Annotated in this window: 106 protein-coding genes and 1 tRNA gene (1 of these 107 cut by a window edge); 57 read left to right on the top strand and 50 right to left on the bottom strand. The window is 60.9% G+C overall.

Features of this window, described 5'->3' with window-relative positions; all coding sequences use genetic code 11:
• Together AC07W7_RS13780 and AC07W7_RS13775 are read left to right on the top strand one after the other, a co-directional pair.
• Window positions 1-2,732: the 3' portion of a hypothetical protein gene (locus tag AC07W7_RS13780; protein ID WP_495039493.1), read on the top strand. 1,900 nt of this gene lie to the left of the window's left edge; only the last 2,732 of its 4,632 coding nucleotides appear in the window; its start codon lies off the left edge, out of view; the stop codon is at window positions 2,730-2,732.
• Window positions 2,733-3,072: 340 nt separating this feature from the next.
• Window positions 3,073-4,491 (top strand): amino acid permease, encoded by a 1,419-nt coding sequence (locus AC07W7_RS13775; protein WP_076962396.1) that lies wholly within the window; start codon window positions 3,073-3,075, stop codon window positions 4,489-4,491.
• 50 nt (window positions 4,492-4,541) lie between these two features.
• On the opposite strand, the gene AC07W7_RS13770 is transcribed toward AC07W7_RS13775, so the two are convergent.
• Together AC07W7_RS13770 and AC07W7_RS13765 are read right to left on the bottom strand one after the other, a co-directional pair.
• Window positions 4,542-11,027, bottom strand: a complete 6,486-nt coding sequence (locus AC07W7_RS13770) for an NEL-type E3 ubiquitin ligase domain-containing protein (RefSeq protein ID WP_495039492.1) — start codon at window positions 11,025-11,027, stop codon at window positions 4,542-4,544.
• Between the two features lie 62 nt (window positions 11,028-11,089).
• Window positions 11,090-12,226: an OpgC family protein gene (locus AC07W7_RS13765; protein WP_076962398.1), complete on the bottom strand. Its 1,137-nt coding sequence runs from the start codon at window positions 12,224-12,226 to the stop codon at window positions 11,090-11,092.
• A gap of 261 nt (window positions 12,227-12,487) precedes the next feature.
• Here AC07W7_RS13765 and AC07W7_RS13760 point away from each other — a divergent pair, with 261 nt between their 5' ends.
• From AC07W7_RS13760 to AC07W7_RS13750, 3 genes are read left to right on the top strand one after another with little or no spacing between them, the layout of a single operon-like run.
• On the top strand, window positions 12,488-12,862 hold the full coding sequence (locus AC07W7_RS13760; protein ID WP_076962399.1) for a GtrA family protein: 375 nt from the start codon (window positions 12,488-12,490) through the stop codon (window positions 12,860-12,862).
• Entirely contained in the window at window positions 12,859-13,794 is a 936-nt protein-coding gene (locus AC07W7_RS13755; RefSeq protein ID WP_495039491.1) for a glycosyltransferase family 2 protein, read from the top strand. Before AC07W7_RS13760 ends, AC07W7_RS13755 begins: the two co-directional genes overlap by 4 nt.
• Window positions 13,795-13,842: 48 nt before the next feature.
• On the top strand, window positions 13,843-15,345 hold the full coding sequence (locus AC07W7_RS13750; RefSeq protein WP_495039490.1) for a glucosyltransferase domain-containing protein: 1,503 nt from the start codon (window positions 13,843-13,845) through the stop codon (window positions 15,343-15,345).
• Between the two features lie 159 nt (window positions 15,346-15,504).
• Here the strand turns inward: AC07W7_RS13750 and AC07W7_RS13745 are convergent, their stop codons facing one another.
• Entirely contained in the window at window positions 15,505-15,789 is a 285-nt protein-coding gene (locus tag AC07W7_RS13745; RefSeq protein WP_495039489.1) for a putative quinol monooxygenase, read from the bottom strand.
• Window positions 15,790-15,802: 13 nt separating this feature from the next.
• Window positions 15,803-17,422, bottom strand: coding sequence for an FMN-binding glutamate synthase family protein (locus AC07W7_RS13740; protein ID WP_076962403.1), 1,620 nt, complete (start codon window positions 17,420-17,422; stop codon window positions 15,803-15,805).
• Between the two features lie 233 nt (window positions 17,423-17,655).
• Here AC07W7_RS13740 and AC07W7_RS13735 point away from each other — a divergent pair, with 233 nt between their 5' ends.
• Window positions 17,656-17,928 (top strand): type B 50S ribosomal protein L31, encoded by a 273-nt coding sequence (locus AC07W7_RS13735; protein ID WP_076962404.1) that lies wholly within the window; start codon window positions 17,656-17,658, stop codon window positions 17,926-17,928.
• Window positions 17,929-17,941: 13 nt separating this feature from the next.
• Here the strand turns inward: AC07W7_RS13735 and AC07W7_RS13730 are convergent, their stop codons facing one another.
• Genes AC07W7_RS13730 through AC07W7_RS13715 form a run of 4 tightly spaced genes read right to left on the bottom strand, consistent with a single transcriptional unit; the run spans window position 17,942 to window position 24,026 of the window.
• Window positions 17,942-19,342, bottom strand: a complete 1,401-nt coding sequence (locus AC07W7_RS13730; protein WP_495039488.1) for an ATP-binding protein — start codon at window positions 19,340-19,342, stop codon at window positions 17,942-17,944.
• A 2-nt stretch (window positions 19,343-19,344) separates the two neighbouring features.
• Window positions 19,345-21,150 carry a DAHL domain-containing sensor histidine kinase gene (locus AC07W7_RS13725; protein WP_099167713.1) on the bottom strand — a complete coding sequence of 602 codons (1,806 nt, stop codon included), beginning with the start codon at window positions 21,148-21,150 and terminating at the stop codon, window positions 19,345-19,347.
• Window positions 21,147-22,100, bottom strand: a complete 954-nt coding sequence (locus AC07W7_RS13720; RefSeq protein WP_495039502.1) for a cytochrome-c peroxidase — start codon at window positions 22,098-22,100, stop codon at window positions 21,147-21,149. Before AC07W7_RS13720 ends, AC07W7_RS13725 begins: the two co-directional genes overlap by 4 nt.
• Before the next feature lie 51 nt (window positions 22,101-22,151).
• The gene (locus tag AC07W7_RS13715) at window positions 22,152-24,026 is read right to left on the bottom strand and encodes a GGDEF/EAL domain-containing response regulator (RefSeq protein ID WP_495039487.1); all 1,875 of its coding nucleotides are present in this window, start codon (window positions 24,024-24,026) and stop codon (window positions 22,152-22,154) included.
• Window positions 24,027-24,277: 251 nt separating this feature from the next.
• Between AC07W7_RS13715 and nosR the strand changes: the two genes are divergently transcribed.
• The 3 genes from nosR to AC07W7_RS13700 all read left to right on the top strand — a co-directional run bounded on the left by nosR (window position 24,278) and on the right by AC07W7_RS13700 (window position 26,774).
• The gene (gene nosR, locus AC07W7_RS13710; RefSeq protein WP_169900132.1) at window positions 24,278-25,624 is read left to right on the top strand and encodes a response regulator c-di-GMP phosphodiesterase, NosR family; all 1,347 of its coding nucleotides are present in this window, start codon (window positions 24,278-24,280) and stop codon (window positions 25,622-25,624) included.
• Between the two features lie 72 nt (window positions 25,625-25,696).
• Window positions 25,697-26,110, top strand: a complete 414-nt coding sequence (locus tag AC07W7_RS13705) for an NUDIX hydrolase (RefSeq protein ID WP_495039486.1) — start codon at window positions 25,697-25,699, stop codon at window positions 26,108-26,110.
• Window positions 26,111-26,135: 25 nt separating this feature from the next.
• Entirely contained in the window at window positions 26,136-26,774 is a 639-nt protein-coding gene (locus AC07W7_RS13700; protein ID WP_076962411.1) for a LysE family translocator, read from the top strand.
• 4 nt (window positions 26,775-26,778) lie between these two features.
• Here the strand turns inward: AC07W7_RS13700 and metR are convergent, their stop codons facing one another.
• Window positions 26,779-27,696, bottom strand: coding sequence for a transcriptional regulator MetR (gene metR, locus AC07W7_RS13695; RefSeq protein WP_076962412.1), 918 nt, complete (start codon window positions 27,694-27,696; stop codon window positions 26,779-26,781).
• Between the two features lie 182 nt (window positions 27,697-27,878).
• Here metR and AC07W7_RS13690 point away from each other — a divergent pair, with 182 nt between their 5' ends.
• The 5 genes from AC07W7_RS13690 (at window position 27,879) to AC07W7_RS13670 (ending at window position 31,548) form a co-directional block, all read left to right on the top strand.
• Window positions 27,879-28,898 (top strand): alpha/beta fold hydrolase, encoded by a 1,020-nt coding sequence (locus AC07W7_RS13690; RefSeq protein WP_495039485.1) that lies wholly within the window; start codon window positions 27,879-27,881, stop codon window positions 28,896-28,898.
• Between the two features lie 61 nt (window positions 28,899-28,959).
• The gene (locus tag AC07W7_RS13685; RefSeq protein ID WP_169900134.1) at window positions 28,960-29,613 is read left to right on the top strand and encodes a DsbA family oxidoreductase; all 654 of its coding nucleotides are present in this window, start codon (window positions 28,960-28,962) and stop codon (window positions 29,611-29,613) included.
• 227 nt (window positions 29,614-29,840) lie between these two features.
• Entirely contained in the window at window positions 29,841-30,761 is a 921-nt protein-coding gene (locus tag AC07W7_RS13680) for an arginase family protein (RefSeq protein ID WP_099167717.1), read from the top strand.
• Complete coding sequence (locus tag AC07W7_RS13675) at window positions 30,758-31,138, top strand: DMT family transporter (RefSeq protein ID WP_076962416.1); 381 nt, start codon at window positions 30,758-30,760, stop codon at window positions 31,136-31,138. Before AC07W7_RS13680 ends, AC07W7_RS13675 begins: the two co-directional genes overlap by 4 nt.
• The gene (locus AC07W7_RS13670; RefSeq protein WP_076962417.1) at window positions 31,135-31,548 is read left to right on the top strand and encodes a DMT family transporter; all 414 of its coding nucleotides are present in this window, start codon (window positions 31,135-31,137) and stop codon (window positions 31,546-31,548) included. Before AC07W7_RS13675 ends, AC07W7_RS13670 begins: the two co-directional genes overlap by 4 nt.
• 170 nt (window positions 31,549-31,718) lie before the next feature.
• On the opposite strand, the gene AC07W7_RS13665 is transcribed toward AC07W7_RS13670, so the two are convergent.
• Window positions 31,719-32,483 carry a MipA/OmpV family protein gene (locus AC07W7_RS13665; protein WP_495039501.1) on the bottom strand — a complete coding sequence of 255 codons (765 nt, stop codon included), beginning with the start codon at window positions 32,481-32,483 and terminating at the stop codon, window positions 31,719-31,721.
• A 230-nt stretch (window positions 32,484-32,713) separates the two neighbouring features.
• Between AC07W7_RS13665 and AC07W7_RS13660 the strand changes: the two genes are divergently transcribed.
• From AC07W7_RS13660 to AC07W7_RS13635, 6 genes are all read left to right on the top strand, one after another.
• Window positions 32,714-33,412: an MtnX-like HAD-IB family phosphatase gene (locus tag AC07W7_RS13660; RefSeq protein ID WP_495039484.1), complete on the top strand. Its 699-nt coding sequence runs from the start codon at window positions 32,714-32,716 to the stop codon at window positions 33,410-33,412.
• The gene (locus AC07W7_RS13655) at window positions 33,405-34,799 is read left to right on the top strand and encodes an aspartate aminotransferase family protein (RefSeq protein ID WP_076962419.1); all 1,395 of its coding nucleotides are present in this window, start codon (window positions 33,405-33,407) and stop codon (window positions 34,797-34,799) included. Before AC07W7_RS13660 ends, AC07W7_RS13655 begins: the two co-directional genes overlap by 8 nt.
• On the top strand, window positions 34,796-35,650 hold the full coding sequence (locus AC07W7_RS13650; protein ID WP_495039483.1) for an alpha/beta hydrolase: 855 nt from the start codon (window positions 34,796-34,798) through the stop codon (window positions 35,648-35,650). Before AC07W7_RS13655 ends, AC07W7_RS13650 begins: the two co-directional genes overlap by 4 nt.
• Before the next feature lie 95 nt (window positions 35,651-35,745).
• Window positions 35,746-36,873, top strand: coding sequence for a GNAT family N-acetyltransferase (locus AC07W7_RS13645; RefSeq protein WP_495039482.1), 1,128 nt, complete (start codon window positions 35,746-35,748; stop codon window positions 36,871-36,873).
• Complete coding sequence (locus tag AC07W7_RS13640) at window positions 36,870-38,648, top strand: sensor histidine kinase (RefSeq protein ID WP_076962422.1); 1,779 nt, start codon at window positions 36,870-36,872, stop codon at window positions 38,646-38,648. The genes AC07W7_RS13645 and AC07W7_RS13640 overlap by 4 nt, the downstream gene beginning before the upstream one ends.
• The gene (locus tag AC07W7_RS13635) at window positions 38,638-40,035 is read left to right on the top strand and encodes a sigma-54-dependent transcriptional regulator (protein WP_099167721.1); all 1,398 of its coding nucleotides are present in this window, start codon (window positions 38,638-38,640) and stop codon (window positions 40,033-40,035) included. Before AC07W7_RS13640 ends, AC07W7_RS13635 begins: the two co-directional genes overlap by 11 nt.
• Window positions 40,036-40,579: 544 nt before the next feature.
• Here the strand turns inward: AC07W7_RS13635 and AC07W7_RS13630 are convergent.
• The 11 genes from AC07W7_RS13630 to AC07W7_RS13580 all read right to left on the bottom strand — a co-directional run bounded on the left by AC07W7_RS13630 (window position 40,580) and on the right by AC07W7_RS13580 (window position 53,044).
• On the bottom strand, window positions 40,580-40,918 hold the full coding sequence (locus tag AC07W7_RS13630) for a GlpM family protein (RefSeq protein WP_076962424.1): 339 nt from the start codon (window positions 40,916-40,918) through the stop codon (window positions 40,580-40,582).
• Between the two features lie 10 nt (window positions 40,919-40,928).
• A complete protein-coding gene (aauR, locus tag AC07W7_RS13625) occupies window positions 40,929-42,269 on the bottom strand; it encodes a two-component response regulator AauR (RefSeq protein ID WP_076962425.1) in 1,341 nt (446 codons plus the stop codon).
• Window positions 42,266-44,167, bottom strand: a complete 1,902-nt coding sequence (aauS, locus tag AC07W7_RS13620; protein WP_076962426.1) for a two-component sensor histidine kinase AauS — start codon at window positions 44,165-44,167, stop codon at window positions 42,266-42,268. The genes aauR and aauS overlap by 4 nt, the downstream gene beginning before the upstream one ends.
• Before the next feature lie 162 nt (window positions 44,168-44,329).
• The gene (locus tag AC07W7_RS13615) at window positions 44,330-45,064 is read right to left on the bottom strand and encodes an amino acid ABC transporter ATP-binding protein (protein WP_076962427.1); all 735 of its coding nucleotides are present in this window, start codon (window positions 45,062-45,064) and stop codon (window positions 44,330-44,332) included.
• Window positions 45,061-45,732, bottom strand: coding sequence for an amino acid ABC transporter permease (locus tag AC07W7_RS13610; RefSeq protein WP_076962428.1), 672 nt, complete (start codon window positions 45,730-45,732; stop codon window positions 45,061-45,063). The genes AC07W7_RS13615 and AC07W7_RS13610 overlap by 4 nt, the downstream gene beginning before the upstream one ends.
• Window positions 45,732-46,478, bottom strand: a complete 747-nt coding sequence (locus AC07W7_RS13605) for an amino acid ABC transporter permease (protein ID WP_076962429.1) — start codon at window positions 46,476-46,478, stop codon at window positions 45,732-45,734. The genes AC07W7_RS13610 and AC07W7_RS13605 overlap by 1 nt, the downstream gene beginning before the upstream one ends.
• A gap of 192 nt (window positions 46,479-46,670) precedes the next feature.
• Window positions 46,671-47,603 carry a glutamate/aspartate ABC transporter substrate-binding protein gene (locus tag AC07W7_RS13600; RefSeq protein WP_236309426.1) on the bottom strand — a complete coding sequence of 311 codons (933 nt, stop codon included), beginning with the start codon at window positions 47,601-47,603 and terminating at the stop codon, window positions 46,671-46,673.
• 320 nt (window positions 47,604-47,923) lie between these two features.
• Window positions 47,924-49,462 carry a glycerol-3-phosphate dehydrogenase gene (gene glpD / locus AC07W7_RS13595; RefSeq protein ID WP_495039481.1) on the bottom strand — a complete coding sequence of 513 codons (1,539 nt, stop codon included), beginning with the start codon at window positions 49,460-49,462 and terminating at the stop codon, window positions 47,924-47,926.
• Window positions 49,463-49,751: 289 nt separating this feature from the next.
• Complete coding sequence (locus tag AC07W7_RS13590) at window positions 49,752-50,507, bottom strand: DeoR/GlpR family transcriptional regulator (RefSeq protein ID WP_076965199.1); 756 nt, start codon at window positions 50,505-50,507, stop codon at window positions 49,752-49,754.
• A gap of 97 nt (window positions 50,508-50,604) precedes the next feature.
• Entirely contained in the window at window positions 50,605-52,110 is a 1,506-nt protein-coding gene (gene glpK / locus AC07W7_RS13585) for a glycerol kinase GlpK (RefSeq protein WP_076965200.1), read from the bottom strand.
• Between the two features lie 76 nt (window positions 52,111-52,186).
• Complete coding sequence (locus AC07W7_RS13580) at window positions 52,187-53,044, bottom strand: MIP/aquaporin family protein (RefSeq protein ID WP_495039480.1); 858 nt, start codon at window positions 53,042-53,044, stop codon at window positions 52,187-52,189.
• A 371-nt stretch (window positions 53,045-53,415) separates the two neighbouring features.
• Here AC07W7_RS13580 and ybaK point away from each other — a divergent pair, with 371 nt between their 5' ends.
• Window positions 53,416-53,886 (top strand): Cys-tRNA(Pro) deacylase, encoded by a 471-nt coding sequence (ybaK, locus tag AC07W7_RS13575; protein ID WP_495039479.1) that lies wholly within the window; start codon window positions 53,416-53,418, stop codon window positions 53,884-53,886.
• A gap of 159 nt (window positions 53,887-54,045) precedes the next feature.
• Here the strand turns inward: ybaK and AC07W7_RS13570 are convergent, their stop codons facing one another.
• Window positions 54,046-55,155 (bottom strand): ABC transporter ATP-binding protein, encoded by a 1,110-nt coding sequence (locus AC07W7_RS13570; protein WP_169900147.1) that lies wholly within the window; start codon window positions 55,153-55,155, stop codon window positions 54,046-54,048.
• The gene (argF, locus tag AC07W7_RS13565; protein WP_032858449.1) at window positions 55,152-56,072 is read right to left on the bottom strand and encodes an ornithine carbamoyltransferase; all 921 of its coding nucleotides are present in this window, start codon (window positions 56,070-56,072) and stop codon (window positions 55,152-55,154) included. The genes AC07W7_RS13570 and argF overlap by 4 nt, the downstream gene beginning before the upstream one ends.
• 435 nt (window positions 56,073-56,507) lie before the next feature.
• Between argF and AC07W7_RS13560 the strand changes: the two genes are divergently transcribed.
• Both AC07W7_RS13560 and grxD read left to right on the top strand, forming a co-directional pair.
• Window positions 56,508-58,616 (top strand): molybdopterin oxidoreductase family protein, encoded by a 2,109-nt coding sequence (locus tag AC07W7_RS13560; protein ID WP_076965204.1) that lies wholly within the window; start codon window positions 56,508-56,510, stop codon window positions 58,614-58,616.
• 103 nt (window positions 58,617-58,719) lie between these two features.
• Window positions 58,720-59,058: a Grx4 family monothiol glutaredoxin gene (gene grxD, locus AC07W7_RS13555; RefSeq protein WP_032858447.1), complete on the top strand. Its 339-nt coding sequence runs from the start codon at window positions 58,720-58,722 to the stop codon at window positions 59,056-59,058.
• 79 nt (window positions 59,059-59,137) lie between these two features.
• Here the strand turns inward: grxD and bfr are convergent, their stop codons facing one another.
• Together bfr and AC07W7_RS13545 are read right to left on the bottom strand one after the other, a co-directional pair.
• Entirely contained in the window at window positions 59,138-59,608 is a 471-nt protein-coding gene (bfr, locus tag AC07W7_RS13550) for a bacterioferritin (protein ID WP_038442996.1), read from the bottom strand.
• A 201-nt stretch (window positions 59,609-59,809) separates the two neighbouring features.
• Window positions 59,810-60,028 carry a bacterioferritin-associated ferredoxin gene (locus AC07W7_RS13545; RefSeq protein WP_038442994.1) on the bottom strand — a complete coding sequence of 73 codons (219 nt, stop codon included), beginning with the start codon at window positions 60,026-60,028 and terminating at the stop codon, window positions 59,810-59,812.
• A 235-nt stretch (window positions 60,029-60,263) separates the two neighbouring features.
• On the opposite strand from AC07W7_RS13545, the gene AC07W7_RS13540 reads away from it, so the two are divergent.
• On the top strand, window positions 60,264-60,866 hold the full coding sequence (locus AC07W7_RS13540; RefSeq protein ID WP_032858443.1) for a peroxiredoxin: 603 nt from the start codon (window positions 60,264-60,266) through the stop codon (window positions 60,864-60,866).
• Window positions 60,867-60,936: 70 nt separating this feature from the next.
• Here AC07W7_RS13540 and rnt read toward each other — a convergent pair whose 3' ends face one another.
• Together rnt and pyrC are read right to left on the bottom strand one after the other, a co-directional pair.
• On the bottom strand, window positions 60,937-61,608 hold the full coding sequence (rnt, locus tag AC07W7_RS13535) for a ribonuclease T (RefSeq protein ID WP_099167728.1): 672 nt from the start codon (window positions 61,606-61,608) through the stop codon (window positions 60,937-60,939).
• Complete coding sequence (gene pyrC / locus AC07W7_RS13530) at window positions 61,605-62,651, bottom strand: dihydroorotase (RefSeq protein ID WP_495039478.1); 1,047 nt, start codon at window positions 62,649-62,651, stop codon at window positions 61,605-61,607. The genes rnt and pyrC overlap by 4 nt, the downstream gene beginning before the upstream one ends.
• Before the next feature lie 156 nt (window positions 62,652-62,807).
• On the opposite strand from pyrC, the gene AC07W7_RS13525 reads away from it, so the two are divergent.
• The 3 genes from AC07W7_RS13525 (at window position 62,808) to AC07W7_RS13515 (ending at window position 66,321) form a co-directional block, all read left to right on the top strand.
• Complete coding sequence (locus tag AC07W7_RS13525) at window positions 62,808-63,716, top strand: flagellar protein MotY (RefSeq protein WP_495039477.1); 909 nt, start codon at window positions 62,808-62,810, stop codon at window positions 63,714-63,716.
• 128 nt (window positions 63,717-63,844) lie between these two features.
• Entirely contained in the window at window positions 63,845-65,062 is a 1,218-nt protein-coding gene (locus AC07W7_RS13520; RefSeq protein WP_029295244.1) for an argininosuccinate synthase, read from the top strand.
• A gap of 626 nt (window positions 65,063-65,688) precedes the next feature.
• Window positions 65,689-66,321, top strand: coding sequence for a response regulator transcription factor (locus AC07W7_RS13515; protein WP_032858436.1), 633 nt, complete (start codon window positions 65,689-65,691; stop codon window positions 66,319-66,321).
• Between the two features lie 61 nt (window positions 66,322-66,382).
• Here AC07W7_RS13515 and AC07W7_RS13510 read toward each other — a convergent pair whose 3' ends face one another.
• The 8 genes from AC07W7_RS13510 to metG all read right to left on the bottom strand — a co-directional run bounded on the left by AC07W7_RS13510 (window position 66,383) and on the right by metG (window position 73,292).
• Complete coding sequence (locus AC07W7_RS13510) at window positions 66,383-66,565, bottom strand: PA3496 family putative envelope integrity protein (RefSeq protein WP_076965283.1); 183 nt, start codon at window positions 66,563-66,565, stop codon at window positions 66,383-66,385.
• A 107-nt stretch (window positions 66,566-66,672) separates the two neighbouring features.
• Window positions 66,673-67,311 (bottom strand): endonuclease III, encoded by a 639-nt coding sequence (gene nth, locus AC07W7_RS13505; RefSeq protein WP_076965284.1) that lies wholly within the window; start codon window positions 67,309-67,311, stop codon window positions 66,673-66,675.
• 16 nt (window positions 67,312-67,327) lie between these two features.
• A complete protein-coding gene (locus tag AC07W7_RS13500) occupies window positions 67,328-67,831 on the bottom strand; it encodes an Rnf-Nqr domain containing protein (RefSeq protein ID WP_076965285.1) in 504 nt (167 codons plus the stop codon).
• Window positions 67,824-68,429, bottom strand: coding sequence for an RnfABCDGE type electron transport complex subunit G (locus AC07W7_RS13495; RefSeq protein WP_495039476.1), 606 nt, complete (start codon window positions 68,427-68,429; stop codon window positions 67,824-67,826). Before AC07W7_RS13495 ends, AC07W7_RS13500 begins: the two co-directional genes overlap by 8 nt.
• Entirely contained in the window at window positions 68,426-69,391 is a 966-nt protein-coding gene (locus AC07W7_RS13490; protein WP_495039475.1) for an RnfABCDGE type electron transport complex subunit D, read from the bottom strand. Before AC07W7_RS13490 ends, AC07W7_RS13495 begins: the two co-directional genes overlap by 4 nt.
• A complete protein-coding gene (rsxB, locus tag AC07W7_RS13485) occupies window positions 69,378-70,586 on the bottom strand; it encodes an electron transport complex subunit RsxB (RefSeq protein WP_495039474.1) in 1,209 nt (402 codons plus the stop codon). Before rsxB ends, AC07W7_RS13490 begins: the two co-directional genes overlap by 14 nt.
• Window positions 70,583-71,134, bottom strand: a complete 552-nt coding sequence (locus AC07W7_RS13480; RefSeq protein ID WP_495039473.1) for an Rnf-Nqr domain containing protein — start codon at window positions 71,132-71,134, stop codon at window positions 70,583-70,585. The genes rsxB and AC07W7_RS13480 overlap by 4 nt, the downstream gene beginning before the upstream one ends.
• A 106-nt stretch (window positions 71,135-71,240) precedes the next feature.
• Entirely contained in the window at window positions 71,241-73,292 is a 2,052-nt protein-coding gene (gene metG, locus AC07W7_RS13475; protein WP_076965290.1) for a methionine--tRNA ligase, read from the bottom strand.
• A gap of 171 nt (window positions 73,293-73,463) precedes the next feature.
• On the opposite strand from metG, the gene apbC reads away from it, so the two are divergent.
• Window positions 73,464-74,558 carry an iron-sulfur cluster carrier protein ApbC gene (gene apbC / locus AC07W7_RS13470; protein WP_076965291.1) on the top strand — a complete coding sequence of 365 codons (1,095 nt, stop codon included), beginning with the start codon at window positions 73,464-73,466 and terminating at the stop codon, window positions 74,556-74,558.
• Between the two features lie 498 nt (window positions 74,559-75,056).
• Here the strand turns inward: apbC and fdxA are convergent, their stop codons facing one another.
• From fdxA to AC07W7_RS13450, 4 genes are all read right to left on the bottom strand, one after another.
• Complete coding sequence (gene fdxA / locus AC07W7_RS13465; protein WP_076961792.1) at window positions 75,057-75,380, bottom strand: ferredoxin FdxA; 324 nt, start codon at window positions 75,378-75,380, stop codon at window positions 75,057-75,059.
• 142 nt (window positions 75,381-75,522) lie between these two features.
• Window positions 75,523-78,114, bottom strand: a complete 2,592-nt coding sequence (gene mutS, locus AC07W7_RS13460) for a DNA mismatch repair protein MutS (protein WP_169864436.1) — start codon at window positions 78,112-78,114, stop codon at window positions 75,523-75,525.
• 213 nt (window positions 78,115-78,327) lie between these two features.
• On the bottom strand, window positions 78,328-78,495 hold the full coding sequence (locus AC07W7_RS13455) for a hypothetical protein (RefSeq protein WP_169864438.1): 168 nt from the start codon (window positions 78,493-78,495) through the stop codon (window positions 78,328-78,330).
• A complete protein-coding gene (locus AC07W7_RS13450) occupies window positions 78,495-79,220 on the bottom strand; it encodes a zeta toxin family protein (RefSeq protein ID WP_169864521.1) in 726 nt (241 codons plus the stop codon). The genes AC07W7_RS13455 and AC07W7_RS13450 overlap by 1 nt, the downstream gene beginning before the upstream one ends.
• Before the next feature lie 188 nt (window positions 79,221-79,408).
• On the opposite strand from AC07W7_RS13450, the gene AC07W7_RS13445 reads away from it, so the two are divergent.
• From AC07W7_RS13445 to recX, 23 genes are all read left to right on the top strand, one after another.
• Entirely contained in the window at window positions 79,409-80,137 is a 729-nt protein-coding gene (locus AC07W7_RS13445; RefSeq protein WP_076961796.1) for a LexA family transcriptional regulator, read from the top strand.
• Window positions 80,138-80,729: 592 nt separating this feature from the next.
• Window positions 80,730-81,062: a phage holin family protein gene (locus AC07W7_RS13440; protein WP_076961797.1), complete on the top strand. Its 333-nt coding sequence runs from the start codon at window positions 80,730-80,732 to the stop codon at window positions 81,060-81,062.
• Window positions 81,063-81,083: 21 nt separating this feature from the next.
• Window positions 81,084-81,596 carry a hypothetical protein gene (locus AC07W7_RS13435; protein ID WP_076961798.1) on the top strand — a complete coding sequence of 171 codons (513 nt, stop codon included), beginning with the start codon at window positions 81,084-81,086 and terminating at the stop codon, window positions 81,594-81,596.
• 3 nt (window positions 81,597-81,599) lie between these two features.
• Entirely contained in the window at window positions 81,600-82,211 is a 612-nt protein-coding gene (locus AC07W7_RS13430) for a phage baseplate assembly protein V (RefSeq protein WP_076961799.1), read from the top strand.
• Window positions 82,212-82,220: 9 nt separating this feature from the next.
• On the top strand, window positions 82,221-82,553 hold the full coding sequence (locus tag AC07W7_RS13425; protein WP_029295280.1) for a phage baseplate protein: 333 nt from the start codon (window positions 82,221-82,223) through the stop codon (window positions 82,551-82,553).
• A complete protein-coding gene (locus tag AC07W7_RS13420) occupies window positions 82,550-83,545 on the top strand; it encodes a baseplate J/gp47 family protein (protein WP_495039472.1) in 996 nt (331 codons plus the stop codon). The genes AC07W7_RS13425 and AC07W7_RS13420 overlap by 4 nt, the downstream gene beginning before the upstream one ends.
• Entirely contained in the window at window positions 83,542-84,180 is a 639-nt protein-coding gene (locus AC07W7_RS13415; protein ID WP_495039471.1) for a phage tail protein I, read from the top strand. The genes AC07W7_RS13420 and AC07W7_RS13415 overlap by 4 nt, the downstream gene beginning before the upstream one ends.
• Window positions 84,177-84,710, top strand: a complete 534-nt coding sequence (locus tag AC07W7_RS13410) for a phage tail-collar fiber domain-containing protein (protein WP_495039470.1) — start codon at window positions 84,177-84,179, stop codon at window positions 84,708-84,710. Before AC07W7_RS13415 ends, AC07W7_RS13410 begins: the two co-directional genes overlap by 4 nt.
• 33 nt (window positions 84,711-84,743) lie before the next feature.
• Window positions 84,744-85,496: a hypothetical protein gene (locus tag AC07W7_RS13405; RefSeq protein ID WP_495039469.1), complete on the top strand. Its 753-nt coding sequence runs from the start codon at window positions 84,744-84,746 to the stop codon at window positions 85,494-85,496.
• Between the two features lie 11 nt (window positions 85,497-85,507).
• Window positions 85,508-85,744: a tail fiber assembly protein gene (locus AC07W7_RS13400; RefSeq protein ID WP_076961804.1), complete on the top strand. Its 237-nt coding sequence runs from the start codon at window positions 85,508-85,510 to the stop codon at window positions 85,742-85,744.
• Window positions 85,745-85,834: 90 nt separating this feature from the next.
• Complete coding sequence (locus AC07W7_RS13395; RefSeq protein ID WP_169900163.1) at window positions 85,835-86,038, top strand: hypothetical protein; 204 nt, start codon at window positions 85,835-85,837, stop codon at window positions 86,036-86,038.
• Between the two features lie 2 nt (window positions 86,039-86,040).
• Window positions 86,041-87,207 carry a phage tail sheath protein gene (locus AC07W7_RS13390; protein ID WP_495039468.1) on the top strand — a complete coding sequence of 389 codons (1,167 nt, stop codon included), beginning with the start codon at window positions 86,041-86,043 and terminating at the stop codon, window positions 87,205-87,207.
• Complete coding sequence (locus AC07W7_RS13385; protein ID WP_076961807.1) at window positions 87,207-87,713, top strand: phage major tail tube protein; 507 nt, start codon at window positions 87,207-87,209, stop codon at window positions 87,711-87,713. The genes AC07W7_RS13390 and AC07W7_RS13385 overlap by 1 nt, the downstream gene beginning before the upstream one ends.
• Before the next feature lie 183 nt (window positions 87,714-87,896).
• Entirely contained in the window at window positions 87,897-88,463 is a 567-nt protein-coding gene (locus AC07W7_RS13380; RefSeq protein WP_495039467.1) for a phage tail assembly protein, read from the top strand.
• 128 nt (window positions 88,464-88,591) lie between these two features.
• Window positions 88,592-89,950: a glycine zipper domain-containing protein gene (locus AC07W7_RS13375; protein ID WP_495039466.1), complete on the top strand. Its 1,359-nt coding sequence runs from the start codon at window positions 88,592-88,594 to the stop codon at window positions 89,948-89,950.
• Entirely contained in the window at window positions 89,950-90,333 is a 384-nt protein-coding gene (locus AC07W7_RS13370) for a phage tail protein (protein ID WP_076961809.1), read from the top strand. Before AC07W7_RS13375 ends, AC07W7_RS13370 begins: the two co-directional genes overlap by 1 nt.
• On the top strand, window positions 90,326-90,538 hold the full coding sequence (locus AC07W7_RS13365; protein ID WP_076961810.1) for a tail protein X: 213 nt from the start codon (window positions 90,326-90,328) through the stop codon (window positions 90,536-90,538). Before AC07W7_RS13370 ends, AC07W7_RS13365 begins: the two co-directional genes overlap by 8 nt.
• 9 nt (window positions 90,539-90,547) lie before the next feature.
• Complete coding sequence (locus AC07W7_RS13360; RefSeq protein WP_169864454.1) at window positions 90,548-91,558, top strand: contractile injection system protein, VgrG/Pvc8 family; 1,011 nt, start codon at window positions 90,548-90,550, stop codon at window positions 91,556-91,558.
• Window positions 91,559-91,578: 20 nt separating this feature from the next.
• Window positions 91,579-92,127, top strand: coding sequence for a glycoside hydrolase family 19 protein (locus AC07W7_RS13355; protein WP_099167850.1), 549 nt, complete (start codon window positions 91,579-91,581; stop codon window positions 92,125-92,127).
• Window positions 92,118-92,621, top strand: coding sequence for a lysis system i-spanin subunit Rz (locus AC07W7_RS13350; RefSeq protein WP_495039465.1), 504 nt, complete (start codon window positions 92,118-92,120; stop codon window positions 92,619-92,621). Before AC07W7_RS13355 ends, AC07W7_RS13350 begins: the two co-directional genes overlap by 10 nt.
• Before the next feature lie 81 nt (window positions 92,622-92,702).
• Complete coding sequence (locus AC07W7_RS13345; RefSeq protein ID WP_099167794.1) at window positions 92,703-93,203, top strand: CinA family protein; 501 nt, start codon at window positions 92,703-92,705, stop codon at window positions 93,201-93,203.
• Between the two features lie 83 nt (window positions 93,204-93,286).
• Complete coding sequence (gene recA, locus AC07W7_RS13340; RefSeq protein WP_076961814.1) at window positions 93,287-94,345, top strand: recombinase RecA; 1,059 nt, start codon at window positions 93,287-93,289, stop codon at window positions 94,343-94,345.
• Between the two features lie 8 nt (window positions 94,346-94,353).
• Window positions 94,354-94,821, top strand: a complete 468-nt coding sequence (gene recX, locus AC07W7_RS13335) for a recombination regulator RecX (protein WP_076961815.1) — start codon at window positions 94,354-94,356, stop codon at window positions 94,819-94,821.
• A gap of 195 nt (window positions 94,822-95,016) precedes the next feature.
• Here recX and AC07W7_RS13330 read toward each other — a convergent pair whose 3' ends face one another.
• Both AC07W7_RS13330 and AC07W7_RS13325 read right to left on the bottom strand, forming a co-directional pair.
• The gene (locus AC07W7_RS13330) at window positions 95,017-96,111 is read right to left on the bottom strand and encodes an LOG family protein (RefSeq protein ID WP_099167796.1); all 1,095 of its coding nucleotides are present in this window, start codon (window positions 96,109-96,111) and stop codon (window positions 95,017-95,019) included.
• 262 nt (window positions 96,112-96,373) lie between these two features.
• Window positions 96,374-96,808: a PA3611 family quorum-sensing-regulated virulence factor gene (locus tag AC07W7_RS13325; protein ID WP_076961817.1), complete on the bottom strand. Its 435-nt coding sequence runs from the start codon at window positions 96,806-96,808 to the stop codon at window positions 96,374-96,376.
• A gap of 194 nt (window positions 96,809-97,002) precedes the next feature.
• Here AC07W7_RS13325 and AC07W7_RS13320 point away from each other — a divergent pair, with 194 nt between their 5' ends.
• The 3 genes from AC07W7_RS13320 (at window position 97,003) to AC07W7_RS13310 (ending at window position 98,963) form a co-directional block, all read left to right on the top strand.
• Complete coding sequence (locus AC07W7_RS13320; protein WP_076961818.1) at window positions 97,003-97,713, top strand: tRNA-uridine aminocarboxypropyltransferase; 711 nt, start codon at window positions 97,003-97,005, stop codon at window positions 97,711-97,713.
• Between the two features lie 162 nt (window positions 97,714-97,875).
• Window positions 97,876-98,526, top strand: a complete 651-nt coding sequence (gene erdR / locus AC07W7_RS13315; RefSeq protein ID WP_076961819.1) for a response regulator transcription factor ErdR — start codon at window positions 97,876-97,878, stop codon at window positions 98,524-98,526.
• 74 nt (window positions 98,527-98,600) lie between these two features.
• A complete protein-coding gene (locus AC07W7_RS13310) occupies window positions 98,601-98,963 on the top strand; it encodes a diacylglycerol kinase (protein WP_038442940.1) in 363 nt (120 codons plus the stop codon).
• On the opposite strand, the gene AC07W7_RS13305 is transcribed toward AC07W7_RS13310, so the two are convergent.
• Window positions 98,960-99,886 carry a LysR family transcriptional regulator gene (locus tag AC07W7_RS13305; protein WP_029295328.1) on the bottom strand — a complete coding sequence of 309 codons (927 nt, stop codon included), beginning with the start codon at window positions 99,884-99,886 and terminating at the stop codon, window positions 98,960-98,962. The genes AC07W7_RS13310 and AC07W7_RS13305 overlap by 4 nt on opposite strands.
• A 125-nt stretch (window positions 99,887-100,011) precedes the next feature.
• Between AC07W7_RS13305 and fpr the strand changes: the two genes are divergently transcribed.
• The gene (gene fpr / locus AC07W7_RS13300; protein WP_003172178.1) at window positions 100,012-100,791 is read left to right on the top strand and encodes a ferredoxin-NADP reductase; all 780 of its coding nucleotides are present in this window, start codon (window positions 100,012-100,014) and stop codon (window positions 100,789-100,791) included.
• A gap of 147 nt (window positions 100,792-100,938) precedes the next feature.
• Here fpr and tsaA read toward each other — a convergent pair whose 3' ends face one another.
• From tsaA to rimO, 5 genes are all read right to left on the bottom strand, one after another.
• Window positions 100,939-101,634: a tRNA (N6-threonylcarbamoyladenosine(37)-N6)-methyltransferase TrmO gene (tsaA, locus tag AC07W7_RS13295; RefSeq protein ID WP_169864462.1), complete on the bottom strand. Its 696-nt coding sequence runs from the start codon at window positions 101,632-101,634 to the stop codon at window positions 100,939-100,941.
• 3 nt (window positions 101,635-101,637) lie between these two features.
• Window positions 101,638-102,099, bottom strand: coding sequence for a YehS family protein (locus tag AC07W7_RS13290; protein ID WP_076961821.1), 462 nt, complete (start codon window positions 102,097-102,099; stop codon window positions 101,638-101,640).
• A 66-nt stretch (window positions 102,100-102,165) separates the two neighbouring features.
• Complete coding sequence (locus AC07W7_RS13285) at window positions 102,166-102,876, bottom strand: rRNA pseudouridine synthase (protein WP_076961822.1); 711 nt, start codon at window positions 102,874-102,876, stop codon at window positions 102,166-102,168.
• A gap of 174 nt (window positions 102,877-103,050) precedes the next feature.
• A complete protein-coding gene (locus tag AC07W7_RS13280) occupies window positions 103,051-103,521 on the bottom strand; it encodes a GNAT family N-acetyltransferase (protein WP_099167801.1) in 471 nt (156 codons plus the stop codon).
• Between the two features lie 103 nt (window positions 103,522-103,624).
• On the bottom strand, window positions 103,625-104,965 hold the full coding sequence (gene rimO / locus AC07W7_RS13275; RefSeq protein ID WP_076961824.1) for a 30S ribosomal protein S12 methylthiotransferase RimO: 1,341 nt from the start codon (window positions 104,963-104,965) through the stop codon (window positions 103,625-103,627).
• A 310-nt stretch (window positions 104,966-105,275) separates the two neighbouring features.
• Here rimO and AC07W7_RS13270 point away from each other — a divergent pair, with 310 nt between their 5' ends.
• Window positions 105,276-107,177, top strand: a complete 1,902-nt coding sequence (locus tag AC07W7_RS13270) for a potassium transporter Kup (protein WP_076961832.1) — start codon at window positions 105,276-105,278, stop codon at window positions 107,175-107,177.
• Window positions 107,178-107,414: 237 nt separating this feature from the next.
• Complete coding sequence (locus AC07W7_RS13265; RefSeq protein ID WP_076961833.1) at window positions 107,415-108,620, top strand: amidohydrolase family protein; 1,206 nt, start codon at window positions 107,415-107,417, stop codon at window positions 108,618-108,620.
• A gap of 70 nt (window positions 108,621-108,690) precedes the next feature.
• On the opposite strand, the gene AC07W7_RS13260 is transcribed toward AC07W7_RS13265, so the two are convergent.
• The 3 genes from AC07W7_RS13260 to AC07W7_RS13250 form a co-directional block, all read right to left on the bottom strand.
• Window positions 108,691-109,971, bottom strand: a complete 1,281-nt coding sequence (locus AC07W7_RS13260; protein WP_099167804.1) for a virulence factor family protein — start codon at window positions 109,969-109,971, stop codon at window positions 108,691-108,693.
• Entirely contained in the window at window positions 109,971-112,613 is a 2,643-nt protein-coding gene (mprF, locus tag AC07W7_RS13255) for a bifunctional lysylphosphatidylglycerol flippase/synthetase MprF (RefSeq protein WP_076961835.1), read from the bottom strand. Before mprF ends, AC07W7_RS13260 begins: the two co-directional genes overlap by 1 nt.
• 279 nt (window positions 112,614-112,892) lie before the next feature.
• A tRNA-Met gene (locus AC07W7_RS13250) sits at window positions 112,893-112,969 on the bottom strand.
• Window positions 112,970-113,233: the final 264 nt, after the last annotated feature.

Below are 113,233 nucleotides of genomic sequence, written 5' to 3'. Positions count from 1 at the left end.
TTCTGGCGGGGGATGAGTTCAGTGTGCCCGAGCGGCCTGCGCCGGCCCGGCTCAGCAAACGGGTGGCCGATGGCGATCCGCTGCCCCGGTTGTTTGCCTCCACGGCCCAGGCCCTGGTGAGCCTGGCCCAGGCGCAGTCGGTGTCGAACCGCGAGCAACGCTGGGCCACGCTGAAGACGGCGGGGTGGTTGCTGTTTGACACGCTGCTGCCCTTTGTTCGCGGGCCCGCCTTGCTGGTGGGCTGGCTGGTGCAGATGCTGGGCAGTGTCAAGCAGGATATGCTCGCCTTGGCCGAGGATGATCCGGCGGCTCAAGCCCAGGGTGTCACGGACCTGCTGACGAATCTGGTGATGGTACTTGCCTATCGCGCGTCGCCCCATGAGTGGCCGGCGCCCCTGGACCGGCAGCACCCGGCCTTTGCCCGCACGCGCCTGGTCAAGCCCGCGCCGGCGGTGGTGCGCGGCCCTGAAAGCGTACAGCTGGATTCGCCCTACCGCTGGTGCAATGCCCGTGAAACCATGACCGGCCCCATGCAGGCACGGCTGCAAGCCATGAGCCTGAAGGCCTTTGCCGCGCCATGGCCGCGCATCCTGCCTGGGGCTGAGACCACGGGGCGCTTGAAAGGCCTGGTGCGGGATGCCACGTCGGTCCCGCCGCAATGGCAGGCCCTGGTCCGGGGCCATCTGTACCGGGTCGAGGTCACCGGCAGCGGCGTCGAGGTGACGAACGCCGATGGCTCGGTGCGCGGCCCCTTGCTTAAGTCTGGCAGGGATGGCACCTGGGATGTGGACCTGCGTTTGCGCTTGCTGGGCGGCCAGCCCGACAGCCCGCAGGAACCGCTGGCCCCTGAGGCCCGCCGCCTGCAACTGGAGCAGGATTATGCTCGTTACGCCCAGCGGCGGGAGGCGGCCAACCGGGCCATGATGGTCGCCCGGCAGTTGAGCACCCGCGAGTCGACGGGTATCACCGAGCAGCAGCGGGCCGCAGCGCAGGAGCGCTACGGCCAGGAGCTGTACAACAAATTGCAGGCTTCGCTGCTTGAGCTTCAGTGCCTCAAGGACTTGCAGGCCATCAAGTCCCGTGCGGGTTATGAGCGCGAGCTGTGCACCCTGCTCGAAGGGGTAATCCTCAACCTGCAGCAGTTGCTCCAGCACGCCCGTGGGGTGGCCGTTGCGATTCACGCCCGGCTAGTGCCGGCCTTGCGCCTGGTAGAGCACGAGAGTGAAGAAGAGGCCCAGTCCACGATCAACCAACAAGCCCACCACACCATCCTGCAAGGCTTGCAGCAACTGGCTGACAGCAATGAGCAAGCCATCCGCTGGCGCAGCCTGGAGCTTGGCTCACTGGATGAACTCGGCCGCGTTCCAAAATATGGCCGCGACACTGTCGAGGCCTTGCACCAGGGGCGGCGGGAGGGGCCCAGTGTCCTGGAGTTGCAGTCGTTGCAGGTCTCGGCACTGTGGGCGGTGGCGATCAATCACGAAGGCCCCCAGATGGACGAGGAGTTCTTGCACAGCCTGAACGACACGGTTGATCGGGCCCGCTGGGCCAGCGGTTCCCAGGCGCAACTGGATGAGTTGGCGCCCCAGAGCCCGCCATTGCGTCTCGAATTATTGGAGAGCTTCGACCGGGTGTATGCCCAGACCGATGACCGGATTGAGTTCTGGCGGGCGATGGAGCCCGATCAATTCAACCTCGGTTACCTGGACAAACTGCAGCAGCTGTTCGCCCAATTGCATCTTCAGGTCCAGCACGAGCTGGCCGCCACCCTGGCGCCGGCGGCACTGACCCCGGCACCGACTGTGGCGCGGCCCCGGCAGAAAAAGATCATCCGCACCCGCAACCGGGACATGTATGTGGCTCAGGTTCAGGTGATGGCTGGTGAGCAGCCGGTCGAAGTGGCCCAGGTCACGGATGCGCGGGACGAGGTGATCGCCTCGTTTGTCCAGGCTGCCGACGGCATCTGGGAGCCGCTGCAGAAAACCCAGGCCCGACGCACCGCATCGGCGCCGAACCTGAACCGCTTGCTTGAGCACGGGCAGGCACTGCGGGCCCAGGTGGACAAGGCGATTGCCGAGGTGTTGAAGATGGCGGGCAAGGCCAATGAACCGCAGTCGCTGCAAGAGATCCTTGAACAACGCGCCGACAAGCTGCGCCGGTGTGCCGACGCCATCCAGCAGCGCCTGTTGCACAGTGAGCCGCAGCGGCTGGCGGCCACACAAAAAGCCCGGGCCAGGACCGAGGCCGATGAGCTGCGGGCTGCCGCCAGCCGTTTGTCAGAGCAGGGCTTGCAGGCACGGCTCAACGCAATCAGGGCCCGCCCGCCGACCCAGGGAGGGTTGGAAGTACTGGTCATGCATGATGAAGTGCGGATTTTCCGACAGGGGGCGCGGGTCGCGCTGGCCGGTCGCGCCAATGACTGGCTGCAAGCCTATGTGGTGCTGGATGTGCACACCCGCCAGGCGTTGTGCTACGGGCACTTTCACTATGAACGGCCGAGCGGGCCGGACGATCACTTTACCGCCGCGCACCTCAAGACCCCGGCCCAGCACCGGCTGGGCAAGCAGTCTCAAGCCCAGGCCCAGGCCCAGGCATTTGCCAGCCTCCAGGCCGGGCAGGGCGGGCGCGTGACGCAGACCCTGGCAATTCACCGTGGCGAAGTCAACTTGCGCATGGCGCGCAAGCTGTTCTTCGACGCACCGGCCTGGGTTGACGGCGAAGTACCGTTCTAGAGCCCTTGCGATGAGTAAATGCGACTAGGGTAGGGGCATGACGCTGCACCATGGCTGTGCAATACTCGCCGCCGTTTTCCGCGGAGAATGGCGATCCGGGCAGATATTGCGCCGCCGTCATATCGGCTTTTGCCGAGAGTTCTCGCTGAATATTGCCGTTTATTGAGTGAAAAGCTCTGTAGCGGGCTTTTTATACTGCATACCCGCTGATCTGGCCGGTTTTTCCTGTCAGACGGATCTGCCCATAAGGCAGGTCCGGTTACCGAGGCGTACGAGCCCACCCGCTGGTACGCCTGATACTCGGTGGTTCAATCCAATAACAAAATGAGGTTGTACCCCTATGCCTGCTGGTAACCACCTGCCCCACGGCGAGACCGCTTCAGGCGGCCCGCTCAAACGCGAACTCGGCGAACGGCATATTCGCTTGATGGCGCTCGGCGCCTGTATCGGTGTCGGCCTGTTCCTTGGCTCGGCCAAGGCCATCGAAATGGCCGGCCCGGCAATCATGCTGTCGTACATCATCGGCGGCCTGGCGATCCTGGTGATCATGCGCGCCCTTGGCGAGATGGCTGTGCATAACCCGGTGGCCGGCTCTTTCAGCCGCTACGCCCAGGACTACCTCGGCCCGTTGGCGGGCTTTCTGACCGGCTGGAACTACTGGTTCCTGTGGCTGGTGACCTGTGTGGCGGAAATCACGGCGGTGGCCGTGTACATGGGCGTCTGGTTCCCCGATACGCCACGCTGGATCTGGGCCCTGGCCGCCCTGCTCAGCATGGGCACCATCAACCTGATCGCCGTGAAGGCCTTTGGTGAGTTCGAGTTCTGGTTCGCCCTGATCAAGATCGTCACCATCATTGCCATGGTCATTGGCGGCGTCGGCATCATTGCCTTTGGCTTTGGCAACGACGGCGTGGCGCTGGGGATTTCCAACCTGTGGACCCATGGCGGCTTTATGCCCAATGGTGTGCAGGGGGTGTTGATGTCCCTGCAAATGGTGATGTTCGCCTACCTGGGCGTGGAAATGATCGGCCTGACCGCCGGTGAAGCGAAGAACCCACAGAAGACCATCCCCAATGCCATTGGCTCGGTGTTCTGGCGCATCCTGCTGTTCTACGTCGGTGCGTTGTTCGTGATCCTGTCGATCTACCCGTGGAATGAGATCGGCACCCAGGGCAGCCCGTTTGTGATGACCTTCGAGCGCCTGGGCATCAAGACCGCCGCCGGTATCATCAACTTCGTGGTGATCACCGCTGCGTTGTCGTCGTGCAACGGCGGGATCTTCAGCACCGGGCGCATGCTCTACAGCCTGGCGCAGAACGGCCAGGCCCCGGCGACCTTCGGCACCACCTCCAGCAACGGCGTACCGCGTAATGCGCTGCTGCTGTCGATCTTCGCCTTGCTGTTGGGCGTGCTGCTCAACTACCTGGTGCCGGACAAGGTGTTTGTGTGGGTCACGTCCATCGCCACCTTCGGCGCGATCTGGACCTGGGTGATGATCCTGCTGGCCCAGCTCAAGTTCCGCAAAAGCCTGAGCCCCGCCGAGCAGAAAGCCCTGAAGTACCGTATGTGGCTGTACCCGGTCAGTTCGTACCTGGCCCTGGCATTCCTGGTACTGGTGGTGGGCCTGATGGCGTACTTCCCGGATACCCGCGTGGCGCTGTATGTCGGGCCGGTGTTCCTGCTGTTCCTGACCGTGCTGTTCTACGTGTTCAAGCTGCAACCGACCCAGGCCGGCCAGGGTTCCCAGCGTTCGGCATAACCTCTTGACGCCTGGCCTGCCTGTTTTGCGACAGGCAGGCCAACACCGGCTCAGACATGCAGCAATGTCCGCTGCGTGCCCTCGGTCAACTGGCGCACCAGCCGGTTGTGTTCGTTCGTTTCCTCATCGGCCAGCAACTGGCGCCGCTCCAGATACTCCTCCGAACGGTGGTCTGACACTTCCTGATCCAGCACATTGACCTTGTAGGTGATGGTGCCCTTGACGGTGAAAAAGGCCTCCGGCTCGCTGCTGGCCAGATACTCGATCCAGAACTCAGTCATCAGGATTGCCTCCTGCAGGGCCGCTGATCGACCGAGGCGCTGCAGGGTTCTGCGTGCGTCACCGACCACCTCGTCAGTGACATAGTCATCAACGGTGTACAGCAGATCCAGTGGGTAAAACGGCAAGTTGAATTCACCGGCCAGTTTGCTGCGCAGGTACACGGTGACCTCGGCCGGATCGACTTCCAGCCCGGCCCGCTCGCGTGCAAGCACGAACTGGTCGGCAAAGTGATCCAGCTGATTGAGGTAGAAGCAGCTCTTGGCCAGCTCCAGCAAGGTGCGGTCGGCCAGGTAGCTCCTGGGCTGTAGCTTGGCCTGATGGATACGGTGATGCAGCTCCATATTGGTAAAGGCCAGCAGCACACTGTCGCCACAGTTGCCGGAACCGTAGGTGTTGAGGCAGACCGTGTTGCGCAACTGCGTTGACTCGCCCATGGCGATCAGCAGGGTCCAGACCCGCTCGGTCAGGCGTATTCTGGAGGCGGTGTTGCGGTAGGCATGGGTCCTCTTCAAATCACGCAGCACCCGGAACACATCGTCGGCACTTGCTGTTTCATTGGCCTTCAACTGCTCCCACAGTTGTCGACGTGCCGCCACGTCGTCAGCCGCAACGCCTGTCAGCCAAGTGTCGAGATCATTGGCCATTGCCGGGGCGTGGGCGGGTGTCTGCAACTGCCCGCCCAGGCGAATACCGGTGCTGAGGCGGTAGGCGTCGATGCTGGCCAGGGTCTCGGCGGACAGCGGGTTTTCGTGCAGCAGGGTATTGCGATTGGCGATTTGCAACCAGGGGTTGGTGAAGACCTCGTCGGGAATGGTGGTGATCGCATTGGCCTGCAAGTGCAGTTCCACCAGGCGCGGCAGTGCGCTGGCGCCGATGGGCCATTGCGTGATGCCGGTGTTGGCCAGGTGCAGCGTATTTAAGTGCAACATCCGGCTGACATCCGGCACGAGGCTCAGGTCCGGGTTGTCGTTCAGGTCCAGTTTCTGCAGGTTGACCATGCCTGCCAGGCGTTGCACGGACTCTGCGGTCAACCGCAGGTCGTTGTCGTTCAGGTCAAGGTGGGTGAGGCTGGTCATCTCGGTGATCGCACTGGGCAGTTCGGTCAGGCGACAATCGAGGCGCAGGGCCTTGAGCTGGGTGAATTTGGCCAGGAACTGCGGCCCCGAGTCGGGGAAAGCATTACCGGAAATACGCAGGTATTGAATGTGATTGAAGCCGCTGGTGCCTGCCAGGAAGGAGGCCGGCGGCAAGCCCTCGTCGTCCAGTTGCAGCTCCAGGGACGGCACGTTGAACAGCCCGGCGATGTAGAACGTGGCGTTTTCGCGGCGCCATGCACTGCGCAGTTGGTAGGCGATATGCCGGCGCCTGCCGCGGTTGATGCCCAGGGGGTCGTTGAGTTCGTTGTCGGCCGGGGTCAGGGTTTCGCTCCAGCGCGACAGCTCCACATCCATGGCCTGATACTCGGCCTGGCGGCGTTCCAGCTCGAGCAGTTTTTCCGGGTCAGTCATGTTCAATGACTGCAAGAAGCGCCGGGCGTCATCATTATTGAAATGGGGGTAGAGCTCCTGGGTCTTGGCCACCAGGTCCGGTGGCCGGGGCCCACGAAACGGCCAGATGCGCTGCCAGAGTGGATACGCCAGGAACGAGCGGTCCAGGCCCATGGCCGGTTGCATCCAGGGTTGCAGGTGCGGGATATCCAGCAGGCCCTTGATTTCCACGCGGCGGGCGAAGGCCAGTTCGGCGAGCTGGTGGTGTAAATCGATGATGCCGGCTTCAGTGTCCACCTCAAGGCTGACCTGCTCGGCGGTAGACAAGGTACTGAGAATGACCCGCAGTAACCTGATCGAGGGTTGGCCCAGGCGCGCACCCTGCTGGTCGTAGGCTTGATAACCGCGATTGGTCCGGGCCACGGTCTTGCGTGATGAACCGACCAACGACCCCGCCGTTTCCAGCAAGCGCCCCTGGTTGTCCCGTTCACGGACATCGATACGCAGGTTGCTTGGCCATGCGGGTAGGGAGCGGAGCAGGTACAGGGTAATCCGGTCGCTGTCGGCATTGGCGCAGGCGTCTACAAACAGGCCTTCAAAGGCACGATTGAGGCGCAAGTCGTGGGCACTCAGGCGCGCCTGTTCATGAAGGCGCAGGCTCAACTGGTCTTTCTCATGCAACTGTTTGAGCTCGCGCGACGTGGCGTGGCCGAGAATCGCCTTGACCGTACTGTTGGGCAACTCCGGGTGCTTGGCCTTGAAACGGCGTTCTTGCGCGGTGCCGTCGGACTCGCTGCGCAGGTACAAGGATTGCAGGATTTGCGTGCGCTCTCGGTCGGTGTATTCAACGATCCGGGTAATCAACTGGAACAGGCGCTGTTCCTGGGTCTTGGGCAGCTCACCGAGCAGAGCCTGGGCCAGGTCGTCATCGCTGACGAGTTTGTCCAGGAGCCCGGAGCTCTCCAGGTCCTGGTCGGTGGCACTCACCACCTGGGCGTCGGGCCGATGCCGGGCGGGGTATCTGAGGGGCGTGTCCCGGCCGGCAACTTCCAGAACGTGGCTGTCGGGCCAACCGGGCAGGCTGGAGATCACCAGCAACAGCAGGTTCGGGTGGGCGAAGGGGGCATGGGTGGACAGCTCATACATCGCCTCGATAAACCGGTTGATTTCCTGGTCGAGGCGCAAACGCTTGCAGGTATCGGCCAGCAGTGGCGGCGACGGCCGGCCGCTTCGGTGTATCTGGCGCAACACATGGGGCGGGGTGTCGGTCAGGGCCAGAATGGTTTTGGCGGTGTTCTTGGGGAACGCATAGTGGTCGCCCCCGAGGCGATAGAGCAGGCTGTGATCGTCCCACCCCATGGGATTTTCGCTGGACAGGCGCCACGCCCCATGACCGTTGTGCTCCAGGGTCGGGGTGTCGACGCCGATTTTTTGCGGGTGCTTGAGCCGCCATTTGAAAGCCCGGTTGTCATAGACAATCCGGTACCAGGAGCCGAACAGGGGCAGGTAATGGTCGCCTTCAAGGGGGAACAGGCCGAGGGCGTCGGGCTGCAGCTTTTGTGGTAGGGCCAGGGTGTGCTCGTATTGTGCCAGTGAACCGCTGGCCAGCCTGACAAAGCCTTCCGGGCCGCGCTGGTGGCTCATGTAGTCGCCCAGGGTGGTGCGCAGGCCCATGGCGTCGGTTGCGCTGGCCATGCCCAAGCGTTGTCGCTCATGGGGTTGCAGGACCGAACCGATGGCCAGGTAGAAACTGTCCACTGCTGGTGATACGGCAATCGTGCCGGCATTGCGCATGTCATAGGCCTCATAGACGCCCTCGCCGAAGTGGCGCAGTTCCACGGTGAGGTCATCCGGGCCACTGGAGCGATAAGGCTTGGCAATGGCCCCCGCGAACACTTCGGTGATGACGAAATGGCGCTTGAGGCGGCGGCGGATCAACGCCGAGGCAAACTCCCGGCCCCATTGATCGGCATCGTTGTTGAATTGTCGGGGGTGATACAGCGCGTCGATGGCGGCGTCGATGCGCAGGGCGGTGCGGTGATTATCCAAGCGTTCAAAAAAGGCCACCGGCAATACCCCTTCTTGCAGGTAGGCCTGCTGTTGGCGCGGGGTCAGCGGATGCTGTTCCAGCAGCCGCACCAGCAGGGCCGGTGACAGTGGGCTGTTGAGGTCACGCAGCTTTTTCAGAAAAGGCGTGACGGCGACCGGCGACTCCGATGCCTTGACCGGTAGGAAGCGCCTGACGCTGGGCGGTGGCAGTTGCTCGCTTTTTTCATAACCGGCGTAACTCACCAGCGCGGCGAACAGGGCCAGGCGTTCACGCCGCGCCAAGTCTACGATGGCACGGCGTACCGCCATGATCCGCTGCGTGGGCGTGGCATCGGCTTGGGTCGCCAGGCCCAGTTGCGAGGTATCGGGTTGCAGGCTGATGACCAGGCCCAACAAGGGGTCGGCGCGATAGGGCGGTGGGCTGCGATCCTGTTCGGCCTGGTAGCTGCCGTCTTCGTTACGGATGATCGTAAGGGTCGTGGTCTCGGGCATCGGCGGTACGCTCTTGCCGAAGGTTTCGATCACGCTGTGTTGTGGGTCGCTGATGCTCAGCAGGGTCGCGGCGGGCCATTCGGGCAACTGGGTCAGCAGGCAGAGCACCACACTCTCGCCATAGGGCGGCAAGTAGCCGGCTTGATCAAAGTGCTCGATGATCTGTTGGATCATCTGGTCGGCCTGCAGGCGCCGCACGCCTTCGATCAGGTTCAGGGGGGCCGGTTCGCCGCGCCAGACATTCTCCAGGGCGATGCGGGAGGTGGCGGTGCTGCGCAGCATGCGCTCCAGGTCGAGCACGGGGATGATCGACGAACCATTGGGCAGCATCCGTTGCAGCAACTGGGTATCTGACAGGGCCCGGGCGTCATGCAGGTCGAAGGTCCAGGCCTGCAGCGCCGGATCCAGCACAATCGGGGGCTTGTAGGGGCTGCGACTGTTCTTGAGCACGTAGCGCTGATGGTGTTGGTCGTGGGTGACCTCTGCCACCAGGGTCTGCTGCTCATGGTGCAGCTTGACGTATTGCTTGCCTTGCACCGTGAACACGCACAGGGCATCGGGGTTTTGCCCTTCAAGCAGGTATTGCTGGTCGTGGGCGTAGGGGCGGGCGTCGGGTTTCCACAATTCATCCACACCGTCGGGGCGCGTGACTTTGCGTGGGTTGCCCAGCCGCCGCAGGTGCTCCAGCATGCGCTGGCGATGGGCGCTGCCGGCGACGCTGATCAAGCGCCCGCTGACGGCCAGGTCGGCGACATCCGTCAGGGTCTGGGCGAAGCTGCTGGCGTCGCCCTTGACGGCTTCATTCAGGCCCACGCTGACGCTGTAGGTCATGCTGCCCAGCACCGCCAGTTGCATGCCCCGGTTCATCCCCGTGACCCCGCCGGGCAGCGGGGTGAGCAGCAGTTGCAGGATTTCGGAGGCGATGGCGGCGGTGGCGTCCTTGACGGCTTGCCAGTCGGTTTCGGAGCGGGTGTTGGCCAGGGTGTCCATATCGGCCTGGCAGCGTTGGATCTGGCGATAGGTCAGGGCTTGCAGGATGGTTTTGGCAGGGCCGGAGGGTGGGTCGGTGGCGAAGCGAATATCGTTGAGCGTCTGTTCCGGGAAGGCTTTGTGAAAGCCGTCATACAGGAGCCCGCCCAGCCAGCTCATGCCCTCGGGACGTGGTTCCTGGGTTAGCAAGGACTTGAACACCGACAGGCCCACCAGCGGCAATTGTCGGGAGAACCAGCCCAGGTCGCCTTGCTGGTGACTGTCGAGCAACTGCTGGCGGAAGTCGGCTTCGGCCGAACGGGCGTCGCTGTGGTAGCGAAATGCCCCGCCGGGGCGGAAAGGGAAATACGACAGCACCCCGAGGCTGGCCACCCGGATCAGCAGCAAGGGCACTGGAATCGCACTCTCCCAGGGTACGAAGGGCACGGCGATCAGGGGGGTGACGCCGCAGGCCAGGCTCAGGCTGTCGACAGGCAGTTGTGGGCCGCTGCCGTCGAGCGATGCCCTAAGGCTGTCGTACACCACCTGGGTCAGGCCGTTTTGCGCACGGTTGCGCCAGGCGTCCAGCACGTCAAAGTGCAACAGGGCCAGCGCCGCCTCGCCCATCAACCGGCGCAACGTGCCGTTCTCGCCAAGGGCGGCCCTGATCTTCCCTTGCAATTGATGACCCAGGTCCAGCTCCCGGGCAATGGCGATGAACTCCCGGGCGCCGAGGCTGCGATCGCCGTCGGGGCCGACCACTGTGCTGGCGTCCACCAGGCTATAGCCGGAGTCCTGGCGAATGGCGGAAGTGAAGCCGAAATTCACACAGGCCGCGTCCCACAACGACAGGCTCTTGATGTGTTCGACGTAGCGCAGATCCTGATCGGAGCGCCGGGGCAGCCTGATATGGCTGCCTGGCTGTCGCTCCCAGGGCAAGGGTTGCTCGACCTTCTCCAGGTAGGTGGTCTCGAAGCGATACTGCTCCGGGTCGCGTCCACCGATCCTGTTACGCAACTGCGCCAGGCCGCCGGCCTTGAAGGTGCGGACAAGCCGTTCCTTCTCGGTTTCAACGGCCGCCAGGGCTGTGAGGGCCTGGCGTTGCAGGTGCAGGAAACGTTGTTTCTCCTCGGTGCCCAGGCTCTCCAGGGCCTGGAGCACATTGCGCTGGATCAGCGCCAGCGCCTGTTGCTGGGCCCAGGAGGTACTCGATTGCAGATTGCCGGACAGGCCGTTGAGTAATTGATGAGTCGGCATGCGCTCTACCTTTCACGATAAGTGGAGGGCAGATGGAATCACCGCGCATGCCGCCGGGGGGGCTAACTATTTAACGGGTGGCCGTCCCGGCGCGGGGTCTGGTTCAAGCGCTTGTTGAACTCCAGCCACGCTGCCAACCCGGCCATCAGTACCAGCCCCAGCAGGGCACTGAAAATCTGCATCGGCCAGGCGTCGTTGACCTGGGCGTTGAGCATGTCCGCCAGTGGTGCGAGCAACACCCCCAGGCAGAACACTTCCAGGGAATAGCGGCCCATGCGACAGCTTTGTTGCGCCAGCCAGTTGTGCGTCCAGCCACGGCCGGGCAGCAGCTTGGCGGTGACATAGGCCAGGGCCAGGAAGTGCAGTAAACGTACGGGGGACAGGTCGGTCTTACTGATGGGGTACAGCAGCTCGCTCAACACGGCGGGCATCACGGCGTCATGGATCTGGGGCCAACGCCAGGACAGGGTGATCACCCCAGCCAGCAGTGTGTAGGTCGCCGCGGCCAGAAACACGGGCTGCTGGTGCAAGGCCCGGGTTTGCGGCGCCCGTGGCTGGCCGGCGTGGATCGCCGCCGCGCCGCCGAGTACGAACAGAAACTGCCAGGTCACCGGGTTGAAGTACCACACCCCATCGGCAATTGCCGCCAGGTTCCAGCCCAGCCTTGGCGCCAGCAGGTACACCACCAACGACACCGCCACCACCGCCAGGGGCTTGCGCACCAGCACCGGCAGCACCAGCGGCAAGCCGAGCAAGAGCACGATATACAACGGCAACGGGTCCATCAGGTTGGGCTTGAAGCGCAGCAGCAACTCATCGGTCAGGGCTTGTTGCGGGTTGGTGATGAAATGCGTCAGGCCCATTTCTTGGACCAGGTCGCGGGTTTCCACCTTGCTGTTGGCGAAGAACACGATGCCCATCAGCATCGCCAGCAAGAAGATATGCACCACATACAACACCCAGGCGCGGCGCAGGATTTTCAGGCAGGCCATCCAGTAGCCTTCGCGCTGCAACACCTTGCTGTAGGCCAGTACCGAGGCGTAGCCGGCGAGGAACACGAAGACCTCGGCGGCATCGCTGAAACCGAAGTTACGCAGGGTGATCTGGCCGAGAGGGTTGTGGGGCACGTGATCCCAGAAAATGAAGATCAACGCCAGGCCCCGAAAAAAATCGATGCGTGGGTCGCGTCCGTTAAGCATGGCTGCGGGCTCTTGAACAATTGAGTGAAATAGTGACCCGTGGGGCTTGGCAGTGGTCGAGCCGCACGTCGGGCGGGCGCAGGTTGGCGGTATTTGTAAGCAATTGCAAAGGTTGGGTATTACTGAATGTCTCAATTGTGGGATGGGCTGCTGCCGTTCGTCGTATAACCGCCTCTACCTGTTATTTCTGACAGTAGACGCGGTGTTTTGCGCATGGCTTGCTTGCCCATCGGCTAATGGATAATGAGGCGTGACGGTGGCATGAGCAGGCTATGGACGGGGTTCTCCAGCTACACAGTGATCGGCATCGCCAACACCGTGATCCACTGGCAGGTCTTTTTCGTGCTCAGGGCCGCCTTGGATCTCAGCCAGGCGCTCAGCAACCTTCTGGCTTTTTGCGTAGCCGCGACCTTCTCGTTTTTTGTGAATGCCACGTTCACCTTTGGCGTAGCGGCTTCGGTTGGCCGTTACCTGGTGTTCATGCTGTGCCTGGGCAGCCTGAGCCTGGCGGTGGGCTGGATGGGGGACTCTTGGCGTTTGCCCGGGCTCGTCACGGTGGTGGTGTTTTCCCTTAGCAGCCTGGTGTGTGGCTTCTTGCTGGCCAAGTACCTGGTGTTTCGCAGGCCTGAACCATGAGGCTCTCGCTGATCGTGCCGTTGTTCAATGAAGAGCAGGCGATCGAGACGTTTTACCGCGCCGTACACAGCGAGCCGTCGCTGCAGGCGTATGACGTCGAGATCGTCTTTATCAACGATGGCAGCACGGACCGCACGCAGGCTATCGCCAGGGAGATTGCCCTGCTCGATCACAACGTGGTGCTGATCAACTTCTCCCGCAACTTCGGCAAGGAGGCGGCGCTGTTCGCCGGCCTGGAATACGCCAGCGGCGAGGCGGTGGTGCCGATGGATGTCGACCTGCAAGACCCGGTGCCAGTGGTTGCCCGCTTGATTGATGAGTGGCACAAGGGCGCCGATGTGGTCCTGGCCAAGCGCCGCGACCGTTCCAGCGACAGCTACCTCAAACGCCACAGCGCCTCGCTGTTCTACCACCTGCTCAATCGCATCGCCTACACCCATATCGAAGAAAACGTCGGCGACTTCCGCCTCATGGACCGCAAGGTGGTGGACGTGATCAAGGCGTTGCCGGAGCAGCAACTGTTTATGAAAGGCGTGCTGTCGTGGGCGGGGTTCACGGTGGCCATTGTCGAATATGACCGGGCATCGCGGGTGCTCGGCCAGAGCAAGTTTAACGCCTGGAAACTATGGAACCTGGCGCTGGAGGGCATTACGTCGTTCAGTACCTTGCCGCTACGGTTATGGAGTTATATCGGTGCCTGCATTTCGTTATTAGCGCTGGGGTATGCGGGGTATTTGATCATCGACAAGTTGCTGTTTGGCAATGATGTGCCGGGCTATCCATCGTTGATGACGGCGATTCTGTTTTTGGGGGGCGTGCAACTGATCGGGATCGGTATTTTGGGGGAGTATGTGGGGCGGATTTATATGGAGGCCAAGCATAGGCCGCGGTATGTGATTAAGGATGTGATTTCGCGAAAGCAAACAATTTGAAAGACTAGCCTTGCAGTGTCGAAGGACAGTGCACGTGGGAGGTACTAAGTGAAAATTGTTGACATGGAGCTGTCATCGAGTCAGATGCTGAGTTTTTTCTGCGTGGCGAATCTGATTTTTGTAATTCCGTTGATGTTGGCCGATTATTTATATATCGATGATAGTTGGCGTACTCAGTCGGCAGGTCTGGGGTGGGCAGACAGTGGGAGAATACTGGTTGAATGGTTATATAAAGGGCTAAGCTTTACGAGTGCTGCACCGAATATTTTCCCGCTGCCGCTTTTGATTTGCGTCGTGGTGATGGCTTTTGCATTAAGGGCTTTGGTTGTAAGTTTCTTTTTGCGTCCGACACTCAGTAGTTGTTTTGTGGTGTTGCCGCTTTGGTACAGTCCTTACTTTTTACAGAGTCTATCCTATCAGTATGACGGCCCAGCTATGGGGCTAGGGGTTGCGGCTGTTATATTTTCTATTGCCTACAAGGGGCGGTCGCTATTTTCTAATATAGTAGTGCCTGCCATATTGCTGGCAGTAGGCCTGAGTTTTTATCAGGTAGTGATAAATGTTTATATTGGTCTGGTGTGTATTGAACGGCTGATGATTGCACATGATCAACAAAGCCTATATGTAAATTTGATCAGGTTAAGGGATCGGTTGCTGCAGTTGTTGGTTGCGCTGCTTATATATTTGGCGACGGCCTTCCAATTCATGACGGAGGAGCGGACGGCTATGCGCCAGTTCGTTGATGGCTGGCCAGTCAAACTGGTAGCAGATTTGAAGTTGGCTAGCCAGCGGGTGGGATTGCTCTATCACGAAGATAACGCTTGGTTGTGCGGGCTGCTTATTTTATTAGCGGTTGCCGGGTTTTGTATTGTGGTGCGAGGTGTTCTGCTTTCTGCGGATAGGGTGTCTCATAAAATTATTCATTGTCTGCTGTGTATATGTGTTGTTCCGGTGGTGCTGTTATCAATCCCCGGTATAGCTCTGGCTTTTGATTATTTTAACGATGAGGCCCGGTTGATGATGGGCGTATCGACACTCTTGGTGCTGATATTATTTTTGAGTTATCGTGCGCTTAGGTTGATTCATGTAAATGGTGCTTTGTTGTTGGTGGTGCCCTTGATGGCAATGCTTTCTTTTTCATATGCCCATGGGCGTATGTTGAGTTTGCATAAGACCTTGGGGGAAAGTGTTGCGCGTTATCTTTCCTATGATCTTATAAGTCATGCTGATTTGCGCCGTGTAAAGGTTTTTTACATGGTGAGAAACTCTACGAAGGGCTGGCTTGTTGGTGGCGATGGCACAATGTCTGCATTGCCTTTTATGCGGTATGTAGTGAATATGGGCTTTATCCTGCTCCCGGAGATGTTGCCCAGAATCGGGGGGGTCAACAATGTGTTGTCTATGGAAGAAAAAAAATTCAGGTCAATTTCTGTTCGTTGTCAGGAAACTATTATAGTTACAAACAAATTTTATGATGTGTGTACTGTAGGTGAGTCTGGCTATATCGTAATGAAGTTAATGGATCTCAGTGATGTTTATATCAGTCAGTAACACCCGTAATATGATGAGGCAGTCCTTTGAAGGGACCCCGTGTGGATGTCCAGCTATCAGGCAATTGCTGAGCGAGCGAGACAAAATCGAATAACGGCATGGTGAACCTCCTTGTTTCAACGATGCCGTCGGTGGTCCGGTTCAGCAGCGGGGGATTGTTTAAAACCCATCCATCAACAGTACCCGGCAAGGCTTGGCCTGATACGCATTGATCTGCGGCACCAGCCGGGTGAAGTGCTCGGTCTGGCAGTGTGCATCCAGCGCTGCCTGGTCCGGCCACTGCTCGATAAAGATAAAGTGCCCCGGGTCTTTTTGGTCGACAAACAGATCGTAGGCAATGCACAGCGGTTCCTGGCGGGTTTTTTCCACCAGTTCGGCGTACCAGGGGCGCACGGTGTCCAGGTGTTCGGGTTGGATAAAGTCTTCAGCGATTACCTTCAACATCACAGCGATCCTTTTAGGCGGCGTCTACTTCATGGGGCTCGAAACTGTCGGCCCGGGCCATCTGCCACATGCGCGAATAGAACTCGCCGTTCACTTCGCCGGTCAACAATTCCCCAGGCTTTAAGAACACATGCAACTGCGAGAACAGCTTGATCTCGGTGGCCGACATGCGCCGCACCAGGTGTTTGGCCGACAGTTGCGATGGATGATCCAGGCCGGCCGCCGCGAGCATTTCCGCCAGGGCCTTGAGGGTGTTGCGGTGGAAGTTGAACACGCGCTGGGCTTTGTCCGGCACCACCAGCGCGCGTTGGCGCAAGGGGTCCTGGGTGGCCACGCCGGTCGGGCATTTGTTGGTGTGGCAGCTTTGCGACTGGATGCAGCCGATGGCGAACATAAAGCCCCGGGCCGAGTTGGCCCAGTCGGCGCCGATGGCCAGCACGCTGGCGATATCGAAGGCGCTGACGATCTTGCCGCTGGCGCCGAGCTTGATCTTGTCGCGCAGGTTCAGGCCCACCAGGGTGTTGTGCACAAACAGCAGGCCTTCGCGCAGGGGCACGCCGATATGGTCGGTGAACTCCACGGGCGCAGCGCCGGTGCCACCTTCCTTGCCGTCGACCACGATAAAGTCCGGCAGGATCCCGGTTTCCAGCATGGCCTTGGCAATGCCCATGAACTCCCACGGGTGGCCCAGGCAGAACTTGAAGCCCACCGGCTTGCCGCCCGACAGCTCACGCAATTGCGCGATGAATTGCATCAGTTCAATTGGCGTGGAAAACGCGCTGTGGCGTGATGGCGAGATGCAATCTTCGCCCATCAGAATGCCGCGGGTCTCGGCGATTTCCTGGGTTACCTTGTGCTTGGGCAGGATCCCGCCGTGGCCGGGCTTGGCGCCCTGGCTCATCTTGATTTCAATCATCCGTACTTGCGGGTTTTGCGCCTGCACCGCAAAGCGTTGCGGGTCGAAACGGCCGTCGCGGGTGCGGCAGCCGAAGTAGCCGCTGCCCAGCTCCCAGGTCAGGTCGCCGCCGTGTTCCCGGTGGTAGGCGCTGATGCTGCCCTCGCCGGTGTCGTGGGCGAAGTTGCCGAGCTTGGCGCCCTGGTTGAGGGCGCGGATGGCATTGGCGCTCAACGAGCCGAAACTCATGGCCGAGATATTGAACACCGACGCCGAATACGGCTGGGTGCACTGCGGGCCGCCGACCATCACGCGAAAGGCGCTGGGGTCGCTCAACGGGGCCGGGCGCATGGAGTGGCCGATAAACTCGAAGCCGGACTGGTATACGTCGATCAGGGTGCCGAAGGGTTTGTCGGCGCTTTCATTCTTGGCCCGCGAATACACCAGCGAGCGCTGGGCCCGGGAGAAGGGCAGGGCGTCGCTGTCGGACTCCAGCAGGTACTGGCGGATTTCCGGGCGGATGCCTTCCACCAGGTAGCGGATATTGCCCAGGATCGGGTAGTTGCGGCGCACCGCGTGGGGGCTTTGCAGCAGGTCGAACACGCCGATCAGGCTGAGCACGCCGGTCACCAGGGTTATCGGCCAGAGCCATTCGTGTTGGATAAAGGGGAGGCTGGCGAGGGTGAAAATGACACACACGGCAAAGAATGCATAACGGCTAAGCAACGACAGGCTCATACGGTTTCCTTGGGTTCGGACTCTCTATGACCTGTAGGAGCCGGCTCCTACAAGGTTCTATTTCTTTAGGGTGTTCACGGTTCACACTGAGCCCAAGCTTACGGGCGAGTTCCTTGCCGGGGCAACCGCATAGAGCCCAAGCCCCGACGGGTATTGCAATACGTTCTCGTTTAGGTGCATTATTTGCGTTACTGTATAACGTATTGATTCTGCCAAAACGCCCCGGAGGCCCCATGAAAGCTGGTATCCATCCCGACTACCGCACCGTGCTGTTCCACGATACTGCCGCCGATGTGTTTTTCCTGATCGGCTCCACTGTCGACACAGACCGCACCCACCGACACAGCGATGGCAACACTTACCCCTACATGGCCCTGGACGTGTCCAGCGCTTCCCACCCGATCTACACCGGCCAGCAGCGCAAGACCCAGGTCGAAGGGCGGATTGCCGGGTTCAACAAACGGTTTGCCTCGTTTGGTTCCAGTCCCAAGCCCGCTCAAGCCTGAACCGCCAGGGCTGTCACGCTGCGGTCTGGCGGATCGGCAGCACCACCCGGAAGGTGGTGCCGCTGCCCACTTCACTCCTCACCGAAATATCCCCATGGTGTTTCTTGACGATGCCATAGGACAGCGACAGCCCCAGGCCCGTGCCTTCGCCCACCGGCTTGGTGGTGAAAAACGGGTCGAAGATTTTCTGCAGGCTGTGCGGGGCAATCCCGCAGCCGTTGTCTGCAACCTCCAGCCAGACCTGATCGCCCTCGACCCCATTGCTCAAGGTGATTGTGCCGCGCTCCGGCCCCATGGCCTGGGCGGCGTTGATCACCAGGTTCATTACTACCTGGTTGATTTGCGAGGCCAGGCATTCGATCTCGGGCAAGGGCTGGTAATGCTTGATCACATCCGCCTTGTGCCTGAGCTCGCTGGCCACGATGTTCAGGGTCGAGTCGATCCCTTGCTGCAGGTTCGCCCATTGCCAGGCTTCGTCGTTATCGACCCGGGAGAAGTTCTTCAGGTCCTTGACGATCTGCGTCACCCGACCGATGCCATCCTTGGATTCGCGGATCAGGATCGGGATATCGTCCTTGAGGAACTCCAGGTCCAACTCTTTGCGCAAGGCGCTTAGTTGTTCAAGGCCGCCACCGGGCGCCAGGGCCGCCTCAGCCTGTTGATAGGCGTCGAGCATGCGCTGCAATTGCTTGAAGTAACCCTCCAGCGTGCCAAGGTTGGAGGTGACGAAGCCGACCGGGTTATTGATTTCGTGCGCCACCCCGGCAGCCATCTGCCCCAGGGAGGCGAGTTTTTCCGATTGGATCAACTGGCTTTCCAGCTGCTTGCGTTCGTCGATTTCCAGTTGCAGGGCCTGGCTGGCCAGGGTCAGTGCCTGGGTGCGCTGTTCGACCAGCTGTTCGAGGTTGATGGTTTTCAGGCGGGCGCGGCGGGCCATGTCCCATTTGGCCGCCAGGGTGTTGGCCATCTGTTGGACTTCGATATTGTCGAAAGGCTTTTTCAGGATCAGCAGCCGGTCGTGGCCCTTGAGGCGCGACAGCAGTTCTTCCCAGGAATAGTCCGAGTAGGCGGTGCACACCACCACTTGCAGGTCCGGGTCGACTTTCCAGAGTTCTTCCATGGTCTGTGCGCCGTCCCAGCCCTGGGGCATGCGCATGTCGACAAAGGCCAGGGCGTAGGGCCGGGCTTGTTCCATGGCGGTACACAGTTGTTGCAGGCCCTCCTGGCCACCATAGGCCGAGTCCAGCTCAAACGGTGGGGCCTGGGGTTTGGCGGCCTCGCCAAACAGGGCGCTTTCCATGTCGTCCAGTGCCGCGTTCTGTTCCATAGGCGGCATGAGGATCTTGCGAAAGTCTTCGTGGATCGAGGGGGTGTCGTCAATCAGCAGGATGCGCCGGTTCGGGGGTTGATTCATGGTCAGGTCTCGGCACGCTCAAGAGGGATTTGCAGGGTAAACACGGCGCCCAGGCCGGGTCCATCGCTGTGTACGGTCAGGTGGCCATTCATTTCGATGGCCGCCAGGGCACAGCTGTGCAGGCCGAAGCCATGGCCTTCCTTGCGGGTGGTGAAACCGTGGGTAAAGATCCGCGTCATGTTCTCTGCTGGGATGCCTTCGCCGTCGTCCTTGACGCTGATCTGCAAGGTGTCGTCTGCCACGGCCTGGACCGTCAGGGTTATCTGGCGTGGCCGGTCGCTGAGGTTGGACATGGCGTACTTGGCGTTGCTGATCAGGTTCACCAGGATCAGCAGCAAGCGGTGTTTGTCGGCCATGACCTCGGGGACCGGGTGAAAGTCCTTGACCACCGTGACGTGGTGGCGGTTCAAGGCGCCGGAGTTCATGCGCAGCGCGTCTTCGACCAGGGCGCTGATATGCACCGGCTCCAGCAGCTTGGAGGCCCCGGCATAGGATTGCTGGGTCGACACGATCTCTTTGATGTGGTCGACGCTCTTGGTCAGTTGCCCCAGTTCATCGGCCATGCCTTGCTGCTCGATAGCAATGGCGTCGACCAACTGATTCAAATACCCCGGCAGTAATTTGCCCTTGTCATCTTCTGTGAGGAAGGTGCCTAGGTCATGGGGGTGCTCGTTGATCAACTGCATGGCCTTGCCCAGCCCCAGGGCCTTGCTGGCCCGCAGCTTGCGGGTGACCAGGTCGGCGGAGACGTTCACGCTGTTGAGCACGTTGCCGACGTTGTGCAGCACGTTGGTGGCAATTTCCGCCATGCCGGCCTGGCGGGCGCTGTCGAGCAGCTCGCTCTGGGCGTCCTTGAGTTCCCGGGTACGCGCTTCGACCCGTTGTTCGAGGCTTTCGTTGGAGGCCTGCAAGGCCCGGTTGACCCGGTTGATCTCGGCGAAGCTGCGCAACAGGTGCACGGCCAGGTACACCAGTACCAGCATCAGCAAGGCCGAAAAGACCAGCAGGTAGCGGTGGTATTTCTGGTCGATAAGGTCGGCGGCCTGTTGGTCCTGGTTGAGTTGGGTGGTCAGCTCATCCAACTGCTCGGCCAGCGGGATCACGGCGATGCGCTCCAGCAAACTGTTGACCACCGGCTGCTCGCGCATGATCAGGGAGATGTGGTTACTGAGAATTTCGATCGGGCCCTGGAAATCTGGTGGCAGGTGTTCCTTGTTGACCGCCAGTTTGTTCAACCCGACCAGAATATCCGCTGCCTTGTCATCACTGGCTACCAGGGCGAACTCAAGACTGCTGAGCAACAGGTCGTAGGTGTCGGTGGCAATGTCTTGCAACTGCAGTCGAAGTTGGTCGTCCAGCAGGCCGAATTGCGCCTGGATATCGTCTTCGGCGTTTGGCAGGAAGGCCAGTGAGTTGCGCAAAACCGCGTTATGGGCCTTGAACTGGTCCACCAGCCGCGCCTTTTCCTGAACCGCGGCCTGATAGGTGCTTTGCAGCGCCTGCCAGTGGGTGGGGTCGGCATGGGCGTGCAGCGACTCCTGCTGCGTCAGGGTGGCCCAGAGGCTGTTCATTTCGTTGAGGGGGGCAACCAGCGGGTCATAATTGTGGGTCAGGGCAATCCGTGCCTTGAGCACCTCGCTGTCCCATTGCGCGTTCAATTGCTTGATATGGCGGATCAAGTCGCGCGATTGTGTGTAGTTGGTGCTCAGGTCCGACGAGGACTTGACGTACAGGAACACCAGGATCGAGGCCAGCACGAGGGTGATGGCGCCCAGCAGGGCCAGGCTGGAGCGGCGGGTCAGCTTCATAGCGGTTTGCCTGCCCACTCGCCGGTCAGCGTCTTGAGAAACTGCACGATCAGGGTCTTGTCCTCGCTGGTGGGGATGCGCCCCAACTGATACTTGAACATCACGGCAACGGCCTCTTCCAGGGTCTTGGCCGAGGCGTCGTGAAAGTACGGGGCGGTGACGGCGACATTACGCAGGCTCGGCACCTTGAACACATGGCGGTCCTCTTCATCCTGGGTCAGGAGGTAGCGCCCCAGGTCAGCTTCCACCGGGTTGCCACGGTCCTTGAAGTAGTCCCCCATCACGCCGAACTTCTGGTACATGTTGCCCCCGATGTTGACCCCTTGATGGCAGGCAATACAACCGTACTCCTTGAAGCGCAGGTAACCCTGTTTTTCGTCGTAGCTGAGGATATCGGTATTGCCCAGCAGGTACTGGTCGAAGCGTGAGTTGGGCGTGAGCAGGGAGCGCTCATACGTTGCCAGGGCGCTCTGCACGTTGCTGGCCGTGACGCCATCGGTGTAGGCCTGGGTGAAGGCGTGCTGGTATTCAGGCACGGCGGCCAAGGTCGTGACGACGTTTTGCCAGGTGTTGCCCATTTCCACGGGGCTGATCACCACTTGTTCGATCTGGGCCTCCAGAGTGTCCACCCGGGCGTTCCAGAACTGTTTGAAGTTCAAGGTGGCGTTGAACACCGTGGGCGTGTTGAGGGCCACGGGCTTGCCGTCGAAGCCCAGGGAGAAGGGTTTGTCATCGGCGCCGCCTTTATCCAGGCGATGGCAACTGGCGCAAGACAGCGTGTTATTGATCGAAAGACGCGTTTCATTGAACAGCCGACGCCCCAACTCGACCTGTGCCGCGTCCAGTGCGGGCACCTCGGGCAGGGGCTTGAGCGCCTCATCGAGGGGGGCGGCCAGTGCCGCTGAACTGCTCAGCCAGATGCCGAGCACAAGGCTTGTGCCCCATGCCAGCGGGTAACGCGGTGGTGTATTGCTCAACTTGAATTCCTTGTGAGCAGAGGACTATTGATCCGGCATCAGATGACTTCGGCCGGGTTTCAGCAGCAGGGCAAACTCCTCGGCCGCTACGGCTTTGCTGAACAGGTAGCCTTGGCCCTCTTCGCAGCTCTTGGTTTTAAGGAACTCCAACTGCTCCAGAGTCTCCACGCCTTCGGCAATGATATTCAGGTCCAGGCTCTTGCCCAGGCTGATAATGGCACTGATCAATTGCAGGTCCTGGGAACTCTCGGCCATGCCGCGAATAAACGATTGGTCGATTTTTAGCACATCGACGGGAAAGCGCCGCAGGTAACTGAGGCTGGAATAACCGGTGCCAAAGTCATCGATGGCCAGCCGCACGCCCATTTTTTTGATCTCGCGCAGGGTTGTCACGGTCTCCTCGACGTTCTGCATCAGTACGCTTTCGGTGATCTCCAGCTCCAGCAGGGCGGGCGCCAGGCCCGTCTGCTCAAGGGTGGCGGCGAGGTTGGGGACAAAATCGCGCTGGCGGAAATCGATAGCCGAAATATTCACCGAAACACAAATGGGCGCCAAGCCCTGGGCCCGCCAGCGTTGGGCCTGTGCGCAGGCCTGGCGTAATACCCACTGGCTCAAGGGCACGATCAGGCCACTGTCTTCGGCCATCGGGATAAAGGCGGATGGGTAGACCCAGCCATGGTCAGGTTGATACCAGCGGATCAGGGCTTCGGCACCGACAATCCGCCCGCTTTTCAAGTCCAGTTTCGGCTGGTAGTGCAAGACAAACTCGTCGCGCTCCAGGGCCAGGCGAATCGCGGCCTCCAGGGTTTGTTGCTGGCGCGCGATCAGGTTCATGTCTTCGATAAAGAAGCTAAAGCTGTCAGGCCCGTGCTCCTTGACGTTGCTCATGGCGGTTTCCGCCTTCTTGATCAGGTCCACGGCGTTGAAACTGTCATTGGGGTAAATGCTGATGCCAAGGCTGGCGGTGACACGCAGGTCATGGCCGGCGATATGGCGGGTACGCCCCACGGCCGTGAGGACTTTCTCGGCAATGCCCTGGGTTTGCTGGGGGTGATGAATGTCGTTGAGGATCATCACGAACTCATCCGAGCCGTAGCGGAACACCGAGTCGGACGCACGGACCGTGGCCACCAGGTCCTGGCTGACCTGTTGCAGCACCTCGTCGCCCACCGGGTGGCCCAAGGCATTGTTGATGCGCTTGAAGCGGTCCAGGCCAATGAACATAACGGCCAGTTGCGTATCGTGGCGCCTGCCCAGGGCAATGGCCTGGGTCAGCCGGTCGCCCAGCAGTGTGCTGTTGGGCAGGCTGGTGAGGGCATCGTATTGCAGCAGGTGCGAGACCTTGAGGAGCTCCTGGACCCGCTCCTCGATCGTGCGTTCCAGGCTCAACACCTTGAGCAGTGCATCCTGTGCCAATTGCCATTTCCAGGTCAGGGCACTGGCCATCTGGCGGATTTCCAGGTGGTCGAAAGGCTTTTTCAGGATCAGCAGCTGATCGTTGAACTTCAGGCGCGCTTCAATCGCTTCAAAGGAGTAGTCAGAGTAGGCCGTACACAAGGCGATCTGCAGGTTGGGGTCGATGTTCCACAACTGTTCGATGGTTTCCAGGCCATCCCACCCCGGCGGCATGCGCATGTCGATAAAGGCCAGGGCGTACGGCGTGTTGTCGGCCAGCGCCTGGTGTACCAGGGCCAGGGCTTCCTGGCCCTGGTAGGCGGAATCCAGGGAATAGCTCTGGTGCACAGGGGGCGAAGTACCGAACAGGCTTTGTTCGATGCTTTCCAGCGTCTGCTCGGCAATGGTCTCGGCACAGAGGATCTTGCGAAAGTCCTGATGGATCGACGCGGTATCGTCGACGATCAGGATGCGGCGGTTCGCACGTTCGCCCTGGGGGCTCATGACTGCCACTCACTTAGGCGCAACAGCATGGATGGGCACATAAGGCGTCCTTTCCTCAATGGCGGGGTTGAGTGAGCCAATTACTTTATCTTCAAGGGTAGCCTACTCCCTTGAAATAGTCGGTCAGTTGGCGTCAAATCAGCCGCAGTTCACCCTTTGACCTCGTGCGCTGATTGCCTGGGCAAGCGCCGCCTGCAGTCCACGGCAAGGTGCAGGGGTTCAATCTAGTTCAAGTTTGAGCAGGTGTCGCCATGGATGAGCAACTCGCTACCCCTTCCGCCTATAAACCCACGGTGTTGCTGGTCGATGACGAAGAGTCGATCCTCAACAGCCTGCGCCGCCTGCTGCGCGGCCAGCCCTATGAGGTGGTGCTGGCCGGCAGCGGTGCCCAGGCCCTGGAGATCATGGCGGCCCAGCCCATCGACCTGGTAATGACCGACGCCCGGATGCCAGCCATGGACGGTGCGACGTTGCTGGCCGAAACCCACCGCCTGTACCCGGCAACCTCGCGCATCCTGCTGACGGGCTACGCCGACCTGACGATGATCATCAAGGCCATCAACGAGGGGCAGATCCACCGCTACATCAGCAAGCCGTGGAACGATGAAGAGATGCTCCTGGTTTTGCGCCAGTCCCTGGAGCATCAGTTTTCCGAGCGCGAAAGGCTGCGCCTGGAGCACCTGACCCGCGAACAGAACGATCAGCTCAAGGCGCTCAATGCCACCCTGGAAAAACGCGTGCTCTCGCGCACCAGCGAGCTGCAACAGACCGCTGACATGCTGGACCTGGCCTACGATGAGCTCAAGCGCAGCTACGTGACCGGCACTGAGGTGTTTTCCCTGCTGGCCAACCTGCGCCTGCCCAAGGAAAAGCAGACCAACCGCCCGCTGATCGAGCTGATCCGGGTCTACTGCAAGGCCCAGTCGATGGATGAGTCCAGTGTGCGCGACCTGACCATGGCTGCGGCGCTCTACAACGTCGGCAAGTTGAGTTGGGCCGACCGCATGATGATCGCCCCCTCTGACCTGCTGCACAGCACCGACCGCGAGCTGTATCGCACTTACCCGACCCAGAGCGAATCGCTGCTGATGACCCTGGAACCGATGAAAGATGCGGCGCGCATCATCCGTCACCACCAGGAACGCTGGGACGGCAGTGGCTTTCCCGACCACCTCAAGGGGGACGGGATTCCCTTTGGCTCACGGCTATTGAAGCTGGCGGTGGACTTTATCGAGTTGCAGCGCGGCTTGATCCTTGAGCGCAACATGAACAGCGACGAAGCGCTGCTGTATATCCGCAAATACGCGGGCCGCCTGTATGACCCGGACATGGTGGAAGACTTTATCCAGGCCTGTGCCGCGTTCCTCAGTGACGTGACCCTGGGCGACCCGAGCGTCAAGGTCCTGGGCACCCGTGAGCTGGCCGCCGGCATGGTCCTGGCGCGCAACCTCAACGCCGACAACGGCATGCTGCTGCTCAACGCCGGCAAGGTGCTTAACCTGCCGCTGGTGGACAAGCTGATCGCCTTTGAAGCCATGGAGGGCGCCAAGTACAGCGTGTTTATCAAGGAGCCCGAGGAACCTGCGCCCTCGCTGTAGGGCCAGCGGGCATTGCGGCGCAGTGCAGGGGCATGTGATCCTTTGCGCCCTTTACTCCAAGGCGTTGACTTCATGTCCAAGACCATCCGTATCGCCGCTGCCCTGTTGATCGGCAGCGACGGCCAGACCCTGCTGGTGCGCAAGCGCGGCACCCAGGCCTTCATGCAGCCGGGCGGCAAGATCGATGCGGGCGAGCAACCGGCGCAGGCCTTGGTGCGCGAGCTGTACGAAGAGCTGGGGTTGCGTATCGAGCCGGCGGCGGCGCACTACCTTGGCCACTTCTCGGCACCGGCGGCCAATGAGCCGGGGTTTACCGTGGCGGCCGAGCTGTTTGAGGTGCGTATCGACGTGCCGGTGACCCCCGCCGCCGAGATCGAGGAAGTGCGCTGGATCGACCCGATGGGCGACGGCGGCCTGGCCTTGGCGCCCTTGACACGCGACCTGATCCTGCCGTTCTATCGCTCATCGCTGACCACTACTGCCTGAGCTGTCGGGCGCCAAGGACTGACCCGTGATCCCCCTCAATGACTTGCTGATTTTTGCCGCCGCCTCGCTATTGCTGGTACTCACACCCGGCCCGAACATGATCTACCTGATTTCCCGTTCGATCTGCCAGGGCCGCAAGGCCGGGGTGACGTCGCTGTTGGGTGTGGTCGCGGGGTTCTTTGTGCATTTGTTCGCCGCCGCCGCGGGTTTGACCGCCGTGTTTCTTACGGTGCCGATGGCCTATGAAGTGCTGAAATGGGCGGGCGCGCTGTACCTGTTGTGGCTGGCCTGGCAGGCGGTGAAGCCAGGCGCCCGTTCGCCGTTCGAGGCCCAGCAACTGCCTGCCGATTCGCCGCGCAAGCTGGTGACCATGGGCTTTTTGACCAGTGCGCTGAACCCGAAAATCGCGGTGTTCTACCTGTCGGTGTTCCCGCAGTTCATCACCCCGGAGCACGGTTCGATCTTTACCCAGAGCCTGATGCTGGGCTTTACCCAGATCAGTGTCAGCTTTGTGGTCAACCTGCTGATCTCGCTGGGCGCCGCGAGCATTGCCGCCTGGTTTATCCACAACCCCACGTGGCTGGCGGTGCAGCGTTATTTCATGGGGTTTGTGCTAGCCGCCCTGGCGGTGCGCCTGATGCTGGAGCAACGGCGCAGCGCCTAAACACTCAACGGACCGCGCTGACCCCATCCAGGGTGGAAAACGACGTATCCTTGGCGGTCAGCAAAAAGTCACGCATGTACGGCGCATCCAGCATATCCGCACGGATCCCGGCGTACAGCGTGGCGAACAGCCCCTTCTCCCCCAGCCGCTTGGCCTTCACATAACCCCGCGAGCTGTACTCATGCAGCGCCCAGTGGGGCATGCCACACACGCCGCGTCCGCTGGCCACCAACTGCATCATCATCACCGTCAGTTCCGCGGTGCGCACCTGGGCCGGCTCGACGTCGGCCGGTTCCAGGAAACGGGTGAAGATATCCAGGCGGTCGCGCTCCACCGGGTAGGTGATCAGGGTTTCGCTGAGCAAATCCTCGGGCACGATATACGGCTTGTGCGCCAGGGCGTGCTGGTTGGCCACGGCGAGCATGGCTTCGTAGGTGAACAACGGCACATAGGTGATGCCCGCCAGTTCCAGCGGGTCGGAGGTCACCACCAGGTCCAGGTCGCCACGGGCCAGGGCTGGCAGCGGGGCAAAGGCAAACCCCGAGGCCAGGTCCAGCTCGACTTCCGGCCAGGCATCGCGGAACTGGTCGATGGTTGGCATCAGCCACTGGAAGCAGCTGTGGCATTCGATCGCCATATGCAGGCGCCCGGCGGTGCCCCCGGCCAGGCGCGCAATATCCCGTTCGGCACCGCGCAGCAGCGGCAGGGTGGCATCCGCCAGTTGCAGCAGGCGCAGGCCGGCGCTGGTGAAGCGCACCGGCTTGGTCTTGCGCACAAACAGCGGCATGCCCAGGCGCTCTTCCAGCTCCTTGAACTGGTGGGACAACGCCGACTGGGTCAGGTGCAGGCGCTCGGCGGCTTCTACCAGGCTGTCGGCTTCGCGCAGGGCGTGCAGGGTCTTGAGGTGGCGGATTTCGAGCACGGGCTCTCCATGAAGACAATTTGTGACAAGTTCGGGTAGCGTGAGTTTGTCTCATGTTGAGCGGGCTGTCGACCATGACCGCTGGGCACTCTTCATCAAACTGTCACGTAACTGTGGCAGCGCGCTTGAACAAACTTCATCAGACTCGCGCTCTACTGGGGTTCTGTGTTTCGGTGTTTTCCATGCGCGTGTTGTTTTTACTGGCCGCTCTCTTGTTCGGCCTGCCGTCGTTTGCGGCGTCTCGATGTGATGTCAATGTCCCGACTGAGCGGGTCGACCTGGCCACGGTGAGCCTGGCGTACCAGAGCATTGGCCGTGCTTCCGATCCGGCGTTGCTGCTGGTGATGGGCTTGGGCGGGCAGTTGATCCATTGGCCGGACGAAGTGGTGGTCGCCCTGTGCCAACAAGGTTTTCGGGTGATCCGCTACGACAACCGCGACGTCGGCCTGTCCACCTGGCGCCAGGCCCCGGCCAGCGCCAACCTGACCTTTGAAGTGTTGCGCTACAAACTGGGCCTGCCGGTGGCCGCGCCCTATACCCTGACCGATATGGCCGACGATGCCCTGGGGTTGATGGATGCGCTACAGATCCGCCAGTTCCATGTGCTGGGCGCCAGCATGGGCGGGATGATCGCCCAGCACCTGGCAGCCATGGCGCCGCAGCGCGTGGAAAGCCTGACCCTGATCATGACCAGCTCCGGCGCCGAAGGCCTGCCCGCGCCGAATGCCGCGCTGGTGCAACTGCTGTCACGGCGCAGCGCGCCCAACCGCGCAGTGGCCCTGGAGCAACAGGCCGACTTGCTGGCGGCCCTGGGCAGCCCCCAGGTCCAGGATGATCGCCAGGCGTTGTTGCAGCAGGCGGCGCAGTCCTATGACCGCGCGTTCAACCCCGAGGGGGTGAAGCGCCAGATCATGGCGATCCTCGCGGAGCCGAGCCGGGTGCCGCTGCTCAACCAACTGCGGGTGCCGACCCTGGTGGTACACGGCACGGCCGACCCATTGCTGCCGGTGATGCATGGCGTGCACCTGGCGGCGCATATCCAGGGTAGCCAGTTGCGGCTGATCCCGGGCCTGGCCCATCGTTTCCAGGAGGCCTTCAAGGCGCCGTTGCTGGCGGCGGTGTTGCCGTACCTGCAAGCCCACCGCGCAGAGGCGGCGCATTGGGCGCGGGTCGAACCGCTGGCCCCCGCCAAGGTTTTATGACAGCCGCGTAGAGGTGTATGGTGCGAACTTTGTGGCGTGTAATGCCTGCGAGGTTGCGTAAATGAGTACTTCCCTGAAAATCGATTTTGTCAGCGACGTGTCCTGCCCCTGGTGCGTCATCGGCCTGCGCGGCCTGACCGAGGCCCTGGACCAACTGGGCGCCGAAGTGCAGGCCCAGATCCACTTCCAGCCTTTCGAGCTGAACCCGAACATGCCCGCCGAAGGGCAAAACATCGTGGAACACATCACCGAAAAATACGGCTCCAGTGCCGAAGAGTCCCAGGCCAACCGCGCGCGCATCCGCGACATGGGCGCCGCCCTGGGCTTTGCGTTTCGTACCGATGGCCAAAGCCGTATCTACAATACCTTCGACGCCCATCGCCTGCTGCATTGGGCCGGCCTCGAGGGCTTGCAGTACAACCTCAAGGAAGCGCTGTTCAAGGCTTACTTCAGCGATGGCCAGGACCCGTCCGACCACGCCACGTTGGCGATCATTGCCGAAAGCGTTGGCCTGGACCTCCAGCGCGCAGCCGAGATCCTGGCCTCGGACGAGTACGCCGCCGAGGTGCGCGAGCAGGAGCAACTGTGGGTATCGCGCGGGGTGAGTTCGGTGCCGACCATCGTGTTCAACGACCAGTACGCGGTCAGCGGCGGGCAGCCGGTTGAGGCGTTTGTCGGCGCTATCCGCCAGATCATCAACGAGTCCAAAAACTAACCAACACCACCGACCAAATGTGGGAGCGGGCTTGCCCGCGATGGCGGTGTAACAGTCGACATGTGCATTGGCTGACACACCGCTATCGCGGGCAAGCCCGCTCCCACACAAGCCCGCTCCACACATGGGTTCATTGTGTAATCATCGAACCCTGGCCCATCCCTTGCATTACCCCCCTAAAGCCCAGCCGGTAGGCGGCTGGGCACTGCCAGGGGGGGCACATTACCTTGAATATCCTCGATCTCGACCACAGCCTCACGGCCCAGGCGCCCATCGCCCGGCGTCTGGCCAGTGGTCAGGCCACGCGCCTGGACCTGCTCGACCTGGGTCCGAAGCTGCGCCTGTGGTCCACCGAAAAAACCTGGAAGCGCTTTGCCCAGCGCCTGGCCCAACGGCCCCGGCCAGGCACGGCGCGCCCGGAAATCTTCTTTGTCGGCTCCGGCGACTACCACCACCTGACCCCGGCTTTTCTCGCCGAGGTGCAGGAGCCCATCAGCCTGATCCACTTCGACAACCACCCCGACTGGGTACGCCTGGCCCCGCGCCGACACTGCGGTTCATGGGTCAACCAGGCCCTGAAGATGCCGGCGATCCAGCGCATCGTCACCCTCGGCCCGTGCAGCGACGACCTGCACAACCCGCAACTGCGCGGCGGCAACCTCGGCGCCCTCAAGCGCGGGCACTTGCAGTTGTTTCCCTGGCAACACGCGCCGTCGAAAGTCTGGGGCCGGGTAGGGGATGGCGCCGGCCATGCACAACAGGAGAACCACCTGCACTGGCGCAACCTCGCTGAGCTTGATTGGCCCGCATTCCTTGAGCAGATGATCGCCAGCCTGCCCACCGAGGCGGTGTGGATCACCCTCGACAAGGATGTGCTGGCCAGCGAGGACGCGGCCACCAACTGGGACCAGGGCGGCATGCGCCTGACCCACCTGTTGCAGGCGCTGCGGATGCTGGCGGCGAGCAAACGGATCGTCGGCATCGACGTGTGTGGCGAGTTTGCCCAGCCGGCGTTCAGCAACGCCTTCAAACGGTGGGAAGCCAAGTCCGACCAACCCCCGGCCGAGCGCTGGAGCGCGGACGACCTGCTGCGTAACGCGACCACCAATGAAGCGTTGATCAACCTGTTCGAGGAGCTGTTTCCGTGACCCTGACTGTGGTGTTGCTGGTGGCCTTTTCCATCGTGCTCGATGTGATCGGCCAGCTGTGTTTCAAACTGGGCCTGGACCGTTTGCCGGAGCTGGAGGGCGGGTTTCGCCTGAATGCCTTCTGGGGCCAGGTGTTCAATGCGCCGTTGCTGTGGGCGGGCATCGGCGCCTATGTGATCGAGTTTTTCGTCTGGCTCGAAGCCTTGTCCCGCGCACCGTTGAGCCTGCTGTTCCCGGCCGCCGCCCTGGCCTATTGCGGGGTGGTGCTGGCGGGCAAGGTGGTGCTGGGCGAAACCGTCAGCCGTCGGCGCTGGCTGGGCACGCTGGTGATTACCGCCGGGGTGATGTTGGTGGCAATAGCGGGAGCACAATCATGAATTCGCAAGAGATGGCGCTGCGCCCGGTTGGCTGGCTGCATGGGCGCCTGGGCACCGTGGTGCTGTGGGCGTTATTGATCCTCACCGAAAGCGCCGGTCAGTTGTTTACCAAGGTGGCTGGCGATCAATTGGGGCAGATGGATTTCAACTGGCAATGGTTGGCGGCGGTGGCGGTCAACCCCGGGGTTCTCGCGGCGATCGCCTGCTATATCGGCGCATTTTTTGTGTGGATGCTGATCCTACGGCGCAGCAGCCTGTCCCTGGCCTTCCCCCTGAGTTCGTTGGTGTTTGTGGTGGTGCTGCTGGGCTCGTGGCTGGGCTTGGGCGAGCACATCAGCTTCCTGCACTGGGTGGGCGTGGTGGTGATTATTGGCGGGATTGCGCTGTTGGCCGAGGGCGAAGAAAACTGAGCTCAGACTGCAATGACGGACAAATATGGGAGCGGGCTTGTGTGGGAGCTGGCTTGCCTGCGATAGCATCACCGCGGTGTAACTGAGACACCGAGGCGCCTGCATCGCAGGCAAGCCAGCTCCCACACAAGCTTGCTCCCACATTTTGATGGGTGTCGCCCTTGAGACAATCAATCGAAGGTATAGCTGATCGCCGTCTGCACCTGCCCCTGGTTCACCTCGCCGGTCTGGCGCACGAGGCTGCTATCGGCCGCCGAACCTGTCAGGTGTATCCAACTGGCACTGGTCAGCAGCGTCCACTTGGGTGCCAGGGGGATCTGCAGGCTCTGGGTCAAGGTCAGGTTCTGGAACCCGCCGCTGGCGTTGTACGGGCGAATCCCGGAGTTTGCCGCCTCATGCTCATCCACCCCGAAAAACGTCTGGGTCTGGCGGCCATCGGCAAAGTGCGCGACCAGGCCACTGCTGCCAATCACCCCGCCGCCCAGCGGGTAACCCAGTTCCCCGCCGAGCTTGCCGAGCACGCCGCTCTGCTCGCGGGCGCCGCCCACGGCCCGGCCCAGTTGCGCATAGACCCGCCAGAAATCGGCCGGTGCGTACTGGATAAACCCGCCGATCTCGGCCATGTCCGACACGTCCCGCAAACCCCGTAGCGGGCCATTGGCCGCGCGTCCCGGCAAGTAGTTGAGGTAGGGGCCAGCGCTGAAACCCTGGTGGTTGAGCGCGCTCCAGGTCAGGCCGTCATCGGTATCGAGGCTGACATCGCCCCACTCCAGGTCGAAGTAGGGCACCGGCACCGTGTGATAGCGGCTGCCAGTGGGCTCGCGGGGCTGGTAGCTGGCGCCAAGGCCGACCTCGCCGCTAATGCCTTGAGCCAACGCCGAGCCCGCCCAAAGGCCAAGCAAACCGGCGAACAGCGCCGAACTCATCCTGCACATCATGGTATTGCCCTCTCGAAAACATACGCGCATGAACGCGCAGGCGCGGGGGCTCACGCAAGCACTCATCTTGTTTGTAGCGACCTACAAAAATTGTAGCCTGGGCCACGGGTATTTCCCTTAGGCATCCGCCGCAAGCCCGGCCCTATTGGGTTTTGCCTACTTGGCACAGTCCCTGCTCTAACCCTGGTACAAGCGCATCCGCGCTGTCATCTCCAAGGTAAACGCAGATGAATGACTGGCATATCGTGTGTGACTTCGATGGGACCATCACACCCACCGATGTCATCGACAATGTTCTCCAACGCTTCGCCGGCCCCGAGTGGGAAACCATCGAGCAGCAATGGCTGGATGGCCATATCGGTTCCCGGGAATGCCTGAGCCGCCAATTGGCGCTGATCAAGGCGACCCCGGCCGAACTGCTGGCGTATTTCGACACGGTCGAGATCGACCCGGACTTCCCGGACTTCGTTGACCATGTCCTTGGCCAGGGTGCCTCCCTTGAAGTGGTCAGCGACGGCATCGAGCAAGGCATCGCGCGGATCCTGTCGCGCAACTACGTGACCTTGCTGCCGATCATCGCCAACCGCCTGCGCCAGGTTGACCAGGACAGCTGGCGCATCGACTTCCCCCATGCCAGCGACGCCTGCCGCGCGGCCTCGGGCAACTGCAAATGCAAGTCCACCCCGCGCAACAAACGGGTGCTGGTGATCGGCGATGGCAAGTCCGATATGTGCGTGTCGACCACCGCCGATTTCGTCTTCGCCAAGGGCAGCCTGGCGCAGTACTGCCAGGCCCACGCCATCCCCCATCTGCGCTTCGACAGCTTTGCCGAACTGCCGGCCTTGCTGGCCAGGCTGCCCCAGGGCATCGCCGCCAACGCCACCCATTTCATTTCAGAAAATCAGGAACTCTTTCATCATGTCTGATATCCGTATCGCTACCGCCGAAGACCAGGTTCTGCTGGATAAAGAAGCCAAGTACTGCTCCTACGGCGACACCGTCCACTACATCGACCCGCCGCGTATCTTCAGCCGTTGCGAAGGCTCCTACGTGTGGGACACCGAAGACCAGGCCTACCTCGACCTGCAAATGTGGTATTCGGCGGTCAACTTCGGCTATGCCAACCCGCGCCTGAACAATGCGCTGAAACAGCAGATCGACACCCTGCCGCAAATCGCCAGCCAGTACCTGCACAAGGGCAAGATCGAGCTGTCGGAAATGATCGCGGTGGATGCCAAGAAAAAATTCGGTCTCGATGGCCGGGTGCACTTCAACGTCGGCGGTTCGCAGTCGATCGAGGATTCGCTGAAGGTGGTGCGTAACGCCAGCAACGGCAAGAGCCTGATGTTCGCCTTCGAGGGCGGCTACCACGGGCGTACTCTCGGCGCGTCGTCCATCACCTCCAGCTACCGCTATCGCCGCCGCTACGGCCACTTTGGCGAGCGCGCCAACTTCATCCCGTTCCCGTACCACTTCCGTGGGCCCAAGGGCATGACCAAGGAAGAATACGGCAGCCACTGCGTGCAGCAGTTCGCGCGCCTGTTCGAGACTGAATACAACGGTGTGTGGGACCCGAAAGTCGGCCAGAGCGAGTACGCAGCGTTCTACGTCGAGCCGATCCAGGGCACCGGCGGCTACGTGATCCCGCCGATGAACTTCTACAGCGAACTCAAGCAGGTGCTCGACCAGCACGGCATCCTGATGGTGGTCGATGAAATCCAGATGGGCTTCTGGCGCACCGGCAAGCTGTGGTCGATCGAGCACTTCGATGTGCAGCCGGACGTGATCGTGTTCGGCAAGGCCCTGACCAACGGCCTCAACCCCCTGGGCGGCATCTGGGCCAAGGAAGAGTTGATCAACCCGAAAATCTTCCCGCCGGGCTCCACCCACTCCACCTTCGCCTCCAACCCGCTGGGTACGGCGGTGGGCCTGGAAATGTTCAAGATGACCAGCGAAGTCGACTACGGCGCGATGGTCATGGCCAAGGGCAAATATTTCCTTGAGGGCCTGCAAGAGTTGCAAAAGCGCTTCCCGATCATCGGCGACGTCGATGGCCTGGGCCTGGCCCTGCGCTGTGAAATCTGCGGCCCCGATGGTTTCACCCCGGACAAGGCGACCCTGGACTACATGGTTGAGGAAGGTATGAAAGGCGACATGCTGGTCGACGGCCAGAAACTGGGGTTGATCCTCGATGTGGGCGGCTACTACAAGAACGTGATCACCCTGGCGCCGTCCCTGGAAATCAGCTACCCGGAAATCGACCTGGGCCTGAAGCTGCTGGAGCAACTGCTGACCCGAGCGATGAAGCGGTGAACCAGGCCGATATCGATCTCGGCGAAGGCAACGCCGGCTTCGTTCTCGGCAACGGTCCGGTCGGGGTCTTGTTGATCCACGGCCTGACCGGCACCCCGACCGAGTTGCGGCGGGTGGCCCAGGGCCTGGCCAAGGCGGGCAACTGCACCGTGTATGTGCCGACCCTGGCCGGGCACTGCGGGGGCAACGAAGACCTGCAGGCCACCGGTTGGCGCGACTGGTACGAGGGCGTGCGCAAGACCTTTGTCGGCGTGCAGCAGCGCCATGCCCAGGTGTTTGTCGGTGGCTTGTCCATGGGCGCGGTGATGTCGATGTACCTGGCTTCGGAGTTCCCGGGCCAGGTCGCGGGGTTGCTGATGTACTCCACGACCCTCAAGTACGACGGCTGGAGCATCAACAAATTTGCTTTCATCACGCCGTTGCTGATCCGCATTCCCTTCGGCGTGCGCCTGTTCCGTTTTACCGAGAAGCCGCCCTACGGCATCAAGAACGAACGCCTGCGGGCCATCGTCGAGCGGCAGATGAAAGAGGGCGAGAGCAGCGAGGCCGGGTTGTTGACCATGGAGGGCGTCACCGTGCGCGAGCTGCACTGGATGAACGCGGTGGTGAAAAAACGCATGCCGTCGATCAAGACCCCGGCGCTGGTGCTGCACTCCATCGAGGACGACATCACCAGCCGCTGGAACGCCGACTACGTGGAACGCCACCTGGGCGGCCCGGTGACCAAGATCCTGCTGGACAACTGCTACCACATGATCACCGTCGACCTGCAATACCGCCGGGTGATCGAGTTGAGTGCCGACTTTATCGAGCAACACGTCACCCCTGTGGACGAATATCTCCGGGCTTGACACCGTCCCCTGTGGGAGCGGGCTTGCCCGCGATGGTCGTGAACGATGACGCATATGGTCCGGTTTACGCGGTGTTTTTAGATGAAGGAAACGCTGTGATCAGCACTAAAGCCTATTCAACTATCCAAGCCATCGACCGCAGTGCCTGGAATGACTGCTTTCCCCTGGCATTGGAAGATTGGGATTACTACGTCGCCGTGGAAAACGCCGCCATCGACGACTTCCAATGGCGTTACCTGGCCCTCTATGAGGACGGGCAACTGCTGGCCGTCGCCCCGGCGTTCATCACCCATTACCGTCTCGATACCACCGTGTCGGGCCTCGCCAAACGCTTTACCCAACGCCTGGAACGCTGGTGGCCGGGCGCATTGCGCCTGGGCCTGTACGCCATCGGCTCGCCGGTGGCCGAGCAATGCCATGCCGGTGTCGCCAGCCATGTACCCGCTGCGCGGCGCGGGGTGCTGTTGGAGCAACTACTGGTCGCCGCGCGTCGGGACGCCGATGCATTCGGCATCGGCCTGCTGGCGGTCAAGGACGCCCCGACCCGGGACCAGGACTGGGCCGACAGCTGCCAGGCCGCCGGCCTGCACAGCATGCCGAGCCTGCCCACCGGGTTGCTACCGCTGCCCTACGGCTCGGTGGATGCCTACCTGGGCTCCCTGGGCAAATCCACGCGCAAGGACCTGCGGCGCAAGCTGCGTGCGCCGGGGCCACAGGTGGAGTGGCGGGACAATGTCGATGACGTGCTGCCGGACATCATGCGCCTCTACGAAGCGACCCTGGCCCGCGCCGACCTGCAATTTGAACGCCTGCCCGCCGGGTATTTCAGCCAGGTGCTTGCCCGGCTTGAACAACGGGCGCGCTGTGTACTTTACTGGGTGGATGGGCAACTGGTGGCGTTCAACCTGGTACTGCTGGACCAGCACCGGTTGATCGACAAATTCTTTGCCCATGACCTGGCCCACAGCCGCGAACATAACCTGTACTTTCGCAGTTGGCTGGCCAACGTCGCCTACTGCATCGAGCACAATATTGCGTTGTATGAGTGCGGGCAGGCCGGGTATGCCAGTAAGCTACGCCTGGGCTGTGAGTTTGCCGGCAATACGCTGTTCTTCCAGCACCGTAACCGACTGCTCGACACCCTGCTCAAGCTGGTAAAAATATTTATTCGCCCGGACCGATCCGACCCTGCCATGGCTGCTGCAATAAGCGAAACCCGATGACCGCCAGAACCCGCCAGAAAACCCGCCCGTTTGCCATTTCCCGCTGGAGCCTGCAGCGCAAGCTGGTGTTGGCGTTCTGGCTGGTGACGGTGATCCCGACGATGATCGCCGCCGAACTGGCGGCCACCACCCTGTCGCAGATTTTCGACAGCAACGTGCGCATCTGGCTGCAAGAGTCGACCCGTATCGTCAAGGACGAAGTCAGTGACATCCTGCACGACAACGCCCGTGTGGCGCAGATCTTCCTGCGGTATGTGCGCTCGCCTTCCAGCCAGGAAGCGGCGCGGCACGACCGCTTGATTGCCGACATTGCCCGCGCCACCGATATCGACGTGGTGACGCTGATCCGTCTTGACGACCGCAAGGTGATGTTCAGTACCGTCGACGATGAGGTGGTGAACCAGATCAGCCTGGCACCCAATGCGGTGCTGCAAACCGTGCAGATCGGCGGGGTGGCCACCGGCGTGGTGATCTCCACCTTCGCGACCCGCCAGGATGGCGTCGACTATGAACTGCTGGTCGGCACCTACCTGGACAGCAGTTTCCTGACCAGTGTCGCCGAGGTGCACTCCCTGGACTTGCGCCTGTACCTGGCCAATACCGATGGTTTCTCGGAGATCTTCTCCACCCAGCGTTTTGAAGACCACCCGACCCGCGTGCCGAAATCCGTGGAAACCCTGCTGCGCAGCACCAAGCAGCCCAGCGAACAGTTCACCAGCAACTACAGCGGCCTGTACTGGCCGATCTTCAATGACACCGGCGAGTTGCAGGGCGTGATCTTCAGCGGCCTGCTGCGCCACACCAGCCTGGTGGGGCTGGTGAACCAGAGCAATCTGTTCGTGCTGATCTTCCTGCTCAGCTCCGCCTTGTCCCTGGGCGCCGGTGTGCTGGTCTCCCGGCACCTGACCCGGCCACTGCGCGAGTTGTCCCAGGGCGTGAGCGCGGTGATCAGCGGCAACTACCAGCACCGCGTGGCGGTCATTGGCGGCGACGAGCTGGCGCAACTGAGCAGCACCTTCAACCATATGACCGAGCGCCTGAGTGAGCTGCATCACCTCGAAGCCCAACTGCGCCGCCGCGACCGCCTGCATGCCCTGGGCGAAGTGGCGATGGGCCTGGCCCATGAAATCCGCAACCCCCTGGGCATCATCAAGACCGCGACCCAATTGCTGCACCGCCGCACGGACCTGCCGGAGACCGACAAGCGCCACCTGGAATACGTGATCAGCGAAGTCAGCCGGATCAATGACCTGATCACCGACTTCCTCGACTTCGCCAAGCCCAGCGAGCCGCTGCGCAGCCAGCAACTGGCGCGGCCGTTGGTGGAGGAAATCCTTGGCTTTTGCGCGCCGGAACTGGCCAGCCACGCCATCGACGCGCACCTCGATGACCAGGCGCCCGGCGCGACCCTGTATGTAGACGCCAAGCAATTCAAGCAGGCGTGCCTGAACCTGATCCTCAACGCCATCGACGCCATGCCCCAGGGCGGGCGCCTGACCTTAAGCATCAGCCGTGCCGGGTACTCCACGGTGATCAGCATCAGCGACAGCGGCCAGGGTATCCCGCCTGAAATGATCGAGCGGATCTTTACCCCCTTTGTCACCACCAAGGCCTCGGGCACCGGCCTGGGTCTGGCAAAAGTCTATTCGATCATGGAAAGTCACGATGGCCGCATCGAATGCACCAGCGAGAAAGATGCCGGGGCCACCTTCACCTTGTACATTCCGGCCAACGGTGCAGATGACGGCGACGACGAGGACAGTCATGACACATAACATATTGGTGGTCGACGACGAGCCCAAGCTCTGCGACTTGCTGTCGTCGGCCCTGAGCCAGAACGATATCCAGGTGTTTATCGCCGGCAATGGCCTGCATGCGCTCAAGGTGCTGGAGCAGGAAGAGATCGACCTGGTGATCAGCGACTGGCGCATGCCCGGCATGGACGGCCCGCAACTGCTGGCCGAGATCAAGGTGCGTTACCCGCAGTTGCCGGTGATCGTGATGACGGCCTACAGCACCGTGAAGAATGCCGTGCAGTCGATGCGCAACGGCGCCTACGACTACATTGCCAAGCCCTTCGATATCGACGAGCTGGACATCACCGTGGCCAAGGCCTTGCAATTTCGCGACATCATGCGCGACAACGCACGGCTGCGCGCCGAGCTCGATGAGCACGCGCAGTTCGATAGCCTGGTGGGGGATAGCCCGGCATTCCGCCGGGTGCTGCAGGCGGTGGACTCGGTACGCGAGAGCAGCGCGACGATCCTGCTGACCGGCGAAAGCGGCACTGGCAAGGAAATGGTTGCCCGCGCCATTCACAAGCATGGCAACCGTGCAGACAAGCCCTTTGTGGCGGTCAACTGCGCGGCGATCCCCGAAGGCTTGCTGGAAAGCGAAATGTTCGGCCATCGCAAGGGCGCGTTTACCGGCGCCGTGGCTGACCGGGTAGGGCGCTTTATGCAGGCCGACAAGGGCACGCTGTTTCTCGATGAAGTGGGGGATATGCCCTTGGCCTTGCAGGCCAAGATCCTACGCGCCTTGCAGGAGCGGGTGATCGAACCGGTGGGCGACCCACGCGAGCGCAAGGTGGATGTGCGGGTGATCGCTGCCACCAACAAGAACCTTTTGGAAGCGGTGGCGAACAAGACGTTTCGCGAGGACCTCTACTACCGCCTCAATGTATTCCCGATCCCGCTGCCCGCCCTGCGCGAGCGCGTCGAAGACATCGCCCCGCTGGCCCGCCACTTTGCCCGCAGCCTGAGCGCCAACGCCGGCAAGCGCATCACCGGCTTCAGCCCCGACGCCTTGCAGGCCATGGCCGCCTACAACTGGCCGGGCAATATCCGCGAGCTGCAAAACTGCGTAGAGCGCGCGACCATCGTCGCCGCCAGCCCGCTGATTGAAGATATCGACTTGCCAGCCTACCTGTTCGCGTCCCAGCCGACCGAGCGGGATGTGACGACAATCCTCAGCGAAGGCCCAGGCGTGCCTCAGGACTTGGACGCAGCACTGGCCGAGGTAGAAAAAGCCTACATCCTGGCAGCATTGCAAGAGAGCAATGGCGTACAGGCGGCAGCGGCATCGAGGATCGGCATCTCCGAGCGCAGCTTCTGGTACCGCTTGAAAAAGCTGGGGATCCAGATCGACAAGATCGTGCGCTGAATCCTAGGAATCCCCCTGGATCAAATGTAGGAGCTGTCGAGCTTTAGCGAGGCTGCGATGCAGGCAGCTCGGTTTTGCAGGTGGACCGAGTCGATCCCACAGGGATTCGGCTCGACAGACAGTGCGCAGAATCCTGGGAACCACACGGATTAAATGTAGGAGCTGTCGAGCTTTAGCGAGGCTGCGATGCAGGCACCTCGGTTTTGCAGATGTACCGAGTCGATCCCATCGCCGCCTCGCCGGGGCTCGACAGCTCCCACAGGGATTCGGACCGACAAGGGACAGTGCACTGAGCCCTGAGTGTCACCCGGATCAAATGTGGGAGCTGTCGAGCTTTAGCGAGGCTGCGATGCAGGCAGCTCGGTTTTGCAGGTGTACCGAGTCGATCCCATCGCCGCCTCGCCGGGGCTCGACAGCTCCCACAGGGATTCGGCTCGACAGACAGTGCGCAGAATCCTGGGAACCACACGAATCAAATGTGGGAGCTGTCGAGCTTTAGCGAGGCTGCGATGCGGGCAACTCGGTTTGCAGGTAGACCATGGGGTCAGGCATGGATCCGCACCCACACGCTGACCAGCACCGTCGCCGCCATCAGCCACGCCAGCGCCGCCACTGCCAGCGAGGCCTCCAGGCGCATGCGGTCGACCATTACATACAAGGTCGCCAGGTACACAAAGTAGGGAATGATCGACCACATGCCGAACACAATGGTGGTCTTCAGATCGTCCACCGAGCGGCCTTTGCCGACGATGTAGTGGGCGATCAGCGCGAAGGTCGGAAACAGCGGCACCAGGCCGGCGATGTAGTAGTTCCTGGTCTTGGCCAGTACGGCCAGGAGCAAGACCACCGCCGCACCGAGGGCGGCCTTGAAGACTAAATCCACGTATGGCTCCTTAGTGGCTCAGGCCGTATTTCTTGACCTTGTCGAACAGGGTGGTCTTGGCCATCCCCAGTTCCAGGCTGGCCTGGGTCAGGTTGCCGCCACTGCGTTGCAGGGCGTCGCTGAGCAGGTTGCGTTCAAAGGCTTCCACCGCTTCGGTAAAGGCCAGGCCATGGTTGTCGGGGCTGGTGCCGCTTTTCTTGAAGGCCGGCAGGCCCAGGGCAAAACGTTCGGCGACGTTGCGCAGTTCACGCACGTTACCGGGCCAGTCATGGCTCATCAGGCTGGACAGGGTCTGGTTGTCCAGCTCCGGGGCGATGCGGTCGAAGCGCAGGGAGGACTGCTGCAGGAAGTGTTCAAACAGCTGCAGGATATCTTCGCGACGCTCGCGCAGCGGCGGCAGTTCCAGGGTCACCACGTTCAGGCGGTAGTACAGGTCGCTGCGGAACTGGTTGGCGCGGCTCAATTCGTTGAGGTCGGACTTGGTGGCGGCAATCACCCGGCAATCCACCGCCACGCTCTGGTTCGAGCCCAGGCGTTCCAGGGTGCGCTCCTGCAAGACCCGTAGCAGTTTGATCTGCAGGTTCATCGGCATGCTTTCCACTTCGTCGAGGAACAATGTGCCTTCGTGGGCATGTTCGATCTTGCCGATCCGCCGTTTGCCCGCGCCGGTAAAGGCGTTGGCTTCGTGACCGAAAATCTCGCTTTCAAACAGGTTTTCCGGCAGGCCGCCGCAGTTCAGGGCCACGAACTGGTGGGCGTGGCGGCGGCTGAAGTCGTGCAGGCAACGGGCGACCAGTTCCTTGCCGGTGCCGGTCTCGCCTTCGATCAGCACGTTGGCCGAGGTGTCGGCGACGTTGGCGATCAATTCACGCAGGTTCTGCATCGCCGGCGAGCGCCCGATGATCCGACCTTCCAGGGAGTCACGCTCGGCCAGTTGCCGGCGCAGCGACCACACTTCCCGAGCCAGGCCGCGCTGTTCGAGGGCGCGGCGCACCACGTCCACCAGGCGTTCCGGGGAGAAGGGTTTTTCCATGAAGTCATAGGCGCCGTTGCGCATCGCGCCCACGGCCATGGAAATATCGCCGTGGCCGGTGATCAGCACCACCGGCAGGCTTTTATCCAGGGCCTTGAGGCGGGTCAGCAACTCCAGGCCGTCGATGCCGGGCAGGCGGATATCACTGATCACAATGCCGGCAAAGTTCTCGCCGACACGTTTAAGGGCCTCTTCGGCGCTGGCCACGCCGACGCTGGGAATATCTTCCAGGGCCAGGGCTTGCTGGCAGCCGAGCAACACATGGGGATCGTCTTCGACAATCAGCACGGTCAGCTCGGTGTTGGGTTGGCTGTTCATATCGACTCGCCGGGTTGATGGCCTGCCAGGGGCAGGCTCAGGACAAAGGCTGTACCACCCGCAGCCGGATGTTCGACGGCCAGGCTGCCGCCGGTGGCCGCCGCAAGGCTGGCCGACAGGGTCAGGCCCAGGCCCAACCCTTGTTCGCCGGGTTTGGTGGTAAAAAAGGGTTCAAACAGGTGCTTGCGGGTCTCCGGGTCGATGCCATGCCCGTTGTCTCGCACCCGCAGGCGGTATTTGCCTTCGCTGCTGTCACTTTCCAGCCACAGCTGGGGGGTGGGTTGGGCGTGCATCGCATCCAGGGCGTTGCCGATCAGGTTGACCAGGATCTGCTCCAGGCGCGTCTGGTCGATCTGCAGCATGGCCTGGCTGAAGCCGCGGTGCACGGTCAACGGCAGGCTGTCGAGGCGGCTGCCCAGCACCTGGAATGCGGCATCCACGGCCTTGCCCAGGCTGGCTTCGCCCTGGTCGTCGCCACGCCGGGCAAACGAGCGCAGGCTGGCGGTGATGCGGCCCATGCGGTCGATCAGTTCATTGATGGTCTTGAGGTTGGTGCTGGCGGTATCCAGGGCCCCGCGCTCCAGGAAGCGCACGGTGTTGCCGGACAAGGTGCGCAGGGCCGCCAGGGGCTGGTTCAGTTCATGGGCGATGCTGGTGGACATCTGGCCGATGGCCGCCAGCTTGCCGGCCTGGACCAATTCGTCCTGGGCCCGGCGCAGGGTTTCTTCGGCCTGGCGCCGTTCGCGGATCTGCGCCTTGAGCCGTTCGTTGCTGGCCCGCAGGTCGGTCGTGCGTTCGGCAATCCGCCGCTCCAGCTGGTTATTGGCCTCTTGCAAGGCCTCGCGGGCGGCCAGGCGCGTAGCGATCACCTTGCGCCGCTCATTCCAGGCAATCAGCAGGAACGCCACCAGGGCAAAGGCCACCGCGACGAGGATGCCCTGGTTGATCGCGGCCTGGCGCAGGTCGTTGAGCGGGGTGAGCAGGGTGAAGTTCCACGGTGTGTCGTTCAGGGGCCGGGTCTGGGCCAGGTAGGTGACTTCCCGGTCGTCGGCCACCACTTCACTGTTGGCCGGGAAGGTCAGTTTTTCGGTGCCTGTGTTGAGGTGCTCGCGGGCCAGGGGTTGCAGTTCGTTAAGGGTCGCCCAGTAATATTGCAGGCTGCGGGCCAGGCGTTCCTTGGTCTCGTCGCTCAGCGGGCGCACCGCCTTGAGCCGGCGCGCCGGGTCGCTGGAGAGGATGATGATGCCGTTCTCGTCACTGACGAAGGCTTCCAGGCGCGCGCGCTGCCAGCGTTCTTCCAACGCTTCGAGGCGCACCTTGACCACCGCCACGCCGATGATCTTGCCGCGTTCTTCCAGGCCATGGGCCAGGTAGTAGCCGGGTTCGCCGTTGGTGCTGCCGATGCCATAGAAACGCCCTGGCTGGCCACGCACGGCATTCTGGAAATAGGCGCGGAACGACAGGTCTTCACCGAGGTAACTGTCGACATCGCGCCAGTTGCTGGTGGCCATTACGCGGCCGGTGGTGTCCATCACATAAATCGCCCGGCTGCGGCTGCGCCGGTTCAGGCCTTCGAGGTAGTCGTTAACCGTTTGCCGGTGTTCCGGGGTCGGGTCGGCCAGCAATTTGGAGACGCTGGATTCCAGCTCCAGCAGGCTGGGTAGGTAGGTGTACTTGCTGATCTCACTCTCGACCGTGCGCGCATGCAGCTCCAGCTGGCGCTCGCCGTTCTCGCCCAGGGTGCGGATGCCGTAGTGCTCGCTGGTCCAGAAGCCGATAAAGCCCAGGCCGATCATCAACAGGATGATCAGGGGCGGCAGGAACAGTTGGCGAATCAGACGAGGCTTCACGGCAAGGGATGGCGGTGCGGCGCGATAGAGGGTGGGGTCGCATTTCATCACAGATGCCTTGGGTCAACCAGCGCTTGCCTGGAACCGTGTGGGAGCGGGCTTGCCCGCGATGACGGTAGGTCAGCCACAGAGAGGTTGACTGATATGCCGCAATCGCGGGCAAGCCCGCTCCCACAGGGCCCGGTTTCTACAGTGGACGCTGTGTCGTGCTTAGTGCTGCAGGATTTTCTCGAGGAAGTGCTGCGCACGTTCGGAGCGGGCGCTGATGTCGCCGAAGAACTCTTCTTTAGGGCAGTCTTCGATGATCTTGCCGGCGTCCATGAAGATCACGCGGTCGGCCACTTTACGGGCAAAGCCCATTTCGTGGGTTACGCACATCATGGTCATGCCTTCCTGGGCCAGTTGCACCATCACGTCCAGTACTTCGTTGACCATCTCCGGGTCCAGGGCCGAAGTCGGTTCGTCGAACAGCATGACAATTGGGTCCATGGCCAGGGCACGGGCAATTGCCACGCGCTGCTGCTGGCCGCCGGAAAGCTGGCCGGGATGCTTGTGGGCGTGCGCCGACAGGCCCACGCGCTCCAGCAGTTGCAGGCCTTTCTTGGTGGCTTCTTCCTTGCTGCGGCCCAACACCTTGATCTGCGCGACAGTCAGGTTTTCGGTGATGGTCATGTGCGGGAACAGTTCAAAGTGCTGGAACACCATGCCCACGCGCGAGCGCAGTTTCGGCAGGTTGGTCTTCGGGTCGGCAATCGAGGTGCCGTCCACTACCACGTCACCTTTCTGGAACGGTTCCAGGGCGTTGACGCACTTGATCAGAGTGGACTTGCCCGAGCCGGACGGCCCGCACACCACGATCACTTCGCCTTTCTTGACCTCGGTGCTGCAATCGGTCAGCACCTGGAAGTCGCCATACCACTTGTTGATGTTCTTGATAGAGATCATACGGCAAACCTTTTTTGCAGACGCTTGACCAGCAGCGAGGCGGCAAAGCTGATGATGAAGTAGACGACACCGGCGAAGATCAGGAACTCATTGGAGCGGCCGATAATGTCGCCGTTGGAACGGGCGGAGTTGAGGAAGTCCACCAGGCCCACGGTGTAGACCAGCGAGGTGTCCTGGAACAGGATGATGCTCTGCTGCAGCAGCAGCGGGGTCATCTTGCGGAACGCCTGGGGCAGGATGATCAGGCGCATGGTCTGGCCGTAGGTCATGCCCATCGCTTGTGCGGCGGCCATCTGGCCTTTGGGGATCGACTGCACGCCGGCCCGCACGATTTCGCAGAAATACGCCGCCTCGAACATCATGAACGCCACGACGCAGGAGGTGAACGCACCAATCGGCGTGTCTTCACCTGTGATCCAGCGCAACACGAACGGCACCGCGAGGTAGAACCAGGTGATCACCAACAGCAGCGGGATCGAGCGGAAGTAGTTCACATAGGCGCCGGCCACGCGCGACAGCAGTTTGCTGGAGGACAGGCGCATCAAGGCCAGGATAGTACCGAGAATGATGCCGCCGACCACGCCCATGACCATCAGCTTCAAGGTCATGACCATGCCGTTCCATAGGCCGGGCATGGCCGGGATGATACCGCTGAAATCGAAGTCCATTATTTGCCCCCCACGGAAATCAGGCCGGGTACGGCGACTTTCTTCTCGACCACGCGCATCAGCAGCATCAGGCTCATGTTCAGGGTGAAGTAGATCAGCGTGGCCAGGGTGAAGGCTTCAAACAGGTTGGCCGAGAACTCGGCGGTTTGCTTGGTTTGCGCCAGCAGTTCCATCAGGCCGATCAGGGACGCCACGGAGGAGTTCTTGAAGACGTTGAGGAATTCCGAGGTAAGCGGCGGAATGATGATCCGATAGGCCTGGGGTAGCAGCACATTCCAGTAGATCTGCGACAGGCTGAAGCCCATGGCGCGTGCGGCGGCTTCCTGGCCACGGGGCAGCGCCTGGATACCGGTACGCACTTGTTCACATACGCGGGCGGCGGTGAACAGGCCCAGGCACACGACAACGCTCAGGTAGGCCGAGGTGGTCGGGTTCAAGTCTTGTTTGTACCAGTCCTGCAGGTTTTGCGGCAGCAGGTCGGGCACCAGGAAGTACCAGATAAACAGCTGAACCAGCAGGGGCACGTTACGAAACAGTTCCACGTAGCAGGTGGCAATGCCGGCCACGAGGCGATTAGGCATCGTGCGCATCACGCCCAATACCGAGCCCAGCAGCAAGGCGACGATCCAGGCCACGATGGCGATGGCGATGGTCCAGCCCAAACCGGAGATGAACCAGTCGAGATAAGTCTCGCTGCCCACGCCGGTGGACTTGAAGAATACGCCCCAGTCCCAGTTGTAATTCATTAGGGTCTCCCCCGAAATCGATCGATGTACAAGCACCCGCTTGGGGAAGATCCATTCCCGCCTGACGGTGAACGTCAGGCACACGCGATCGGCTCGGAAACCGCCAGGTCGAGTGTTCCAAATAATGCCAGCAGGTAGTAACAGACGCCTGAGGGAGGGTTGGCTCCCTCAGGAGATAAGGTTAGTTCGGAATCAGGACTTTTTTTCAGCCGTTTTGTCGTCAGCCGCTTTGTCAGTCGGGTTGGCGATCAGGGCCTTGAGTTCGTCGCTCATCGGGAACATCAGGTTCAGGCCTTTTGGTGGGATCGGCGAGCTGAACCACTTGGTGTAGATGTTGTTGATTTCGCCGGACTTGTAGGTGGCGACGATGGCGTCATCCACAGCCTTCTTGAACGGAGCATCGCCTTTGCGAACCATGCAGCCGTAGATTTCAAAGGATTGTGGCGTGCCGGTCACGGCCCAGTCAGTTGGCTTCTTGGCCTTGGCCATTTCACCGGCCAGCAGTGCGTCGTCCATCATGAAGGCAACGGCGCGGCCGCTTTCCAGCATCTGGAAGGACTCACCGTGGTCTTTGGCGGAGATAACGTTCATGCCCATTTGCTTGTCAGCGTTCATGGACTTGAGGATGCGCTCGGACGTGGTGCCGGCGGTGGTTACGACGTTCTTGCCCTTGAGGTCAGCGAAATCCTTGTAGGTCGAGTTCTTTTTGGACAGCAGACGGGTACCGATTTCGAAGATGCCGACGGAGAAGTCGACTTGTTGCTGACGCTCGACGTTGTTGGTGGTGGAACCACACTCAACGTCCACGGTGCCGTTCTGCACCAGCGGGATACGGGTTTGCGAAGTGACCAGGTTGTATTTGACCTTCAGCTCACCTTCCTTCATGCCGAGGTCTTTTTCGACCGCTTTGACGATGGCCAGTTGAATGTCGTGGGAGTAGCCCACTGGCTTGCCGGAACCGTCCGCGATGTAGGAGAACGGGATGGAGGCGTCGCGGTGGCCCAGGGTGATGGTGCCCGACTCTTTGATTTTCTTCAGTGTGCCAGTCAGTTCGGCGGCGAAGACGGGAGTGCTAATCAGAGCGGCAGCAATAGCTGCGCCCAAAATATGGGGAACGATACGCATCAATACTTCCTCGACATTTGTTTTTTTTATGAAGCCTGGACGGCTCTTTCGATACAGCGAATGCCTGTGACGGCTCCTGAAGCATCTCAGGCAAACACGTCCCAAGTGTAGAGCATGAGTCGTGCCAGACTGTGAATAAAGATATAAATATATGATTTATATAGTGATTAACTTTATGTGACGGGGTTTATCCGGGGTTTAAGTCCGGCAAACCGAATAGGGGGTGGTATCACGTTCGGAAAACCGAATCTGTAGGAGTTTGCGTACAGTGCCCGCGCCAAAAAAAGCCCCTGGACCTTTCGGTGCAGGGGCTGGGTGCATCAGGCCGCTTCGATCTTGCTGCGGTTCTGCTCGACCTTGATCAGGTAACGCTGCAGGTTTTCCTGTTCCTCGGGGGTGGTGAACAGCCCCAGTTTGGTGCGGCGCCACAGGATGTCGTAGGCCTGGGTCGCCCATTCTTCGGCGCACAGGTAGTCGACTTCCCGGGTGTACAGGCCGCCACCCAGGTGTTCGCCCAGGTCGGCCAGCGCTTGCACGCCTTCGAGCAGGCGCCAGGTGCGGCTGCCATAGGTGGTGGACCAGCGACGGGCGATTTCGCTGGGAATCCACTCGAACTTGCTGCGAATGTCCGTGGCCAGGGCTTCAGGCGTGCTCATGTCTTCGCCGCCGGGCAGGCTCGCGGTGGCGGTCCAGCTTGGCTTGATCTGGGGGAAGTAGGGGGCCAGTTGCGCCAGGGCCGACTCCGCCAGCTTGCGGTAGGTGGTCAGCTTGCCGCCGAATACCGACAGGATCGGCGCTTCTTCGCCGGTGCCGGACAGCGCCAGGGTGTAGTCGCGGGTGATGGCCGATGGGTTATCCGACTCGTCGTTGCACAGCGGGCGCACGCCGGAATAGGTGTGCACGATATCGTCGCGGCTCAGTTGCTGCTTGAAGTGGGCATTGACCACCTTGAGCATGTAGTCCGTTTCACCCTCGGTAATCGCCACTTTCGCCGGGTCGCCGGTGTACTCACGGTCGGTGGTGCCGATGATGGTCAGGTGATTGAGGTACGGAATGGTGAAGACGATACGCCCGTCTTCATTCTGCAGGATGTGTGCATGGGCGCCTTCGTACAGCTTCGGCACGATCAGGTGGCTGCCCTGGATCAGGCGGATGCCATAGGGCGAATCGAGCTTGAGGTCATCCTTGATGAACTTGGCGACCCACGGGCCGGCCGCATTCACCAGGGCCTTGGCGCGGATCGACAACAGGCTGCCATCGGCGCGCTCCAGGTGCAGGTGCCACAGGCCCTTGCTGCGGCGGGCGCTGACGCAGCGGGTCTGGGTGTGGATATGCGCGCCCTTTTCCCGGGCGGCCATGGCATTGAGCACCACCAGGCGTGCGTCATCGACCCAGCAATCGGAGTATTCAAAGCCCTTGGTGATTTCGCTTTTCAGCGGGCTGTCGGCGCCGAACTTCAGGCTTTTGGAGCCTGCGAGCTTTTCGCGTTTGCCGAGGTGGTCATACAGGAACAGGCCGGCACGGATCATCCAGGCCGGGCGCAGGTGTGGGCGATGGGGCAACACAAAGCGCATCTGCTTGACGATGTGCGGGGCCTTGGCCAGCAGCACTTCGCGTTCCGCCAGGGCTTCGCGCACCAGGCGGAATTCGTAATGTTCAAGATAGCGCAGGCCGCCATGGATCAGCTTGCTGCTGGCGGACGAGGTGTGGCTGGCCAGGTCATCCTTTTCGCAAAGGAACACCGACAGGCCGCGCCCGGCCGCATCTGCCGCGATGCCCACGCCATTGATCCCGCCGCCAATAACGGCAACATCATAGACTTCGGCAAGGGGTGGGGCAGGCAAGGTAGAAGGGGTCATCGGCTGGCCTCGCGATCTTTATTTATATTTGAATTTGAACATTAATGTTCGTTTGCGAAAATGGTAGCTTATAAAGGCGGACGCAGCCAGTCGAATTCGATTGAAAAAACTCATCGAAGGGTAGGGAAAGGAAGAATTGTGAACATTGAGCCTTGTGTTGGCTCAAGAGAGTTGTGGCCCTTTAGGCCGCCATCGCGGGCAAGCCCGCTCCCACATTTGGAATGTGTTCAACCTGTGGGAGCGGGCTTGCCCGCGATGGCGCCGGTGCAGGCGCTAGAGGTGCGGGCGGTTACACGACTTCCAGGCGAATCTTGTTCTGGTTCAACAACTGCACCAGCGCCGGCACCGGCTGCTGATCGGTAACCAGGCAATCAATCAAGCTGATGGGCCCCAGGCGAATCATGGCATTGCGCCCGAACTTGCTGGAGTCCGCCGCCAGGATCACCTTGCGCGCATTGGCAATGATCGCCTGGGAAACCCGCACTTCCTGATAGTCGAAGTCCAGCAGGCTGCCGTCCTCGTCGATGCCGCTGATCCCCACCAGGGCAAAATCGACCTTGAACTGGTTGATAAAGTCCACGCTGGCCTGGCCCACCACGCCGCCGTCGCGGCGCACATTGCCGCCGGTCAGCAGCACGTCGAAGTCGTCCTTGGCGCTGAGCATCATGGCAACGTTGAGGTTATTGGTGATGATCTTCAGGTGGCTGTGGTTGAGCAGCGCCCTGGCGATGGATTCGGTGGTGGTGCCGATATTGATGAACAACGAGGCATGGTCGGGGATCTGGGCGGCAATGGCTTCGCCGATACGCTGTTTTTCATCGCGCATCTGGTCGGCACGCATGGCGTACTCGGTGTTTTCGACGCTGGAGTCATAGGCGGCGCCGCCGTGGTAGCGACGCAGCAGGTTGGCTTCGGCCAGTTGATTGATATCGCGGCGGATGGTTTGCGGGGTCACAACGAACAGCTGCGCCATTTCCTCGATACTGACGTAGCCGCGTTCGCGGACCAGTTCGAGGATTTGCTGCTGACGGGGAGGCAGATTCATGGGGCGTCCTTTGGGCTGCCGTACAAAAAAGTGGCCCATGATGACGCAGGAATCTGCTCCCTGCCAGTTACAACCCTAAGTGGGTCCAGCGCTTGGCTTATTCAGCGCCTTCGTGGGGTTCCCAGTCGCGGGTGCGGCTGACCGCTTTTTTCCAGCCGGCGTAGAGTTTTTCTTTGGCGGGCTCGTCCAGTTGCGGTGCAAATTCGCGCTCGATCACCGCCTTGCCCCGCAACTCTTCCAGGCTGCCCCAGAAACCACAGGCCAGGCCGGCCAGGTAGGCCGCGCCCAATGCTGTGGTCTCGCGCATTTGCGGGCGCTCGACCTGGGTGCCGAGGATGTCGGCCTGGAACTGCATCAGGAAGTTGTTGGCCACGGCGCCGCCGTCCACCCGCAGGGATTTGAGGCGTTCGCCGGAATCCTGCTGCATGGCGTCGAGCACGTCGCGGGTCTGGTAGGCAATCGACTCCAGGGCCGCACGAATAATGTGATCGACCCGTACGCCACGGGTCAGGCCGAACAGCGCGCCACGGGCATAGGGGTCCCAGTACGGAGCGCCCAGGCCAGTGAAGGCCGGCACCAGGTACACGCCGTTGCTGTCCTTGACCTTGTTGGCGAAGTATTCGGTGTCGTGGGCGTCATTGATGATCTTCAGCTCGTCGCGCAGCCACTGCACGGTGGAGCCGCCGTTGAATACCGCGCCTTCCAGGGCGTAGGCCACTTCGCCACGGGGGCCGCAAGCGATGGTGGTCAGCATGCCGTGCTGGGATTTGACCGCCTTGTCGCCGGTGTTCATCAGCAGGAAGCAGCCGGTGCCGTAGGTGTTTTTCGCCTGGCCCGGCTCGACACACATCTGGCCGAACAGCGCCGCTTGCTGGTCGCCGGCAATGCCGCCGATGGCAATCCCGCTTTTGGTGCGGCCGTAAATTTCGGAGGAGGACTTAACCTCTGGCAGCATCTCGCGCGGAATGTCCAGCACCTCCAGCATCTTCGCGTCCCACTCCAGGGTGTGGATGTTGAAGAGCATGGTGCGTGAGGCGTTGGTGTAGTCGGTGACGTGGGTCTTGCCGCCGGTGAATTTCCAGATCAGCCAGCTGTCGATGGTGCCGAACAGCAACTCGCCGTTGCGCGCACGTTCGCGGCTGCCTTCGACGTTATCGAGGATCCATTTGAGCTTGGTGCCGGAGAAGTACGGGTCGGTGACCAGGCCGGTGGTGTCGCTGATGTACTGCTCATGGCCGTCGCGCTTGAGCTGCTGGCAGATCTCGGTACTGCGCCGGCACTGCCAGACAATGGCGTTGTAGATCGGGCGGCCGGTGATCTTGTCCCAGACCACCGTGGTTTCACGCTGGTTGGTGATGCCGATGGCGGCGACCTGGTCATGGTGCAAGCCGGCTTGTGCCAGGGCTTCGACCATCACGGCGCTCTGGGTGGCGAAGATTTCCATCGGGTCATGCTCGACCCAGCCGGCTTGTGGGTAATGCTGGACGAATTCGCGCTGGGCGGTGCACACCACGTTGGCATCACGATCAAAGATGATCGCCCGCGAACTGGTGGTGCCCTGATCAAGGGCAATGATGTAGTTCTTATTCTGTGTGTCGGTCATGTCGATTGCCTTGGACGGAAAAAGGGAATGGGTCAGTAGCCTGGGCCACAAGGGGCAGGGGGCCCAGGCTAGCGTTTCAGGACGTTCGGGTGTTGCCGTTGGCGGCGGTTTCGGGTGCAACAGTTGTAGCAGGCATTGCGGCGCTGGGCAGATGGCGGGCAATCAACCCGCGATAGGCCGCAGCGCCGAGGCAGGCACCGACAATCGGTGCAACGATCGGAATCAGGAAGTAAGGAATATCGCGCCCGCCGGTGAAAGCCATTTCACCCCAACCGGCGAAAAAGGTCATCAGCTTGGGGCCGAAATCCCGGGCCGGGTTCATCGCAAACCCGGTCAGCGGGCCCATGGCGCTGCCGATCACCGCGATCAGCAAGCCGATCAGCAGTGGGGCCAGCGGGCCACGGGGCAAGCCGTTGTTGTCATCGGTCAGGGCCATGATCACGCCCATCAGGATGGCGGTGATGACCATTTCTACCAGGAATGCCTGGGCTGTATTCAACAGGGCGTGAGGATAGGTGGAAAACACCGAGGCCAGTTCCAGGCTGGCTGCCGAGCCTCGGACCATCTGGTGAGTTTGTTCGTAATCGAAAAACAGGTTGCTGTAGAGCATGTAGACCAGCGCGGCGGAGCAAAAGGCGCCGGCAACCTGGGCGATGATATAGAAGGGCAGTTTGCGCTTGTCGAAATCGGCGAAGAGGCACAGCGCGATACTCACTGCGGGGTTGAGATGAGCCCCGGAAATGCCGGCGCTCAGGTAGATCGCCATGCTCACGCCGATCCCCCAGATGATGCTGATTTCCCACAAGCCAAAGCTGGCGCCCGCGACCTTGAGCGCAGCGACGCAACCGGTGCCGAAGAAGATCAGCAGCGCGGTGCCGAGAAACTCGGCCATGCATTGGCTTGAAAGTGAAGGCTGTTGAAGAGCAGTTGTCATTGAAAACCTCGGTTTTTTTTCTTGTCTGGCGCGGTGCCACAACGGGCGGTGCGCGATTTTCACCGTGGCAAGGACCCCCATCCTGGCCACGGCTTACTGCTCGGACACTGTGGATAGATTTCCGCAGTATTCGGAAACGAAAAAATATAGACAAGAAACACCGCTGTCAAAGGTCGAAAGTGAACGGTTGGTCATTTTCAAACTATTAATGTGATGAATGATCGCGGCAACACGGCGACGCAACGGGTGGCAAGCATGGCCAGGATCTGCGCGGATTCGTCGCACAGCCCCCTGCACTAGAGCGTTTTGCCTGGGTTTGTCCTAGAATCGGCGGTCTGTTTTTCCACGTTTTCCCCAAGCCTGGAGCCCCCATGACCCCCGCATTGGACTTGTTGAAAAAAGTTCGCGCCGAACATCGTATCCACAGTTACGAACATGACCCCAAGGCGGCCTCTTATGGCCTGGAGGCCGCGGAAAAGTTGAGTCTCGACCCGGCGCGGGTGTTCAAGACCTTGCTCGCCAGCAGTGAAAAAAATGAGTTATTGGTGGCGGTGGTGCCGGTCGTCGGAAGCCTGGACTTGAAGGCCCTGGCGCACGCGGCAGGCGTGAAGAAAGTCGAAATGGCCGACCCGGCGGTGGCGCAGCGCGCGACCGGCTATTTGTTGGGAGGGATCAGCCCGTTGGGGCAGAAGAAGCGCCTGCGCACGTTCATCGATGTGAGCGCGCAGTCTTTTGCGACAATTTTTGTCAGCGCGGGCAGGAGAGGGTTGGAAGTGGAGTTGGCGGCGACGGTGTTGGCCGAACATACCCAGGGGGCATTTGCGCCGATTGGCCGGGCTTGACCTCAAGAGCCATGGGATCAAATGGGGGAGCTGGCCTCTGTGGGAGCCGGGCTTGCCCGCGATGCAGGCGCCTCGGTCTGTCAGCCACATAGAGGTGATGCTATCGCTGGCAAGCCAGCTCCCACACAAGCACAAGCCCACATGGTGGATTCGGTTTCTTCAGCTGGCGGTGCTATAGCGCCGCACACCGGACTCTACCTGCGCAATCTGCGCCGCCGTGCTCCCCGAAGCCTGGAACAACACCAGGTGCTCGGCCGCCACGCGGATCCCCACGTGCGCCCCTACCAGGTGATCGGCATGGCTGGGGAAAATCGACTCCAGCTGGGCACCGGTCGGCAACTGCAAGCGGTACAAGGTCGAGGCGCCCAGGAAGGTCTTGCCGACAATCTGTGCTTTCAAGGCGCTGTCCGGTGCATACACGATGTCATCCGGGCGTAGCAAGACATCCACCGCGCAGCCGGTTGGCCAGGTATAGGCACGATTACCGCGCAATTCGCCCAGTTCGGTACTGACCGATTCCGGCGAGCTCAACTGGCCACGGATAAAGTAACCCTGGCCAATAAAGCTCGCGACATAGGGCGTCAGCGGTTCGTGATAGAGGTTGTAGGGCGTATCCCACTGTTCCAGCCGGCCTTCCTTGAACACGCCGACGTGATCGCTCACGGCAAACGCTTCTTCCTGGTCATGGGTGACCAGGATCGCACTGGTGCCACGGGCCTTGAGGATGTCCCGCACTTCATGGCTGAGCTTGCGCCGCAGTTCACCGTCAAGGTTGGAGAACGGCTCGTCGAGCAGCAGCAATTGCGGTTCCGGTGCCAATGCACGGGCCAGGGCCACGCGCTGTTGCTGGCCACCGGACAGTTCGTGGGGGAAGCGCTTGCCCAGGTTCTTCAGGTTGACCAACTCCAGCAGTTCGGCGACCACGCGCTCTTTGCGCGGGTGTTTGCGAATGCCGAAGCCGATGTTGTCGGCCACGCTGAGATGGGGAAACAGTGCGTAGTCCTGGAACACCATGCCAATGCGACGTTTCTCGGGTGCCAGGGTAAAGCCGGCGCTGGAGATCACTTCGCCCGCCAGGTTGATCTCACCTTCGTGCACCGGCTCAAACCCGGCAATCGCGCGCAGGGTGGTGGTCTTGCCGCAGCCCGAGGAGCCCAGCAGGCAACCGATATCGCCGGCATTGAGGTGCAGGTTGAGGTTCTGCACCACCCGTTGGTCCTGATAGCCGCATGCCAGATTGCGCAGATTCAGCAGAAGTGGCTGGCTCATGCGTGGTGATACGCCGGCGGCACGAGGAACTCCAGCAAGGCCTTCTGCGCGTGCAGGCGGTTTTCTGCCTGGTCCCAGGCAACAGAGCGCGGGTCGTCCAACAGGTCGAGGCTGATTTCTTCGCCGCGATGGGCCGGCAGGCAGTGCATGAACAGCACATCCGGCGCGGCGAGGTCGAGCAACTCACGGGTAACTTGATACGGCGCAAACAGGGCCAGGCGCTTGGCGGTCTCGTCTTCCTGGCCCATGGAGGTCCAGACGTCGGTGCTCACCAGGTGCGCGCCGATCACGGCGTCTTTCGGGTCGCGCACGATTTGTACGCGGGCGTCGGCCTTGGCCAGGAATTCGGCGCTCGGCTCGTAGCCCTCGGGGCAGGCAATGCGCAGGTGGAAGTCGAACTGGATCGCCGCTTCTATATAACTGTTGCACATATTGTTGCCATCGCCGATCCAGGCCACGGTCTTGCCCTGGATCGAGCCGCGATGTTCGAGGAACGTCTGCATATCGGCGAGCAACTGGCACGGATGCAGGTCATCGGACAGCCCGTTGATCACCGGCACCCGCGAGTTGGCGGCAAATTCGGTGAGGGTGCTGTGGGCAAAGGTACGGATCATCACCGCATCGAGCATACGCGACATGACAATGGCGCAATCGCTGATCGGCTCGCCACGGCCCAGTTGGGTGTCCCGTGGCGACAGAAAGATGGCCTGGCCGCCGAGCTGGATCATGCCGGCTTCAAAAGACAGGCGGGTACGGGTGGACGACTTCTCGAAAATCATCCCGAGTACGCGGTTTTTCAAAGGCTCGAACAGTACGCCGCGATTACGCAGGTCTTTAAGCTCAATGCCTCGACGGATCACGCTGACCAGCTCTTCGGGCGTGCAATCCATCAGGGAGAGAAAGTGCCTTGCGCTCATCATTAACTACCTTTTTGCAACAGACCGCAGATACTCAAAGCCTTGTTTATTGTGACAACGGGCGAGACCTGCGGCGAAAGCCGCACGGGGCGACGAAATAGGGGAAGGCGCGATATTGACACTAAATGTCGCGTCTTACCAATAGGCTACGGTTTTTTAGGGGGGTTCAAAGGGGCGGGAATTGCACTTTTGAGGCCTGTTTACGGACAGCAGCGGGTCATTTGTACACTGGCGTCGCGACCTTTTGCAATGCGTGATGGCGGCGCCGGGCCCGGTTGTGTCGGTTTCCAGGGCGGGGTGGGAGGTTTTTGAAACATTTGCTCATGCTTACCCATGGCCTGGCCTGATGCCCATTGATTCACGGGGCGAACGTTGCTGGCGCCCCTGAGGAGTGCGGCCCATAGTCGGGCCAAAGCCCTAATAAAGAGACTGGCCATGACCAAGACTCTCCATCACCGTGCCTGCCACCTGTGCGAAGCCATTTGCGGCCTGACCCTGGAAACCACCACCTCGGATGATGGCAGCATTGCCATCACCTCGATCAAAGGGGATGCCCAGGACACCTTCAGCCGTGGCCATATCTGCCCCAAGGCTGTGGCCCTGCAGGATATCCAGAACGATCCCGATCGCCTGCACCAACCTATGTTGCGGGTGGGCAGCGAATGGCAGCCGATCCCCTGGGATGAGGCTTTTGCCCTGGTAGCCGAGCGGCTGGCGGGGATCCAGGCGCAGCATGGGCAGAATGCGGTGGCGGTGTACCAGGGCAACCCCAGCGTGCATAACTATGGCTTGATGACCCACAGCAACTACTTCCTCGGGCAGTTGAAGACGCGCAATCGCTTTTCTGCGACGTCCGTGGACCAGTTGCCCCATCACCTCACCAGCCACCTGATGTATGGCCATGGCCTGTTGCTGCCGATCCCGGATATCGACCAGACCGACTTCATGCTGATCCTGGGCGGCAATCCACTGGCCTCCAATGGCAGCATCATGACCGTGCCGGACGTGGAAAAACGCTTGAAAGCCATCCAGGCTCGGGGCGGCCGCGTGGTGGTGGTCGACCCTCGGCGCAGCGAGACGGCGGCCATGGCCGACCAGCATCTGTTTGTGCGCCCCGGTGGCGATGCGGCGTTGCTGTTCGGGTTGCTCAACACGTTGTTCAGCGAGCACCTGACCCGTGACAGCCACTTGCCAGTGGACGGCCTGGACGAGGTGCGCCGCGCCGTCGCGGGCTTGACCGCCGAGGCCATGAGCGCCCGGTGCGCGGTGCCGGCCGAACAGATCCGCCAGTTGGCGCGGGATTTTGCGGCGGCAGACAAGGCGGTCTGCTACGGGCGCATGGGGGTGTCGACCCAGGCATTCGGCACCTTGTGCCACTGGCTGGTGCAGTTGATCAACCTGGTCACCGGTAACCTGGACCGGGTCGGCGGCGCCTTGTGTACCGAACCTGCGGTGGACCTGGTGGCGGCCACCTCCGGTGGGCACTTCAACCGTTGGCAGAGCCGGGTGTCCGGGCGCCCGGAATACAGCGGTGAGCTGCCGGTGTCGGCCCTGGCCGAAGAAATGCTCACCGAGGGCGAAGGACAAATCCGTGCACTGGTGACGGTGGCCGGCAACCCGGTGTTGTCCACCCCCAACGGGCGGCAACTGGAGCAGGCCCTGGATGGCTTGGCGTTCATGGTCAGCGTGGACCTGTATATCAACGAAACCACCCGTTATGCCGACCTGATCCTGCCATCGACCTCGGCCCTGGAAAACGACCACTACGACACCACGTTCAATATGTTTGCGGTGCGTAATGTCACGCGCTTCAACCGGGCGATTCTGCCCAAGCCCGAGGGAGCGTTGCACGACTGGGAGATTTTCGTCGGCCTGGCCCAGGCGTTTGCGGCCCGCACCGGCCACCCGCTCAAGCCGACCCTGGCACCGGCGCAGATGATTGACCTCGGCCTGCGGGCGGGGGCCTATGGCGACGCCTCCACGCACAAGCTGTCGGTGGCGATGCTGGCCGAACATCCCCATGGCCTGGACCTGGGGCCACTGAAGGCCAACCTGGCCGGGCGCTTGAAAACCGCCAGTGGTCGGGTGCAGGCAGCACCGGCAGTGATCCTGGCGGACCTGGCGCGGTTTGCCGCTTTACCGCTGCCCAAGGTCGATGAGTTGCTGCTGATCGGCCGCCGGCACGTACGCAGCAATAATTCGTGGATGCATAACTATCACCGGCTGGTGAAGGGCAAGCCGCGGCATCAACTGCTGATGCACCCGGATGACCTCGCCAGTCGCCAGCTCAGTGACGGGCAGCGGGTGCGGGTCAGTTCGCGAATCGGCATGATCGAAGTGCAAGTGCAGGCCAGCCTGGAGATGATGCCCGGCGTGGTCAGCCTGCCCCACGGCTGGGGTCATGACCGCCCGGGCGTGCACATGAGCATTGCCAGCGCGCAGCCGGGGGCCAGTGCCAACGACCTGACGGATGAACGGCAGTTGGACGAGCTGTCGGGCAACGCGGCGTTGAACGGTGTGCCGGTGCAGGTCGCGGCGGCGTGACGCAGTGAGTCTGTCGGGGAGCCCGAGCACCACGCTGGGATTTTGCGTTACAATGCGCCACCGTGCCGACCTGTGAGTCGCAAAGTTCCAGCCGAGGTGTTCCATGGATATCATCGAAACGATTAAAGAGCAGATTGCTAACAACACCATTCTGCTTTACATGAAGGGCGCCCCGAATGCCCCGCAGTGCGGCTTCTCCGCGAAGGCCTCCCAGGCCGTGATGCAGTGTGGCGAAAAGTTCGCCTACGTCGATATCCTGCAAAACCCGGAAATCCGCGCCAACCTGCCCAAGTACGCCAACTGGCCTACTTTCCCACAACTGTGGGTAGCCGGTGAGCTGGTCGGCGGTAGCGACATCATCACCGAAATGGCGGCTGATGGTTCGTTGCAGGCGCTGATCAAGGACGCTGCCGAAAAAGCGGCGGCCAAGACCGAAGCGTAACTGGCGCACAATAAAAAGCCCCGCTTCTCATGCGAGAGCGGGGCTTTTTTGTGCCTGATGTTTACCGGCAGGCGATGGGTTACTCACCCATCTGCGATTGCAGGTAGTTCTCCAGGGTCACTTTGTCGATCAGGCCAACTTGGGTTTCCAGCCAGTCGATATGTTCTTCCTGGTCTTCCAGGATATCTTCCAGCAGTTCGCGGCTACCGAAGTCGCCCTTGGTTTCGCAGTGAGCGATGGCGGCCTTGAGGTCGGCATGGCTCTTGCGCTCGAAGCCCAGGTCGCTGTTGAGCATTTCCAGGGTGTGCTCGCCGATGTTCAGCTTGCCCAGGTCCTGGACGTTCGGCAGGCCTTCGAGGAACAGGATGCGCTTGATCAGCGCGTCTGCGTCCTTCATGGCCTTGATCGATTCCTTGTACTCACGCTTGCCGAGCTTTTCCAGGCCCCAATCGTCATACATGCGGGCATGCAGGAAGTACTGATTGATCGCGACCAGTTCATTGGCAAGGATTTTGTTGAGTTGCTGGATGACTGAGATGTCGCCTTTCATGATTGGGGTCCTGCCCTGTGTTCGTTGTATATAGGGCGGAGTTTGAGCGGCACAATGACGAGTGTCAAACCTAAGTTATTGAATAATAAATGAAAATTAATCGGAATAAGAATGTTTGTGTTCCGCGTCTTGGCGCTAACTGTTTGAATTACAGGCATAAAAAAACCGGACACTAAGTCCGGTTCTTTAAAACGCGTCAAATTAAGCGTGTGTAAATTCTGCCGAGTAGGGGATCGCGGCCTGGGCCACCTGCAGCTTTGTCAGGGTTTCCCGTACCACTTGCTTGGCAAGGCAGGCACATTTGCCGCATTGGCTGGCAACGCCGGTGGTTTCACGCACTTCTTTGTAGCTGCAGCAACCTTCATAGATCGCTTCGCGGATTTGTCCGTCGGTGACGCCAGTGCAGAGGCAGACATACATAAGGGAGAACCATCGCGGTTTAAGGCTTAAGTGCGATGGATCTTAATGTTAACGAGAATGATTGTCAAAGTGCTTTCTCAAACCGTTGCCTGCCATGGGGCCCTCACTGACGAACGGTTTTTTTCAGGTATGATGGTCGGTCTTTACGAAGCGTGATCGCGTCACAGGCCTGTCGTCAATGCACGGCAGACTCAAGGGCGGTCCATTTACTTCAATTACCATCAGGAGATAACCCATGAGCGTACTCGTCGGTAAACAAGCCCCGGATTTCGACGTCCCGGCCGTCCTCGGCAATGGCGAAATCGTTGACAGCTTCAAGCTGTCTGAAGCCATCAAAGGTAAATACGGCCTGGTGTTCTTCTACCCGCTGGACTTCACCTTCGTCTGCCCATCCGAGCTGATCGCCCTGGATCACCGCATGGACGATTTCAAGGCGCGTAACGTTGAAGTGGTTGCCGTTTCCATCGACTCCCATTTCACCCACAACGCCTGGCGCAACACCGCTATCAATGATGGCGGCATCGGCAAAGTCAAATACACCATGGCTGCCGACATGAAGCACGACATTGCCAAGGCCTACGACGTTGAGTCCGAAGGCGGCGTGGCTTTCCGTGGCGCGTTCCTGATCGACGACAAGGGCGTTGTGCGCTCGCAGATCATCAACGACCTGCCGCTGGGCCGTAACATGGAAGAGCTGATCCGCCTGGTCGACGCTCTGCAATTCCACGAAGAGCACGGCGAAGTCTGCCCGGCCAACTGGAAAAAAGGCGACAAAGGCATGAACGCTTCGCCAGCAGGCGTTGCGGCTTACCTGACCGAGAACGCTGGCAAGCTGTAAGCCAGGTTCGCGGTGAAAAAAACCGGCCTGAGAGGGCCGGTTTTTTTATGCGCGGGATTTAGCGATGTAATCAGTCGCTGAAGTCTTCCCAGCCGCCCATCTGTTTCCAGCGGTTGACGATGCCGCAGAACAGGTCGGCGGTCTTCTCGGTGTCGTAGCGAGCCGAGTGGGCCTCACGGCCGTCGAAGTCAATACCGGCTGCCTGACATGCCTTGGCCAGTACGGTCTGGCCATAAGCCAGGCCAGCCAGGGTGGCGGTGTCAAAGCTGGAGAATGGGTGGAACGGGTTGCGCTTCATGTCCAGGCGCGCCACGGCGGCGTTGAGGAAGCCCAGGTCGAAGCTGCTGTTGTGCCCGACCAGGATCGCGCGTTTGCAGCCGTTGGCCTTCAAGGCCTTGCGTACGCCACGGAAGATGTCGGTCAAGGCCGTTTCTTCGCTGACGGCCATGCGCAACGGATGGTCGAGCTTGATCCCGGTGAACTCCAGGGCCGCGGCTTCGATATTGGCGCCTTCAAACGGCTCGACGCGGAAGAAATGGGTGTGTTCGGGATACACAAAACCCTGTTCGTCCATGCCGATGGTAGTCGCGGCAATTTCCAGCAGCGCATCGGTGGCGCAATTGAAGCCGCCGGTTTCTACGTCGATAACGACAGGCAGATAGCCGCGAAAGCGCTCGGCCATCGGGTGGCGCGAACCGCCGCCACCGTGTTCCTGTTCGTCGTCGTAATGGTCTTCACTCACGGGTGTTCCTCCAGCAGGCGCCAGCGCAGTGTTTCACCGGCGCGCAGCGGGATAACGGTCAGCTCGCCAAATGGCAGGCTGGTGGGGGCGGCCCAGTCTTCACGGACCAGGGTAATACGGTCGGTATTCGCCGGCAGGCCGTAGAAACGCGGGCCATTGAGGCTGGCGAAGGCCTCGAGTTTGTCCAGGGCGTTGCGCGCCTCGAAGGCTTCGGCGTACAGCTCGATCGCCGCATAGGCGGTGTAGCAGCCAGCACAGCCACAGGCCGCTTCCTTGGCATGCTGGGCGTGGGGCGCCGAGTCGGTGCCGAGGAAGAATTTCGCGCTGCCACTGGTGGCGGCATCGAGCAACGCCACCTGGTGGGTGTTGCGCTTGAGGATCGGCAGGCAATAGAAGTGCGGCCGGATCCCGCCCACCAACATGTGATTGCGGTTGTACAGCAGGTGATGCGCGGTGATGGTCGCGCCGACGTTGGCCGAAGCCTCGGTGACGAACTGCACGGCGTCTGCGGTGGTGATGTGCTCGAACACCACCTTGAGGGTCGGGAACAGCTCGACCACACGGCGCATGTGTTCGTCGATAAAGATCTTCTCACGGTCGAACACATCGACATCGCCCCGGGTCACTTCCCCGTGGATCAGCAGCGGCATGCCCACTTCGGCCATGGCTTCGATGGCGGGCAGGATCTTGTCGATACTGGTCACGCCGGAGTCGGAGTTGGTCGTGGCGCCGGCCGGGTACAGCTTGGCGGCATGCACGAAACCGCTGGCCTTGGCCGCGCGGATTTCGGCGGGTTGGGTGCGGTCGGTCAGGTAGAGCACCATCAACGGTTCAAAGCGGCTGCCGGCCGGTCGTGCAGCGAGGATGCGCTGGCGATAGGCGTCGGCTTCTGCGGCATTGCGTACCGGAGGTACCAGGTTAGGCATGATGATGGCGCGGCCAAACGTGCGCGCAACATCGGCCACGGTTTGGGGCAACGCAGCACCATCGCGAAGATGAATATGCCAGTCGTCGGGACGCAGCAGGGTCAGGCGGTCGGACATTGGGGATTCCAGGCGGGTCAATCTGGTGGGAATGCTACCGGAAAAGACTCTTGCAGGCACTCGCTATCAAGTTTTGCAGGGCGTGACCGATATCCCTGGGTATGCCTTAACGATGTATGACGCCTTGTTGTGTTGTAGAAACCAGTGGAGCCTCCCGTGCGCCAGCAATATCTAGCCCTGCTCAGCGTGTTCGCCAGCCTGCCCGCGATGGCCCTGACGTTCCAGACGCGCCTGGAAAATATTGAGTGGAAGGTGGAAGGCGACAAGTTCGAGTGCCGCTTGAGCCAGCCAATCACCGATTTTGGCTCGGGTGAGTTCGTGCGCCGGGCCGGCGAGCAGGCGACATTCCGTCTCAAAGCCTATAACAGTGCGCTGGGCGTTGGCTCCGCAACACTATTGGCGGCGGCTGCGCCGTGGCAGCCCGGGCGCGGTGATATCAGCCTCGGTGCCGTGCGGGCAGGCAGCGGCGATGTGTTGTTCAACAGCTCCCAGGCCCAGGCCGGGCGTCTGTTCAATGGCTTGCTCGATGGCCGCAGCCCCACCGTGCGCCACTATTCCCGGGATGGCGGCTATTCGGAAATCCGCTTGCTGCCGGTGCGCTTCAACAAGGCCTACAGCGATTACCAGTTATGTACCGCGAAATTGCTGCCGATGAATTTCGAGCAGGTCAAGCAGGCTGAAGTCGGCTTTCCGGGCGGCGGTATCGACCTGGATCCGGCCGCCAAGGCCAAGTTGATGGTGATGCTTGAGTTCATCAAGGCCGACCCTACCGTCAACCATATTGAACTGGACGGCCATTCGGACAACAGCGGCAATCGCCTGACCAATCGCGACCTGTCCCGCCGCCGCGGCCTGGCCGTGATGGACTTCTTCAAGGCCAACGGCATCCCCGAGTCGCAGATCGTGCTGCGTTTCCACGGTGAACGTTACCCCCTGGTGCCCAATACCAATCCAGCCAACCGGGCGAAGAACCGGCGGGTGAATATCCACCTCGACCGCGTGCCGGCTCCCGAGAAACCGGCACCCCAGGCCACGGCCCCGGCGAATGCGGCGGCGACCTCTTAGGTGCGGCTATTCGTCGCTCGCCCGACATAATCTGTCGCTTTATCTTCATTTGCTGTCGCGCCCCTGTAATTTCACGGTTTTGATCGGTAGAATCGACGCCTTTCCGTAAAACCCCGTGGAGTGATGGCATGGCCGACGTAAACAAGGTCGTTCTCGCGTATTCCGGCGGCCTGGACACTTCGGTGATCCTCAAGTGGCTGCAGGATACTTATAACTGTGAAGTGGTGACCTTTACCGCTGACCTGGGTCAGGGCGAAGAGGTCGAACCTGCACGAGCCAAGGCGCAAGCCATGGGCGTCAAAGAGATCTACATTGACGACCTGCGCGAAGAATTCGTCCGCGATTTCGTTTTCCCGATGTTTCGCGCCAACACTGTCTACGAAGGCGAGTACCTGCTGGGTACTTCCATCGCACGTCCGCTGATTGCCAAGCGCCTGATCGAAATTGCCAACGAAACCGGCGCAGACGCCATTTCCCATGGCGCCACCGGCAAGGGCAACGACCAGGTGCGTTTCGAGCTGGGTGCCTATGCCTTGAAGCCAGGTGTAAAAGTGATTGCTCCCTGGCGTGAATGGGACCTGCTGTCCCGTGAAAAGCTGATGGATTACGCTGAAAAGCACGCCATCCCGATCGAACGCCACGGTAAGAAAAAGTCCCCGTACTCGATGGACGCCAACCTGCTGCACATCTCCTATGAAGGTGGCGTGCTGGAAGACACCTGGACCGAGCACGAAGAAGACATGTGGAAGTGGACCGTCTCCCCGGAGAACGCTCCCGACAAGCCGCAGTACCTGGAGCTGACCTACCGCAACGGCGACATCGTCGCGCTGGATGGTGTCGAAATGACCCCGGCCACCGTGCTGGCGACCCTCAACCGTATCGGTGGCGAACACGGTATCGGTCGCCTGGACATCGTGGAAAACCGCTACGTGGGCATGAAGTCCCGTGGCTGCTACGAAACCCCGGGCGGCACCATCATGCTGCGCGCTCACCGCGCCATCGAGTCCATCACCCTGGACCGCGAAGTGGCTCACCTCAAGGATGAGCTGATGCCCAAGTACGCCAGCCTGATCTACACCGGCTACTGGTGGAGCCCTGAGCGCCTGATGCTGCAACAGATGATCGATGCTTCCCAGGTCCACGTGAACGGTGTTGTGCGCCTGAAGCTGTACAAGGGCAACGTGATCGTTACCGGGCGCAAGTCCGATGAGTCGCTGTTCGATGCCAACATCGCGACCTTTGAAGAGGATGGCGGTGCCTACAACCAGGCCGACGCCGCCGGCTTCATCAAACTCAACGCACTGCGCATGCGCATTGCGGCCAACAAGGGCCGCAAGTTGTTCTGAAGTGCCTGAAGCCGCATAAAGAATGGCCCCTCGAAAAGGGGCCATTTTTTTTGCCTGTAATTCAGGGTGCCCGGTTTCGTTTATCAATGTTTAATGTTTTTCTGAAGTTTGAGGTTGTTACTGTTTATTATTTTGGCTTTTGATTTTTGTATCTGGAAGTTGGTGTTTTAGGCGTGCGGCATTGTTTGTGTTTGAAATCATTCGTTTATTGAGTAGGAAAGATGACGGGTTCAATTTTATTTGTAGAAATATCTGTCAGATGATTCTAGGTATTGTTAGTCGCTGTTACACCAAGGGAACTTTTTTGGAGGCGGTTTTTCGGCGCCATCACACCCTGGGTGTAACCCGTGCAAGGGGCATTTCCTGAAGATAGCGTGCGGTCTGTTTACTTTTCCGGGGTTGGTGGTGCTTTTTTTGATCAAAATATGTTTGCCCACGGAAAGTTCTGAAAGGCTGAACAATAACCGACACATCCATATAGGCGTTTTTTTGTAGGCTTATTCTTATAACTTTGTGGGTTGGGTCTCTGCTTGTTATTACTTGGGGGGGAGTGCTATGCCAAGGAGGAAACGACTAGGCTATTGTGCGGGTTCTGAATAATTCGAACAGCGAAATTGGACTTGCCCATGAATAAAGTGCTGATCGTGGATGATCATCCCGTCATTCGCCTTGCTGTACGCATGCTAATGGAGCGTCATGGTTATGAGGTCGTTGCAGAGACCGATAACGGAGTCGACGCATTGCAACTAGCGCGGGAGCATATGCCGGATATTGTCATCCTGGATATTGGAATTCCCAAACTTGACGGTTTGGAAGTTATTTGTCGCTTGTCTTCCACAAAGCAGGCGCAACCTTTCAAGGTGTTGGTGCTGACGTCACAGGCGCCAGGTCACTTTTCCATGCGCTGCATGCAGGCGGGCGCAGCGGGCTATGTGTGCAAGCAGCAGGATCTCACCGAGTTGCTGAGCGCGATCAAGGCGGTGCTGTCTGGCTACAGCTACTTCCCCAACCAGGCACTCAACTCGGTGCGTTCCACCCAGGGCAACACCAGCGAAGCGGATATGGTCGAGCGGCTCTCAGGCCGGGAGATGATGGTGTTGCAGCAACTGGCCCAGGGGAAAACCAACAAGGAAATCGCCGACGGCATGTTCCTCAGCAACAAAACCGTGAGCACCTACAAGACGCGCTTGTTGCTCAAGCTCAATGCCCGGTCCCTGGTGGACCTGATCGAGCTCGCCCAGCGTAACGGCCTGGTTTAGGAAGCAGGGAGCAACAGGCAGGAAAAGCCTCCAGAGCGGAGGCTTCTGTGTGATCGCTTGGCTAGAGATCGAAATCGTAATCGGCCAACTGTTTTTGCAAGCGTCGTTCTTCCAGCAGGTTGTCGATGGTGCGGCGTTTGCTCAAATTGGTCTTGGCTACTTCTACAGGTGCATCGACTGTCTCTTCAGTGTCTGCGGCAACAAAGTCGTCTTCTACATCCAATTGTTCTTTGCCAGTGCTCATAAGGTTAACTCCAGGCTAAGACTGCCGTTGGCGCTCCTTATATCGACAATCGTGCACCGGGTAAAAAAGATTTTTTCAATCGACTGATCAATAAAATCAATGATTGCTCAATCGTCCGACGTCTTTTCCTTGTATTCACACAAATCTTCGATGCGACAGCTGCCACAGCGTGGTTTGCGAGCCTGGCACACATAACGGCCGTGCAGGATCAGCCAGTGGTGAGAGTCGAGCAGGTAAGGTTTGGGTACAAACTTCATCAATTGCTTCTCCACCTCCACCACATTTTTGCCGGGCGCCAGCCCTGTGCGGTTGCTGACGCGGAAAATGTGGGTGTCCACCGCCATGGTCAATTGGCGAAACGCCGTATTGAGCACCACATTGGCCGTTTTGCGGCCTACGCCAGGCAGCGCCTCAAGCGCTTCGCGGGTCTGGGGCACTTCACCGCCATGCAGCTCCACCAGCAATCGGCAGGTTTCAATGACGTTTTTCGCCTTGCTGTTGTACAAGCCAATGGTCTTGATGTACTGCGACAGCCCTTCAACCCCCAGGGCATGGATCGCGGCGGGGGTGTTGGCCACGGGAAACAGCTTGGCCGTGGCCTTGTTGACGCCCACATCCGTCGATTGCGCAGACAGGATCACGGCAATCAGCAACTCGAACGGCGATGCGTAGGCCAGTTCGGTCTTGGGCTCCGGGTTGTCCTCGTGAAACCGACGAAAGATCTCCAGGCGTTTTGCGGCATTCATGGGGCGAGCGGTTCCTTCAATGGGGTGTGCGGCGTTGGGTCCAGGCCTGCCACCCGGCAAGCAGCAATCCGAGCAGGATAAACCCTGTGGGGGCGAGAGTGGCAATACCGCTGCCGGGCAACAAGCGCAAAAGGGTGATGGCCGCCAGCAGTCCGGCGGATATCGCGAACAGTTGAAGCCGTGCCCTGCGCGGGTTGGCGGCGAACGGGCGGTCATGTTCAAGCAGTACGCATTGCACGCCGATCAACGCCAGGTATGCCCCCAGGCCTGTAGATGGCGCAAAGGCCAGGGCCTGGGCCACCAAGTGTGCACAACTGGCCCAGGTGGTGGCCAGCAATACATTGGCCGTCAGCCACCCATGAGCACTGAGGCGATTGCGCACCCAGCCGCAGCTCCAGCCATGCAGCGTCATGGTCAGTGCCCACAACCCCCAGAATATTGCAGCGCCCGCCGGGGTGGCACTGACCCCCAGCAGCGCAGGCAGCCATAACAGGCTGGCGAGGGCGAATGGCTTAGTCATGGCCGGTGGGCTCCAGCAGGGCCTGGCGATGCTCGTCAAAATACCGCAAGGCATCGTGGATGGCGTTGATCACTGCGCGGGAGGTGATGGTCGCGCCGGTCAGTTGGTCGAATTGGCCGCTGTCTTTCTTCAATGCCCAGGCTTGTGGATTTTCCCGCGATAGCCCCTTGAATGAGGCCAGCCACGCATTGCCGGGCTCGCCAATATGCCCGCCCAGTGTCGGTGTTTCTGCGTGCGCCAGGGGCTTTACCCCGAGCAGCCTGGCGTTGCGGTCGATGGCAATCAGTAATTCGATACGCCCACCATAACCATTGACCTGCGAGCGCAGCACGACGGCCTTGGGTGTGCCGGCCAAGGTCGCAAGATAACCCCCCAGCAGTTGGCTGTTGTCCAGCAGGCCCGAGGTGATGCCGAGGGGGTGCTCCAGCGGTTGATTGTCATAACTGCCGGTGGGCAGCACATCCAGCAACGCCCGACTTTGCATCTCACGCTGCTGCGCGGCAATGGGCTTGGCCGTCAACTGTTGCAGGCCAAGGGTCAGGCCCGCCGCGCCGACGGCGATCAGCAGCACGCTCAAGGCTTGAGAGCTGCGCTTCATGCCGCCACCGCCTGCGGTCGCGTCCAGCGCTCCAGTGCCGGCACTGCCAGGTTCATCATCAGCACGGCGAACGCCACGCCATCCGGGTAGCTGCCCCAGGTGCGGATCAGGTAGGTCAGCAGGCCCACCCCCGCGCCAAACAGCAGGCGCGCCCGCGCATTTCTTGCGCCCGACACCGGTTCGGTGATGATAAAGAACGCCCCGAGCATGCTGGCCCCGCTCAGCAGGTGAAACAGCGGTGAGCCATGGGAGTCCGAACCCGAGCCGTTCCAGCACAGCAGGCTGATCATGAACAGGCTGGCGAGCATGCCCACCGGTGCATGCCAACTGAAGACCCGTTGTTGCAGCAAGAAGAGGCCGCCGGCGAGAAACGCCAGGTTTACCCACTCGCTGCCTTTGCCGGCGACCTGGCCGAATGCCGGGTGGCGGGCAAACAGCTCATCGATGGTCAGGCTGTTATTGACGCGCAAGGCATCCAGCGCCGTGGCCCGGGCCCAGGCATCGGCGGTTTCGCCGTGCAGGCCGAACACCTGTTGCAGGCCGGCCAGCAGGTCCAGGCCGTGGGACGCGGGCCAATGGGTCATTGGCTGGGGAAAGGCCAGCAGCATCAGCGCATAGCCGAGCATGGCCGGGTTGAAGGGGTTCTGCTGGCCGCCATACAGGTGCTTGCCCAGCAGCAGGCCACTGCTGACGGCGCCCAGGCATAACCACCAGGGGCAGTAAGGTGGCAGCGCCAGCGCCAGCAGCACTGCGCTGACCAGGCCGCTGAGGTCGCCGGCGCCCTGGCCGCGCAACCGGCGCACGCCGCCTTCGATGGCCCATGCACAGGCGCAGGCCAGCAACAGGTTGATCAACACGCCCCAGCCATACAACCAGAACAGCACCAGTGCCCCAGGGATTGTCGCCAGCAGCAGGCGCTGCATGGCGTATTGCTGGCGATCAACCACCTCAGGCGCTGACATAGGTGTCTACTTGCCGTTGGGCGTCATCCAGGCGCCGCCGGGCTTCCATCAACTCGGCGGCACTGCTGGCGGGTTGGCGTTCGAGTTTGCTCAGGTCGGCGCGGGCATAGGCCAGGGCGGTCTTCAGCTGGCGCAGTTGGCTGTCGATGGGGCGTTTCTCGACACGTTGCAAATCGGGCCTGGGCTGCTCGGAGCTTTCCTCGGCCGCATGCAAGGCCTGTTCAGCGGCGGCCAGGGCTGCGCCCAGGGTGGCTAGTTGTTCGGCATTGGCCATCGCGTCCTGGGCTTTTTTCAGCTCGGCGCGGCGCATGGCCAGTTGGATTTTGGCGCGCTTGAGCGCTGGATCTTTATGGGGCTGCGGGATCGCAGCTGGGGGGGCGTTCGTTTCAAGGGCGGCCAACGCCTGTTCGGCGGATTCAAATTGCTGTTGCAGGATGATCAACTGCGACTGCTGCTCAAAGGTTGGCGGGTGACCAAAGGCTTTCAGGGATTTGTGCAGTTGCGCCCGGCTCATCGCCAGGTTGATCTTGGCCTTTTTGAGCGTGGCGTCGATATCGGCGGCTTTTTGCGCGCGCACGCGTTCGATGGCGGCCTGCAACGGGTTGCTGTTGACCTCTTCGCTAGGGGCCGGGCGTTTGTTACGGGCCAGGCGTTCCGCCAGTTTGCGCTCTTGCTCGCGGTGCAGCCGCGCATTGCGCTGCTCGAAGCGACGTCGGGCGCGGTCACGCTTGGTCGTGCGCGCCTGGCGCTCCTCGGCGGTGCTGGCATAGCCCGCGACAATCGGCAGCACCGTGGCCAGGGGCAGCGGCAGCATGTCGATGCAATCCACCGGGCAGGGCGCGACACACAAGTCGCAGCCGGTGCATTCATCCACGATCACGGTGTGCATCAACTTGGCCGCGCCGACGATGGCATCCACCGGGCAGGCCTGGATGCACTTGGTGCAACCGATGCACTCGGCTTCACGGATAAAGGCAATCTGCGCGGGGGCTTCACCACGGGTGCTGTCTAGCTCCAGGGGCGCCAGGTTCAACAGCTGCGCCAGCTCGGCGATGGTTTCGGTGCCGCCTGGCGGGCACTTGTTGATGGCTTCGCCCTGGGCGATACCTTCGGCGTAGGGTTTGCAGCCCGGGTGCCCGCATTTGCCGCATTGGGTCTGGGGCAGCAGGGCGTCGATACGTTGAATCAGGCTCATGGTTTGATCATTGCGTTTAAGCCCAGCAACGCCACGGCCATCAGCCCGGCACTGAACAGGTCCACGGGCAGGCCTTTGAAGGGCTGGGGGATATCGTTATGGTCTATGCGCTGGCGCAAATCGTTGAACAGGCTGAGAGTCAACCAGAACGCCGGGCCGATGCCCAGGCTATAGATCAGTTGGCTGGTATTGCCAGGGCCCAGGAGTACCACGCTGAGCACGCCGGCGTTAGCCAGCAGCGGCACCCACAACCCGTCGAAGGGCAGTGCGGGCACGCGGCGGGACAGTACATTCAGCAAGGGCTGGCTCAACAGGATCGCCACGGGCACATAGGCAAACAGCCATAACGCGTCCAGCGCCAAGGGTTGCAACACAAAGTGAAGCAGCAGGTCGCTGGAAACGCCGCTGAAGGCGACCAGGAGTGTGGTCGCCAACCCCAGGGCATGCATCCGTCGTCGCTCCAGGGGCGGATCTCCAGGCAGCGCCAGACGCAGCAGGTAATGGCTGATCAGGGCGGCGCAGAGAAGGGCGACAAGCAGTTCGGTCATGGTCGGGCCGGTTAAGCAAACAGGGCCTGATTATCCGGCAAGCAGGGAGAGGGTACTAGCGCAAACCGCCCTGTCGCGGCCAATCACCGCGACAGGGCACTTCGGGTTACTTGATGCGCTGGCCAGGCTTGGCACCGCTGTCCGGGCTGAGCAGGTAGATTTCCTCGCCGCCAGGGCCGGCTGCCATCACCATGCCTTCGGAGATGCCGAACTTCATTTTGCGTGGCTTGAGGTTGGCAATCATCATGGTCAGGCGACCATCGAGCTTGGACGGGTCAGGGTAGGCACTCTTGATCCCGGAGAACACGTTGCGTTGCTCGTCACCGATATCCAGGGTCAGGCGCAACAGCTTGTCGGCGCCTTCCACGGCTTCGGCCTTGATGATCAGGGCCACCCGCAGGTCCACGGCGGCAAAGGCGTCGAAGTCGATTTCCGGCGACAACGGGTCCTTGGCCAACTCGCCATTGCCGGCGGGGGCGGCTTCGCCGGTGTCGGTCTGGCTGGCGGTCAGGTCTTCCTTGGAGGCATCCGTCATGGCCTGCACCTTGACCGGGTCGATACGGGTCATCAATGGCTTGAATTCGTTGAGCTGATGATTGTTGAGCAGGCTGGCGTGGTCATTCCAGGTCAGTGGCGCAACGTTGAGGAAGGCCTCGGCGTCGGCGGCCAGCAACGGTAGCACCGGCTTGAGGAAGATCACCAGTTGGCGGAACAGGTTGATGCCGGTGGCGCAGATGGCCTGGACTTCATCCTGCTTGCCTTCCTGCTTGTTCAGCGACCACGGTGCCTTGTCGGCGATCCAGGCGTTGGCGCGGTCGGCCAGGCCCATGATCTCGCGCATGGCGCGGGCAAAGTCGCGGGCCTCATAGGCATCGGCGATGCTTGGCGCGGCGGCCAGGAAGGCGTCGGTCAGCTCCGGTGCGGCGTTGACCGGCACCATCAGGCCGGCGTTGCCCTTGTGGATAAACCCGGCGCAACGGCTGGCGATGTTGACCACCTTGCCCACCAGGTCCGAGTTGACCTTCTGCACGAAGTCTTCCAGGTTCAGGTCCAGGTCGTCGACGCCACGGCCCAGCTTGGACGCGTAGTAGTAGCGCAGGTATTCCGGCGACAGGTGGTCCAGGTAGGTGCGGGCCTTGATAAAGGTGCCACGGGACTTGGACATTTTCTGCCCGTTGACCGTCAGGTAGCCGTGCACGGCGATGCCGGTCGGCTTGCGGTAGCCCGAACCTTCGAGCATCGCCGGCCAGAACAGGGCGTGGAAGTTGACGATGTCCTTGCCGATGAAATGGTACAGCTCGGCGGTGGAGTCCTTGCCCCAGAACGCGTCGAAGTCCAACTCTGGCGTGCGGTCGCAGAGGTTCTTGAAGCTCGCCATGTAGCCGATCGGCGCGTCCAGCCACACATAGAAGTACTTGCCCGGCTCATCGGGGATCTCGAAGCCGAAATACGGCGCATCGCGGGAGATATCCCACTGTTGCAGGCCGGCATCCAGCCATTCGGCGATCTTGTTCGCCACGGCGTCCTGCAGGGTGCCGCTGCGGGTCCAGGTTTGCAGCATCTCCTGGAAATCCGGGAGCTTGAAGAAGAAGTGCTGGGAATCCTTGAGCACCGGGGTGGCGCCCGAGATCGCCGACTTCGGATCCTTCAGGTCGGTGGGCGCGTAGGTGGCGCCGCATTTTTCGCAGTTGTCGCCGTACTGGTCTTCGGTGCCGCACTTGGGGCAGGTGCCCTTGATGAAGCGGTCGGCCAGGAACATTTTCTTTTCCGGGTCGAAATACTGGGTGATCGAGCGGGTGGCGATGTGCCCGGCATCCCGCAGCTTCAGGTAGATCTGGCTCGACAGCTCGCGGTTTTCTTCGGCGTGGGTCGAGTGGAAGTTGTCGAAATCCACCAGGAACTCGGCAAAGTCGGCGCTGTGTTCAGCCTGGACGTTGGCAATCAGTTGTTCCGGGGTGATGCCTTCCTTTTCGGCGCGCAACATGATGGCCGAACCGTGGGCGTCGTCCGCGCAGACATAAATGCATTGATTGCCGCGATGCTTCTGGAAGCGCACCCACATATCGGTCTGGATGTACTCAAGCATATGGCCAAGATGGATGGAACCATTGGCATAGGGCAGGGCGCTGGTGACGAGGATCTTGCGTGGCTCGGACATGGGGCTCGGCTACTTGATGAAACGGAGGTCGGCCACTATAAAGCGCCGGCAAATTTATTTCACCCCGTGAGGCTGTTTCAGGGTTTTCCAATGTTGCGAAAGCATGCCCCTCAAGCGTTGGAACGGTTAGGATAGCCGCCTGTTTTAGTCTGTCTTTTCCGGGAGTAGCCCATGAGCGCCGTCAATCGCGCAGCGGTGGAAGCCGTTCTTCGCCAGTACACCGACCCCTATCTGAACCAGGACCCGGTCAGCGCCGGCTGTGTCCGGGCCATTGATGTGCAGGGCGACCAGGTCACGGTCCAGCTTGAACTGGGCTACGCGGCAGGTCTGTTCAAGAGTGGTTGGGCACAGATGCTGCAAATGGCCATTGAAGGCCTGGACGGCGTGCGCTCGGCCAAGGTCGACATCCAATGCGTGATCGCTGCGCACAAGGCCCAGGCGCAGATCCCGGGCCTGGCCAACGTCAAGAACGTGGTGGCCGTGGCGTCCGGCAAGGGCGGCGTGGGCAAATCGACCACCGCGGCCAACCTGGCCCTGGCCCTGGCCCGGGAAGGGGCGCGCGTGGGCATCCTCGACGCGGACATCTATGGTCCCAGCCAGGGCGTGATGTTTGGCATTGCCGAAGGTTCGCGGCCGAAGATCAAGGACCAGAAGTGGTTCGTGCCGATCCAGGCCCATGGCGTGGAAGTCATGTCGATGGCCTTCCTGACCGATGACAACACGCCGATGGTGTGGCGCGGGCCCATGGTCTCCGGGGCTTTGATGCAATTGGTGATGCAAACCGACTGGGGCAACCTAGATTACCTGGTGATCGATATGCCGCCAGGCACCGGTGATATCCAACTGACCCTGGCGCAAAAAGTACCGGTGGCTGGAGCGGTGATCGTTACCACGCCCCAGGACCTGGCGTTGCTCGATGCCCGCAAAGGCGTGGAGATGTTCCGCAAGGTCAACATCCCGGTGCTGGGCGTGGTGGAGAACATGGCGGTGCACATCTGCTCCAACTGCGGGCATGCCGAGCATTTGTTCGGTGAAGGCGGCGGCGAAAAGCTGGCCACCCAATATGACGTTGAACTGCTGGCTTCGTTGCCGCTGTCGATGGGCATTCGTGAACAGGCCGATGGCGGTAAGCCGACGGTCGCCGCCGAGCCCGATGGGCAGATCGCCATGGTCTACCAGGAACTGGCCCGTCACGTGGGCGCGCGGATTGTCTTGCAGGAAGCCGGTGCCCAGGCAATGCCGACCATCACTGTCAGCGACGACTGAGTAGCTTGCAGGTAGAAAAGCCTCGACCTTGTCGGGGCTTTTTCTTGTCTGGCGTAAACCTTTTGGGAGGTCGACTGAGCATTTCCCTAATGGGCGGTGTAAGCATTCGCTTACTTTTTCGTAAGCGTTTGGTTTTTTAGCCGGCCCAGGACGACTCGAATCACTCGGACATATTTCTATGTTGTTGAAATAAAAGATTTATTTATTTTTATTCGGGCGCTATGGCAAGGCGCGCTTGGGAATGGATCCCGTTGAACTTGTCCGGGAAGTCTCTACTATCAGCCCTGTGTCCACGGATTGACACGGTCATCAAGGAACGATGACTCAGGGAACTTCGCAGGATGCGATTCATCAGGACGATGAAAAGGAACACAGGGACTAGGGAAAAAATGTGGGCGGGTCAAACCGCCCCTTTTTTTTGCCTGCAGAAAAGTAAACGACCGGCCTCCAGAAACGCAAAAAGGCCCGCAAGGGGCCTTTTGGAGGGGCGCGACGCTGTTAGCGTTCGAGGTCTTTGATCTTGCCCTTCACGCCATCCCACTCTTCTGCGCCTGGCAGCGATTCTTTCTTTTCAGTGATGTTGGGCCAGATTTCCGCCAGCTCGACATTCAACTGAATAAATTCCTGCATGTCCTCCGGGACTTCATCCTCGGAGAAAATCGCAACGGCCGGGCATTCTGGTTCACACAGGGCGCAGTCAATGCACTCGTCCGGGTGGATGACCAGGAAGTTCGGGCCTTCGTAAAAGCAGTCCACCGGACACACTTCTACGCAGTCGGTGTACTTGCACTTGATGCAGTTGTCGGTGACGACGAAGGTCATTTCTAGTTTTCTCCTCAGGCGGCGGCAGCGAAACCCCTTCTGGCAGGGTTCGCGAGGTTTGGGAGCGATAGTCTGCAGGCCAGGCTAAAAGCCTGCAGCATCCCAAACCGCGCGAGAGTCTACCAGCTTGCAAGCGTCTGCGTTATATCCGAGTCTTCAGTGCATATAACATTTCGAGCGCTTTACGCGGTGTCAAGTCATCCAGGTCAAGCTTTGCCAACTCATCCAATACCGGGTGGGGCAGGCTGGCGAACATATCGCTCTGCATGGGCACCCCGGGTTTGCTGGCGGCCTTGGCTGGGCTGGCAACCACGGTCTCGTGGGGCAGGGCGGTGGTTTCCAGGCGGCTGAGGTGCTCGCGGGCGCGCAGGATCACGTCGTTCGGCACACCGGCCAACTGGGCCACGGCCAGGCCGTAACTCTGGCTGGCCGGCCCAGGCAGCACATGGTGCAGGAACACGATGCGCTCGTTGTGCTCGGTGGCATTGAGATGCACGTTGGCCACCAGCGGCTCGCTTTCCGGTAGCACGGTCAGTTCAAAGTAGTGGGTGGCAAATAGCGTATAGGCCCGCAGGTGGGCCAGGCGCTCGGCGGCGGCCCAGGCCAGGGACAGGCCGTCGAAGGTGCTGGTGCCGCGCCCCACTTCGTCCATCAGCACCAGGCTGCGGTCGCTGGCGTTGTGCAGGATATTGGCGGTTTCGCTCATTTCCACCATAAAGGTCGAACGGCCACCAGCCAGGTCATCGCTGGAGCCGATACGGGTAAAGATGCGGTCCACCAGGGACAACTCGCAACTGGCCGCCGGCACGAAACTGCCGATATGGGCCAGCAGCACGATCAATGCGGTCTGGCGCATGTAGGTGGATTTACCGCCCATGTTCGGACCGGTAATCACCAGCATGCGCGTGTCGTCGTCCAGGGACAGGTCGTTGGCCACGAACGGCGTGGTCAGTACTTGCTCCACCACCGGGTGGCGACCCTGGACGATGCGCATGCACGGCTCGCTGACAAAACGCGGGCAGTTCAGGTCAAGGTTCAGCGCACGTTCGGCAAGGTTGCTCAATACATCCAGCTCGGCCAGGGCCGCGGCGGTGTCCTGCAACGGCGCGAGCTTGCCGATCAGGTCTTCGAGCAAGGCCTCGTAGAGCATCTTTTCCCGGGCCAGGGCGCGGCTCTTGGCCGACAGCGCCTTGTCTTCAAAGGCTTTCAGCTCGGGTGTAATGAAGCGTTCGGCACCTTTGAGCGTCTGGCGGCGCTGGTAATCAATCGGGGCCTGCTCGGCCTGCTTGCTCGGCAACTCGATAAAGTAGCCGTGCACACGGTTGTAGCCGACCTTCAGGTTGGCCAGGCCGGTGCGGGCCTTTTCGCGGGCTTCCAGGTCGATCAGGAACTGCCCGGCGTTCTCGCTCAAGGCTTGCAGCTCGTCCAGCTCGCTGTCGTAACCGGTCTTGAGCACGCCACCGTCGCGGATGATCGCGGGCGGGTTGTCGATAATGGCTTTTTCCAGCAGCGCAGCCAGTTCCGGGTAGGTACCGGCGGTGACGGCAAGTTGTTGCAGGTGCGGCGCTTCCAGCTCGGTCATCGCCTGTTGCAACTCGGGCAGTACGCCCAGGGCGTCACGCAGGCGCGCCAGGTCGCGCGGGCGGGCATTACGCAGGCCGATTCGCGCCAGGATCCGCTCGATATCGCCGATTTCCTTGAGCTGCGGTTGCAGCTTTTCAAAGCGGTAGCCGTCCAGCAGGCAGGTAATGGACGACTGGCGCGCCTGCAGCACGCTCAAGTCGCGCAGCGGGCGGTTCAACCAGCGGGTCAGCAAGCGGCTGCCCATGGCGGTCTGGCAACGGTCCACCACCGACTGCAGGGTATTGTCGCGGCCACCGGCCAGGTTGGTGTCCAGTTCCAGGTTGCGCCGGCTGGCGCCATCGAGCACCACCGTATCGTCCAGGCGTTCATGGCGCAGGCTGCGCAAATGCGGCAGGGCGGTGCGCTGGGTTTCCTTGGCGTAATTGAGCAGGCAACCGGCGGCGCCGATGGCCAGGGTCAGGGTTTCGCAACCAAAACCCTTCAGATCCTGTACGGAGAACTGCTGGCACAGACTTTTCAGCGCCGAATCGCGCTCAAAATCCCACGGCGCACGTCGCTTGGCCCCACGGCGTTTTTCCGCCGGCAAATCCTTTGGCCAATCATCCGGGATCATCAACTCCACCGGATTGATGCGCTCCAACTCCGCCAGCAGGTTCTCCCAGCCCTTGATCTCCAGGACCGTGAAATTGCCACTGGTGATATCCAGCACCGCCAGGCCGAACAGCCGCTCATCCCCCAGCACCGCCGCGATCAGATTGTCGCGCCGCTCATCCAGCAGCGCCTCATCACTGACCGTCCCCGGCGTAATGATCCGCACCACCTGACGCTCCACCGGCCCCTTGCTGGTCGCCGGGTCGCCGATCTGCTCGCAGATCACCACCGACTCACCGAGCTTGACCAGCTTGGCCAGGTAACCTTCCAGCGAATGGTAAGGAATCCCACACATCGGAATCGCCTGCCCAGCCGACTGCCCACGGGCGGTCAGGGTAATGTCCAGCAGCTTGGCGGCCTTCTTCGCGTCTTCATAGAAGATCTCGTAGAAGTCGCCCATGCGATAGAACATCAACTGATCAGGGTGCTGGTTTTTCAGGCGCCAGTACTGCTGCATCATCGGGGTGTGGGAGGACAGATCGGACGTATTTTTACTCATTGGGTAGTAGGCAAGTTCGTTGAAAGTGATGGGGCAAAGGGGGCGCTTGGCCCAGCATTTTTTGCGATGGGGGCAAGGTTAACACGCGAGGTCGGCCGTTCGCAGTTTGCAAGCGGATAGGTAAAACGTAAAAGGAGGTGACACATTTACTCAAAAGGGGACCATAAAAAGCCCGACACTAGGCCGGGCTTTTGTCCAGAGGCGGGATAGACATCAGGTGCGCTTTGCCTCTGCCTGCATCATGACAAGATTCTGTTGCTTGGTGGCTTCGATTAGCACCTGGCTGTAGACGCGCTTTTTTTGATCCGATTTTGCGTTACGAATAAAGTCAGCAAAGGGGCTTTTCGCTCCTTTGGACAAGCCCAGCTTGATCGAAATCATCATTGTGCTCCCGATGGTGGTAGTTCGAGCCTGGCTTTTAGATCAGCCCGCGAGTGTCGCTCAGGGATATGGTAGTCAATTTTTTCGACGCCGGCTTTGTAGAGCCGTCCCGAGTTGTCGATATGCTTGAGCAGCAAATCCACATGAATATCGCTTCCGTACTCTAGCTTAAGTGCGTTGACCACGTCACGTGCAGCAAAGTACTGCTCAATGAAGTGTTCTTTGCGAATTTTTCTTCCTTCAGCAGCCTCGCGGGCTTTGACGAATCCCCAGGCAAGCATTGGATCTTGGTAAACATACAATATCTGTACGAATCTTCCTTTTTTCAAGGAGCGCTCTACGTTTCTTCTGGCAACCTCAATATTCGAGAACGTGCCGTCGAGCAGAAATGACTGCCGTTGGTCCATCGCAAAGTCCACGATTTTTTCAACAAGAATTGAAACGCCGCGTTGGAATAACCATGAGTTTCCTCCTGTATAGGCGGCGAATTCGCCACGAAGCTCATCAGGATCAATTCGCAGGATCTGGCTGTCGGCAAACAGATTTATCAAGGCGATTGAAGCCTCGGTTTTTCCGGCACCAGGTGAACCCGCCATATAGACGGATACCGGAGCTTCCTCTGGTAGATAGATGCTCTTATCGGTCAGGCGCCTGGCAATGGATTTCTTGTTTGAACGAGCGAAGCCCAAAGCGTCGTCCGAGATTTTTTTCTCGGTCGGCGTCATCCTTTGATCGCTTGTACCGGCACTGTTTTCCATCAAACAAGCTCTGCATTTTTTGCGATGGGCGTCAGGTTAACATGCAAGCTCAGCACTTCGCCGTTCACAAACTCCCTGATACAACCGCATATCCATACACCAGATATGCAAATTAGCATTTGCCAACCCCCAAAACTCCCGTCACTATCCCCGTTATGCAAAAACGCAACGTTTCAATCGTCTTAAGAGAGCTGCTCGATCGCGACGGGATCTCCCCCACGGAGCTTCACCGGCGTACTGGCGTGCCTCAATCCACTCTGTCCCGGATTCTCAGCGGCAAGATCGTTGATCCATCGGACAAGCACATCTCGCGTATCGCCGATTATTTCCGCGTAAGCACCGACCAGTTGCGCGGGCGCGCGGGGGCGGCGTGGCAGGATGAGCGCGATCCGATGCATTCGGAGCTCAAGGATATAAGCCTGTGGGACGACGACACGCCCGTTAATGATGACGAGGTGTCGATCCCCTTTTTGCGCGAGGTTGAATTGGCTGCTGGATCAGGAAGATTCGTCATCGAGGAAAGCGAGAAGGCCAGCCTGCGTTTTGGTAAGCGCAGCCTGCGGCATAACGGTGTGCAGTTCGACCAGGCCAAGTGTGTGACGGTACGCGGCAACAGCATGCTGCCGGTGCTGCGCGATGGGGCGACGGTAGGGGTGAATGCCGGCAAGAGCGGGATCGGCGATATCGTGGATGGTGACTTGTATGCCATCAATCACAACGGTCAATTGCGGGTCAAACAGCTCTATCGCCTGCCTTCGGGGATCCGCCTGCGCAGCTTCAACCGGGATGAGCATCCCGATGAGGACTACAGCTTCCAGGAGATCCAGGAAGAGCAGATCAGCATCCTCGGTCACGTTTTTTGGTGGGGCATGTACGCCCGCTAACCCTTCTTTGTAAGAAGCAGCCCGCCCAAGAGCGGGCTTTTTTTCGCCTATGGAAAACCGCCAAGTGCCCACCCTTCAAGGCTTTTATGCGAATTCGCATAATTCGTGCAAAATAAAATGCATTTATGCATTGACTGTATATGCATTAATGCATATTCTCCATCTCAAGCCAGCCAACAAGGCCTGGTGGAGGCAGCAAGGATGCTGCCAAGGAAGACAAGGACGGCACGCAACACTGGCATGGACGCCACCGAGTGATGGCAAGGACGCCAGGCAACACCGGCAAGGATGCCGACGCTCTTTAGTTTCACGGTTTTACAACAGGCAGCGATGAACCGGCCTTGACGGTTCAGAGGGTTGGCAACTGACCCGGGTGTGCAGCGTAAAGCACCAGAAGCAGTTATCCGGCAGACAGGGATCGTGGTCGGAAAAACATCAAGGAAGAATCCGTAACGCGCCAGTAGCGCCTAAGGACAGCATTACTGAAAAGCCTGGGCCACCGGGCTTTTTGGAATGCCTACCGACAACCCCATCCATCTATTGACCCAAGCACCGGCCACCTGCCGGTTTTACGCATTCCAGGAGGCGTGACATGACAAACGAGCAGCAAGCGTTGGCAGAAATGCCTATCTGGCTGGTGATTATTCTGGCCCTGATCGGCGGCGTGTCCGGGGAGATGTGGCGCGCCGACAAGGAGGGCGCCCGCGGTTGGTCGCTGGTCCGCCGCCTGGCCCTGCGTTCCGGGGCCTGCATGGTGTGCGGGGTTTCAGCGTTGATGTTGCTGTACGCCGCTGGCATGTCGATCTGGACGGCCGGCGCGCTCGGGTGCTTGACCGCCATGGCCGGCGCCGATGTTGCCATCGGCCTTTATGAGCGCTGGGCTGCCAGGCGCATCGGGGTCAACCCGCCCCCGGATTCAAAGTGATTGTTGCAAGGAAGCCACCCCATGACCCTTATTGAAAAACCTTCACAGCTGCCGATTGCCGTCGGCCAGGCCCTGCGTGCAGCGTTCCCCGAACTACGGGTGGGCAGCCCGCCGGGCATTCTGGCGGCGGATGAAACCGCCGTGGCGATCACGGTCGAGCGCAATGGCCCGGGCGTACGCTCCCTTGAAGGGCGCAAGGCCCATGTCTTGTCGATTTCGCTCAAGGTCATGGCCGCCCAGGGCGCGCAGCCCTTTGACGCCTGCGACCTGGCAAGCCGGCTGATGGACCTGGTGCTGGATAACCGTTGGCAGTTGCCGCCGGCCCAGTGCGATGTGCCGGTGAATATCGTTGCGCTGCCGTCGACCCCGGTGGGGGCCGAACCCAACTACGACAGTTGGACCGTGTCCTTCAGCCAGACCCTTTACCTCGGCCCGCCGCTGCTCGACGACCCCATCGGCAAGCCGCTGTTTGCCCGGACCTGGGAAGTGTCGGATATCGACGACCCCGATCAATACCGGCCATTGCAGGAGTAGCCCATGTTCGATGCATTGTTACGCCTGCAATTGGCGCCCATTGTCGAGCGCCTGGCACAGATGGAAACCCAGCTGGAAGACCTCTATCGGCGGGCCGAGAGCTTTTGCCGGATCGGCGTGTGCCAGGAAGTTGATGCGGCCAGCAACACCTGCAAGGTCAGCCATGGCGAGTTGCTGACCCCGGCGATTCGCTTTTTCAACCCCAGCGCCGGGGCGCAGACGGAAACGCGGATCCCCACAGTGGGTGAGCAATGCCTGTTGCTCAACTACGGCGGCGGCGAGGGTGGGGGGCAGTCGGTGGCGCTGTTTGGCCTGAACAGTGATCGCTTCCCACCGCTGTCCAGCGTGGCCAGCCTGACGAGCCGGCGTTACCCGGACGGAACGCAAAGTGCTTATGACGCCGCAGGCCATGTCATGAATTGGAGCAATGGCCCCACGGTCTTCAGCGGTTCTCGCGAGCAGGTGGAAATAAGCCTGGGCGCCGCCCGTTTGGTCATGACCGCCGCCGCCATCAGTGTGCAGGTCGGTGCAGTCGGCATGCTGCTGGATGCGTCCGGCGTTCACTTGAGTGGCCCGGTGGTGGATCACCAGGGCCGAGTTATCAGCACGGCATAAGGATTTGCCATGATCGGAATTGAGAGAAACACCGGGGCCGTGGTGGACGACTGGCCGCAATTTGTCCAGCGCGCCACCCGGGCCCTGACCACGCCGTTGGGCACACGGCAGAAACGCCCGCTGTACGGTTCGCTGATCCCGCAACTGCTGGGGCAGAACCTGGGCGACGATCTGCTGATCCTCGCCCAAAGCCACGCCGCCCAGGCTTTTTACAACCCGCAGAACGGCATCGGCGATTTTGTGCCGCAAGTCATCGTCGCCAATCGCCAGGGCGCAGGCCTGTTGCTGCGGTTTGCCGGCACCTGGAAAAACCGCAAGCAATCCTTCGAGGTGGTGACATGAGTATGTTGATCCCCGGGCAGAACCAATTGGCACCGCCCGACCTGATTGCCGTCGACGAATTCGAGCCGCTGCTGGCGCAGTTCAAGGCGTTTGTCGTCGACTATGTGGCCGCCCGCGCCCCGCAAAGTGCGGCCAAGCTCAAGGTCAGCCTGGACAACGAAAGCGAGTTGCTGACCCTGGCCCTGGAGGCGTTTTGTGTGCGCCTGCAAACCCATGAGCGCAAGTACAACGCGCGGATCCAGCAGATGCTGGCGTGGTGGGCCACCGGCAGCAACCTGGACGCGCGCCTGGCCGATATGGGCCTGGAGCGCCAGGTGCTCGACCCCGGCGACCCGGCGGCGTTCCCGCCGGTGCCGCCGACCCTCGAAAGCGATGATGATGCCCGGCTGCGTTACTACCTGGCACCCCACGCGCCGGCCGCCGGTTCACGCATGCAGTATCGGCGCGAGGTGTTTACCCTCGGCGAGCGGCCGGCGGTCAAAGTCCACAGTACCGCTGCGGGCGTGGTCACGGTCAGCTACACCTTCGACCCGGATGGTTATGCCGCCCAGGTCAAGGATGGCAACGCCCGGCGCACCGCGCCAGGAGAGGTGATGGTCACCGTGCTGTCCCGTGCCGGCAATGGCACACCGTCGGCAAATTTGCTTGACGGGGTGCGGCGCCATTTCGCCCGGCCCGATGTCCGCCCGGAAACCGATTGGGTGACGGTGCAGGGCGCGCAGATCGTGCCGTACAAGATCCGCGTAGTGGCCAAGATCAACGCCGGCCCCGACTCGGGGCTGACGCAAGTGGCGGCCCAGCAGTTGCTGCAGACCTATGCTGAGTCCTGTCACTGCCTGGAAGGGCGCGTGGACCCGAGCTGGATCGACTACACCATCCACACCGCCGGGGCCGCGCAACTGGAGATTCTCGAACCGCTGGCGCCGATTATCACCACGGCGTTCCAGGCGCCGTATTGCACGGGTGTCGAGGTACAGGTGCGCAGCTTATGAATGAACAATCACCCAGCTTGTTGCCCGCCAACAGCTCACCGCTGGAGAAGGCGCTGGACCTGGGCTTTGGCCGCCTGCTCGAACGGGTCGTCCCGCCATTCCCGGCGCTGATGAACCCGCTGCAAACGCCAGCGCCATTCCTGCCTTACCTGGCCGCCGACCGTGGCGTCAGCGAATGGGATGCCTCTGCCGGCGAAACCGAAAAACGCCTGACGGTGGCGCTGTCCTGGCAGATCCAGCGCCAGGCCGGGACGCCCAAGGCCTTGAGCCACGCGGTCGAGTCCCTGGGGTTCACCCCCAATATCCTGGCCTGGTACCAACAGCGTCCGCCGGCCCAGCCCTACACCTTTGACGTGCAGGCGATCATCGGTCGCAGTTGGTCCAGTGGCGACCACAACCGCCTGATCCGCCGCATCAACGCGGCCAAGAGCGAGCGCGACCTGGCCACCATCACCCTGGTGCACGAAGTGTTCGGTGGGTTGCCGATGACCGGCGCCGCCCACCGGGCGCTGAACGACGGTGAGCTGTCGCTGTGGGGCGCCTTGCCGGAACTCGCGTTGAGTTCAAGGCTTAACAGTGCGGGCGTGGCCCAGCACTACACCATTAACGACTACGACCTCAGGGCGCAGCCATGACCGATGACATTACGCGCCTGGTGCGCTTCACCTCCAAGGGTTTGGATGAAGTGCTGCAGGCAAAGAACCAAGGCTTGAAAGGCGAAATCACCCACATCGCCGCCGGCACCGGCCGCTACCACCCCACCGGCAACGAAACCGCCCTGCGCGATGAGCGCCAGCGCGTGGCAATTGTGGATTACGAAGACCTGGGCCAGCACCAACTGCGCATGGCCGCGCTGTTTGATGGCGATGGCGAGTACGAGATTGGCGAGTTTGGGTTTTATCTCGCCAGTGGCACGTTGTTGGCGGTGTACTCGGTGGCGGGGCAGTTGCTGACGTATAAGGCGGCGGCTGCGCGGGTGCTGCAGAAGTTTACGTTGGATATTTCGCCGTTGCCGGTCGATAGCATCACCGTGATCGTGGGCTCGGAAAACCTCAACATCCTGATGGTGGATGAGTTGGCGTCGCTCTCGACGGCCAGCATCGACAACATGGCGCGGGGAGTCGGAGTTTTATTTCGATTGATGGCGCTTGAAGCGAAGGCTTAACACAAGATCAATGCACTACAAGGAGTTTAAACATTGAGTACTGAACAGCAATTGGCCGCGGTTGTCAGCGCGGCAAATAATCTGACGGGTGTTGTAACGGGCAAGATCGGTGAGATTGATCGAGCGCTTGAAGCGGCACAACGAACCTACCGCGAACAGCTTGCGAGTTTGGATCAGCGTTTGCCCAGGCTGGCGATTACGCAAAATTTTAGTATGGCGCCGGATGCCACAGGCAATCTGATTGAGGGGTGGGATATCCATCAGCAGGTAACTACAACGAAGCTGCGGACGGTTACCAATACTTCTCAAAAAACTGGCCGACCCTCGGCAGATGTTGATTTTATGCGACAAGTTCAAGCTGATGTTCGGGAGCAGTTTCCTGACTTTGATATTAGGGCGTCTGAATATTGGAGAAATGGTATTCACGTCTGGCAAATGAAATGGACGGATAATGCCGTAAGTGCCTGGCTCGCTTATCCAAAGTCTGTCGATGACGGAAAGTTAAGTGGTGGTCGCCCGTTACTTATGAACTCGACCGTGACTATAGGTGCTTTTGTTCGGCTAGTTGACGGGGAGATCGGTGGTGCGTGGAGTACAGGGGCCGAGAAGGGCAAGTGGCGCTGGTGTTCAGTGGTCATGCAACCGACTCGTATGTTTGGTCATTACTGGGTGATCCACCCAATGTGTGTTACAGCAAATGGGGTGGTGGAAGTCATGCTTGCCGGTGCGTGCACAGGTGTAGTCACTCATCCTGCTGATTGGTCATGCATGTTGGCATTGGATTAAGGAGAACGTTAATGAAACCTATTTTTGCACTTGCTGAACTGCATCCTCTGATTAAGTGGGCGGAAATCCGAGCATCCCGCGACGCCGATCTGGCCGCCAGCGATTACGCAGCAATGCCCGATTACCCCATGGCCGATAAAGACCGCCCGGTATTCGTCGCCTACCGCAAGGCACTGCGTGATATCCCCGACCAGGGCGCCGACCCGGACACCGTGATCTGGCCTGAAAAACCGGCCTTCCTGAAGTAACTCACCCCACCGCGACAGCGGTTTTTTTTCGCCCGCCCAAAGCCCCTCCCGCAGGGGCTTTGCGCTTTTTGCACCCGGAGAATTCTCCCCATGGTCAACCGCCAAACCTACACCGTCCTCATCCCATTCCCCACCGGAGCCGGCCACTGGTCCGCCGTCGGCGAGGAGTTGGACCTGCTGGACGTCGAAGCAACCGCCCTGCGTACCGCCGGCCGCCTGGAACTGACCAGCGTGCTGGCTGCCGCCCAAGACACCCCACCGGCCAAGAAGGCCGTTACCAAGAAGGCTGAATAATCATGGCTGAGGTTTTGAACTTCGAGCATAACGGCATCACCGTCAATGCCAGCGAATCCCCCGAGGCCATGGGTGGCCTGGGTGACAACGTGATCGGCCTGGTCGGCACCGCGCCCAATGCGCACTTGTCGATCCCGAAAAACGCCCCGTTTCGCATCAACAGCTTCACCGCCCAGGCGCTGCTGGACCCGACCGGCGCCGAGTCGGGTACGTTGTTTCATGCGGTGTACCAGATCCTCAAAGTGGTCAAGGTGCCGGTCTATGTAGTGATCGTCGAAGAAGGCGCCACCCCGGCCGATACCCTCAATAACGTGATCGGCGGCAATGAGCCGGTGACCGGTCGCAAGCTGGGTCTCGCAGCGCTTGGCAGCGTCCCCGAAGACCTGACGATCATTGGTGCCCCGGGCTTTACCGGGACCAAGGCGGTGGCCGGTGAGTTTGCCGCGTTCGGCAAGCGCATCAAGGCCCGTGTGGTGCTGGACGGCAAAGACGCCAGCGTCGCCGACCAAGTGACCTACAGCGGCGAGCTGGGTGGCGCCGAGCTGGGTTTCGACCGCTGCCTGCTGGTGTACAACATGCCGTCGGTGTACTCCAAGGCCGCGAAGAAAAACGTGTTCCTTGCGCCGTCGTCCCTGGCCATCGCCGCATTGGCCAAGGTCAAGCAATGGGAAAGCCCGGGCAACCAGGTGACCTTTGCCGAAGACGTGTCCCGCGTGGTCGAGTACAACATCCTCGACACCTCCACCGAAGGCGACCTGCTCAACCGCTACGGCGTGAGCTACTACGCGCGCACCATCCTCGGCGGCTTCTCGCTGCTGGGTAACCGCTCTGTCACCGGCAAATTCATCAGCTATGTCGGCCTGGAAGATGCCATCAGCCGCAAGCTGGTCAAGGCCGGGCAGAAAGCCATGGCGCACAACCTGACCAAGTCGTTCATGGACCAGGAGGTCAAGCGCATCAACGACTGGCTGCAAACCCTGGTGGCCGACGAAACCATCCCGGGCGGCAGTGTGTACCTGCACCCGGAACTCAACAGTGTCGAGAAGTACAAGAACGGCACCTGGTTCATCGTGATCGACTACGGCCGCTACGCGCCGAACGAACACATGGTTTATCAACTCAATGCCCGCGATGAAATCATCGAGCAGTTCCTGGAGGACGTTCTCTAATGTTTACCAACCGAGTCAGACAGGCCATTGCGGCCACCCTCCAGGGCCTGCCGCTGTCGGCGACCGTCGAGGAGTTCACCCCGCCGAAGATCGAGTTCGACATGGAAGCCATGTCCGGCGGGCGCTTTATCGCCGAGGAAATGGCCAAGAGCGCCAAGGTGCTCAGCGCCAAGCTGGTGCTGCAAGGCGCAGGTCCCGAAATCATGCTGGCCCTGGGCGTGCGCCTGGGCGAAGACATCCTGCTCAACGTGCGCGAAGCGGGCCAGGACCAGGACGGCAAGACCTACTTCACCTACCACACCGTCGGCGGCAAGCTTAAATCCCTGGAGGAAGCCAAGCTGAAGATGGGCGACAAGGCCATCACCACCCTGGAACTGTCCTGCCGCACCTACCATCGCCTGGACAACGGCGTGCCGGTGATCGACATCGACGTGCGCACTCAGAAGTTCGTGCTCAACGGCGTCGACATCCTCGGCGATGCCCGGCGCGCGGTGCTGATGCCGTAAGCCTTTCCACGGATCGGAAATAGGCACGGTCAGTGTGGGAGCTGGCTTGCCTGCGATAGCGGTCTAGCAGTGACAAATGAGGCTGCTGACACTGCGCGATCGCAGGCAAGCCAGCTCCCACATTGACCGTGTCCACGGCGGGTCCGTAGTGCTTTCAACATTTTTACTCAAGGAATTTCGCCCATGGCCTGGAAGCCACCCCTGCACATTCTGCTGGCGCCGATCACCGCCGACAGCGGTGCGAGCATTGAGCAGATCCAACTCAAACCCTTGTTCTACGCCGCGCAAAAACAGGCCCTGGCCCGTGCGGGCGACGACGAGGACGACCAGTTCTTCGAGCTGGCCAAACTGGCCACCGGCCTTTCGGAAAAGGAACTCGACCAACTCAAGCGCCCGGACTACGTGAGCATTGCCCAACACGTACACGACATGTCGACGCGCCCGGCCTCGTTCTTCCTGGGCGACTCCACTGAGCCCAGCGAGCAGGTGCAACTGCTGCTGCCGCTGGAAGTGGCCGGCCGCGTGTTGACCAGCGTCACCCTGGAAATGCCCGCCCTGCGCGCCACCAAAGTGATGAAAAAACTCGCCACCAACAAAGAGCGCGCCGAGTTCATCACCTCGCACTGCACCGGCCTGATGATCCCCGACCTGGATGGCCTGACCGTGCCCGACTGGACGGAATTGCAGGAGCGTATCGACGATTTTTTAAACAAACCGGCGGACTTCTTTCGCAGCGCGACATCGAAGTAATCCTCGACGTTGTACCGCTGGTTTATTCGGTAAACGAAGCGGAAATTCTCGAATGGAATGCCGCCAAAGCATTGCGCCGCTACGACATCGCGATCACTCGCCTTGGCGTCAAATAGGAGGAGAGCGAGATGCAAGACGCTCGATATACGCTCAAGCTCGCGGACGAAGACAAACGCTGGATGAGCTTTCCCGGGCTCGCCGAAAGCGGCGCCTCGCAACTGTCGGGCCTGCTAGACGCGCAGGATGAACGCCTGGTTGACCCATCCAGTGTGGATGTGGCGACAGCGCCACCGTCCGAACTGGGCCTGGCACTGGCCAACGCCAGCCTGCACATCCATGCGTTGACCGAGGAACAGGTGCGGTTGCGCGAGAGTCTGGAAACCCTCAACAGCACCCTGTTTATCGCCGGTGGCTCCCCGCTCGGTAGCGTCGCTGCAAGCCCCGCGCCTGTGGCTCAAGAGGCCGCCAAAGACAAGGAACCGGCAGCGGATCCCTGGTACATCAAGGGGGCCAAGTGGTTGGGGGAGGGGTATCTTGATACGGCCAGGGGCCGGTTAACTGGCAAGGCTGTCGATGTGACGCTTGGCAAATTGCCCGGCGTGGGCAAACTGTTCCGCGACGATAGCAAGGACTGCTGCTGCCCAGGGGCCACCGAAACCTTGCAGGGGCGTGCGCGTTTTCTGCCGAAAAAAACGCTGCGCCAGAGACCCACGAAGCGGTCGTCGTCGAAAAAAACCACCCGCAGCGGTAGCCGCCTTGTCGGATCCATGGCAACGCTGCAGGGTGTTTTGGGGCGTGCCGGCCAGGCGTTTGACGGGCCCAAAATGGGTTTTCAGGGCGCGCCGCTTCAAGCTGATCGGCCCGCTCCGCGCCTGGGTGAACGTTCATCCGAGGCGCTTGTTTCACCCGTTCGTGGGCCAGTGTTGCTCAGCACTCCAGCGCCCGCTTTGCCCAAGGCTATCCCCTCCAGCCTGGTTTCAACGATGAGCAGGCTGGAGTCCGTCGGTACTCGATCCCTTGCGCCGCTGCGCTACGCCGACACCGCCATCAACCTCGTCCAGGGTGTGCGCAACGGCGACCTGCAAGCGGTCGGCAGTAGCCTCGGCACTGCCGGCGGTGCGTGGGCCGGCGCCACTGCCGGCGCGGCCCTCGGCACCCTGGTTTTGCCAGGCGTTGGCACTGCCGTCGGTGGCGTTATCGGCGGCCTGTTGGGTGGCGAGGCGGGCACCTGGTTGGGTGAAAAACTCTTCCCTTCCAGCAATCGCCTGCCAGCGCCCGAGGCCCTGAGCAAAGACCTCAACAGTGCCCGCTCGGACAACGTCCAGGTCACCCTGGCCCCGAGCATCCAGATCACCGGCGTCAACCCCGCAGACGCCCAGCAGGTGGTCGACCGGGTCCTGCAAACCCTGCAAAACCAATGCGTGCCGATGCTCACCGACTCTTTGGCGGTTCGGCGCAACGCGGCACTGACCGACGGAGGTGATTAATGCGACAGCAGATGGTACTGGGCGCCTTTATTTTCGGGCTGTCCCGAGGGTTCGCCTATTCCACGCTCCAGCGCAGCAGTGATGGCGGCTGGGGCGACCTGGAGATTATGGCCAGCAAGCCCCAGTCGCGGCAGAACGGCCAGAAGCTGGAAAAACTGACCTTCGCCGGTACCGCCACGGCGGCCGTTGGCATGCAGCGCCTGGACCAATTGCGCGCCCTGCAGGATGCCCGGGCGCCGCTGCCGCTGGTCGATGGTATCGGCCGCAACTGGGGCCTGTGGCGCATTACGGCAGTCACGGAAAACCAGGCCAATGTGATCGATGACGGCACCGCCATGGTGATCAAGTGGTCGCTGGTGCTGGAGGAATTCGTCAATGCGTAGAGTACGAAGTATTGCCGGCGATTCGGTCAACCTGCTGCTCTACCGCGAGCTGGGGCGTTGCGATGATGCGGCCGAAGAAACCCTGTGGCGCTTGAACCCCGGGCTTGCCGAACATGGCCCGGTGTTGCCGGCGGGCGTAGGGGTGATCGTGCCCGAGATGGACGCGCAACCGGGTGTTGCAACGCCGGTTTCGGCCTGGGATTAAGGAGGCAGCATGGCAATGGGATTTACCCCGGTCGTGGAGATCTATGGCGCCAACGCGGCCCTGATCAACCCACGGCTGATGCAGTGGAAACACACCGATGCGGCGGGGATCGAGTCTGACCGCCTGGAACTGACCATCAATATCGAGGGCCTGGAAGGCCTGCCGAGCCTGGGCGCGAAGATCGGCTTGCGCGTGGGTTATCGCGAGTCGGGGCTGGTGGAAAAAGGCGAGTTTGTGATTACCCAGCGTACGCCGTACCTGTTCCCCATGCGCCTGGCGCTTGTGGCCACGGCGGCACCGTTCAGCGTGGCCGACCAGAGCGGCTACCGCCAGCGCCGCTCCGCCAGCCATGGCCCTACGACCCTTGGCGCGCTGTTTCGTCAACTGGCCACGCGGCATGGGTTTTCCCCCCGGGTGGCGCCGGCACTGGATGGGATTGCGATTGAGCATATCGACCAGTCCAACGAGACCGACATGGGCTTTATCACCCGCCTGGCCGGGCGCTACAACGCGGTGACCAAGCCGGTCAACGAGCTGTATGTGCTGGCGCAAAGCGGCCAGGTCAAATCGCTCTCGGGCCAGCAACTGCCGGATGTGCGGTTGTCGGTGACCCATGACAACCGTCCCGGCGAGCAGGCATTTATCAGCGCCCGGGTTGATGACAGCGCACGGGCCAAATACCAGGGCTGCCGAGTCAGTTGGTGGGATGCCGCGGCCTCTCGCCAGCGCGTGGTCGAGGTGGGGATTGCGCCGTTCAAGACCTTGCGCCAGCGCTGCCAGAGTGAAACCGAAGCGCGCTCGGTGGCCGAGGGCGAGTTGCGCCGGGTGGGGCGGGAAGGGCTGAGCATCGCCATCGACTGCCCTGGTAACCCGTTGCTGTCTGCCGAAGGCCTGTTGTTGCTGGATGAAACCTGGCCGGGTTATATGCAGGGGCGCTGGTCGATTGACAAGGTGACCCACGCAGGCGACACGACGACCGGGTATCGCAGCTCGATCATAGCCAGTGGATTGGCGTCTTAGACGGTTGGAGATCAAGGATGATGACACTTACGCAATTGCAACAGATCCTGCCCAACGCCCGCGCCCAAGCGGGCGTTTTTATTTCGGCGCTGAACGCCGCCATGCTCCACCGCAATATCACCACCCCCAAACGCATGGCGGCCTTTATCGCCCAGGTCGGTCACGAGTCTGGTGAACTGCGTTACGTGCGTGAACTGGGCGGTGAGCGCTACCTGGGCAAATACGACACCGGCACCCTGGCCGCACGCCTGGGCAACACCCCCGCAGCCGACGGTGACGGCCAGAAGTATCGTGGCCGTGGCCTGATCCAGATTACCGGGCGGCGCAATTACCTGGCCTGTAGCCGGGCGCTGTTTGGCGATGAGCGCCTGCTGCATTTCCCCGAACTGCTGGAGCAGCCGCAATGGGCGGCCGAATCCGCCGCCTGGTTCTGGCACAGCAATGGCTTGAATGAGTTGGCGGACCAGGACCAATTCACCACCATCACCCGCCGTATCAATGGTGGCCTCAACGGGCTGGAGCACCGCCAACAGTTGTGGGAAAAGGCGAGGGCGGTGTTATGCCGTTGAGCGGGCGCCTGTTGGCGGTTGCCCTGCTGATGGCTATCTCGGCGGCAGCCAGCTGGCAGGTCCAGGCCTGGCGTCATGGCCTGGCCTTTGAACGCCAGGCCGCACGGCATTCAGCACTGCTCAACCGGCAAAGCCAGGCAGCACTGGGCCAATACCGGGCCGAACAGGACAGGCGCCGGGCGTTGGAGCAACAGCTTCACGCCAGCGATCAACAACATACACGGGAGTTGAGCGATGCACAGCGTTACCAGGTTTCTCTGCGCGACCGGCTGGCCACTGCTGATGTGCGCTTGTCAGTCCTTCTCGACACCGCCGACCCCGCCAATGGCCACGCGATGCCATCCGCCGCCACCGGCAGCGTGGTTCATGGAGCCCCGCGAGGCCGACTTGACCCGGCGCATGCTCAACGAATTATCGGCATCACCGATGCCGGCGATCATGGATTGATCGCGTTGCGGGCCTGCCAGGCCTATGTTCGGGCCATCACCCGGTAATCTGTTGAAGCCCTCTGTCACTTGCGTGGCCGATGGGCTCCTGTAGGGTAGGCAAACCCCCGCACTTTCCTGGAGACGATCGTGAAGGAAATTACCCAGCTCGCCGCCGAACTTGGCCGACGCTTGCAGGCGCTCAATGCCCACGTCACTACCGCCGAATCCTGCACCGGTGGCGGCATCGCCGAAGCCATTACACGGATTCCCGGGAGTTCGGCCTGGTTCGAGGCCGGGTATGTGACCTATTCCAATCGGCAGAAGACCCGCCAGCTCAATGTGCCGCAAGACTTGTTCCCCAAAGTCGGCGCGGTGAGCCGTGAAGTGGTCGAGGCCATGGCCCGGGGCGCCCAGGAACAAAGCCTGGCGCGGTTTGCCGTGGCGGTCAGCGGCGTGGCAGGCCCCGATGGCGGCTCGCCGGACAAACCGGTGGGCACCGTATGGCTGGCCTGGGGCGTGGGTGATGACATTACGGCCGAGCGCCAGCATTTCCCCGGCAACCGCGACGAGGTCCGCCGACAAACGGTAAAGGCCGCGCTAGAGGGGCTATTACGACGAGCTGCAGCAGAAATAGAAAATCAGGGGTAGGCGATCCCCGATCTTTATGGAACAATACTGTCTACTTATACAGGTGTTGGCCGTCAGGCCTTATTGATTACGTGAGGACTTTAATGGACGACAACAAGAAGAAAGCCTTGGCTGCGGCCCTGGGTCAGATCGAACGTCAATTCGGCAAGGGTGCCGTAATGCGTATGGGCGATCACGACCGTCAGGCGATCCCGGCTATTTCCACGGGCTCTCTGGGTCTGGACATCGCGCTCGGCATTGGCGGCCTGCCAAAAGGCCGTATCGTTGAAATCTACGGTCCGGAGTCTTCTGGTAAAACCACCCTGACCCTGTCGGTGATTGCCCAGGCACAAAAAATGGGCGCCACCTGTGCGTTCGTCGATGCCGAGCACGCTCTGGATCCTGAATATGCTGGCAAGCTGGGCGTCAATGTCGACGACCTGCTGGTTTCGCAGCCGGACACCGGCGAGCAGGCGCTGGAAATCACCGACATGCTGGTGCGCTCCAACGCCATCGACGTGATCGTGGTCGACTCCGTGGCAGCCCTGGTACCAAAGGCTGAAATCGAAGGCGAAATGGGCGACATGCACGTCGGCCTGCAAGCCCGCCTGATGTCCCAGGCCCTGCGTAAAATCACCGGTAACATCAAGAACGCCAACTGCCTGGTGATCTTCATCAACCAGATCCGCATGAAGATCGGCGTGATGTTCGGCAGCCCGGAAACCACCACCGGTGGTAATGCGCTGAAATTCTACGCTTCGGTCCGTCTGGACATCCGTCGTACTGGCGCGGTGAAGGAAGGTGACGAGGTTGTCGGTAGCGAAACCCGCGTCAAGGTTGTGAAGAACAAAGTGGCCCCGCCATTCCGTCAAGCCGAGTTCCAGATTCTCTACGGCAAGGGTATCTACCTGAATGGCGAGATGATCGACCTGGGCGTGCTGCACGGTTTTGTCGAGAAGTCCGGTGCCTGGTATGCCTACAACGGCAGCAAGATCGGTCAGGGCAAGGCCAATTCGGCCAAGTTCCTGCAGGACAACCCGGATATCGCGGCGACCCTTGAGAAGCAGATCCGCGACAAGCTGCTGACCCCGGCGCCAGACGTCAAGGCTGCGGCCAACCGTGAACCTGTTGATGACCTGGCAGAAGCCGACGCCGATATCTGAGTCCAACGATGACAGTTGTACTCGATACTCTGGTTGCCGTACGGCGTACGGCAATGGACCTGCTCGCACGACGCGAGCATGGTCGTGTCGAGCTGACGCGTAAACTGCGTCAGCGTGGCGCCCCTCCCGAAATGATCGAAACAGCCCTCGACCGCCTGATGGAAGAGGGGCTACTTTGCGAAGCCCGTTATCTCGAAAGTTTTGTTTCCTACCGGGCACGCTCGGGCTACGGCCCTGCGCGGATTCGTGAGGAATTGAGTCAGCGGGGCTTGCAGCGCGCCGATATTGAACTGGCGTTGCGTGAGTGTGGTATCAGTTGGCAAACGCAACTGGAAGACACCTGGCGCCGCAAGTTTGCCGGCCATCTGCCGATTGATGCCCGTGAGCGTGCCAAGCAAGGGCGCTTTTTGAGCTATCGCGGGTTTTCAATGGAGATGATCAGCCGCTTGTTGAGCGGTCGAGAATTGGATGACTGATTCTTAGGCCAATGACGATCAAAAGTGGGGGCTGTCGAGCCCCAGCGAGGCTGCGATGGCGGCGGGTCTGGCAATACAGTATTCGCTGTGAGGCTACGATCGTGGCCCCGCTGGGCTCGACAACTTCCACAAAAAACAGCCCCAAAACAAAAGGCCCGCTATGAAAATAGCGGGCCTTTTTTGCGTTTTACGGCATCACGCCAGTTCCGGCGCCACCCGTTGCTGTGCTTTACCCTGGGCTTGGGCCCAGTTCTCCGGCAGGTTGATGTAGTCCACCAGCTCCCGCAGCCGCCCCTGGTTGCGCCCGGTGAAGTTGAACACCAGTCGCGTCAGGTGGCTGAAGCGTGCTTCATCGTGCTCTTCACCCCCATAGGCCAGTTGCTGGAAGTCCTCACTCAGCCGCAGGTCAGCGAACGCCGTCTGCATATGTGCCAAGGCATGCTCGCTGAGCGGGTGGTTCATGCGTACCACAAACTGGCGCTTCAGCCAGCGGGTGGAGTGGAAGTTGGCATAGAACTGGTTGATTTCATGCACCGCCTCTTCGGCACTGTGTACCAGGCGCACGAGCTTGAGGTCGGTGGGCAAGATGTAGCGGTTGGCCTCCAGCTGGTTGCGGATAAAGTCCAGGGCCCCTTGCCAGAAACCACCACCGGGCTCGTCCAGCAGCACCACTGGCACCAGCGGGCTCTTGCCGGTCTGGATCAGGGTCAAGACTTCCAGTGCTTCATCCAGGGTGCCGAAGCCGCCTGGGCACAGCACCAGCCCATCGGCTTCCTTGACGAAAAACAGTTTGCGGGTAAAGAAGAAGTGGAACGACAGCAGGTTGTCCGTGCCATCAATGGTCGGGTTGGCATGCTGTTCAAAAGGCAGGGTGATATTGAACCCCAGGCTGTGTGCCAGGCCGGCGCCTTCGTGGGCGGCGGCCATGATACCGCCACCGCCGCCGGTGATGACCATCAGGTCTGAGCGGGCCAGGGCCGCGCCCACTTCCCGGGCCAAGGCATACAGAGGGCTTTCGACTGGGGTGCGGGCCGAGCCGAAGACGGTGACCTTGCGCCGGCCCTTGAACTGTTCGAGCACGCGAAACGCATGGTCCAGCTCATTTATCGCCTTCAAGGTGATCTTGGCGTTCCAGCGGTCGCGGTCGTCCTGGGCCATGCGCAGCACGGTGAGGATCATGTCGCGATACAGCGCAATATTCGGGCTGCTGGGGGCAATCAGGTTGAGTTGCGCTTCGACCTGCTGTGTGAGGTCGGGACGGACCGGCAGGTCGTTCGGTTGATCAGGCATTCAGCTTCTCCTTCGTTACAGAGCCCCGGCGTCTTATTGCAGGCTGCTGACGGCGACGAAACAGGCTCTGTCTGTTCCTTGTGATTAAAAACCTTTGCACTGCAAGTCACGTGAGGGCAACCTTTTTTGCCCTGTAAATGTTACCGGATCGCTCGATCATGAGCCCCTAAAGTCTTGTCTGGCAATAACTTAATAGGCGTTGATGAAGGTTTTGCAGAAGGGGGCAGTCGCGCCGTTGACGAACGGCGCGTGGAGAGGGGCCTTACTTTTTCTTCTTGGCCGGGGCCGGACAATCAGCCTCGACAAACTTGACCGACGCCACTGGGCGGTTGGTCTTGTTTTCGGTGATTTCGTAGCGCATCACGGCACCCTTGGCCATCAACTCGCGATAGCCTTTGTTCAGGCAAACGCTTTGTCCCAGCTGGAAATACACGGCTTTGGGGTTGGCGCGCATTTGCTCGGCACGGTCGGGCATCACGCTCAGGTGGTCAATCAGCTGCATGCCTTCGACGGTGTAGGCCACTTCCAGGGTTTTTTCATCAATCTCCCTGGGCAGGTCCTTGTTGCTTTCCGCCGCGACGCTTTGCAGCTTCTTGTTCATTTGCAGCTCCACCAGGGAGGCTGCCTGGGCACCCAGGGGCAATACCAGCGCCAGGGCGATGGTCGGGGCGGCAAGACGCAACATAAGACGCAGCATGAAACTCTCCTGATTCGGTTACTGGTCCATAGACCTGTCACTGCGCTGTGCGTTCAGTGGCGCGGGATTATAGGTGACCTGTAGTCGCGACGGCCAGGCGTATTGGCTGGGCGGCTCTGGTAAACTGCCGGCACTTTTGCCTGCCCCCGAGTTTTGTCCGTGTCGATTTTCATCGCTTCACAGCGGCACCCGCTATGAGCCACGCGGTGTTCCGCCTGCGTACCCAGCGCCTGGCCCGTGCCGTCAGCCCCTTTGTTGCGCGGGGCTCGCGTGCCGAACGTTGCCCCAGGTGCCGGGTCATCCCCGAATACTGCCTATGTGCCTGGCGCCCAAAAGTTGCGGCCAGGTCGGCCATGTGCCTGTTGATGCATGACGTGGAGCCGATGAAACCGAGCAATACCGGTTGGCTGATAGCCGATGTCATCGACGACACCAGTGCCTTCCCCTGGGCGCGCACGGCCGTCGAGCCTGAGCTGCTGGCGCTGCTGGCCGACCCGCAATGGCAGCCCTATATCGTCTTCCCTGGCGAGTTTGTGGCGCCGCAGCGGGTGGTCAACGAGGTCAAGGTGGCGGATGGCAAGCGCCCGTTGTTTGTCCTGCTGGACGGCACCTGGAGCGAGGCACGCAAGATGTTCCGCAAGAGTCCTTACCTGGAACACCTGCCGGTACTGAGCCTGGAGCCGGAGCAGCTCTCGCGCTACAAATTGCGCCGCTCCAAGCGCGATGATCACTTCTGCACCGCCGAAGTGGCCGCCTTGTGCCTGGAGCTGGCCGAGGACCAGCAGGCCAGCGAAGTGCTGGATGCCTACCTGGATGTGTTCAGTACCCATTACCTGGCGGCCAAGTTCCAGTTGGCGCTGGACCCGACGGACAGCGTCCATATGCGCCTTGCACCTTATCTGTAGGCGTTCGAGGCCAGATGCCCTTTGCATGATGGCACTGCAACGCCTGAGCCGGCTAAAATGCCATCAAGCGTAACTGTTCGTGACAGCCGCTGGCTGGCACCTTGTACGTTGGTGAGCACCGAACCCATCGGCGCTCCCATAAAAAACAGGATCATTTAACCAATGGCCACATACGAAATCCTGATTGCCGATGACCACCCGCTGTTCCGCAGCGCACTGCACCAGGCGGTCACACTGGGCCTGGGCCCGGATGTACGCCTGGTGGAAGTGGGCAGCATCGCTGAACTGGAAACCCGCCTGACGGACAAGACCGATTGGGACCTGGTGCTGCTGGACCTGAATATGCCCGGCGCCTATGGGTTTTCCGGCCTGGTGCTGTTGCGCGGGCAATATCCGCAGATCCCGGTGGTGATGGTGTCGGCCCAGGAAGAAGCAGACGTGGTGGTGCGCTCCCGCGAGTTCGGGGCCAGTGGCTTTATCCCCAAGTCCAGCTCCATGGAGCAGATTCAAGCGGCGGTGCGGACGGTGTTGGACGGTGATGTCTCATGGCCGCCCCAGGCATTTGAAGAGATCAACGTGTCCGCCGAAGCCAAGGCTGCCCAGGCAGGGCTTGCCAGCCTGACGCCCCAGCAGTTTCGCGTGTTGACCATGGTCTGCGAAGGCTTGCTGAACAAGCAGATCGCCTATGAGTTGAGTGTGTCCGAGGCGACCATCAAGGCCCACGTTACCGCGATTTTCCGTAAGCTGGGCGTGCGCACCCGTACCCAGGCGGCGCTGCTCTTGCAACAACTTGAGTCAATTTCCCACCCATAGGTCGGCTCGATTCACGCTTTTTTGACTTGGCGTGTTCTAGCTTCCTCCCATCTTTTTTACTCAGTTGCCTACCTATGTCGCCGTTCAAGGGTCAAACCGGTATCAAACGTATCTTCAACGCAGGGGGCTATTCCCTCGATGGCCTGCGGGCGGCTTTCACCGGCGAGGCGGCTTTTCGCCAGTTGGTGTTGCTCAACGTGATCCTGATTCCATTGAGCTTCTTCCTCAACGTCAGCCGCGTAGAGCGCGCACTGCTGATTGCTGTCTGCCTGCTGGCGTTGATTGTCGAGTTGCTCAACTCGGCCGTGGAAGCGGCGATCGACCGGATTTCCCTGGACCGCCACCCCTTGTCGAAAAACGCCAAGGACATGGGCAGCGCCGCGCAATTCGTGGCATTGACCATGATTACCGCGGTGTGGGCCGTGATCCTGATCTAGGCGATATTCGGCAACACGATCTCGTCGCTGCGCTGCACCCCGGCGGTAAAGGCGCGGCACAGTTCGAGGAACTCGCGCATGGCCGAGGTCTGGTACTTCTGTTTATGCCAGATAAAGTAGAACTGCCGGGCCAGGTCCAGGTCCGGGGTCTCTACTGGCACCAGGCTACCGCGCCGGAACGCATCCCGCAGCGCCAGGCGCGAAATACAACCAATCCCCAACCCCGACTCCACAGCGCGCTTGATGGCCTCGGTGTGCTCCAGTTCCAGGCGGATGTTCAACGCGCTGCGATGATGGCGCATGGCCTGGTCAAAGGTCAGGCGCGTTCCCGAGCCCTGTTCCCGCAAGATCCAGGCCTCATGGGTCAACTGCTCCATGGTCGCCTGGCCGCGCTGGGCCAGGGGGTGCTGCGGCGCGCAGAACACCACCAATTCATCCTCGACCCAGGTTTGTACTTCGATATCCGGGTGGCTGCAGTCACCTTCGATTAGACCCAGATCAATTTCGTAATGCGCAACCTGATGCACGATATGCGCAGTGTTCTGTACATGCAGCTTCACCTGGCTCTCGGGATGCTGCTGCATGAAACTGCCGATCAGCAGCGTGGCCAGGTAATTGCCGATGGTCAGGGTCGCGCCGACTGCCAGGGAACCGAAGCCGGACTTGCCGTTGAGCAGGTCTTCGATTTCCTTGGCCTGGTCCAGCAGCGCCACCGCCTGGGGCAGCAACTGATGACCGAGGGCGTTGAGGCTCAGGCGTTTACCGGCGCGGTCGAACAATTGGCAGCTGGATTGGCGCTCCAGCTCGGTGATCGAGGTGCTGGCGGCGGATTGAGATAAGGCCAGAAGGCCAGCAGCGCGTGACACACTTTCCTGCTGGGCGACGGCGACGAAGACTTGCAGTTGACGGAGAGTAAATCGCATATCGATATAACCGATAACCCTTATCTTAATAATCCAGTTAACAGATATTGTCGCCGCCATTAGAATACTGTGCAATTGCGCACCTATCATTTTGGCGTAGACCCATTTCCAGGAGTTCCCCGTACATGAGCAACATGAACCACGAGCGTGTCCTCAGTGTTCATCACTGGAACGACACTCTGTTCAGCTTCAAGTGCACCCGCGACCCGGGCTTGCGCTTCGAGAACGGTCAGTTCGTGATGATCGGCCTGCAACAGCCCAACGGCCGCCCGCTCATGCGCGCTTACTCCATTGCCAGCCCGAACTGGGAAGAGCATCTGGAGTTCTTCAGCATCAAGGTCCCGGATGGCCCGCTGACTTCCCAATTGCAGCATTTGAAGGAAGGCGACGAGATCATCATCAGCAAAAAACCGACGGGCACCCTGGTGCTCGACGATTTGAAGCCGGGCAAGCACCTGTACCTGCTTAGCACGGGCACTGGCCTCGCCCCCTTCATGAGCGTGATCCAGGACCCGGAAACCTACGAGCGCTTTGAAAAAGTGATCCTGTGCCACGGCGTGCGTTACGTCAACGAAGTCGCCTATCGCGAGTTCATCACCGAGCACCTGCCGCAGAACGAGTTTTTCGGCGAGGCGCTGCGTGAAAAGTTGATCTACTACCCAACCGTGACCCGCGAGCCGTTTGAAAACGAAGGCCGCCTCACCGACCTGATGCGCAGTGGCAAACTGTTCAGCGATATCGGCCTGCCGCCGATCAATCCTGAAGACGACCGCGCCATGCTGTGTGGCAGCCCAAGCATGCTCGACGAGACCAGCGAAGTGCTGAACAGCTTCGGCCTGAAGGTTTCGCCACGCATGCGTGAGCCGGGTGATTACCTGATCGAGCGTGCCTTCGTCGAGAAGTAAGCACGACTCTAAAAATGTGGGGGCCTGCTTGTGTGGGAGCTGGCTTGCCTGCGATACAGGCACCGCGGTGTATCAGCTACATCACGGTGATGCCATCGCAGGCAAGCCAGCTCCCACACAAGCCCCCTCCCACATTTGGTTTCCGGTTTAGCCAGCCGCAACCACTTCAAGCACACAAATCACCCCAGCCTCTGGATAGTGCCAGTGCACATCCACATCCCAGAACCGCACACCATATTCGCGCTCCGGCCCAGGCGTCTGATACGCCGGCCGTGGATCCTGCGCCAGGCATTGCTCAATCAGCTCCACCAGCGGCTCGCCCAGGCGCTGGGCGTGGGTGTGGGCCTGGTGCAGGGCGGTCTTGAGCCATTGCACGGGAATCAGCGGCGGCGCGCTGCTTGCGATGCTGTTGGTGGCCGTGTCGATGATATCGGCATAAGGCACATACGGTTTGATATCCAAGACCGGCGTGCCATCGAGCAAGTCGATCCCGGAAATCCACAGCCGGCCCGGTTCTACCTTGTCCAGCTTTACCACTGACTGGCCAATGCCATTGGGGCGATGGGTCGCGCGGGTGGCGAATACGCCCATGGACGTATTGCCGCCCAGGCGCGGCGGGCGCACTTTCAGGCGTGGCTTGTCTTCCAGGGCCTGATGAAACAGGAACAGCAGCCATATATGGCTGACCTGCTCCAGGCCCTGCACGGCCTCACCCTGGTCGAACGGCGCCACCAGTTCCAGCACACCCCGGGCGGCAGGTGCCAGTTGCGGCTGGCGTGGGATGGCGAACTTCTCCTTGAAGCAGGAGCGTACGAAGCCCACGGGCGAGACGTTGTAACTCATGGCTTACGCGCGAACCCGCAGCGTCAGGCCCTTGAGGAAATTGCGCAGCAACTGGTCGCCACATGTGCGGTAGTTGGTGTGGCCGAACTTGCGGAACAGCGCGCTCAACTCAGGCTTGGATACCGGGAACTCGGCGGCCTTGAGGATGGCGTGCATGTCGTCTTCCTTGAGCTCGAAGGCCACGCGCAGCTTCTTGAGGATGATGTTGTTGGTCACCGGGGTTTCGATCGGCTGCGGTGGACGGCTCTCGTCCTTGCCGCGCTTGAAGATCACCAGGCCATCGAGGAAATGCGCCATGACCTCGTCCGGGCAGAACACAAAGCCTTCTTCCTCATCTTTCTTGAGGTACGTCAGCAGGTCTTCCTTGGTCACGTCCATGCCGCCGAGCTTGGTGATCTCGACCATCTTGTTGTCGCTGATGTCGAGCATGTAGCGCACGCTGCGCAGTACGTCGTTGTGAATCATGGTGGGCAATCCTGGTCTTCGACTGTAGACATCGCCCGGGCGGGCGATGTCGAGAGATAGGGCGGCTTAGAACTTTTCTTTGCCGGACATATAGCGCCATTGGCCGACCGGCACCTTGCCGATGGACACGCCGCCAATGCGGATGCGACGAATGGCGACAACTTTCAAGCCAATGGCTTCGCAGAACAGGGCGATGACGCCGGGCTGCGGGTTTTTCAGGGCAAAGCGCAGACGGTTCTCGTTCTGCCAGCTGGCTTTGACCGCAGGCAATTCCTTGCCTTTGTACATCAGGCCGTGGGCGAGACGGTTCAGGCCGTGCTCTGCCACGTCGCCTGCAACTTCAACCACATATTCCTGCTCGATCTTGGCGGCGTCGGCCGTCAGCTTGCGCAGGATCTTCCAGTCCTGGGTAAACACCAACAGGCCGCTGGCCTTGGCTTGCAGGTCGGCGCTGGCGGTCAGGCGCAGGAAGTGGCCTTTGAGCGGGCGCTTGCTGAAGCGGTGTTCTTCGGACAGGGTCTCGGCGCTCAGGGACTGCATCGCGCTGTCGACATCCACGCCGGCCGGCGCATGAAACAGGATAGTCACAGGCTCTGGAGCCGTGGCCTTGGCCTCGGGATCAAGTTCGACTTTTTGTGTCGTGACCTTGAACTGCGGCTCATCGATCACTTCGCCATCCACCGAGACCCAGCCGCCTTCGATGAACAGCTCGGCCTCCCGACGGGAGCAACCGACCAGTTCGATAAGGCGTTTGGAGAGGCGTATGGGGTCAGTCATGACAAGGGCCGTAACAAAAGGGGGCCGCTATTGTACCTGCCTGGAGCCGGTTAATCCCGGCCCCATTTCAGTGCCGGGGCTTTTTGTGGGAGCAGGCTTGCCTGCGATGGCATCACCTCGGCATAGCTGATGCGCCAAGTTGCCAGTATCGCAGGCAAGCCAGCGTCTACAGGGTCAGCCGCTGCGTGTTTGCTGGACCTGGCGCAAACGCATATGCAGCAAAGGGTAGGGCTGCCCCATACCGTCATGCTCGGTACGCCCGATCACTTCAAAACCCTGCTTGAGGTAGAAGCCCAGGGCCTGGGGGTTTTGTTCGTTGACGTCCAGTTCATCGGCATTCATCGACGCAACCGCATAGTGCAGCAATTGCCGCCCCAGGCCCTGGCCCCGGTGTTGCGGGTCGATGAACAGCATCTCTACCTTGCCTGCCGCGACGCCGGCAAACCCGGTGATCCGTTGGCGCGCGTCCTTGGTACAGATCAGCATCACCGCGTCGAGGTAGCGCGTCAGCACCAGGTGTCCCAGGCGCTGGATGTAACTTTCCGGCAAGAAGTCATGGGTGGCCCGCACCGATGCCTCCCAGATCCGGGCCAGCTCCGGGTAGTCGCTGGTTTTCGGGGTGTGGATAACCGAGTGCTGGCCCATGCCCGCTGCTCCTTGCTGCTTGTTGGCGGTGATGGGGCAAACGATAGACCTAAAAAAGCCCCGCATCTTGTCCAGAAGCAGGGCTTTTTCAATTTTTTACAGCTTAGTCGCGTTTTTGCGCCCAGAGGTCGTACTCGTCGGCGTCGGTGACCGTGCACCAGACTTTGTCGCCAGGCTTGAGCCCGCTGGCATCGTCGATAAATACATTACCGTCGATTTCCGGTGCGTCGAAGAAGCAGCGGCCGACCGCGCCTTGCTCGTCCACTTCGTCGATCAGCACTTCGATTTCCTTGCCGATGCGCAGTTGCAGGCGGGCCGAGCTGATGGCCTGTTGATGGGCCATGAAGCGCTCCCAGCGGTCCTGCTTGACGTCATCCGGCACCACTGCCAGGTCCAGCAGGTTGGCCGGGGCGCCTTCCACCGGCGAGTACTGGAAGCAGCCGACGCGGTCCAGCTGGGCTTCGGTCAGCCAGTCCAGCAGGTACTGGAAGTCTTCTTCGGTTTCGCCGGGGAAGCCGACGATAAAGGTCGAGCGGATGATCAGCTCGGGGCAGATCTGGCGCCAGTTCTTGATGCGTGCCAGGGTCTTGTCTTCAAAGGCCGGGCGTTTCATGGCCTTGAGCACTTTGGGGCTGGCGTGTTGGAACGGGATGTCCAGGTACGGCAGGATCTTGCCGGCGGCCATCAAGGGGATCAGTTCGTCAACGTGCGGGTACGGGTACACGTAGTGCAGGCGCACCCACACCCCCAGGCTGCTCAAGGCTTCGCACAGTTCGGTCATGCGGGTTTTCACCGGCGCGCCGTTCCAGAAGCCGGTGCGGTATTTCACGTCGACACCGTAGGCGCTGGTGTCCTGGGAGATCACCAGCAGCTCTTTGACGCCGGACTTGACCAGGCGCTGGGCCTCGTCCAGTACATCGCCCACCGGGCGGCTGACCAGCTTGCCGCGCATCGACGGGATGATGCAGAAGCTGCAGCTGTGGTTGCAGCCTTCGGAAATCTTCAGGTACGCATAGTGGCGCGGGGTCAGCTTGATGCCCTGGGGTGGCACCAGGTCGATCAGCGGGTTGTGGTCCTGGCGCGGCGGCACCACGTCGTGCACGGCGTTGACCACCTGCTCGTACTGCTGCGGACCGGTCACGGCCAGCACGCTGGGGTGCACGTTGCGGATATTGCCTTCTTCCACACCCATGCAGCCGGTGACGATGACCTTGCCGTTTTCCTTGATGGCTTCGCCGATCACTTCCAGGGACTCTGCCTTGGCCGAGTCAATAAAGCCGCAGGTGTTGACCACCACCACGTCGGCGTCCTGGTAGGTGGACACGACGTCGTAGCCTTCCATGCGCAGTTGCGTGAGGATGCGCTCGGAGTCGACGAGCGCCTTCGGGCAACCCAGGGAAACAAAGCCAACCTTGGGGTTGGCTTTTGCGATGGTGGTGGACATGTCTAACCTCGGTATTGAATGACGCCGCCAGTCGGGTACGACAGGGCAGCGGATGGGCACTTGATGTGCCTCTGATCAAAAAGTGCGCAATTCTAGCGACGGGAAACGCGCTTGACCAGCTTTATGCAGGGAAATACGACGAGTGCTGCGCTATGCTTCGCGCCAGTTGCACTGGGGCTAAGCCAGCAGTCAACAAATAATCTGTTACTAAAAGTACAGCGGCACATGCTGTGTATAGCTTAGCGTCGGGCTTAAGTGTATAGCTGTGCGGTTTATATAAGACCTCAGGTCAAAAGGGCAGGAGTGGTTGATGGGTCAGGCAAATAGTCAGGCGGCAAGTGCAGGGCATTCCAGCGCAAAGCCAATCGGCATGTTGGTGGCGGCAGTCGGGGTGGTCTACGGCGATATCGGCACCAGCCCGCTCTACACCCTTAAAGAGGTGTTTTCCGGCAGCTACGGGGTGCAGGTCAATCATGACGGGGTGCTGGGGATTCTGGCGCTGATTTTCTGGTCGCTGATCTGGGTGGTGTCCATCAAGTACATGCTGTTTGTGCTGCGCGCCGACAACCAGGGCGAGGGCGGCATCATGGCCCTGACGGCGCTGGCCCGACGGGCGGCAGGCAATCACCCGCGGCTGCGCAGTTTCCTGGTGGTGTGCGGGCTGTGTGGCGCGGCGCTGTTCTATGGCGACAGCATGATCACCCCGGCGATTTCCGTGTTGTCGGCCATCGAGGGCCTGGAGTTGGCGTTCGACGGCCTGGAGCATTGGGTTGTGCCTGTGTCGCTGGTGGTGCTGGTGGCTTTGTTCCTGATCCAGAAGCATGGCACCGATCGCATCGGCAAGCTGTTCGGGCCGGTGATGGTCACCTGGTTTTTAGTGCTGGGCGGCCTGGGTATCTATGGCATCGTCCAGCACCCCGAAGTGCTTAATGCGATGAACCCGGTGTGGGGCGTGCGCTTCTTCATGGTCCATCCGGGCATCGGCGTGGCGATCCTCGGCGCCGTGGTGCTGGCCTTGACCGGGGCCGAGGCGTTGTATGCCGACATGGGGCATTTCGGCCGCAAACCCATTGCCCGCGCCTGGTTTATCCTGGTGCTGCCGGCCCTGGTGCTCAACTATTTCGGCCAGGGTGCGATACTGCTGGGCGACCCCGAGGCCGCGCGCAACCCGTTCTATCTGCTGGCGCCAAGCTGGGCGCTGCTGCCCCTGGTGGGCTTGTCCACCCTGGCCACGGTGATTGCTTCCCAGGCGGTGATTTCCGGTGCGTTCTCGTTGACGCGCCAGGCGATCCAGCTCGGCTACATCCCGCGCATGCATATCCAGCACACCTCCAGCGCCGAGCAGGGCCAGATCTATATTGGCGCGGTGAACTGGTCGCTGATGGTCGGCGTGATCCTGCTGGTGCTGGGCTTCGAGTCCTCGGGCGCCCTGGCCTCGGCTTACGGGGTGGCGGTGACCGGGACCATGCTGATGACCACCATCCTTGTCTCCGCCGTGATGCTGTTGCTGTGGAAATGGCCGCCGGTCCTGGCTGTGCCGGTGTTGCTGGGCTTTTTGCTGGTGGATGGCCTGTTCTTTGCGGCCAACGTGCCGAAGGTGGTGCAGGGCGGTGCGTTCCCGGTATTGGCGGGGATCGTGCTGTTTGTGCTGATGACCACCTGGAAGCGTGGCAAGCAATTGCTGGTCGAGCGCTTGGACGAGGGCGGGTTGCCGCTGCCGATCTTTATCGGCAGCATCCGCGTGCAGCCGCCCCATCGCGTGCAGGGCACGGCGGTGTTCCTGACTGCCCGCCCGGACGCGGTGCCCCACGCCTTGCTGCATAACCTGTTGCATAACCAGGTGCTGCACGAGCAGGTGGTGCTGCTGACGGTGGTCTATGAAGACATCCCGCGCGTGCCGGCCCAGCGCCGCTTCGAGGTGGACTCCTATGGCGACGGCTTCTTCCGGGTGATCCTGCACTTCGGCTTTACCGATGAGCCAGACGTGCCCGAGGCGCTGAAGCTGTGCCATTTGGACGACCTGGATTTCAGCCCCATGCGCACCACCTACTTCCTCAGCCGCGAGACGGTCATCGCCTCCAAGCTCGAAGGCATGGCGCGCTGGCGCGAAGGGCTGTTTGCTTTCATGCTCAAGAATGCCAACGGCAACCTGCGTTTCTTCAAGCTGCCGGTGAACCGGGTGATTGAGCTGGGGACCCAGGTAGAAATGTAGGCCCTGTTAAACATAAAACCGCGATGGGCTGTGTGCCATCGCGGTTTTTTTTTGCCTGCCGATCTGTGGCGGACTCATTGCCTTTTAAAGCCCGGGGGGTGTGCTAACGTCTTTTTATCCAAGTTTGTCGTCTGGCCCATGAGGATCCACTGTTAGGGAAAACCAAAGATGAAACGCGCACTCTCAGGATTGCTGTCAGGCATTACGCTTTTAGTCGTAGGTTGTTCGTCCAGCACCATGGAGACACCGCCTGTCGTCCCCCAGGCACTGCAGTTCGCCGACTCACACTTCCATCCTTCCAATTACGCCTATCAGGGCATTTCACTGAAGTCATTGTTGTCGGATTATTTATCGGCCAGCGTGGTCCGTTCGGTGGTGATGCCGCTGCCGTTGCAGCAGCGCTGGGACAGTTTTGAAAACTATCAGGTGACGGACCCTTCCGGCCGTTTGTATGGCGCCAATTACTACATCGGCCCCAGGGCGGACTTGTACTACTACGCCTTCGCGGACGCGATGTATGCCAGGGAGTACCTGCAGCTGTCCCCGGCGGAGCAGGGCCGGCTGGACCTTATGATTACCGGCTTCAACCCCATGGATCGCTATGGGGCCCAGCACATCAAGCGGGTGCTGCTGACCTTCCCGGGGGCGTTTGCCGGTATTGGGGAGTTCACGGTGCATAAGGAGCTGGTGTCACGCAAGATCGCCGGCGAGACCATCCGCAGCACAGCCACCGTGCCGCTGCCCCCCGACCTCGATAAGAAAGGCACGATGTCGCTGTATGCGCAGTCCCTGGCCGACCTGCTGAAGGTGGCCGAAGAGACCGGCCTGGTGGTGACGCTGCACAACGACTTGTACCAGACCGAAGTTAACTACGACGGCACTGTGGAAGCGATTTACCCTGACAGGACCTACGAGGCGGCTCTCAAGCATTTGTGCAGCACCGCGCCCCAGGCCTCGGTGATCTGGGCGCACACCGGGCTGGGCCGTTATGTAAAGCCGACGTCCAGCCACTTGAAGACCGTTGCCCGCATCCTGGACAGCTGCCCGGCATGGGTGGTGGATATTTCCTGGGATCTGGTCCAGGAGAGCATCATCCACCCGGGGCCTGGCATGCCGCCGGTCAATGAGTGGATCGGTTTTTTCAATCAATACAGCAGTCGGGTGTTATGGGGCTCCGATACGGTGATGTTCAGCAAAAACACACTGGAACTGCCGGATAAGGTGGTGCCTGGTCAGCGCCTCACGGTCGAACAGTACCTGGCGCTTCCCGAGCTGATTCGGCCGCTGTTCAGTCGACTGCCGCCTGATGTTGCGGAAAAAATCAGCCATGGCAACTACGTGCGCCTGTTTGATGAGGCGCGGCGCAAGGTGCGAGCCTGGGAGGCCAGCCACGCGCAGGATGATGTATGGGATCTTGCCGGGCCGTCGGCAGCGGTGCGCTGAGGCCTGCAAAAAAGCCCCCGTTGCCGGTGGCAGCGGGGGCTTTTTTATGGGTGACCGATTACATCAGGCGTTACTCAGCCTTGGCCTGGCGTTTCTCGATGATCTCTACCAGGCGCTTGGCCAGCGCCGGATAGTTCTCGTCGAAGTGATGGCCACCCGGGAGCTTCATGGCTTGGCCCACAGCGCTCTTGTCGGTACAGCCGCTCTCGTCCACCTCTTCCTCGCCATAGATGCACACCACCTTGGCGGCAGGCAGCCGGGCCATTTCCGGGCCGGTGGCGGCTTCCTTGCCGGCATTGCCCAGCCAGCCTTCCACTTCGATCTCGAAGCTGCCGGTGCGGGCAAAGGCCAGCAGGATTATGGCGTCTACCCGCTGCTGCTCGGCTTCCGGCAGGCGGTTATAGATGGCTGGCAATACATCGGCGCCGAACGAATACCCGGTCAGCACAAAACGCTTGGAGCCCCATTTCTGCCGATAGTGCTGCATCAGCTCGGTCAGGTCCTTGGCGCTCTGTTCCGGGCTTTTGTGCTGCCAGTAGTAGCGCAGGGTATCGATGCCTACCACCGGGTAGCCGATCTTCGCCATCTCGCCGGCCACGTCGCGGTCCAGGTCGCGCCAGCCGCCGTCGCCGGAGAGGAACAGGGTCACGGTGTCCTTTGCCTGGCCGGCTGGCACTTCGACCACTGGGATCGCCAGGCCGCCATTGTCCGAACCCACCAGCTGCTTGCGCAGTTCGTTGTTCAGCACCTGTGGGTAGTTGATGTCGTAGTCGCTGATGCTGGTGGTGGCGCGCGGGGTGTCGCGTACGAAGCTGGCGCTTTCGTCGTCAGGGTTATCGTTCCAGGCCACCAGCCAGTTGCCGTGCGCAGCGGTCTTGGGCAGCGGGTCCTTGCAGCCTTCCTGGACCAGGGCAAAGCCTACGGAGATGGCGTTGGCCTTGTCGTCGTTCTGCGTTGCCAGCCAGCGCCAGGCCAGTGCCGCGCCAGGGCCGATGCCGCTGACCAGGGTGGCCGGGCCCTTGAGCTGGCCCAGGGCCGCTTGCAGGGCTTGTTCCTGCAGTTTGCAGTCTTCCTTGGGTAGGATCACTTGCACGATCTGGGCACTACCGCCCCGGCTCAAGGCAATCAGCTGGTTGTCGGTAAGGCTGGCGTCGGCCAGCACGGCGACCGCTACGCGGGCCTTGATCGTGGTGCCAGGGGTCACCCGGGTCAGGGTCGAACCGTCGGCCTGGGGCAGTTGCTCCAGGGTCGGCAGGGGAGCGGGGCGGTTCCAGTACCAGTAGCCGCCACCCAGGATCAGGGCCAGCGCCACCAGACTTACCAATACATATCGCCAGGAGCGTCGAATCATCAGCGTTTCACCAATCCAGTCAAGCCGCCCGCGATCAGGGCGGCGGTATCGGCCAGTGCCACCAGCGGATCAAGTCCTGCGGGCACGGCCATGTAACGAGGTTCCCAGTCAGGCTGGAACTTGTCTTTGAAGCGGCGCAAACCTTGGAAGTTATACAGTTGCTCGCCACGGCGGAACACCATCGAGCCCAGGCGCTGGGTCAGCGGTGCGCCACGGCGTGGCTGCAGGCCCGACAACGGCACCATGCCGAGGCTGAAGCGTGCATAGTTGTGGCTCTTATAGTGCTGGATCAAGCCGATCATCATGAACTCCATGGTCAGCTTTGGCGCCTCGGGGTGCGCGCGCATCAGGTCGAGGCTGGCCAGGTCATGGCTGTAGGTCTCCAGCAGGTTGGCGAAGGCCACCGGCTGCCCCTCAAAGCGAATCACCGCAATGCGAAAATGCTTGAGGTACTCGTCGCTGAAACGCCCCAGGGAGAAGCCCTTTTCCCGCACGTTCTTGCCGGTCAGCCAGGCATCGGAAATGACTTTCAATGCCGCCATCGGCGCCTGGCCCGGCTCGAAGATTTCCAGGGACAGGCCGTCCCGGGTTCCGCGGTTCCAGGTGTAACGCAAATCCTTCATCTCTTTGCCCTTGGCTTCCAGGTCAAAGCGCTTGAGATCGACCCGGGCTTCTTCGCCCAGCTTGATCGCGGTCAGGCCGATGTCCATATAGAAGGGCAGGTTCTCGGCGCGTACCTGGTAGAACACCGGGCGGGCGTGATGAATGTCGCACAGGTCGCGGAACTGCCAGATCATTTCGGCCCGTGGCTGGGTCGGGCCGATCGGGTCGTACAGCGCCACCAGGCTGCGGCCGCGCCGGGCGTACATCAGGAAGGCTTCGTCGTTGGGGTGGAACAGCAGGGCCTTGTCGCCGGTCAGGGCCAGGCCGCCATCGGGCTGCGACGAAGCCATCAGGATCTTGGTGGCGCGCTCTAGCTCATCGGCGGTCGGCAGGTGGATCACCGGGCGGGCGGTGCGCAACAGCCAGGTCAGCGACACAATCACCAGCAGGATGGCGGCGCCCAGCAGCGAGCGCAGGCCACGCGGGGCATTGGCGTCGAGGGTGAACTGCCACCACAGTTGATGGCTATAAGGCACGTCCTGATAGGCAAACAGCAGCAGCCAGATCGACGCACCCAGCACGCAGACGCTGGCCACCAGGTACAGCGGCGAGAAGGGCAGCTCGGTCAGGCGGCTGGCGCGGTAGAACGAGCGCCGGAAGATCGCCAGCAGCACGGCGGTTGTGGTCATCAGGCTGGCTTCTTCCCAGTCGAAGCCTTTGAGCAGTGAGAGCAGGGCGCCTACCAGCAATAGCACCATGGTCAGCATCCAGGCTGCCGACAGGCGCCGACGCAGGCCCTGGGCCAGTAGCAGGCACAGCACGCCGATCAGGCTGGCGCCAAAGTGCGAGGCGTCAATCAGGCGGTGGGGAATCAGGAAGCCGATGTTTTCCAGGCGCGAGTCGATTTCCGGGGTGGCGCCGGAGAACAGCAGCACCACCCCGGACAAAAAAACCAGCACGGCCAACACCGGCGCCGCGAGGCCGGATGCCACCCGCAGGCTCTGTTGGGTCTGGAACAGACGCTGGGCTTCGCTGATCAGCAGGAAGATGCACGCGATCAACAGCGGCAACACCACGTAAATCATGCGGTACAGCAGCAAGGCGGCGGCCAGCGGCGCGGCGCCGAGCTTGTCGGCAAACGCGGCCAGCAGGATCGCCTCGAACACACCGACCCCGCCAGGCACATGGCTGAGCACACCCGCCGCGAGCGCCAGCAGGTACACCAGCAGGAACGGGCCAAACGGCGGGGCTTCCGGCAGCAACAGATAGAGAACGGTAGCAGCGGCGGCGACGTCCAGCGCGGTGATGATCAGTTGCAGGAAGGTCAGGCGGCGCCCGGGCAGGCGCAAGGTGCGGCGGCCGACCCTGACCAGCAGGTTGTCAGGGTAGGGCTGTTCTGGCAGGCGGCGGCGATAAATCCCGATGCACAGCACGGTCGAGAGCAGCAGCACCGCCCCCGCGATCCCACCGAGCAGCGCGGCGGGCAGATGCAGGGCGTTGGAGGCGGCCGGCAGGTTGCTCAAGGTCGCCAGGGCGGCGAGCGGCGGCAGGGCGCAACCCAGGGCCAGGCTGGCAAACACGGTCATATGGGCCACTTCCGAGGCCCCGATGCCATGCCGTGCATAGAGACGGTAGCGCACCGAGCCGCCGGACAGCATCGACAGGCCAATCGCATTGCCAATGGCGAACGCGGTAAAGCCGCCGTAGGCCAGGGTCTTGGCCGGCAGTTTTACCCCGGCGTAGCGTGCGCCGGAAAATTCGTAGCCCAATAGAATGATGAAGCCGGCGATCGCGGCGGCAAAGGCGCCCAGCAGGGAGGGCTTCGGCACTTCCAGGATCGAGTCGTGGAGGGCGTACAGATCCAGCTCAAGCAGCAAGTGACGGCAGGCGATCAAGGCAATGGCAAACAGCAGCAGGGTGACCGCCAGCCCAATGGGTTGGCGATACTTGCTCAACAGATCCAGCCAGCGCAGGCGGGTGGGGGCGATCGGTTGAGTGGCTGTGACGGTGTCTTGTGGTTCAGACGAATTGGCGCGCATCAATCACCTCGTGGATTGTGCGCGACAGGATGGGGGTATCCAGCCAAGTTACCAATCCCTATGTACAAAATAATTACAAATAGTAACGCGGATCGCCAGGGTCGGCGACAGCATCTATTGGTCGCGCAAAGATGGGCTCGACACTTGAGCATAGCCTGCAAACGGATGGACTCCGAAACCCATGAGCGGTTTCATGAAAGATGCCATGCCATTGTTTCAAAAGAACTTTTTCTTCAGACACAAAAAAGGCCACTCTTTCGAGTAGCCTTTTTTGATGTTTGGTTGCGGGAGCCGGATTTGAACCGACGACCTTCGGGTTATGAGCCCGACGAGCTACCAGACTGCTCCATCCCGCGTCTGTGGGCGGCATTCTACAGTGCAACGACGAGGTGTCAACCGTTAATGACATAAAGGGCAAAATAACTGCCAATTAGCCTAAGTGCTCGATTGAAAACGACTTTTCACGCCACCGGCACATCGCCAGGGGCCGCAGGGCAAAAACCTGCGCGCACAAAAAAGGCCACTCTTTCGAGTAGCCTTTCTTGATGTTTGGTTGCGGGAGCCGGATTTGAACCGACGACCTTCGGGTTATGAGCCCGACGAGCTACCAGACTGCTCCC

It is taken from the genome of Pseudomonas sp. GW821-FHT01D09 (genome assembly GCF_059422465.1).
This window is presented reverse-complemented; position numbering and strand designations above follow the sequence as displayed.

Coding starts and splice junctions, on each gene's coding strand:
- AC07W7_RS13775 (WP_076962396.1), top strand. CDS start 3,073: ATGCCTGCTGGTAACCACCTGCCCCACGGCGAGACCGCTTCAGGCGGC.
- AC07W7_RS13770 (WP_495039492.1), bottom strand. CDS start 11,027: ATGCCGACTCATCAATTACTCAACGGCCTGTCCGGCAATCTGCAATCG.
- AC07W7_RS13765 (WP_076962398.1), bottom strand. CDS start 12,226: ATGCTTAACGGACGCGACCCACGCATCGATTTTTTTCGGGGCCTGGCG.
- AC07W7_RS13760 (WP_076962399.1), top strand. CDS start 12,488: ATGAGCAGGCTATGGACGGGGTTCTCCAGCTACACAGTGATCGGCATC.
- AC07W7_RS13755 (WP_495039491.1), top strand. CDS start 12,859: ATGAGGCTCTCGCTGATCGTGCCGTTGTTCAATGAAGAGCAGGCGATC.
- AC07W7_RS13745 (WP_495039489.1), bottom strand. CDS start 15,789: ATGTTGAAGGTAATCGCTGAAGACTTTATCCAACCCGAACACCTGGAC.
- AC07W7_RS13740 (WP_076962403.1), bottom strand. CDS start 17,422: ATGAGCCTGTCGTTGCTTAGCCGTTATGCATTCTTTGCCGTGTGTGTC.
- AC07W7_RS13735 (WP_076962404.1), top strand. CDS start 17,656: ATGAAAGCTGGTATCCATCCCGACTACCGCACCGTGCTGTTCCACGAT.
- AC07W7_RS13730 (WP_495039488.1), bottom strand. CDS start 19,342: ATGAATCAACCCCCGAACCGGCGCATCCTGCTGATTGACGACACCCCC.
- AC07W7_RS13725 (WP_099167713.1), bottom strand. CDS start 21,150: ATGAAGCTGACCCGCCGCTCCAGCCTGGCCCTGCTGGGCGCCATCACC.
- AC07W7_RS13715 (WP_495039487.1), bottom strand. CDS start 24,026: ATGAGCCCCCAGGGCGAACGTGCGAACCGCCGCATCCTGATCGTCGAC.
- nosR (WP_169900132.1), top strand. CDS start 24,278: ATGGATGAGCAACTCGCTACCCCTTCCGCCTATAAACCCACGGTGTTG.
- AC07W7_RS13705 (WP_495039486.1), top strand. CDS start 25,697: ATGTCCAAGACCATCCGTATCGCCGCTGCCCTGTTGATCGGCAGCGAC.
- AC07W7_RS13690 (WP_495039485.1), top strand. CDS start 27,879: ATGCGCGTGTTGTTTTTACTGGCCGCTCTCTTGTTCGGCCTGCCGTCG.
- AC07W7_RS13685 (WP_169900134.1), top strand. CDS start 28,960: ATGAGTACTTCCCTGAAAATCGATTTTGTCAGCGACGTGTCCTGCCCC.
- AC07W7_RS13670 (WP_076962417.1), top strand. CDS start 31,135: ATGAATTCGCAAGAGATGGCGCTGCGCCCGGTTGGCTGGCTGCATGGG.
- AC07W7_RS13665 (WP_495039501.1), bottom strand. CDS start 32,483: ATGTGCAGGATGAGTTCGGCGCTGTTCGCCGGTTTGCTTGGCCTTTGG.
- AC07W7_RS13660 (WP_495039484.1), top strand. CDS start 32,714: ATGAATGACTGGCATATCGTGTGTGACTTCGATGGGACCATCACACCC.
- AC07W7_RS13655 (WP_076962419.1), top strand. CDS start 33,405: ATGTCTGATATCCGTATCGCTACCGCCGAAGACCAGGTTCTGCTGGAT.
- AC07W7_RS13640 (WP_076962422.1), top strand. CDS start 36,870: ATGACCGCCAGAACCCGCCAGAAAACCCGCCCGTTTGCCATTTCCCGC.
- AC07W7_RS13635 (WP_099167721.1), top strand. CDS start 38,638: ATGACACATAACATATTGGTGGTCGACGACGAGCCCAAGCTCTGCGAC.
- aauR (WP_076962425.1), bottom strand. CDS start 42,269: ATGAACAGCCAACCCAACACCGAGCTGACCGTGCTGATTGTCGAAGAC.
- aauS (WP_076962426.1), bottom strand. CDS start 44,167: ATGAAATGCGACCCCACCCTCTATCGCGCCGCACCGCCATCCCTTGCC.
- AC07W7_RS13615 (WP_076962427.1), bottom strand. CDS start 45,064: ATGATCTCTATCAAGAACATCAACAAGTGGTATGGCGACTTCCAGGTG.
- AC07W7_RS13610 (WP_076962428.1), bottom strand. CDS start 45,732: ATGGACTTCGATTTCAGCGGTATCATCCCGGCCATGCCCGGCCTATGG.
- AC07W7_RS13605 (WP_076962429.1), bottom strand. CDS start 46,478: ATGAATTACAACTGGGACTGGGGCGTATTCTTCAAGTCCACCGGCGTG.
- AC07W7_RS13600 (WP_236309426.1), bottom strand. CDS start 47,603: ATGCGTATCGTTCCCCATATTTTGGGCGCAGCTATTGCTGCCGCTCTG.
- glpD (WP_495039481.1), bottom strand. CDS start 49,462: ATGACCCCTTCTACCTTGCCTGCCCCACCCCTTGCCGAAGTCTATGAT.
- AC07W7_RS13590 (WP_076965199.1), bottom strand. CDS start 50,507: ATGAATCTGCCTCCCCGTCAGCAGCAAATCCTCGAACTGGTCCGCGAA.
- glpK (WP_076965200.1), bottom strand. CDS start 52,110: ATGACCGACACACAGAATAAGAACTACATCATTGCCCTTGATCAGGGC.
- AC07W7_RS13580 (WP_495039480.1), bottom strand. CDS start 53,044: ATGACAACTGCTCTTCAACAGCCTTCACTTTCAAGCCAATGCATGGCC.
- ybaK (WP_495039479.1), top strand. CDS start 53,416: ATGACCCCCGCATTGGACTTGTTGAAAAAAGTTCGCGCCGAACATCGT.
- AC07W7_RS13570 (WP_169900147.1), bottom strand. CDS start 55,155: ATGAGCCAGCCACTTCTGCTGAATCTGCGCAATCTGGCATGCGGCTAT.
- argF (WP_032858449.1), bottom strand. CDS start 56,072: ATGAGCGCAAGGCACTTTCTCTCCCTGATGGATTGCACGCCCGAAGAG.
- AC07W7_RS13560 (WP_076965204.1), top strand. CDS start 56,508: ATGACCAAGACTCTCCATCACCGTGCCTGCCACCTGTGCGAAGCCATT.
- grxD (WP_032858447.1), top strand. CDS start 58,720: ATGGATATCATCGAAACGATTAAAGAGCAGATTGCTAACAACACCATT.
- bfr (WP_038442996.1), bottom strand. CDS start 59,608: ATGAAAGGCGACATCTCAGTCATCCAGCAACTCAACAAAATCCTTGCC.
- AC07W7_RS13545 (WP_038442994.1), bottom strand. CDS start 60,028: ATGTATGTCTGCCTCTGCACTGGCGTCACCGACGGACAAATCCGCGAA.
- AC07W7_RS13540 (WP_032858443.1), top strand. CDS start 60,264: ATGAGCGTACTCGTCGGTAAACAAGCCCCGGATTTCGACGTCCCGGCC.
- pyrC (WP_495039478.1), bottom strand. CDS start 62,651: ATGTCCGACCGCCTGACCCTGCTGCGTCCCGACGACTGGCATATTCAT.
- AC07W7_RS13520 (WP_029295244.1), top strand. CDS start 63,845: ATGGCCGACGTAAACAAGGTCGTTCTCGCGTATTCCGGCGGCCTGGAC.
- AC07W7_RS13515 (WP_032858436.1), top strand. CDS start 65,689: ATGAATAAAGTGCTGATCGTGGATGATCATCCCGTCATTCGCCTTGCT.
- AC07W7_RS13510 (WP_076965283.1), bottom strand. CDS start 66,565: ATGAGCACTGGCAAAGAACAATTGGATGTAGAAGACGACTTTGTTGCC.
- nth (WP_076965284.1), bottom strand. CDS start 67,311: ATGAATGCCGCAAAACGCCTGGAGATCTTTCGTCGGTTTCACGAGGAC.
- AC07W7_RS13500 (WP_076965285.1), bottom strand. CDS start 67,831: ATGACTAAGCCATTCGCCCTCGCCAGCCTGTTATGGCTGCCTGCGCTG.
- AC07W7_RS13495 (WP_495039476.1), bottom strand. CDS start 68,429: ATGAAGCGCAGCTCTCAAGCCTTGAGCGTGCTGCTGATCGCCGTCGGC.
- AC07W7_RS13490 (WP_495039475.1), bottom strand. CDS start 69,391: ATGTCAGCGCCTGAGGTGGTTGATCGCCAGCAATACGCCATGCAGCGC.
- rsxB (WP_495039474.1), bottom strand. CDS start 70,586: ATGAGCCTGATTCAACGTATCGACGCCCTGCTGCCCCAGACCCAATGC.
- AC07W7_RS13480 (WP_495039473.1), bottom strand. CDS start 71,134: ATGACCGAACTGCTTGTCGCCCTTCTCTGCGCCGCCCTGATCAGCCAT.
- metG (WP_076965290.1), bottom strand. CDS start 73,292: ATGTCCGAGCCACGCAAGATCCTCGTCACCAGCGCCCTGCCCTATGCC.
- apbC (WP_076965291.1), top strand. CDS start 73,464: ATGAGCGCCGTCAATCGCGCAGCGGTGGAAGCCGTTCTTCGCCAGTAC.
- fdxA (WP_076961792.1), bottom strand. CDS start 75,380: ATGACCTTCGTCGTCACCGACAACTGCATCAAGTGCAAGTACACCGAC.
- mutS (WP_169864436.1), bottom strand. CDS start 78,114: ATGAGTAAAAATACGTCCGATCTGTCCTCCCACACCCCGATGATGCAG.
- AC07W7_RS13455 (WP_169864438.1), bottom strand. CDS start 78,495: ATGATTTCGATCAAGCTGGGCTTGTCCAAAGGAGCGAAAAGCCCCTTT.
- AC07W7_RS13450 (WP_169864521.1), bottom strand. CDS start 79,220: ATGACGCCGACCGAGAAAAAAATCTCGGACGACGCTTTGGGCTTCGCT.
- AC07W7_RS13445 (WP_076961796.1), top strand. CDS start 79,409: ATGCAAAAACGCAACGTTTCAATCGTCTTAAGAGAGCTGCTCGATCGC.
- AC07W7_RS13440 (WP_076961797.1), top strand. CDS start 80,730: ATGACAAACGAGCAGCAAGCGTTGGCAGAAATGCCTATCTGGCTGGTG.
- AC07W7_RS13435 (WP_076961798.1), top strand. CDS start 81,084: ATGACCCTTATTGAAAAACCTTCACAGCTGCCGATTGCCGTCGGCCAG.
- AC07W7_RS13430 (WP_076961799.1), top strand. CDS start 81,600: ATGTTCGATGCATTGTTACGCCTGCAATTGGCGCCCATTGTCGAGCGC.
- AC07W7_RS13425 (WP_029295280.1), top strand. CDS start 82,221: ATGATCGGAATTGAGAGAAACACCGGGGCCGTGGTGGACGACTGGCCG.
- AC07W7_RS13420 (WP_495039472.1), top strand. CDS start 82,550: ATGAGTATGTTGATCCCCGGGCAGAACCAATTGGCACCGCCCGACCTG.
- AC07W7_RS13415 (WP_495039471.1), top strand. CDS start 83,542: ATGAATGAACAATCACCCAGCTTGTTGCCCGCCAACAGCTCACCGCTG.
- AC07W7_RS13410 (WP_495039470.1), top strand. CDS start 84,177: ATGACCGATGACATTACGCGCCTGGTGCGCTTCACCTCCAAGGGTTTG.
- AC07W7_RS13400 (WP_076961804.1), top strand. CDS start 85,508: ATGAAACCTATTTTTGCACTTGCTGAACTGCATCCTCTGATTAAGTGG.
- AC07W7_RS13395 (WP_169900163.1), top strand. CDS start 85,835: ATGGTCAACCGCCAAACCTACACCGTCCTCATCCCATTCCCCACCGGA.
- AC07W7_RS13390 (WP_495039468.1), top strand. CDS start 86,041: ATGGCTGAGGTTTTGAACTTCGAGCATAACGGCATCACCGTCAATGCC.
- AC07W7_RS13385 (WP_076961807.1), top strand. CDS start 87,207: ATGTTTACCAACCGAGTCAGACAGGCCATTGCGGCCACCCTCCAGGGC.
- AC07W7_RS13380 (WP_495039467.1), top strand. CDS start 87,897: ATGGCCTGGAAGCCACCCCTGCACATTCTGCTGGCGCCGATCACCGCC.
- AC07W7_RS13375 (WP_495039466.1), top strand. CDS start 88,592: ATGCAAGACGCTCGATATACGCTCAAGCTCGCGGACGAAGACAAACGC.
- AC07W7_RS13370 (WP_076961809.1), top strand. CDS start 89,950: ATGCGACAGCAGATGGTACTGGGCGCCTTTATTTTCGGGCTGTCCCGA.
- AC07W7_RS13365 (WP_076961810.1), top strand. CDS start 90,326: ATGCGTAGAGTACGAAGTATTGCCGGCGATTCGGTCAACCTGCTGCTC.
- AC07W7_RS13360 (WP_169864454.1), top strand. CDS start 90,548: ATGGCAATGGGATTTACCCCGGTCGTGGAGATCTATGGCGCCAACGCG.
- AC07W7_RS13355 (WP_099167850.1), top strand. CDS start 91,579: ATGACACTTACGCAATTGCAACAGATCCTGCCCAACGCCCGCGCCCAA.
- AC07W7_RS13350 (WP_495039465.1), top strand. CDS start 92,118: ATGCCGTTGAGCGGGCGCCTGTTGGCGGTTGCCCTGCTGATGGCTATC.
- recA (WP_076961814.1), top strand. CDS start 93,287: ATGGACGACAACAAGAAGAAAGCCTTGGCTGCGGCCCTGGGTCAGATC.
- recX (WP_076961815.1), top strand. CDS start 94,354: ATGACAGTTGTACTCGATACTCTGGTTGCCGTACGGCGTACGGCAATG.
- AC07W7_RS13330 (WP_099167796.1), bottom strand. CDS start 96,111: ATGCCTGATCAACCGAACGACCTGCCGGTCCGTCCCGACCTCACACAG.
- AC07W7_RS13325 (WP_076961817.1), bottom strand. CDS start 96,808: ATGCTGCGTCTTATGTTGCGTCTTGCCGCCCCGACCATCGCCCTGGCG.
- AC07W7_RS13320 (WP_076961818.1), top strand. CDS start 97,003: ATGAGCCACGCGGTGTTCCGCCTGCGTACCCAGCGCCTGGCCCGTGCC.
- erdR (WP_076961819.1), top strand. CDS start 97,876: ATGGCCACATACGAAATCCTGATTGCCGATGACCACCCGCTGTTCCGC.
- AC07W7_RS13310 (WP_038442940.1), top strand. CDS start 98,601: ATGTCGCCGTTCAAGGGTCAAACCGGTATCAAACGTATCTTCAACGCA.
- AC07W7_RS13305 (WP_029295328.1), bottom strand. CDS start 99,886: ATGCGATTTACTCTCCGTCAACTGCAAGTCTTCGTCGCCGTCGCCCAG.
- fpr (WP_003172178.1), top strand. CDS start 100,012: ATGAGCAACATGAACCACGAGCGTGTCCTCAGTGTTCATCACTGGAAC.
- tsaA (WP_169864462.1), bottom strand. CDS start 101,634: ATGAGTTACAACGTCTCGCCCGTGGGCTTCGTACGCTCCTGCTTCAAG.
- AC07W7_RS13290 (WP_076961821.1), bottom strand. CDS start 102,099: ATGATTCACAACGACGTACTGCGCAGCGTGCGCTACATGCTCGACATC.
- AC07W7_RS13285 (WP_076961822.1), bottom strand. CDS start 102,876: ATGACTGACCCCATACGCCTCTCCAAACGCCTTATCGAACTGGTCGGT.
- AC07W7_RS13280 (WP_099167801.1), bottom strand. CDS start 103,521: ATGGGCCAGCACTCGGTTATCCACACCCCGAAAACCAGCGACTACCCG.
- rimO (WP_076961824.1), bottom strand. CDS start 104,965: ATGTCCACCACCATCGCAAAAGCCAACCCCAAGGTTGGCTTTGTTTCC.
- AC07W7_RS13270 (WP_076961832.1), top strand. CDS start 105,276: ATGGGTCAGGCAAATAGTCAGGCGGCAAGTGCAGGGCATTCCAGCGCA.
- AC07W7_RS13265 (WP_076961833.1), top strand. CDS start 107,415: ATGGAGACACCGCCTGTCGTCCCCCAGGCACTGCAGTTCGCCGACTCA.
- AC07W7_RS13260 (WP_099167804.1), bottom strand. CDS start 109,971: ATGATTCGACGCTCCTGGCGATATGTATTGGTAAGTCTGGTGGCGCTG.
- mprF (WP_076961835.1), bottom strand. CDS start 112,613: ATGCGCGCCAATTCGTCTGAACCACAAGACACCGTCACAGCCACTCAA.